At 72.8% G+C, this 111,196-nt stretch carries 104 protein-coding genes and 4 pseudogenes (2 of these 108 running past the window's edge); 49 read left to right on the top strand and 59 right to left on the bottom strand.

From position 1 onward, the window contains the following. From M2163_RS41105 to M2163_RS41080, 6 genes are all read right to left on the bottom strand, one after another. Positions 1-522, bottom strand: the 5' portion of a protein-coding gene (locus tag M2163_RS41105; RefSeq protein WP_280847776.1) for a CBS domain-containing protein. Its footprint begins 210 nt before the window's first position; only the first 522 of its 732 coding nucleotides appear in the window; the start codon lies at positions 520-522; its stop codon lies off the left edge, out of view. Between the two features lie 13 nt (positions 523-535). Further along, positions 536-3,229, bottom strand: a complete 2,694-nt coding sequence (locus M2163_RS41100; protein ID WP_280896571.1) for a GNAT family N-acetyltransferase — start codon at positions 3,227-3,229, stop codon at positions 536-538. 153 nt (positions 3,230-3,382) lie between these two features. Then, positions 3,383-4,288 carry a universal stress protein gene (locus M2163_RS41095; protein WP_280847777.1) on the bottom strand — a complete coding sequence of 302 codons (906 nt, stop codon included), beginning with the start codon at positions 4,286-4,288 and terminating at the stop codon, positions 3,383-3,385. A 147-nt stretch (positions 4,289-4,435) separates the two neighbouring features. Next, on the bottom strand, positions 4,436-5,047 hold the full coding sequence (locus M2163_RS41090) for a hypothetical protein (protein WP_280847778.1): 612 nt from the start codon (positions 5,045-5,047) through the stop codon (positions 4,436-4,438). Positions 5,048-5,365: 318 nt separating this feature from the next. After that, positions 5,366-8,044 carry a cation-transporting P-type ATPase gene (locus M2163_RS41085; RefSeq protein ID WP_280847779.1) on the bottom strand — a complete coding sequence of 893 codons (2,679 nt, stop codon included), beginning with the start codon at positions 8,042-8,044 and terminating at the stop codon, positions 5,366-5,368. Beyond that, entirely contained in the window at positions 8,041-8,772 is a 732-nt protein-coding gene (locus tag M2163_RS41080) for a universal stress protein (protein ID WP_280896570.1), read from the bottom strand. The genes M2163_RS41085 and M2163_RS41080 overlap by 4 nt, the downstream gene beginning before the upstream one ends. Positions 8,773-9,039: 267 nt before the next feature. Between M2163_RS41080 and M2163_RS41075 the strand changes: the two genes are divergently transcribed. Together M2163_RS41075 and M2163_RS41070 are read left to right on the top strand one after the other, a co-directional pair. Then, positions 9,040-9,897 carry a universal stress protein gene (locus M2163_RS41075; RefSeq protein ID WP_280847781.1) on the top strand — a complete coding sequence of 286 codons (858 nt, stop codon included), beginning with the start codon at positions 9,040-9,042 and terminating at the stop codon, positions 9,895-9,897. Between the two features lie 20 nt (positions 9,898-9,917). Then, complete coding sequence (locus M2163_RS41070; RefSeq protein ID WP_280896569.1) at positions 9,918-12,239, top strand: heavy metal translocating P-type ATPase; 2,322 nt, start codon at positions 9,918-9,920, stop codon at positions 12,237-12,239. 54 nt (positions 12,240-12,293) lie between these two features. Here M2163_RS41070 and M2163_RS41065 read toward each other — a convergent pair whose 3' ends face one another. The 7 genes and pseudogenes from M2163_RS41065 to M2163_RS41035 all read right to left on the bottom strand — a co-directional run bounded on the left by M2163_RS41065 (position 12,294) and on the right by M2163_RS41035 (position 21,386). Beyond that, positions 12,294-13,220, bottom strand: a complete 927-nt coding sequence (locus M2163_RS41065) for a carbamate kinase (protein ID WP_280847783.1) — start codon at positions 13,218-13,220, stop codon at positions 12,294-12,296. Between the two features lie 3 nt (positions 13,221-13,223). Then, on the bottom strand, positions 13,224-14,225 hold the full coding sequence (argF, locus tag M2163_RS41060) for an ornithine carbamoyltransferase (RefSeq protein ID WP_280896568.1): 1,002 nt from the start codon (positions 14,223-14,225) through the stop codon (positions 13,224-13,226). A 19-nt stretch (positions 14,226-14,244) separates the two neighbouring features. Continuing rightward, a pseudogene (locus M2163_RS41055) lies at positions 14,245-15,460 on the bottom strand (arginine deiminase). Positions 15,461-15,479: 19 nt separating this feature from the next. Further along, positions 15,480-16,943, bottom strand: coding sequence for an amino acid permease (locus M2163_RS41050; RefSeq protein ID WP_280896567.1), 1,464 nt, complete (start codon positions 16,941-16,943; stop codon positions 15,480-15,482). A 145-nt stretch (positions 16,944-17,088) separates the two neighbouring features. Then, positions 17,089-17,970, bottom strand: a complete 882-nt coding sequence (locus tag M2163_RS41045) for a universal stress protein (RefSeq protein ID WP_280896566.1) — start codon at positions 17,968-17,970, stop codon at positions 17,089-17,091. Between the two features lie 111 nt (positions 17,971-18,081). After that, positions 18,082-20,451, bottom strand: coding sequence for a glycosyl hydrolase family 65 protein (locus M2163_RS41040; RefSeq protein ID WP_280847788.1), 2,370 nt, complete (start codon positions 20,449-20,451; stop codon positions 18,082-18,084). A gap of 59 nt (positions 20,452-20,510) precedes the next feature. Continuing rightward, positions 20,511-21,386: a universal stress protein gene (locus M2163_RS41035; protein ID WP_280847789.1), complete on the bottom strand. Its 876-nt coding sequence runs from the start codon at positions 21,384-21,386 to the stop codon at positions 20,511-20,513. A gap of 232 nt (positions 21,387-21,618) precedes the next feature. Between M2163_RS41035 and M2163_RS41030 the strand changes: the two genes are divergently transcribed. The 3 genes from M2163_RS41030 (at position 21,619) to M2163_RS41020 (ending at position 23,216) form a co-directional block, all read left to right on the top strand. After that, the gene (locus M2163_RS41030) at positions 21,619-22,335 is read left to right on the top strand and encodes a CBS domain-containing protein (RefSeq protein ID WP_280847790.1); all 717 of its coding nucleotides are present in this window, start codon (positions 21,619-21,621) and stop codon (positions 22,333-22,335) included. 34 nt (positions 22,336-22,369) lie between these two features. Then, on the top strand, positions 22,370-22,591 hold the full coding sequence (locus tag M2163_RS41025) for a hypothetical protein (protein WP_280896565.1): 222 nt from the start codon (positions 22,370-22,372) through the stop codon (positions 22,589-22,591). A gap of 115 nt (positions 22,592-22,706) precedes the next feature. Beyond that, positions 22,707-23,216: a universal stress protein gene (locus M2163_RS41020; protein ID WP_280896564.1), complete on the top strand. Its 510-nt coding sequence runs from the start codon at positions 22,707-22,709 to the stop codon at positions 23,214-23,216. A 280-nt stretch (positions 23,217-23,496) separates the two neighbouring features. Here the strand turns inward: M2163_RS41020 and M2163_RS41015 are convergent, their stop codons facing one another. Both M2163_RS41015 and M2163_RS41010 read right to left on the bottom strand, forming a co-directional pair. Further along, positions 23,497-23,694, bottom strand: coding sequence for a hypothetical protein (locus M2163_RS41015; protein ID WP_280847793.1), 198 nt, complete (start codon positions 23,692-23,694; stop codon positions 23,497-23,499). A 152-nt stretch (positions 23,695-23,846) separates the two neighbouring features. After that, the gene (locus tag M2163_RS41010) at positions 23,847-25,283 is read right to left on the bottom strand and encodes an MBL fold metallo-hydrolase (protein ID WP_280847794.1); all 1,437 of its coding nucleotides are present in this window, start codon (positions 25,281-25,283) and stop codon (positions 23,847-23,849) included. A 236-nt stretch (positions 25,284-25,519) separates the two neighbouring features. On the opposite strand from M2163_RS41010, the gene M2163_RS41005 reads away from it, so the two are divergent. After that, complete coding sequence (locus tag M2163_RS41005; RefSeq protein ID WP_280847795.1) at positions 25,520-25,990, top strand: OsmC family protein; 471 nt, start codon at positions 25,520-25,522, stop codon at positions 25,988-25,990. 75 nt (positions 25,991-26,065) lie between these two features. Here M2163_RS41005 and M2163_RS41000 read toward each other — a convergent pair whose 3' ends face one another. The 3 genes from M2163_RS41000 to M2163_RS40990 form a co-directional block, all read right to left on the bottom strand. Further along, a complete protein-coding gene (locus tag M2163_RS41000; protein WP_280847796.1) occupies positions 26,066-26,488 on the bottom strand; it encodes an Hsp20/alpha crystallin family protein in 423 nt (140 codons plus the stop codon). A 171-nt stretch (positions 26,489-26,659) separates the two neighbouring features. Next, positions 26,660-27,247: a hypothetical protein gene (locus M2163_RS40995; RefSeq protein WP_280896563.1), complete on the bottom strand. Its 588-nt coding sequence runs from the start codon at positions 27,245-27,247 to the stop codon at positions 26,660-26,662. Positions 27,248-27,263: 16 nt separating this feature from the next. Next, positions 27,264-28,001 carry a CBS domain-containing protein gene (locus tag M2163_RS40990; protein ID WP_280896562.1) on the bottom strand — a complete coding sequence of 246 codons (738 nt, stop codon included), beginning with the start codon at positions 27,999-28,001 and terminating at the stop codon, positions 27,264-27,266. A 414-nt stretch (positions 28,002-28,415) separates the two neighbouring features. On the opposite strand from M2163_RS40990, the gene M2163_RS40985 reads away from it, so the two are divergent. The 6 genes from M2163_RS40985 (at position 28,416) to M2163_RS40960 (ending at position 34,564) form a co-directional block, all read left to right on the top strand. Next, positions 28,416-29,108 (top strand): DUF4389 domain-containing protein, encoded by a 693-nt coding sequence (locus M2163_RS40985; RefSeq protein WP_280847799.1) that lies wholly within the window; start codon positions 28,416-28,418, stop codon positions 29,106-29,108. A 27-nt stretch (positions 29,109-29,135) separates the two neighbouring features. Then, on the top strand, positions 29,136-30,023 hold the full coding sequence (locus M2163_RS40980) for a universal stress protein (protein WP_280847800.1): 888 nt from the start codon (positions 29,136-29,138) through the stop codon (positions 30,021-30,023). Positions 30,024-30,128: 105 nt separating this feature from the next. Further along, positions 30,129-30,710 (top strand): 2-oxoacid:acceptor oxidoreductase family protein, encoded by a 582-nt coding sequence (locus tag M2163_RS40975; RefSeq protein WP_280896561.1) that lies wholly within the window; start codon positions 30,129-30,131, stop codon positions 30,708-30,710. Next, the gene (gene porA, locus M2163_RS40970; RefSeq protein WP_280896560.1) at positions 30,694-31,935 is read left to right on the top strand and encodes a pyruvate ferredoxin oxidoreductase; all 1,242 of its coding nucleotides are present in this window, start codon (positions 30,694-30,696) and stop codon (positions 31,933-31,935) included. The genes M2163_RS40975 and porA overlap by 17 nt, the downstream gene beginning before the upstream one ends. Then, positions 31,932-32,942 carry a thiamine pyrophosphate-dependent enzyme gene (locus M2163_RS40965; protein ID WP_280847803.1) on the top strand — a complete coding sequence of 337 codons (1,011 nt, stop codon included), beginning with the start codon at positions 31,932-31,934 and terminating at the stop codon, positions 32,940-32,942. The genes porA and M2163_RS40965 overlap by 4 nt, the downstream gene beginning before the upstream one ends. Further along, complete coding sequence (locus M2163_RS40960; RefSeq protein WP_280896559.1) at positions 32,939-34,564, top strand: NAD(P)-binding protein; 1,626 nt, start codon at positions 32,939-32,941, stop codon at positions 34,562-34,564. The genes M2163_RS40965 and M2163_RS40960 overlap by 4 nt, the downstream gene beginning before the upstream one ends. A 7-nt stretch (positions 34,565-34,571) precedes the next feature. On the opposite strand, the gene M2163_RS40955 is transcribed toward M2163_RS40960, so the two are convergent. The 7 genes from M2163_RS40955 to gap all read right to left on the bottom strand — a co-directional run bounded on the left by M2163_RS40955 (position 34,572) and on the right by gap (position 42,145). Next, positions 34,572-35,975, bottom strand: a complete 1,404-nt coding sequence (locus M2163_RS40955) for an NAD(P)(+) transhydrogenase (Re/Si-specific) subunit beta (protein ID WP_280896558.1) — start codon at positions 35,973-35,975, stop codon at positions 34,572-34,574. After that, on the bottom strand, positions 35,972-36,286 hold the full coding sequence (locus M2163_RS40950) for an NAD(P) transhydrogenase subunit alpha (RefSeq protein ID WP_280896557.1): 315 nt from the start codon (positions 36,284-36,286) through the stop codon (positions 35,972-35,974). The genes M2163_RS40955 and M2163_RS40950 overlap by 4 nt, the downstream gene beginning before the upstream one ends. After that, positions 36,283-37,398 (bottom strand): NAD(P) transhydrogenase subunit alpha, encoded by a 1,116-nt coding sequence (locus tag M2163_RS40945; RefSeq protein ID WP_280896556.1) that lies wholly within the window; start codon positions 37,396-37,398, stop codon positions 36,283-36,285. Before M2163_RS40945 ends, M2163_RS40950 begins: the two co-directional genes overlap by 4 nt. 38 nt (positions 37,399-37,436) lie before the next feature. Further along, a complete protein-coding gene (locus M2163_RS40940; RefSeq protein ID WP_280847808.1) occupies positions 37,437-38,450 on the bottom strand; it encodes a zinc-dependent alcohol dehydrogenase in 1,014 nt (337 codons plus the stop codon). A gap of 10 nt (positions 38,451-38,460) precedes the next feature. Then, on the bottom strand, positions 38,461-38,829 hold the full coding sequence (locus tag M2163_RS40935; RefSeq protein ID WP_280847809.1) for a DUF779 domain-containing protein: 369 nt from the start codon (positions 38,827-38,829) through the stop codon (positions 38,461-38,463). Positions 38,830-39,272: 443 nt separating this feature from the next. Continuing rightward, entirely contained in the window at positions 39,273-40,997 is a 1,725-nt protein-coding gene (locus M2163_RS40930) for a GAF domain-containing protein (protein ID WP_280896555.1), read from the bottom strand. 119 nt (positions 40,998-41,116) lie between these two features. Beyond that, positions 41,117-42,145, bottom strand: coding sequence for a type I glyceraldehyde-3-phosphate dehydrogenase (gene gap / locus M2163_RS40925; protein WP_280896554.1), 1,029 nt, complete (start codon positions 42,143-42,145; stop codon positions 41,117-41,119). A gap of 558 nt (positions 42,146-42,703) precedes the next feature. On the opposite strand from gap, the gene M2163_RS40920 reads away from it, so the two are divergent. Continuing rightward, on the top strand, positions 42,704-43,156 hold the full coding sequence (locus M2163_RS40920) for a pyridoxamine 5'-phosphate oxidase family protein (RefSeq protein ID WP_280847812.1): 453 nt from the start codon (positions 42,704-42,706) through the stop codon (positions 43,154-43,156). Between the two features lie 37 nt (positions 43,157-43,193). Here M2163_RS40920 and M2163_RS40915 read toward each other — a convergent pair whose 3' ends face one another. Both M2163_RS40915 and M2163_RS40910 read right to left on the bottom strand, forming a co-directional pair. Continuing rightward, positions 43,194-44,075 (bottom strand): universal stress protein, encoded by an 882-nt coding sequence (locus M2163_RS40915; RefSeq protein ID WP_280896553.1) that lies wholly within the window; start codon positions 44,073-44,075, stop codon positions 43,194-43,196. Between the two features lie 31 nt (positions 44,076-44,106). Next, positions 44,107-45,105, bottom strand: coding sequence for a nitroreductase family protein (locus M2163_RS40910; RefSeq protein WP_280847814.1), 999 nt, complete (start codon positions 45,103-45,105; stop codon positions 44,107-44,109). A 300-nt stretch (positions 45,106-45,405) separates the two neighbouring features. Here M2163_RS40910 and M2163_RS40905 point away from each other — a divergent pair, with 300 nt between their 5' ends. Both M2163_RS40905 and M2163_RS40900 read left to right on the top strand, forming a co-directional pair. Continuing rightward, positions 45,406-45,969, top strand: a complete 564-nt coding sequence (locus M2163_RS40905; protein ID WP_280847815.1) for a hypothetical protein — start codon at positions 45,406-45,408, stop codon at positions 45,967-45,969. Positions 45,970-46,559: 590 nt separating this feature from the next. Continuing rightward, positions 46,560-47,261, top strand: a complete 702-nt coding sequence (locus M2163_RS40900) for a response regulator transcription factor (RefSeq protein ID WP_280847816.1) — start codon at positions 46,560-46,562, stop codon at positions 47,259-47,261. A 496-nt stretch (positions 47,262-47,757) separates the two neighbouring features. Here the strand turns inward: M2163_RS40900 and M2163_RS40895 are convergent, their stop codons facing one another. From M2163_RS40895 to M2163_RS40850, 10 genes are all read right to left on the bottom strand, one after another. Then, complete coding sequence (locus tag M2163_RS40895; protein WP_280896552.1) at positions 47,758-48,378, bottom strand: V-type ATP synthase subunit D; 621 nt, start codon at positions 48,376-48,378, stop codon at positions 47,758-47,760. Between the two features lie 4 nt (positions 48,379-48,382). Next, positions 48,383-49,762, bottom strand: a complete 1,380-nt coding sequence (locus M2163_RS40890) for a V-type ATP synthase subunit B (protein ID WP_280847818.1) — start codon at positions 49,760-49,762, stop codon at positions 48,383-48,385. Beyond that, the gene (locus M2163_RS40885) at positions 49,759-51,507 is read right to left on the bottom strand and encodes a V-type ATP synthase subunit A (RefSeq protein WP_280896551.1); all 1,749 of its coding nucleotides are present in this window, start codon (positions 51,505-51,507) and stop codon (positions 49,759-49,761) included. Before M2163_RS40885 ends, M2163_RS40890 begins: the two co-directional genes overlap by 4 nt. Further along, positions 51,495-52,022 carry a V-type ATP synthase subunit E family protein gene (locus M2163_RS40880; RefSeq protein ID WP_280896550.1) on the bottom strand — a complete coding sequence of 176 codons (528 nt, stop codon included), beginning with the start codon at positions 52,020-52,022 and terminating at the stop codon, positions 51,495-51,497. The genes M2163_RS40885 and M2163_RS40880 overlap by 13 nt, the downstream gene beginning before the upstream one ends. After that, the gene (locus tag M2163_RS40875) at positions 52,019-52,189 is read right to left on the bottom strand and encodes a hypothetical protein (protein ID WP_280896549.1); all 171 of its coding nucleotides are present in this window, start codon (positions 52,187-52,189) and stop codon (positions 52,019-52,021) included. The genes M2163_RS40880 and M2163_RS40875 overlap by 4 nt, the downstream gene beginning before the upstream one ends. A gap of 106 nt (positions 52,190-52,295) precedes the next feature. Beyond that, positions 52,296-52,517, bottom strand: coding sequence for a hypothetical protein (locus tag M2163_RS40870; protein ID WP_280896548.1), 222 nt, complete (start codon positions 52,515-52,517; stop codon positions 52,296-52,298). 2 nt (positions 52,518-52,519) lie between these two features. Further along, a complete protein-coding gene (locus M2163_RS40865) occupies positions 52,520-52,945 on the bottom strand; it encodes an ATP synthase subunit C (protein WP_280896547.1) in 426 nt (141 codons plus the stop codon). Beyond that, positions 52,942-54,375, bottom strand: a complete 1,434-nt coding sequence (locus tag M2163_RS40860) for a V-type ATPase 116kDa subunit family protein (protein ID WP_280896546.1) — start codon at positions 54,373-54,375, stop codon at positions 52,942-52,944. The genes M2163_RS40865 and M2163_RS40860 overlap by 4 nt, the downstream gene beginning before the upstream one ends. Next, positions 54,359-55,285, bottom strand: a complete 927-nt coding sequence (locus M2163_RS40855; RefSeq protein WP_280896545.1) for a V-type ATPase subunit — start codon at positions 55,283-55,285, stop codon at positions 54,359-54,361. The genes M2163_RS40860 and M2163_RS40855 overlap by 17 nt, the downstream gene beginning before the upstream one ends. Continuing rightward, positions 55,282-55,731, bottom strand: coding sequence for a hypothetical protein (locus M2163_RS40850; RefSeq protein ID WP_280847826.1), 450 nt, complete (start codon positions 55,729-55,731; stop codon positions 55,282-55,284). Before M2163_RS40850 ends, M2163_RS40855 begins: the two co-directional genes overlap by 4 nt. Positions 55,732-55,910: 179 nt before the next feature. On the opposite strand from M2163_RS40850, the gene M2163_RS40845 reads away from it, so the two are divergent. The 5 genes from M2163_RS40845 to M2163_RS40825 are packed head-to-tail and all read left to right on the top strand — an operon-like array spanning position 55,911 to position 61,159. Beyond that, positions 55,911-56,777 (top strand): CBS domain-containing protein, encoded by an 867-nt coding sequence (locus tag M2163_RS40845; RefSeq protein ID WP_280896544.1) that lies wholly within the window; start codon positions 55,911-55,913, stop codon positions 56,775-56,777. Between the two features lie 54 nt (positions 56,778-56,831). Then, positions 56,832-56,984 (top strand): hypothetical protein, encoded by a 153-nt coding sequence (locus M2163_RS40840; protein WP_280896543.1) that lies wholly within the window; start codon positions 56,832-56,834, stop codon positions 56,982-56,984. Positions 56,985-57,009: 25 nt separating this feature from the next. Next, entirely contained in the window at positions 57,010-59,850 is a 2,841-nt protein-coding gene (locus tag M2163_RS40835; RefSeq protein ID WP_280896542.1) for a cation-transporting P-type ATPase, read from the top strand. Continuing rightward, a complete protein-coding gene (locus M2163_RS40830) occupies positions 59,847-60,506 on the top strand; it encodes a TrkA family potassium uptake protein (protein ID WP_280847830.1) in 660 nt (219 codons plus the stop codon). The genes M2163_RS40835 and M2163_RS40830 overlap by 4 nt, the downstream gene beginning before the upstream one ends. After that, on the top strand, positions 60,503-61,159 hold the full coding sequence (locus M2163_RS40825; RefSeq protein WP_280896541.1) for a TrkA family potassium uptake protein: 657 nt from the start codon (positions 60,503-60,505) through the stop codon (positions 61,157-61,159). The genes M2163_RS40830 and M2163_RS40825 overlap by 4 nt, the downstream gene beginning before the upstream one ends. A gap of 214 nt (positions 61,160-61,373) precedes the next feature. Here the strand turns inward: M2163_RS40825 and M2163_RS40820 are convergent. Then, a pseudogene (locus M2163_RS40820) lies at positions 61,374-61,559 on the bottom strand (DUF1918 domain-containing protein); the annotation flags it as partial. Between the two features lie 223 nt (positions 61,560-61,782). Here M2163_RS40820 and M2163_RS40815 point away from each other — a divergent pair. Genes M2163_RS40815 through M2163_RS40800 form a run of 4 tightly spaced genes read left to right on the top strand, consistent with a single transcriptional unit; the run spans position 61,783 to position 65,350 of the window. Continuing rightward, positions 61,783-62,439, top strand: coding sequence for a CBS domain-containing protein (locus tag M2163_RS40815; protein WP_280896540.1), 657 nt, complete (start codon positions 61,783-61,785; stop codon positions 62,437-62,439). 40 nt (positions 62,440-62,479) lie between these two features. Then, on the top strand, positions 62,480-62,734 hold the full coding sequence (locus tag M2163_RS40810; RefSeq protein WP_280847833.1) for a hypothetical protein: 255 nt from the start codon (positions 62,480-62,482) through the stop codon (positions 62,732-62,734). Then, positions 62,731-63,783, top strand: coding sequence for a class I fructose-bisphosphate aldolase (locus M2163_RS40805; protein WP_280847834.1), 1,053 nt, complete (start codon positions 62,731-62,733; stop codon positions 63,781-63,783). Before M2163_RS40810 ends, M2163_RS40805 begins: the two co-directional genes overlap by 4 nt. Before the next feature lie 13 nt (positions 63,784-63,796). After that, positions 63,797-65,350: an MFS transporter gene (locus M2163_RS40800; protein ID WP_280896539.1), complete on the top strand. Its 1,554-nt coding sequence runs from the start codon at positions 63,797-63,799 to the stop codon at positions 65,348-65,350. A gap of 161 nt (positions 65,351-65,511) precedes the next feature. On the opposite strand, the gene M2163_RS40795 is transcribed toward M2163_RS40800, so the two are convergent. The 4 genes from M2163_RS40795 to M2163_RS40780 all read right to left on the bottom strand — a co-directional run bounded on the left by M2163_RS40795 (position 65,512) and on the right by M2163_RS40780 (position 68,062). Then, a complete protein-coding gene (locus M2163_RS40795; protein ID WP_280896538.1) occupies positions 65,512-65,802 on the bottom strand; it encodes a DUF1876 domain-containing protein in 291 nt (96 codons plus the stop codon). Between the two features lie 79 nt (positions 65,803-65,881). Then, positions 65,882-66,814, bottom strand: a complete 933-nt coding sequence (locus M2163_RS40790) for a universal stress protein (RefSeq protein ID WP_280896537.1) — start codon at positions 66,812-66,814, stop codon at positions 65,882-65,884. 62 nt (positions 66,815-66,876) lie between these two features. Next, a complete protein-coding gene (locus M2163_RS40785; protein ID WP_280847838.1) occupies positions 66,877-67,563 on the bottom strand; it encodes a hypothetical protein in 687 nt (228 codons plus the stop codon). A 211-nt stretch (positions 67,564-67,774) separates the two neighbouring features. After that, the gene (locus M2163_RS40780) at positions 67,775-68,062 is read right to left on the bottom strand and encodes a hypothetical protein (protein WP_280896536.1); all 288 of its coding nucleotides are present in this window, start codon (positions 68,060-68,062) and stop codon (positions 67,775-67,777) included. A 252-nt stretch (positions 68,063-68,314) separates the two neighbouring features. Between M2163_RS40780 and M2163_RS40775 the strand changes: the two genes are divergently transcribed. Continuing rightward, positions 68,315-69,001: a phosphoribosyltransferase gene (locus M2163_RS40775; RefSeq protein WP_348541370.1), complete on the top strand. Its 687-nt coding sequence runs from the start codon at positions 68,315-68,317 to the stop codon at positions 68,999-69,001. Positions 69,002-69,176: 175 nt separating this feature from the next. Next, entirely contained in the window at positions 69,177-69,662 is a 486-nt protein-coding gene (locus tag M2163_RS40770) for a hypothetical protein (protein WP_280847840.1), read from the top strand. A 369-nt stretch (positions 69,663-70,031) separates the two neighbouring features. Here the strand turns inward: M2163_RS40770 and M2163_RS40765 are convergent, their stop codons facing one another. The 3 genes and pseudogenes from M2163_RS40765 to M2163_RS40755 all read right to left on the bottom strand — a co-directional run. Further along, a complete protein-coding gene (locus M2163_RS40765) occupies positions 70,032-71,045 on the bottom strand; it encodes a Gmad2 immunoglobulin-like domain-containing protein (protein WP_280896535.1) in 1,014 nt (337 codons plus the stop codon). Positions 71,046-71,168: 123 nt separating this feature from the next. Continuing rightward, positions 71,169-72,224, bottom strand: a pseudogene (locus M2163_RS40760) (acyltransferase family protein); the annotation flags it as partial. Positions 72,225-72,359: 135 nt separating this feature from the next. Beyond that, a pseudogene (locus M2163_RS40755) lies at positions 72,360-74,507 on the bottom strand (bifunctional polysaccharide deacetylase/glycosyltransferase family 2 protein); the annotation flags it as partial. 6 nt (positions 74,508-74,513) lie between these two features. On the opposite strand from M2163_RS40755, the gene M2163_RS40750 reads away from it, so the two are divergent. The 4 genes from M2163_RS40750 (at position 74,514) to M2163_RS40735 (ending at position 78,796) form a co-directional block, all read left to right on the top strand. Beyond that, positions 74,514-74,969, top strand: a complete 456-nt coding sequence (locus M2163_RS40750) for a hypothetical protein (protein WP_280896534.1) — start codon at positions 74,514-74,516, stop codon at positions 74,967-74,969. A gap of 448 nt (positions 74,970-75,417) precedes the next feature. Continuing rightward, a complete protein-coding gene (gene ugpC, locus M2163_RS40745; protein WP_280847843.1) occupies positions 75,418-76,563 on the top strand; it encodes a sn-glycerol-3-phosphate ABC transporter ATP-binding protein UgpC in 1,146 nt (381 codons plus the stop codon). Positions 76,564-76,887: 324 nt separating this feature from the next. Continuing rightward, positions 76,888-77,781 (top strand): universal stress protein, encoded by an 894-nt coding sequence (locus M2163_RS40740; protein ID WP_280896533.1) that lies wholly within the window; start codon positions 76,888-76,890, stop codon positions 77,779-77,781. A gap of 619 nt (positions 77,782-78,400) precedes the next feature. Beyond that, positions 78,401-78,796: an STAS domain-containing protein gene (locus M2163_RS40735; RefSeq protein WP_280847845.1), complete on the top strand. Its 396-nt coding sequence runs from the start codon at positions 78,401-78,403 to the stop codon at positions 78,794-78,796. 107 nt (positions 78,797-78,903) lie between these two features. On the opposite strand, the gene M2163_RS40730 is transcribed toward M2163_RS40735, so the two are convergent. After that, entirely contained in the window at positions 78,904-79,092 is a 189-nt protein-coding gene (locus M2163_RS40730; protein WP_280847846.1) for a hypothetical protein, read from the bottom strand. Between the two features lie 195 nt (positions 79,093-79,287). Between M2163_RS40730 and M2163_RS40725 the strand changes: the two genes are divergently transcribed. The 4 genes from M2163_RS40725 (at position 79,288) to M2163_RS40710 (ending at position 82,054) form a co-directional block, all read left to right on the top strand. Beyond that, positions 79,288-79,752: a cyclic nucleotide-binding domain-containing protein gene (locus M2163_RS40725; RefSeq protein ID WP_280896532.1), complete on the top strand. Its 465-nt coding sequence runs from the start codon at positions 79,288-79,290 to the stop codon at positions 79,750-79,752. Between the two features lie 15 nt (positions 79,753-79,767). After that, complete coding sequence (locus tag M2163_RS40720) at positions 79,768-80,451, top strand: CBS domain-containing protein (RefSeq protein WP_280896531.1); 684 nt, start codon at positions 79,768-79,770, stop codon at positions 80,449-80,451. Between the two features lie 129 nt (positions 80,452-80,580). Continuing rightward, positions 80,581-81,012 carry an NfeD family protein gene (locus tag M2163_RS40715; protein ID WP_280847849.1) on the top strand — a complete coding sequence of 144 codons (432 nt, stop codon included), beginning with the start codon at positions 80,581-80,583 and terminating at the stop codon, positions 81,010-81,012. Between the two features lie 4 nt (positions 81,013-81,016). After that, the gene (locus M2163_RS40710) at positions 81,017-82,054 is read left to right on the top strand and encodes an SPFH domain-containing protein (protein WP_280847850.1); all 1,038 of its coding nucleotides are present in this window, start codon (positions 81,017-81,019) and stop codon (positions 82,052-82,054) included. A 62-nt stretch (positions 82,055-82,116) separates the two neighbouring features. Here M2163_RS40710 and M2163_RS40705 read toward each other — a convergent pair whose 3' ends face one another. Both M2163_RS40705 and M2163_RS40700 read right to left on the bottom strand, forming a co-directional pair. Beyond that, entirely contained in the window at positions 82,117-83,139 is a 1,023-nt protein-coding gene (locus tag M2163_RS40705) for an LLM class flavin-dependent oxidoreductase (protein WP_280896530.1), read from the bottom strand. 82 nt (positions 83,140-83,221) lie between these two features. Then, complete coding sequence (locus M2163_RS40700; protein WP_280896529.1) at positions 83,222-84,601, bottom strand: glycoside hydrolase family 43 protein; 1,380 nt, start codon at positions 84,599-84,601, stop codon at positions 83,222-83,224. Between the two features lie 288 nt (positions 84,602-84,889). Between M2163_RS40700 and M2163_RS40695 the strand changes: the two genes are divergently transcribed. From M2163_RS40695 to M2163_RS40685, 3 genes are all read left to right on the top strand, one after another. Beyond that, entirely contained in the window at positions 84,890-86,314 is a 1,425-nt protein-coding gene (locus tag M2163_RS40695; RefSeq protein WP_280896528.1) for an amidase, read from the top strand. Positions 86,315-86,339: 25 nt separating this feature from the next. Then, positions 86,340-86,558 (top strand): hypothetical protein, encoded by a 219-nt coding sequence (locus M2163_RS40690; RefSeq protein WP_030044637.1) that lies wholly within the window; start codon positions 86,340-86,342, stop codon positions 86,556-86,558. A gap of 133 nt (positions 86,559-86,691) precedes the next feature. Then, a complete protein-coding gene (locus tag M2163_RS40685) occupies positions 86,692-88,170 on the top strand; it encodes a flotillin family protein (RefSeq protein WP_280896527.1) in 1,479 nt (492 codons plus the stop codon). Between the two features lie 51 nt (positions 88,171-88,221). Here M2163_RS40685 and M2163_RS40680 read toward each other — a convergent pair whose 3' ends face one another. After that, positions 88,222-88,638 carry a hypothetical protein gene (locus M2163_RS40680; RefSeq protein WP_280896526.1) on the bottom strand — a complete coding sequence of 139 codons (417 nt, stop codon included), beginning with the start codon at positions 88,636-88,638 and terminating at the stop codon, positions 88,222-88,224. A gap of 51 nt (positions 88,639-88,689) precedes the next feature. On the opposite strand from M2163_RS40680, the gene M2163_RS40675 reads away from it, so the two are divergent. Then, positions 88,690-89,136 (top strand): type II toxin-antitoxin system PemK/MazF family toxin, encoded by a 447-nt coding sequence (locus M2163_RS40675; RefSeq protein ID WP_280896525.1) that lies wholly within the window; start codon positions 88,690-88,692, stop codon positions 89,134-89,136. Between the two features lie 110 nt (positions 89,137-89,246). Here the strand turns inward: M2163_RS40675 and M2163_RS40670 are convergent, their stop codons facing one another. Then, the gene (locus M2163_RS40670; protein ID WP_280896524.1) at positions 89,247-90,074 is read right to left on the bottom strand and encodes a TIGR02452 family protein; all 828 of its coding nucleotides are present in this window, start codon (positions 90,072-90,074) and stop codon (positions 89,247-89,249) included. A gap of 290 nt (positions 90,075-90,364) precedes the next feature. On the opposite strand from M2163_RS40670, the gene egtA reads away from it, so the two are divergent. From egtA to egtD, 4 genes are read left to right on the top strand one after another with little or no spacing between them, the layout of a single operon-like run. Continuing rightward, on the top strand, positions 90,365-91,654 hold the full coding sequence (gene egtA, locus M2163_RS40665) for an ergothioneine biosynthesis glutamate--cysteine ligase EgtA (protein ID WP_280896523.1): 1,290 nt from the start codon (positions 90,365-90,367) through the stop codon (positions 91,652-91,654). Beyond that, positions 91,651-92,982 (top strand): ergothioneine biosynthesis protein EgtB, encoded by a 1,332-nt coding sequence (gene egtB, locus M2163_RS40660; RefSeq protein WP_280896522.1) that lies wholly within the window; start codon positions 91,651-91,653, stop codon positions 92,980-92,982. The genes egtA and egtB overlap by 4 nt, the downstream gene beginning before the upstream one ends. After that, complete coding sequence (gene egtC / locus M2163_RS40655; protein ID WP_280896521.1) at positions 92,982-93,755, top strand: ergothioneine biosynthesis protein EgtC; 774 nt, start codon at positions 92,982-92,984, stop codon at positions 93,753-93,755. Before egtB ends, egtC begins: the two co-directional genes overlap by 1 nt. After that, positions 93,752-94,714 carry an L-histidine N(alpha)-methyltransferase gene (gene egtD, locus M2163_RS40650; RefSeq protein WP_280896520.1) on the top strand — a complete coding sequence of 321 codons (963 nt, stop codon included), beginning with the start codon at positions 93,752-93,754 and terminating at the stop codon, positions 94,712-94,714. The genes egtC and egtD overlap by 4 nt, the downstream gene beginning before the upstream one ends. A gap of 39 nt (positions 94,715-94,753) precedes the next feature. On the opposite strand, the gene M2163_RS40645 is transcribed toward egtD, so the two are convergent. Beyond that, positions 94,754-95,932, bottom strand: a complete 1,179-nt coding sequence (locus M2163_RS40645; RefSeq protein WP_280897394.1) for a MalY/PatB family protein — start codon at positions 95,930-95,932, stop codon at positions 94,754-94,756. A gap of 91 nt (positions 95,933-96,023) precedes the next feature. On the opposite strand from M2163_RS40645, the gene M2163_RS40640 reads away from it, so the two are divergent. Then, on the top strand, positions 96,024-96,239 hold the full coding sequence (locus tag M2163_RS40640) for a dodecin (protein WP_125192572.1): 216 nt from the start codon (positions 96,024-96,026) through the stop codon (positions 96,237-96,239). An 11-nt stretch (positions 96,240-96,250) separates the two neighbouring features. On the opposite strand, the gene M2163_RS40635 is transcribed toward M2163_RS40640, so the two are convergent. Next, the gene (locus tag M2163_RS40635) at positions 96,251-96,742 is read right to left on the bottom strand and encodes a hypothetical protein (protein WP_280896519.1); all 492 of its coding nucleotides are present in this window, start codon (positions 96,740-96,742) and stop codon (positions 96,251-96,253) included. 127 nt (positions 96,743-96,869) lie between these two features. Here M2163_RS40635 and M2163_RS40630 point away from each other — a divergent pair, with 127 nt between their 5' ends. The 3 genes from M2163_RS40630 to M2163_RS40620 all read left to right on the top strand — a co-directional run bounded on the left by M2163_RS40630 (position 96,870) and on the right by M2163_RS40620 (position 98,715). After that, positions 96,870-97,280: a (2Fe-2S) ferredoxin domain-containing protein gene (locus M2163_RS40630; protein ID WP_280847867.1), complete on the top strand. Its 411-nt coding sequence runs from the start codon at positions 96,870-96,872 to the stop codon at positions 97,278-97,280. Positions 97,281-97,352: 72 nt separating this feature from the next. After that, complete coding sequence (rpmF, locus tag M2163_RS40625; protein WP_280847868.1) at positions 97,353-97,523, top strand: 50S ribosomal protein L32; 171 nt, start codon at positions 97,353-97,355, stop codon at positions 97,521-97,523. Positions 97,524-97,530: 7 nt separating this feature from the next. Beyond that, positions 97,531-98,715 carry a GTP-binding protein gene (locus M2163_RS40620; protein WP_280896518.1) on the top strand — a complete coding sequence of 395 codons (1,185 nt, stop codon included), beginning with the start codon at positions 97,531-97,533 and terminating at the stop codon, positions 98,713-98,715. On the opposite strand, the gene M2163_RS40615 is transcribed toward M2163_RS40620, so the two are convergent. Further along, positions 98,697-99,368 (bottom strand): nucleotidyltransferase domain-containing protein, encoded by a 672-nt coding sequence (locus M2163_RS40615; protein WP_280896517.1) that lies wholly within the window; start codon positions 99,366-99,368, stop codon positions 98,697-98,699. The two genes, M2163_RS40620 and M2163_RS40615, sit on opposite strands and share 19 nt — an antisense overlap. Before the next feature lie 98 nt (positions 99,369-99,466). Between M2163_RS40615 and M2163_RS40610 the strand changes: the two genes are divergently transcribed. Continuing rightward, positions 99,467-100,465, top strand: coding sequence for an LLM class flavin-dependent oxidoreductase (locus M2163_RS40610; protein WP_280896516.1), 999 nt, complete (start codon positions 99,467-99,469; stop codon positions 100,463-100,465). Positions 100,466-100,475: 10 nt separating this feature from the next. After that, complete coding sequence (locus M2163_RS40605) at positions 100,476-102,824, top strand: excinuclease ABC subunit UvrA (protein WP_280896515.1); 2,349 nt, start codon at positions 100,476-100,478, stop codon at positions 102,822-102,824. Between the two features lie 67 nt (positions 102,825-102,891). Here the strand turns inward: M2163_RS40605 and M2163_RS40600 are convergent, their stop codons facing one another. The 5 genes from M2163_RS40600 to M2163_RS40580 form a co-directional block, all read right to left on the bottom strand. Then, complete coding sequence (locus tag M2163_RS40600; RefSeq protein WP_280896514.1) at positions 102,892-103,710, bottom strand: lysophospholipid acyltransferase family protein; 819 nt, start codon at positions 103,708-103,710, stop codon at positions 102,892-102,894. Then, positions 103,710-104,480: a GNAT family N-acyltransferase gene (locus M2163_RS40595; RefSeq protein ID WP_280896513.1), complete on the bottom strand. Its 771-nt coding sequence runs from the start codon at positions 104,478-104,480 to the stop codon at positions 103,710-103,712. The genes M2163_RS40600 and M2163_RS40595 overlap by 1 nt, the downstream gene beginning before the upstream one ends. 354 nt (positions 104,481-104,834) lie before the next feature. Beyond that, positions 104,835-105,584 carry a succinate dehydrogenase/fumarate reductase iron-sulfur subunit gene (locus M2163_RS40590; RefSeq protein WP_280847874.1) on the bottom strand — a complete coding sequence of 250 codons (750 nt, stop codon included), beginning with the start codon at positions 105,582-105,584 and terminating at the stop codon, positions 104,835-104,837. Next, complete coding sequence (locus tag M2163_RS40585; RefSeq protein WP_280896512.1) at positions 105,581-107,527, bottom strand: fumarate reductase/succinate dehydrogenase flavoprotein subunit; 1,947 nt, start codon at positions 107,525-107,527, stop codon at positions 105,581-105,583. The genes M2163_RS40590 and M2163_RS40585 overlap by 4 nt, the downstream gene beginning before the upstream one ends. Positions 107,528-107,529: 2 nt before the next feature. Beyond that, positions 107,530-108,201, bottom strand: coding sequence for a succinate dehydrogenase (locus M2163_RS40580; RefSeq protein ID WP_280896511.1), 672 nt, complete (start codon positions 108,199-108,201; stop codon positions 107,530-107,532). Between the two features lie 120 nt (positions 108,202-108,321). On the opposite strand from M2163_RS40580, the gene M2163_RS40575 reads away from it, so the two are divergent. Beyond that, positions 108,322-109,209 (top strand): LysR substrate-binding domain-containing protein, encoded by an 888-nt coding sequence (locus M2163_RS40575; protein WP_280847876.1) that lies wholly within the window; start codon positions 108,322-108,324, stop codon positions 109,207-109,209. Positions 109,210-109,274: 65 nt separating this feature from the next. Here M2163_RS40575 and M2163_RS40570 read toward each other — a convergent pair whose 3' ends face one another. Continuing rightward, positions 109,275-111,196: the 3' portion of an EAL domain-containing protein gene (locus M2163_RS40570; RefSeq protein WP_280847878.1), read on the bottom strand. The gene runs 223 nt beyond the window's last position; only the last 1,922 of its 2,145 coding nucleotides appear in the window; its start codon lies off the right edge, out of view — the gene reads right to left on this strand; its stop codon occupies positions 109,275-109,277.

Raw genomic sequence — 111,196 nt, 5'->3', positions numbered from 1 at the left:
ACTGCGCGGCGCCAGCCACAGCGCCCGCACCAGCACCTCCTCGACCACTTCCCTGCGGATCTCCGCGTCCGGCCGCAGGAACACCTTCAGCAGGTCGCGCCGGGTGACGATGCCGACCAGCCGGCCCTCCTCGTCCAGTACGGGCAGTCGCTCGACACGGTTCTTGGCCATCGTGCGGGCCGCCTCGACGATCGTGCTGTCGGCGTGGATCGTGACGGGCGGTTCGCTCATGAGCTGCCCGGCGGTGCGCGCGCGGGCCTTCGCCGCCTGCCTGCGCCCGGCGGCTGTCAGGCCGGTGAGCCGGAACCGCCTTGCCGGCGCGTACGGGTCGGGCAGCAGGGCCTGGTGGGTCATCAGGTCCGTCTCGGAGATGACCCCGATGACCTTGTCGTCCTCGTCGACCACCGGCAGTCCGCTGATGCGGTTCTCGCGGAGCAGACGTGCCACTTCCTTGAACGTGGTGCCGTAGGTGGCGCGGACGACCTCCATGGTCATCACGGAGCCCACCTTGCTGTGCTTCATGGCTGTCTCCTCCTCAACGGAGCCGGCGAAGGTAGGGGTCCTGCTGCCGGCGCGGCAGCAGGCGGAGGCGGGCGTCGAGGACGGTCACTCCGCCCGGCGCCGCGAGTACGGGGTTGAAGTCGGCCTCGGCCAGTTGCGCCAGGTCGCTCGCCATACGGGAGAGCCGGTGCAGCACCTGTTCGAGACCGGGCAGGTCCACGGGTCCGCCACCGCCGGCGCCGAAGAGCAGGGGGGCGCAGCGCGGGGACGTGATCAGGTCGTGCACGTCGTGGTCGGTGAGCGGCGCGAGCCGGGCGGCGTGGTCGGCGAGGACCTCCGTCGCGGTGCCGCCGAGACCGAACAGGACGAGCGGTCCGAAGACCTCGTCCTGGACGACCCCGGCGAACAGTTCGGTGCCGCGGGCCGCGAGCGGCTGGACGACCACACCGGTGAGCCGTCCCGCGAACCGCGTCCCCAGGTCCCGGAACGCGGCGCGGACCTGGCTGTCGCCGCGCAGGTCGAGGTGGACCGCATGCTGTGCGGTCTTGTGGAGCAGGCCGGGCCAGTGACCCTTCATGACCACGCGGCCGTCGGCGCCGCGCATCCGGTCGGCGGCCAGGACCGCCTCGTCCTCGGTCGTGGCCCAGGCCCACGGCAGCTGCGGGATGCCGTAGCAGTCCAGGAGTTCGGCGCAGGCGCGCGGGTCGAGCCAGCCCCCGTCGGGGTGGATCTTCAGGTAGGTCTCCACACAGGCGTGGGCGCGGGCCGTGTCGATGCCGTCGAGTTCGGGGATCGTGCCGGCGGGCCGGGCGAGCCAGGCGGCTCGGCGCGCCGCGTGCGCCAACGCCCGCGCCGCGGCCTGGGGTTCGGCGTACCCGGGTACGGTGCCCGCGCCGGTGCGGGGCAGCAGCTCGACGGGCAGGGCCTGTTCCAGCCGGACGACCACGACCGGCTTCGGCCGATGTCCCGGCCTGCCGGTGACGGCCTTGACGAGGTCGTCACCCGTGGCGACCGCGACCGCGGTGGGCACGAGGGCCACCAGGACGGCGTCGACGCCCGGATGCCGCATGATCCGGTCCACGCAGTCACCGAGTTGTTCCTCCGTGACAGCGGCTGTGGCGTCCACGGGGTTGCCGATGGCGGCCCCCTCGGGCAGCACCGCGAGCAGGTCGTCGACGAGTTCCGCGGTGGGCGCCGGCAGGGCGAGCCCGGCCTCCGCGCAGGCGTCGGCGCTGAGCACACCGGCGCCGCCCGCGTTGGTGACGATCGCCACCCGGGATCCCGCCGGAAGCGGCTGGGAGTGCAACAGGGCTGCCGTTTCGAGGAGTTCGCCGACCGAGTGGGCCGCGGTGATGCCGGCCTGAGTGAACAGGGCCTGGCGGGTCATGGTGCGGGTGGCGGCCGCCGCGGTGTGCGAGGCGGCGGCGCGGCGCCCCGCGTCGGTGCGACCGGCGTCGACGGTGAGCACCGGAATGCGCCGGGTCACCCGGCGGGCGGTACGGGAGAAGGCACGCGGGTTGCCGAAGGACTCCAGGTGCAGCAGGGCGAGGTCGGTGGAGCCGTCGGTCTCCCACCACTGGAGCATGTCGTTGCCGCTGACGTCGTACTTGTCACCGAGCGAGACGAACGAGGACACGCCGATGCCCAGCCGGGACAGGCCGTCGAGCAGGGCGATGCCGACCCCGCCGGACTGGACGGCCACTCCGGCGGTGCCGGGGCGCGGGGGGTGCGCGGCGAAGGTCGCGTTGAGGCGCAGCAGGGCGTCGGTGTCGGAGATGCCCAGGCAGTTGGGCCCGACCATGCGCATGCCGTGGGTGCGGCAGGCTGTCCGAAGGGCGTGCGCCTGCTCGGCGTCGAGCCCGGCGGTGACGACGAGCAGAGCCCGTACGCCCGCCTTTCCGCACTCCTGCGCGGTCGCCGGCACGGCCGCGGCGGGTACGGCGACCACCACGAGGTCGGGAGTCATGGGCAGCGCGCTGACGCTCGGGTAGGACGGCACGCCGAGGATCGAGGCGGCCGCCGGGTTCACCGCCCACAGCCGTCCGGTGTAGGCACCCGACTTCACCTGGTGCAGGATCGCGCGGCCCACCGACCCGGGCGTGCGTCCCGCGCCGACCACGGCGACCGCCGTCGGCCGCAGCAGGGGCCGCAGGCTCTCCACGTCGGCGGCGCGGCCGCGCTCCTCCACTGCCGTCAGGTAGTCGTCGTCCTCGTCGAGGGCGATCGTGCAGCGCACTTCGGGCCCTTCGAAGCGGCGGGCCGTGCGCAGACCGAGGTCGGCGAAGAGGCGCAGCACTTCATGGTTCTCGCTCAGGGCGTCGGCGGTGAAGGAGGTGACACCGTCCGCGCGGGCCGCGGACACCAGGTGCTCGAGCAGGAGGGTGCCCACGCCCCGGTGGTGCAGTCCGTCGGCGACGGCGACGGAGATCTCGGCCTCGGTGCCGCTGTCGCCGGTCTCGTACTCGGCGAGACCGATCACCTGGCCGTTCCGCTCGGCCAGCAGGGCACGGTAGCCGGGACGCGGTGGGGCACAGGCCCGGTCGGCCGCCATCTGTGCGGACCGCCGGCTCGCCGCGAAGAACCTCAGACGCAGGTTCTCCGGGGACATCTCCTCGTACAGGCCCTGCAGTTGCTCGTGGTCGCTCGCCAGGGCGGGGCGGATGCACACGGTGGTGCCGTCCGCGAGCAGGGCGTGGGTCCGGGGACCGCTGAGCGTGTCGTCCTTCATCGCGGTTCTCCTCAGGTCTCTGTGCACTTCGAGCGTCCAGCGGGACGGGACCGGGGCCCATGGGCTGACCGGGGGTGAGCTGAGGGCCGGTCGGCCCCCGGTGCCGCCCTGGGCGGCAGTGGCCCGCGCCTTCGGGGTCGCGTCCGACCGGGGTCAGCGGTGCGGAAGCACGGCGACCGGGACGGTGGAGTGGTGCAGGACGGCGTGGGTGACGGGCCCGATGTGGGCGCCGTACGGCCGGCGCCGGACCCGGCGGCCCACCACGAGCAGCGAGGCGTCGCGGGAGGCGTCGACCAGCTGGCGGCCGGGGCTGTCGGAGCGGGAGATCTCGGCGACCTCGACGGCCGGGTACTTCTGCCGCCAGGGACGCAGGATCTCGGTCAGCTCGGCGGCCTTGCGGCGGGTGAGCTCGTCATGCAGCAGCGGGTCGAGGGAGAGGCCGTAGACGTAGTAGGGCGGCAGGTTCCAGCCGGCCACGGCCCGCAGGGCGGTCTCGCGGCGGGCGGCTTCCTCGAAGGCGAACTCGATCAGCGAGTCGTCGGGCTCGCTCGGGTCGAGGCCCAGCACGACGGGGCGGAACGGGGTGCCCGCCGAGGGGGCGCCTGCCGGGTCCGTCCGGTGCTCGTCGGCAGCCTGTTCCCCGGCACGGACCAGGACGACCGGCCGTTCGGCGTGCGCCACGACCGCCAGGCCCACGGAACCGAGCAGGAATCCGCTGATCCCGCTCAGCCTGCCCGAGCCGAGGGCCACCAGTTCGGCGTCCTTGGCCGCCTCCGCCAGGATGTCGGCGGGCCGGCCGGGGGCGTGCTCCACCGCGACCTGGAGACCGGGGTGCCGCAGCCGGATTCCGTCCGCCGCGTCCCGCGGGATCTTCTCGCTCCAGTACTGCAGGGTTTCACCGCCGAGGAGCGGGGCCTGGGCCATCACGTCGGGCACGGGTTCGAAGACGTGGAGCAGTTTCAGGGGCAGGCCGCGCGAGGCGGCCTCGCGAGCCGCCCATTCGGCTGCCGCCCGGCTTTCGGCGGAGCCGTCGAGACCTGCGACAACGGTGCGGACCATGATGTCGCCTCCTGATCTGGATGTCTGTCTCCAGCCTGGTGCGGGCAGGCCCGGTGGTGCAGGGGCCGCTGGTCCCGGATCCCGGCCGACCGGCCCCCGGCGTGACACGGCGGGCCCCGTCGGGGGCCCGCCGTGCCGTTGCGGGGATCACTGGAGCCAGCGGTTGCGGCTGACGAAGGGCAGGCGTGCCCACGCCTTGCCGAGTCCCCAGACCGCGCCGGCGCCCACGGCCGCCAGGGCGATCAGGACCACGGCGTAGATGAGGTGGTAGTCGACGAACGGGTTCGTCGACATGCTCGGCGTGCCGTCCGAGAGGTGCTTGGCGGGCGGCCACTCCGCGATCCACATCAGCGCCATCATCGCGGTACCGGCGACGGCGGCGAGCCGAAGGCCGATTCCCGCCATCACGGCCAGACCGATGCCCAGCAGACCGAGCATGAACAGCCAGTCCGCCCAGGCGTCCCCGGCCCACGCGTGGAAGGTGGACTCCATCGGACCGGCGGCCACACCGCTCAGGAAACCCTTGGTCGGCGAACCGCCGTCGATCCAGCCCTTGCCGGACTGGGTCGCGTAGCCGAAACCGAACGTCTTGTCCAGGAACGCCCACAGGAAGACGAACCCGGTCAGCAGCCGCAGTCCGGCGAACACGTACGCGCTGGTCGCCGTCGCCGTCCCGGCGGCCGCGTCAGCCGTTCCCGCCCGCCGCAGCGACGGGAACCGGAAACCTGCGTGTCGGTGCGGGTGATCGTGGACAGCCATGATCGTGATCCTTTCGGGGGTCGGTGCCGTTGACTCGTTCCTTGCACCGCCCACTCTGCTCGCCCCGGGGCACCCGCGCCGCAGGCCGAAGGTCGGGACCCAGAGGGCTGAACGGCCCTTAACCGGGGACCTGTCGGGCCGGGACGTACCCGTCGCGTCCCCATGGCGAGCCACCGCCCGCCCGTCGTCCGCGTGGCCGGCGAGGCCGCCGGTACCGGGCACGTCCTCCTGCGCGCGCCCGCCGTAGGCGCGCACGTGGCCGTGCTCGTCGTACGCCTGTCCGGCCGCGCCCCGCGAAGCCGCGACGCACGGGAGCCGTCATCGGTGGACGAGCCGCTTCGCCCCCCGCACGAGGAGTTCGACCAGCAGCACCGTGGCCGCCGTGGCCAGGCACAGGGCCCACTGGGCCAGGTCGAGCGGTTGGGTGCCGAACACCGTGCGCGCCCACGGCACATGGACGGCGGCGATCTGTACGACGAGGACGCCCGCCAGGCACCACCACAGGGTGCGGTTGCGCAGTTGCCCGCGGCCGAGCAGCGCGCCGTGATCGGCGCGGGCGTTGAGCGAGTTGAAGAGCTGGAACAGGACGAAGGTGGTGAACGCCATCGTCAGTGCGGTGTCAGTACCGGCCCAGGGCCGGGCGAGGGCCAGCAGTCCGACGGTGCCCAGGGCCATGACCGCGCCCGCCCTGCTGATCGCGACGAGACGGCGGGCGTCCAGGATGCGCTCGCGCGCATCGCGCGGCGGGTGCCGCATCACGTCGTCGTCGGCCGGATCGACCGCCAGCGCCATCGCCGGCGGCCCGTCCATGATGATGTTGATCCACAGGAGTTGGGCCGCCGTCAGCGGCGCGGGCAGTCCGGCCGCCGAAGCGCCCAGCAGGGTCAGGATGGCGCCGATGTTGGTGGCCAGCTGGAAGCGGACGAACTTGACGATGTTCGCGTAGATGGCGCGCCCTTCGCGCACGGCGCGCACGATGGTGGAGAAGTCGTCGTCGGTGAGCACCATGTCGGCGGCTTCCTTGGCCACGTCGGTCCCGGTGACTCCCATCGCCACCCCGATGTGCGCGGCCCGCAGCGCGGCGGCGTCGTTGACGCCGTCACCGGTCATGGCGACGACATGGCCCCGCTCGGACAGCGCCCGCACGATGGCGACCTTGTGCTCCGGGACGACGCGGGCGAACACCCCGATGCCGTCGATGCGCCGGGAGAGCTCTTCCGGTTCCATCCGGTCGAGGTCCGCCCCGGTCACCACGTCTCCCTCGACGTCCAGTTCACGCGCGATGGCCGCGGCGGTGTCCGCGTGGTCCCCGGTGATCATCTTGACGGTCACACCCGCCGTGCGGCACAGGGCGATCGCGTCCCGTGCCTGCGGGCGCGGCGGATCGGCGATCCCGGCGACGGACACGAGGGTCAGGCCGGGCAACGACGCCGGATCCGGCGCCCGGTCCACGACGGCGGTGGCCGCGCCGAGGACGCGCAGTCCCGAGCCTCCCAGGTCCCGGGTCACGTCCAGGATCTCGCCGCGGCACCGGTCGTCGAGCTCGCTCACCCCTTCCTCCGTCACCGCCCGGGAGCACAGCCCCAGCAGCACATCCACGGCGCCCTTGACGTAGACACGGGTCCGACCGTCCGGCTCTCGGTGGAAGGTGGCCATGTACTTGGTGGCCGCGTCGAAGGGCAGCTCACCGGTGCGCGGCAGTTCGGCCCGCAGCCCGTCGGCGTCCAGGCCCGCCTTGGCGGCGAGGACGAGCAGAGCGGCCTCGGTGGGGTCGCCGACGAAGCCCTCGTCGGTCAGGTGCGCGTCGTTGCACAGGGCGAACGGCAGGATCGCGGACACCAGAGCCCCTTCGGACCCTCGTACGTCGCCCTTGGTGCCGTAGCCCTCGCCGGTGACCTCGTGGACCTGTCCACCGGCCCAAAGAGCCCGCACGGTCATCTCGTTGAGGGTCAGGGTGCCCGTCTTGTCGCTGCACACGACCGTGGCCGAGCCCAGTGACTCCACCGAGGCCAGCCGTTTCACGATGGCTCCGCGGTGGGCCATGCGGTACACACCGAGCGCCAGGGTCAGCGCCAGGACGGCCGGCAGCCCTTCGGGGATGGCGGCCACGGCCAGGGCCACCGCGCGCAGCGCGATGTCCGCGAGGTCCTCGCCACGGACGAGGGCGACCAGCGCGTAGGCGACGACCGCGACTCCGCTGAGCAGGGCGAGCCGCCTGCCGAGACTGTCCAGCTGGAGCTGGAGCGGACTGGGCGGTTCCGGGCCGGTGCGCAACGCCTCGGCTATCGACCCCAGTTCGGTGCGCATACCGGTGGCCGTGACGATCATCTCGGCGCGGCCGCGGGTCAGCGCCGTGTTCATGAACAGCATGCCGGTCCGCTCGGCCAGCGGCACCGGGCCGGTCGCCCCGGTGTCCTTGGCGACCGGCTGGGACTCGCCGGTCAGGGCCGCCTCGGCGACCTCCACCGTCTCCGCGACGACCAGGCGCCCGTCGGCGGGCACGCGGTCTCCCGCCTCCAGCAGGACCACGTCCCCGGGCACCAGGGTGTCCGCCTCCACCAGCTGCTCCATGCCGTCGCGGCGGACCCGCGCGGTCGGCACCAGCATCCGGCGCAGGGCCTCCAGGCTGCGCTCGGCACGCCGTTCCTGGAGGTAGCCGAGGACCGCGTTGATCTGGAGGACGACGGTGATCACCAGTGCGTCCCTGATGTCGCCGATCGCGCCGGCGACCAGGGCGGCACCGATCAGGATGCCGATGAGCCAGTTGCGGAACTGGTCCAGGAACTTCAGCCACTCCGGTCGCCGGGCGGGTTCCGCGAGCCGGTTCGGGCCGTGGGCGGCGCCCCGTTCGACGACCTGCCGTGCGCTCAGGCCGGCGTCCGGGTCCGCACCGAGGGCGGCCGCCACCTGTGCCGGGGTCAGCAGGTGCGGGTCCCGGATCTCCGCCCCCGCGGGGTTCCGCTCGGTCTCTGCGACGGCCGGGCCGTTCACGGTCACGCCTTCCTGGGCGGGACCACGACGACGGGGCGGTGCGCGTGGTCGACGAGCGTCCGGGCCGCGGAGAGGCGCAGGGTGTCGGTGATCCCGTGCCGTGCCCCGATCACCACGAGTCGGGCGGCGGCGCTCGCCTCGACGAGGGCGCGCCCCGTCCAGGAGCCCGTGCGTCGGCGGTGCACCAGGACGGCGGGGTGTTTCCTCCGCAGTACGGACAGGGGCCGCGCGGTGCGGGTACCGCGACGCAGGACGAGCAGGTCGGTGCCGCGTCGGGCGGCCGGCGCGAAGGCGGACTCGGCCGCCTCCCCTGACGTGTCGTCACCCAGCACCACAGGGCCGTACGGATCGCTTCTCCCCCCGACCACGAGCAGGGGGCAACGGCCGCGGGACGTCAGCTGGCCGGCGGCGGAGCCGGGCAGCCGGCCGCGGGCACCGGGCGCCTGGCGGCCGCCCACCACGGTGAGTGACGCCGTGTGCGACTGCGCTGCCGGCAGGGCCGCCGGCTCGCCGATCGGGACGGCTGGTGGGGCAGCACGCCGTTCTCCGAGGAGGGCTGGCGGCCTCGCGGGCGTCGCGGCCCCGTCCCGATCGCAGGGCGGCACTCCGGGCGCGAGGTGCGCTGGTACCCAGGTGCGGGCGTGGGTCGGCCTGAGCCCCTCCTTCGCCGCCGCTTCCACGGCGGCCGGGCTCGACGGCGAACCGCCGACTGCCACCAGGACCGGACCACTCATGTCAGCCCTCCCCTTCCGTTCTCCGGCCGTCTCCGCCCCAGGGGCGAGGGCAGCACCGAGCGGCCGGGGCCGGGGTACTTCCGTCGGCCGGGCCCCGTCCGACGTCCACGTCTCCACCCTCCGCTCGCCCGTGCGGCACCGCAGTGGGCCGGATGGACCCAAGGGCGCACCGTCCGGCCCTCCCCCGGCGGCCGGGCAGCGACGAACCTGGAGGTGGGAGACAGATGCGCGACAGCCTTGTGTCGCGCCGAGCTCCGGAGGTGTGCCATGACCGGACCCGTCGTCGTCGGACTCGACGGCTCCCCCGCGAGTGTCACCGCCACCTGGTGGGCTGCCCGGGCGGCCATGGAACGGCGGCTGCCCGTTCTGCTGGTGCACTCCTGGACCACTCAGCCGCTCAATGTGCCCATCCCTCAGGAGGCCCTCAGCAAACAGCGCTACGGCAGTCAGGTCCTGCACCGCATGGAGGCGGAACTGCTGCACCGTCACGCCGACCTGAAGCTGACCACCGAACTGGTGTCGGCCCCCGCCTCGAAGGCCCTCGTGGACCTCGGCGACAGCGCCGCCATGCTCGTGCTCGGTTCCCGCGGCCACGGCTCGGTGGCGAGCTTCCTGCTCGGCTCCGTCAGCCTGCACGTCCTGGGCCTCGCCCGGTGTCCCGCGGTGACGGTGCGTGCGAACGGCTCCGACGACCGGACCGACCGGTACGAGATCGTCGTAGGGGTGCAGGAGGCCGGAGCGGTCTCGGATCCGCTGCTGGAGTTCGCCTTCACCGCGGCCGAGGCGCGCGGGCAGCGGGTGCGCGCGGTGCGGGCACTGCCGCTGTCGTCCCTGGTGACCCACCCCCGTGGCACGCACCAGGACGAGGGTTACGAGGTGGACGAACAGGCCCGTCTGGCCGCCGCCGTGGCGCCGTGGCGGGAGAAGTTCCCCGCTGTCGCCGTCACCTACGAGGTGAGCAGGGGAACCGCGGCACAGGTTCTGCTGGCGGCCTCGGCGCACAGCGCGCTCACCGTGGTGGGCCGGCAGCGTCATCCGTCTCCCCTCTCGTGGAAGCTCGGCCCGGTCGCGCACGCGGCCCTGCACCACGTGTCGTGTCCCGTCGCCGTCGTCCCGCACGACTGAGCCCGTCCGAGGGGACCGTCATGGCCCGTGCCGTTGCGAGGAGTCCGCTGCGCCGGCTGTTCTCGTCACCGGGGCTCGAGCCGAGCCTGCTCGCCGTCACGGCGGTCGCGCTCGCCGCGGGTGGCGTCTTCCGGCTCGCCGGTGCCACCGGAGCGGCCGATCTGTGCTGGGGCCTCGGCACGGCCGTCGCCGTCGTCCCGGCCGTCGGCTGGGTGCTGGACGCACTGCGGCGCGGCCGCGCGGGCGTCGACCTGATCGCGGTGCTGGCGCTGGGCGGCACCCTCGCCGTGCGCGAGTACCTGGCCGGAGCGCTCATCGCGCTGATGCTCGCGACCGGCCGCAGCCTCGAGTCGGCGGCGCAGCGGCGCGCCTCGCGCGATCTGCGCGCGCTGCTGGAGCGCGCGCCGCGCACCGCCCGGCTGCTGACCGGCGACGGTGTGCGCACGGTGCCGTCCGCCGAGGTCGCCGTCGGTGATCTGCTGGTCGTCGGACCGGGAGAAGTGGTGCCCGTGGACGGCCGGGTGGCAGCAGAGGCGGCCGTCCTGGACGAGTCCGCGCTCACCGGTGAGTCCCTCGGTGTTCGGCGCGCCCAGGGCGAGCCGGTGAGCAGCGGGGTGGTCAACGCGGGCGGCGCCTTCGAGCTGCGCGCCACCGCGCGCGAGCAGGACAGCACCTACGCCGGGATCGTGCGGCTGGCCCGGGAGGCGGGCGCGGAGTCGGCGCCCGTGGTCCGGCTGGCCGACCGGTACGCGGCCTGGTTCCTGCCGCTGTCGGTCGCGGCCGCGGGCCTGGCCTGGTTGATCAGTGGTTCCGCCGTACGGGCGGTGGCGGTCCTGGTGGTCGCCACCCCCTGTCCGCTGCTCCTGGTGGCTCCGGTCGCCGTCGTCTCCGGTCTGTCACGGGCCTCCCGGCTCGGGGTGGTGGTACGTGACGGTGGGGCGCTGGAGAACCTCGGCCGCGCCCGGACCCTGATGCTCGACAAGACGGGCACCCTCACCGGCGGCCGTCCCCGCGTCCTCGACGTGGCGGCCGCGCCCGGCTGGCAGTCGGCCCAGGTACTGCGGCTGGCGGCCTCCCTCGACCAGTACTCCCCGCACGTCCTGGCCCGGGCCGTCGTGGAGGAGGCCCGTCGGCGCGGACTGCGGCTGTCCGCGCCGACGGACGTGTCCGAGGAACCGGGGCGCGGTGCCGTCGGGACCGTCGCCGGGCGCCGGATGGCCGTCGGCCGTCTTACCGAAGGCGCCGAACTGCCGGTCTGGGCCCGCTCGGTGGACAACCGGGCCCTGCTCGACGGGGCTTCCGTCGCGTGGCTGACGGTGGACGGCGTGCCCGTCGGTGCCGTCCTGCTGCGCGATCCGCTGCGCGCGGACGCGTCGCGTACACTGCGCCGGCTGCGTGCGGCGGGCATCGACCGGCTGGTGATGCTCACCGGGGACCGTCGTGAGCCCGCGCGTGAGGTCGGAGCCGTTCTCGGTCTGGACGGCGTGCGCGCCGGCCTCACTCCGGCCGGCAAGGTCGCCGCGGTACGCGCGGAACGCGAGCGCGCGGTCACCGTGATGATCGGCGACGGCGTCAACGACGCCCCCGCCCTCGCGGCCGCGGACATCGGCGTGGCGATGGGCGCGCGAGGTGCCACAGCCTCCTCCGAGGCCGCCGATGTCGTGCTGACCACCGACCGGGTGGACCGCCTGGCCGACGCCGTCGCCATCGCCGTACGGTCCCGGCGCATCGCGGTGCAGAGCGCGCTCGGCGGTATGGCGCTGTCGCTGGCCGCCATGGCTGCGGCCGCGTGCGGACTGCTGACGCCCGCCCTGGGTGCGCTGCTTCAGGAGGGCATCGACGTCGCGGTGATCCTGAACGCGTTGCGCGTGCTGCGCGACGACAGGGAGGGCCGGCCCCCGCTGGCGCCGGCCACGGAAGCGCTCATCCACCGTTTCGCGGCGGAGCACGACGACCTGCGGGACGTCCTCGACGCCGTACGGGACGCCGCCGACCGGCTTTCCGACGGCGCCGGACCGACGTCCCTCGCCGCGGTGGCCGAGGTGCACCGGCTGCTCACCGAACGACTGCTGCCGCACGAGTACGCCGAGGAGCACCAGCTGTATCCCGCGCTCGCCCCGGCCCTCGGCGGTCCCGAGGCGACCGCCACGATGAGCCGCGCCCACGCCGAGATCGACCGCCTGGCCCGCCGGGTCGCCACCCACCTCACGCTCTCCGGGCCGGACGGCACGCTCGCCCCGGAGCAGCTCGACGACCTGCGCGCCTGTCTGTACGGGCTGCACACCGTGCTGCGCCTGCACTTCACGCAGGAGGAGGAGAACTACTTCTCGCTCGCGCCATGAGGTGGTGCCGGCCACACCGGCCACCGGCACCCCGGGCGCATCCGACGGTTCCGCTCATCCGACGACCGGCAGATCCGGGCGGACCAGGGTGCCCGCCCGGCCGTGCAGCATTTCGTACGCGGCGTCCAGGGAGCCGATCGCGGCGAGGCCGCCGGTGCGTTCCACGAAGCGGGCGGCGGCCTCGGTCTTGGGGCCCATCGAGCCGGCGGCGAAGTGGCCGTGGCGCAGGGTGGTGGGGGTGGCGTCGTGCAGGGGGTGCTGGCGCGGGGTGCCGTAGTCGGCGTAGACGTGGGGGACGTCGGTGAGCACGAGGAGGAAGTCGGCCTTGAGGTCCTCTGCGAGGAGGGCGGCCGTGAGGTCCTTGTCGACGACGGCCTCCACGCCGGTGAGGGCACCGGTGTCGGGGTCGGCGACCACGGGTACGCCTCCGCCGCCGGCGCAGATGACGAGCGTGCCGCCGGAGAGCAGTTCGTGGATCGTGTCCGTCTCCACGACGCCGACCGGAGCCGGGGAGGCCACGACCCGGCGCCAGCCGGTGGTGTCCTCGGCGACCCGCCAGCCGTGCCTGCGGGCCAGCCGGCCGGCCGCCTCCCGTGAGTAGGTCTGTCCCACGAACTTCGTGGGCCGCAGGAAGGCGGGGTCGCCGGCCCGGACCAGGGTGTGGGTGACGAGCGCGGCGATCCGGTGCCCGGGCAGCGTGTCGTACAGGGCACGCAGCAGCAGCGAGCCGATCATGCCCTGGGTCTGCGCGCCCAGCAGGTCCAGCGGGTAGGGGGCGCTGAGGGCCGGGTCGGTGGCGCTCTCCACCGCGAGCAGTCCGATCTGGGGGCCGTTGCCGTGGGTGAGGACGACCTCGTGGTCGATGGCGAGGGCGGCGACCGCCGTGGCCACCCGGTCGATGTTGGCGGTCTGGACGTCCGCGTCGGGGCGTTCGCCGCGGCGGAGCAGGGCGTTGCCGCCGAGGGCGACGACGATGCGCATGGTTCAGTCCTCCAGGGTGGCGACGAGAACGGCCTTGATGGTGTGCAGTCGGTTCTCCGCCTGGTCGAAGACGAGGGAGGCGGGTGAGGAGAAGACGGCGTCGGTGACCTCGAGCGCGTCCAGGCCGTAGTTGTGCAGTACGTCCCGGCCGAGGCGGGTGCCGCAGTCGTGCAGGGCGGGCAGGCAGTGCATGAACCTGACGCCGGGGTTGCCGGTGAGCGCGAGCGTCTTGTCGTTGACCTGGTACGGCAGCAGCAGTTCTATGCGTTCGCCCCAGGCCTCGGCGGGTTCGCCCATCGACACCCAGACGTCGGTGTGCAGGAAGTCGGCGCCCCGGACGGCGGTCTCGACGTCCTCGGTGACGGTGATCCGGGCTCCGCTGTTCTCGGCGAGGGCACGGCAGTGGGCGAGCAGCGCGGCCTCGGGCCACAGCCGGGGCGGCGCGCCGATGCGCACGTCCATGCCGAGCAGGGCGCCCATCGCGAGGAGGGAGTTGCCCATGTTGTTGCGGGCGTCGCCGAGGTAGCAGTAGGCGATGTCCGACAGCGGCTTGGGGCTGTGCTCGCGCATGGTGAGCACGTCGCACAGGCTCTGGGTGGGGTGCGCGGCGTCGGTCAGGCCGTTGTAGACGGGCACCCCGGCGTGGGCGGCGAGTTCGGTGACGAGCGTGTGGGCGGAGCCGCGGTACTCGATCGCGTCGAACATCCGGCCGAGGACGCGGGCGGTGTCGGCGATGGACTCCTTGACCCCGATGTGGGTGTCGCCCGGGCCCAGGTAGGTGGTGGTGGCGCCCTGGTCGGCCGCGGCCCGCTCGAAGGCGCAGCGGGTACGCGTGGAGGTCTTCTCGAAGATCAGCGCGAGGTGCCGGCCGGTGAGGCGGGCCCGTTCGGTGCCGGCCCGCCGGTCGGCCTTGAGGCGGGCGGCGAGGTCGAGGAGATGGTGGATCTCGCGGGCGGTGAAGTCGAGTTCGCTCAGGTAGGAGCGGCCTCGCAGGTCGACGGTCATGGTGGTCCCCTCCGCTCGGTCAGGCGACCGCGTCGCGCTCGATCGGGCAGCTCATGCAGCGCGGTCCGCCACGGCCGCGGCCGAGTTCGGCGCCGGCGACGGTGACGATCTCGATGCCCTGCTTGCGCAGATGGGTGTTGGTGGTGACGTTGCGCTCGTAGCCGACGATCACTCCCGGGGCGACGGCCAGGAAGTTGCTGCCGTCGTCCCACTGTTCTCGCTCGGCGCCGCGGAGGTCCTGGGACGCCGAGAGCATGCGCACCTTGTCCAGGTCCAGGGCCTCGGCCAGTGCGGTGGCCAGGTCGAAGTCGGGTTGGACGTCGAAGCCGGTGGCGAGGGAGGTGCTGGGGGTGAGCGTCCAGGAGCGCAGGGTGTCGGCGAGGCCCGGGTAGATGGTGAACGCGTCCCGGTCGACCATGGTCACCACGGTGTCGAGGTGCATGTACGCGCGTGTCGACGGGAGTTGGACCGCGATCAGCCGGGATGCCGTGCCCGTGGCGAAGAGCCGGGACGCCAGGTTCTCCACGGCCTGGGCGGTGGTCCGTTCCCCCATGCCGACCATGACGGCGCCGTTGCCCAGGACATGGACGTCCCCGCCCTCCAGGGTGCCGACCGGGCCCTCCAGCAGCGGTGCCGGAGCGGTGGCCGCGAACATGGGGTGGAAGCGGTACACGGCCTGGGCGTGCAGGCTCTCGCGCCGCCGGGGCCGGCAGGGCCATCGGGTTGACCGACAGCCGGTCGTACACCCAGCAGGAGTTGTCTCGCGGGAAGAGATGGTTGGGCAGAGGGGTGAGCGCGAAGTCCTCGGTGTCGAGCGCGCTCCACACCAGGCTGTGGGGGCTGGTGATCCTCAGGTCGCTCTTGAGGATTCCGCCGATCAGATACTGCGCGAGGGTCTCTCCGTCCAGCTCCGCGCAGAGCTGCCGGACGGGATCGATCAGCGCCGGGCCGACGGTGGCCGGGGTGACGATCCGCTCCAGCAACCACTCCCGGGCGTGGGGGACGTCCAGGGTCTGCGCCAGCAGGTCGGCGAAGTAGTGCACCCGGACCCCGTGATCGCGCAGCACCTGTGCGAAGGCGTCGTGCTCCTCGCGGGCCCGCCTGGCCCACAGGATGTCGTCGAAGAGGAGCGCATCGACGTTGCGGGGGGTCAGCCGGGACAGTTCGAGTCCGGGTCGGTGCAGGATCACCTGGTGGAGCCGGCCGACTTCGGAGTCCACGTGGAAGCGGTTCATGACAATCCTTCCGGACGGCTCAGTCGTGGTGGCGGAGGAAGGACCCGCGGGGGCGGCGGGCCCGCGGGATCCGCGGGAGGGCCGACGGTGGTGTCTCGGGCGCCCGGGCCCGCGGGGCCCCCGGCGCGGCGGACGTCCCGGTGCCGTACTCGCCGCGGTCCCGCTTGAGCCAGACGTAGACCGGCAGGCCGAGCAGCAGCACGAACAGGCCGTAGTAGACGGTCTGGTAGCCGCTGCCCTGGATCGACCAGTAGGAGAAGGCCATGGCGAGTGCGGCGACGGTCCCGTCCCGGGCGAGGCGGCGCGGGCTCAGGTTGTCCCGGCCCCGGGCCAGCAGCCAGTACAGCTGGGCGGCGGCGGAGAACAGGTACGGGATCACGGCGGTGAGCACGCTCAGCAGCACGATGCGCGTGAAGACGTCCTCGAAGCGGGTGTAACTGAACACGGTGATCAGCGAGGCCAGTACGGTCGAGGCGACGATGCCGAAGGCCGGGACACCGCTCGTGCCGCGCAGCCGGGCGAAGGCCTCGGGGAAGAGCCCGTCGCGGGCGGCGGCGTACGGCATCTCCGCGCACAGCATGGTCCAGCCGTTCAGGGCGCCGATGCCGGAGACGACGGCGGCCGCGGCGACGGCGTCACCCGCCCAGGTGCCGCCGACGATGTTGTTGGCGGCGTCGGTGAACGGGGCGGTGGAGGCGCCGAGTTCGCCGTGCGAGACGGTGCCGAAGACCGCGAGGGTGCCGAGGAGGTAGATGACGGCACAGGCGAGGGTGCCGTAGACGGTGGCGCGCGGCACATTGCGCTCGGGATCGCGGACCCGGCCGGCGACCACGGAGGCGGCCTCCAGGCCGAGGTAGCTGAACAGGGCGATGGCCCCGGCGGCCGAGATCGCGCCGAGCGCCGACTGGTCACTGGCGTTGAAGGCGCCGAAGTTGTCCGGGTCGATGAACAGCAGACCGAGGGTGGCCATCAGGACCAGCGGGACGAACTTCAGCACCGTGGTGATCAGCTGGAAGGCGCCGGTGTTGCGCACTCCGCTGAGGTTGACCGCGGCCGGGATCCACAGCCCGACGAGCGCGATGAGGATCGAGAACCCGGTCCTGTGGCCGGTGTTGAGGAAGACCTCGACGTAGCCGACCCAGGCCACCGCGATCGCCGCGTTCCCGGCCCAGGCGGTGATCCAGTACGACCACGCGTTGAGGAACCCGGTGAACTCGCCGAAGGCCTCGCGGGCGTACACGTACGGGCCGCCGCTCGCCGGGACACGCCGGGACAGCGACCCGAACGTCACGGCCAGGGCGAGTGCGCCGAGGGTGACGGCGCCGAACGCCACGAGGGCGATGGGCCCGTAGGGTGCGAGCGCCGACGGCAGGGCGAAGACTCCGGTACCGATGATGCTGCCGATGACCAGCGCGGACGCGGCGGACAGGCCGAGTTGCGCTCCGGGAGCGGGCCTTGCCCCGCCCCTCGCCGACCTGGACATGGCTGTACTCCCTCTGCTCGAAGCCGCTGAGGTCTCCCTCCTGCTTCGATCCTTCTCCGCCACGTCCGGCCGGGTGAGCGGCCACAGGTCCCGCACCCGGGCCATTGGTCCCGGCGCGGGGTGCCCGCCCGGCCCGGATGTGTCCTCAGGAGTGCGGGACCACGGCCACCGGGCAGTCCACGTGGTGGACGACGGCGTGGGTGACGGGACCGGTACGGGGCCCCACGGGCCGCTCGGTGAGCCGGTGGCCCACGACGAGAAGGGAAGCACCGGAGGCGGCGCGCACCAGCACGGACTGAGCCCTTCCGGTGGCGACGGTCGTCAGGACCTCGACGTCGGGGTACTTCTCCTCCCACGCCCGCAGCCTGTCGTCGAGGAGTTCGCGCGACGGGTCCGCGGAGGCCTCGCGCGGTCCCGTGCCCAGCGGAGCACCGGCCTGCCGGGCATACACCGCCCGCAGCCGGGTGCCGCGCAGCCTGGCCTCCTCGAAGGCGAACCCGATCACCTCGTCGCACACGTCGGCGACATCGACGCCGAGCACCACGTCGCGACAACCGGTGCGCGTGGACGCGCTGCCGTCCGCCGCAGGCAGGTGTTCGTCAGCGGCCTCCTCCCCGGCCCGGACGAGCACCACGGGGCGTTCGGCCTTCGCGATCACGCCCAACGCCACGGATCCCACGAGGAATCCGGTGAAGCCGCTCAGCCCGCGCGAGCCCAGCACCAGCAGGTCCGCCTGCTCGGCGGCGCGCAGCAGCACCTCGGTGGCCGGGCCCTGTGCCGGCTCGTCGTCGAGGCGCGTGCCGGGGCTCGTCGCACGGACCCGGTCCTCCGCCTGCCGCAGGACCCGTCGCGCCAAGTGGCGCTGCACCGCGCCCGCCGACGCCTCCCGGCCGGCACCCGGGCCTCGTTGCCAGGCGTGCACCAGCCGCAGCTTCCGGCCCCGGCGCTGCGCCTCACGGGCGGCCCATTCGGCCGCGGCCAGGCTCTCGGCCGATCCGTCCACTCCTGCGATCACCGACGCGAGCATGACGTACACCTCACCCTCACTCCCACTGCTTCTCACGCCCAGCGTGGCGTCCCGCCGGGCGGCCGAGGAGGGGCCATCAGGGCTGTGCGCGGGGCCGTCCGGCCCCGGTGTTCAGTCGGTCAGCAGCAGGCGGACCGTCTCCCCCGGCCGCACGCAGACCGCGCGGTCCGGCAGTTGTACGTCGATGGGTGAGCGGTCGGACGACGGTACGGCGATCTCCAGCCGGCCGTGTTCCAGGCGCAGCCGTACGCCCCAGTGGCCCTGGTAGCGCAGGGCGAAGCCGTAGGACGACAGCTCGGGCAGCGGCACCGGGTCCAGCCACAGGGCGCCCTGGCGGGTCTCCAGCCCCGTCAGGCCACGCTGGACGAGGTCGAGGGTGCCGGCCATGGCGCCGAGGTGGATGCCCTCCCCGGTGGTGCCGCCCTGGACGTCGGCGATGTCGCCCTGGAGTGCCTCCTGGCAGAACTTCCACGCCTCGGCGCGCCGGGCCCGGGCCAGGATCCAGCCGTGGACCAGCCCGCTGAGCGTCGAGCCGTGGCTGGTGCGGTGCAGGTAGTGGTCGACGGTGCGGTGCCAGGTGTCGTCGTCCAGGCGGTATCCCAGGCGCTGGAACAGGCCCCGGAGTTCACCGGGTGAGAAGAGGTAGCCGAGCATCAGCACGTCGGCCTGCTTGGACGCCTGGTACCGGTTGACGGTGTCGCCCTCCGCCTCCAGGATCCGGTCCAGGCGCCGGATGTCGCCGTACTTCTCCCGGTAGCGCTCCCAGTCGAGTTCGACGAGGTCGCCGTAGCCGTCGAACTGGCTGATGACACCGCTGTGGAAGGGCACGTGCAGGGTGCGGGAGACGTCCTCCCACTGCTCCAGCTCGCCGCCGTCCAGTCCCGTGCGTTCGACGAGTTCCCGGCGGCGCGGCTCGGGCAGGTTCTCCATCAGCTCCAGCGTGCGGGCGAGCACCCAGGCGGCGGTGACGTTGGTGTACGTGTTGTCGTCGAGGCCGGGGCCAGGAGCTCCGGGGTAGGCCTCGTGGTACTCGTCGGGCCCCACCACGCCCCTGATCCGGTGGCGCCCGAGGCCCGCGTCCCAGACGGCGGAGTCGGCCCAGAAGCGCGCGATCTGCAGCAGCATCTCGGCGCCCTTGGTGTGCAGGAACTCCGTGTCACCGCTGGCCTGGCAGTACTGCCACACGTTGTACGCGATCGCCGAGCCGACATGGTGCTGGAGGTGCGAGTGGTCCGGCAGCCAGCGTCCGGAACGGGGGTTGAGGTGCAGCTGCTGGGTCTCCTCGCGTCCGTCGCTGCCGCTCTGCCACGGGTACATCGCCCCGCGGCGGCCCACCGCCCGGGCGGCGGTGCAGGCCCGTTCCAGGCGGCGGTGACGGTAACGCAGCAGGGCCCGGGAGACCTCGGGGAAGTGCAGGTTCAGATAGGGCAGGACGAACAGCTCGTCCCAGAAGACGTGCCCGCGATAGGCCTCGCCGTGCAGTCCACGCGCCGGCACCCCGACGTCGAGGTCCGCGGTGTGCGGGGACAGCGTCTGGAGCACGTGGAACAGGTGCAGGCGCAGGATGCGGCCCGACTCCCCGGGGACGTCGAGGTCGGCGCGGCGCCACAGCTGGTCCCACGCCGTCAGGTGCGATTCGAGGAGCTCCTCGAAGCCGGGTGCCCGTCCGACCCGCTCGACGGCGGCGTACAGCGGATCGCTGATGGCCGGGTCGCGCGAGGTGTGCAGGGCCACCGTCTTGTCGACGGTGACCGTACGGCCCGCCGACAGCTCCGGGCGCAGGCACTGGACGGCACGCAGCTCGTCGTGTCCGGGCGTCACCTCGGCCCCGGCGGTCAGCCGGGCCGCCATGCCGATCCGGATGTCCGAGGTGCGGGTGCGGCAGCGCAGCCACACCGTGTCCCCGGTGGCCGTACCGGCCTGCACATGGGTGAGATGACGGCCGTCGAGGTCGCGGTAGCGGGCCACACCGGAGTTCGTGACGCCGCCGTCGAGCGCCGCCTCGACCTCCAGCACGCCCGAGAATCCATGGGCCGTGAACTCGGTGCGCAGGGCGGCAAGATGAGGGTCCGCCATGTGCACCAGACGCTGCTGACGCACCTCCAGCTCCCGGCCCTCGCCGAGCCCGTACCGCGTGCGCCGCTCCAGCAGTCCGGAGTCCAGGTGCAGGTCCGTGCGGTGATCGAGGACGGTGGCGTTGTCGGGTGTCAGCCACTGCCCGCCGGGGAGGCGGAACCGCAGGGACAGCCAGTCGGGCACGTTGACCATGTCCTCGTTCTCGACCTGGCGGCCGGACACCTCGGAGGTGAGCCGGTTGTAACAGCCCGCGACGTACGTCCCCGGGTGGTGGACCTCGTCCGCGGCGCACTCGGGAAGCGCTCCCCGGGTGGCGAAGCGGCCGTTGCCCAAGGTGCACAGCGACTCCCGCAGCCGCTCGTCCGCGGGAACGTAACCCTCGTACTCCCAGGTCCAGCCCGTCACGTCGACCCTCCTCACACCAGCAGTTCCCCGGGAGCCTGCTCAACCGGGCCGACGCACGTTCACACCCGCTGGGGCACGATCGCCACCGGGCACTGCGCGTGGTGCAGCAACGTATGGGCCACCCGGCCCAGTTGCAGACCGAAGTGACCGGTCCGCCGACGCGCTCCGACGATCACCAGGTCCGCGGCGGCGGAGCGGTTCAGCAGCACCTTGCGCGCCGCACCCTCGACGGTGCTGCGGCGTACCCGGACCCCCGGGTGGTCGGCCACCGCGTCGTACAGCAGGGCGTCGAGCTGCGCGGACGCCCGCTCCTCGTGCAGGTGCGCCGGGTCCTCGGCCAGCCGGGGCTCGTCGGCGCCCTCGTGCGCGGGGCAGCGCCAGGAGCGTACGACGTCGAGAACGGCGCCGCGCGTCTCGGCCTCGCGGAAGGCGAAGCGCACGGCCTCACCGCCGGACGCGGGATCGCCCGCGCCGAGCACGATCCGTTCGTGCGTTCCCGCCACGCCGGCCTTGTCACCCCGGACCACGATCACCGGGCAGTGCGCCCGGGCCGCCACGGCCAGACCGACCGAACCGAGCAGCAGGCCCTTCAGCTCGCCGCGTCCCCGCGAACCCGTCACCAGCGCGGAAGCGTTGTGACCTTCGCGAAGAAGCGCGTCCACCGCCTCCTCGGGAACCACTTCCGCGGACACCTTCACGTCGGGGTTGCGCCGCTGGGCGCGCTCCGCCGCGGTCCCCACGATGTTCTCCGCCATCACCTGTTCGGTCGGACGGTCGAGGCCCGCGGAGGGTGCGACATCCTCGTAGCGCTCCCACAGCGATGCGTACACCAGCCTCAGCGGCAGGCCCTGGCGGGCCGCCTCGTCCACCGCCCAGTCGAGCGCGACCAGGCTCGAGTCCGATCCGTCGACTCCCACGATCAGGGGCAGCTCCACCGTCCCCACCACCTTTCGTCGGACCGCACGGGGCGTGCGGCACGGGGCTCCACCTTCACGGTCGCTCCGATGGCCGGTCTTCGCCAGGGGCCGTTCGGCCCCCGCGCGGGACAGCGGGGAACGACCCGTGCCGGCGAGGGCCACTCGGCCCGGTGACCGGCCCGCTCAGCCCCTGGGCAGGTACGGGGTCCGGCTCGACGCTGAAAGCGAAGGCAGTGAAGGAGGACCAGCCATGAAAGCCACGAAGATCGGCTCCGTGATGGTCGGGGACGTCGTCGCCGTCACCTGCGACACCCCGTTCAAGCAAGTCGCCCGGGTGCTGGGCGACCACCGCATCAGTGGGGTGCCGGTCGTCGACGAGGACGACAAGGTCCTCGGGGTGATCTCGGAGACGGACCTGATGCTCCGGCAGGCCATGGGCACCCGCACCCGTCCGTGGCGGGGGCGTCTGCGCCGTGGCAGCCGCAGAACCGCGGCGAAGAGCCGGGCCCGGACCGCCGGCGGACTCATGTCGGCACCGGCCGTCACCGTGCGGGCCGACGACACGATTCCCGAGGCCGCCCGGCTCATGGCCCACCGCCGCGTCGAACGGCTGCCCGTGGTGGACGAGGAGGACCGGCTCGTCGGCATCGTCACCCGCCGCGATCTCCTGGAGGTCTTCCTGCGCAGCGACGAGGAGATCCGCCGCGCGGTGCAGCAGGAGGTGCTCCTCAACACCCTGTGGCTGGCTCCGCAGAACGTCACTGTCTCCGTTCGCAATGGTGTGGTGACCCTCGCGGGGGAGCTGGAACGCCGCAGCGAGAAGTCCATCGCCCTGCGCACCACCGGGCGGGTGGACGGGGTCGTGGGCGTGGTCGACCGCCTCACGTACCGGCTCGACGACGCGCGGCTCCAGCCGGCCGAACAGGCCCTGCACGGCGTGGCCGACAACTGGCTGCGCAAGTTGTGACCCTTGCCGGTCACACGGACGATCGGAGACAGTCATGGTTCCTCTCCTGCTGATGGGCGCGGCCGTGGTGGGCGCCGGCCTGGTGTTCGGGTACAGCTCGTTCATCGTCGGCTTCGTCCTGATGGCGGTCGGCGTCCTGGGTCTGATCGCGTTCATGTCGACGCCGGGCGTGGTCCGGCGGCCCGGTGAGCACGAGGTCGTCATCGAGAAGCACTTCATCGGAGACGGCGAGGATCACCGTCACTACCGGACATGACCGGGTGACGGCACGCACCAGGGGCCGACCGGCACGAACACCGTGCCGGTCGGCCCGGGTCGCTGACGGCCGCCCCGCAGCACCGTGGAAGCAGAAACGGATCCGGGAGGCGGCCATGACCGAACACGCCGACGGCGGCGACCGCATCGTGGTGGGTGTCGACGGTTCCGAGGCGTCCCGGGCGGCGCTGCGCTGGGCGACCGAGGCGGCGCGCCGACTCGGAGCGGAGGTCGTGGCCGTGCACGCCTGGGACCCGGCGCCGGCCCTCGCCCCCTACGCCCGCGTGCGTGACCGCGCCCAGCAGGCGGCTCAGCGGGAGCGTGCGGCCGAAGTCCTCGCCGCCGCCGTCCGGGAGACCGTCGGCCCCCGGGTCGATCCCGCGGTGCGTGCCGTCCTGGTCGAGGGCCCGGCTGCGCGTGTCCTGCTCCAGCAGTCGCGCGGTGCCCTTCTGCTGGCCCTGGGCCTCAGCCGTCCCGTCCAGGACGGGCCGCGGCCGGCGGTCAGCTCCGTGGGCCGTGAGTGCCTTCGGGGTTCCCCGGTCCCCGTGGTGGCGGTGCCGGTGCCGGTCTCCGAGCGGCCCGTGCCGGCTCTGCGGGCCGTCGGACCGTATGAGGTCGTCGTGTAGCCGACCGGCGGATCAGGCGACCGCCGAAGGGCCGGGCCCGTCGGCGGTGGCCTTTCGCGGGCCGGCGGCCGACGGGTTGCTCAATGGCTCACGCGCGCACGCCGATCCGCTTCCACGGGCCGAGGCGGCGCCGGTGCGGGGGCGGTGCCGGGCGGCGTCTGCTCTGCGGGCCGTCGGACCGTATGAGGTCGTCGTGTAGCCGACCGGCGGATCAGGCCACCGCCGAAGGGCCGGGCCCGTCGGTCGTCGCCCTTTCGCGGGCCGGCGGCCGACGGGTTGCTCAATGGCTCACGCGCGCACGCCGGTCCGCTTCCACGGGCCGAGGCGGCGCCGGAGCGGGGGGCGTCTGCGCCCGGCGACGTGCGACGCGCAGCGCGAGTGCGTCGAAGAGTGCGGTGAGGACGACGGTCACACCCATCGACGCGAACAGCAGGAGCACGAACCTCTCCCAGAACTCCGGCGTGAGACTGGTACCCACGGTCCTCTCCCCCTCTCGGAATCGGCGTCGTTCCCCTCGTGCCTCCAGTCCACTCCGCCGCCGCCGTCGGCGCATGAGGCGACCGGCCCGCATCCGGGGCCACAGCGGCCCTTGTACCGGGCCGGCGGTGGGAGGCGGAGCCGTGGGACGGGTCACCGCACCAGGACCCGCTCCCCCGAGCGCGGCACCGCCGCGGTCCAGCCCAGCGTCCGGTCGATACGGTCGCGCAGTGCGGCGGCCGCCTCCGGCTCGCCGTGCACCAGGTAGGTGGCGTGCGGGGCGGGGGCGCCCCGGAGCCAGTCGATGATCTGCGCGGCGTCGGCGTGTGCGGAGAAGTGCGGCACGTCGGCGACGAGAGCGCGGACCGGGACGTACTCGCCGAACATCTTGATCACCTTGGCGCCGTCGACGAGATCCCGTGCCCGGGTGCCCTGGGCGGCGAAGCCCACCACGACGACGGCGTTGCGCGGATCGGGCAGCAGGCGCCGCAGATGGTGCAGCACCCGCCCGCCGGTGGCCATGCCGGACGCCGACACGATGACGGCCGGTCCGCCCGAGCGGCTGAGTTCGACGGACTCGTCGATCGAGCGTACGGCGCGGAACGGCTCGGGACTCAGAGCGGCGGTACCCGCGACCGCGACCTCGGGGCGCAGTTCGGGGGCCCGGGCGGCAATCGCGTCACGGTAGACGTCGAGGGCGGCCAGGGCCATCGGGCTGTCGACGTAGACCGGCACCGCCGCCGGGAGCCTGCCCTCGCGGCGCAGTCCGGCGAGTTCGTGCAGGAGGATCTCGGTGCGGTCGAGTGCGAACGCCGGGATGACGACGGTGCCGCCCCGGGCGAGAGTCCGGGTCAGCACGTCGGCGAAGTGGGTCCGGCCGGCCTGCTCCTCGTGGCGCCGGTTGCCGTAGGTCGACTCCATGAGCAGGACGTCGGCTCCGGAGAACGGCTCGGGCGGGAGCAGCAGCGGGTGGCCCGGGCGGCCGAGGTCGCCACTGACGGCCAGGGTGCGGCCGTCCTCCAGGGTGAGCCGGGCCCAGGACGATCCGAGGATGTGCCCGGCGGGGTGCAGGCTGAGGCTGGTCCCGGTGGCGATGCCGGCGGTCGTACGGGGCGGCACGGCGTCGACGAGCTTCAGGGTGCGGTCGACGTCCGAGTCGTCGTACAGCGGTTGCGCGGGGCGGTGTTTGGACCAGCCGTGCTCGTTGGCGTGCCGGGCCGTCTCCGTCTGCAGTCTGGCGCTGTCGCGCAGCACGATCTCCATGAGCCGCGCGGTGTACTCCGTCGTCACGATCCGGCCCCGGAAACCGTGCCGCACCAGCCGGGGCAGGTAGCCGCAGTGGTCCAGGTGGGCGTGGGTGACCACGACCGTCTCGATGTCCGCGGCGTCACAGGGCAGTCCGCGCCAGTTGCGCCTGCGCAGCTCCGCGATGCCCTGGAAGAGACCGCAGTCGACCAGGACACGGGCGTGGTCGCTCTCGACCAGGAACTTGCTGCCCGTCACGGTGCCCACGCCGCCGAGGAACGTCAGCAGGGCGGGCCGGGACGAGGTTGTTGCCGGACCGGCCGGTCCCGATACCACAGTGGTCATGACACACGGCTCCTTCGGTGCGCGCCCTCGTTCGCCTCTCCCCCGCTGCCTGCGTCTCCAGCGTGCGGCCTCGCACAGGCCCTGAGGATGGGCCGACCGGGCCCGAGCACGGTCGGCTGTGGACACGGATGAGGGACCGAACGGCCATCCGGCGTGCTCTGTCCGGCCCATGACCCCGCGGACCCACGCGCGCTCCACTGGAAGCACAGGCAGCCGAGGCCGAGGGAGGCCCCGCCATGACGCACACCGCAGCAGAGACCGTCTCCACGAGGGAGCCGTACGCACCGGACGTGCACCTGATCGAGGTCGCGCACGCCAACGGGGACGCGTACGACGTCGACATCCGCGGACACCGGCTGCTCGTCGACCAGCCCGTGGAGGCAGGCGGCACGGATGTCGCGCCCACCCCGGTCGAGATGTTCGCCGCGTCCCTGGCCACCTGCGTCGCCTTCTACGCGGGCCGCTACCTCGACCGGCACCACCTGTCCCGCCGCGGGCTGCGGGTGCGCGCGGAGTTCACCATGGCCACCGACTCGCCGGCCCGCGTCGGCGCGCTCCGCATCACGCTGACTCCTCCGCCCGCGTTGTCCGCACAGCGTCACGCGGCCCTGCTGGCCGTCGCCTCGCACTGCACCGTGCACAACACGCTGCGGCAGCCGCCGGCGGTCGTCCTCGACCTGGATCCCGCGACGGGTGACGCCATGTGAACGGCGTGAGCGGGTGTGCGGCCGGACAGCTGTCCGGCCGCACACCCGCTCACGCCGTTCACCGCGTCGGGGCGCTCAGCCCTGCCGCACGGGAATGGTTTTGGTCCCCGCCTTCGTCTCCGGGACCGGAACCGTGACGGTCAGCACGCCGTCCTTGTAGTCCGCCGTGGCGTCGTCACCCTTGGCACCGGCCGGCAGCCGGACGGATCGGGTGAAGGTGCCGTAGCGGAACTCGGTGTGGTGCTTGTCCTCGACCTCCTCGGTCCGCTCCGCCCGCAGGATGAGAACCCCTTCCGTGACAGTGATCTCGACGTCCTTGGCAGGGTCGACGCCCGGCAGCTCCGCCCGCAGGACGTACGTGCCGTCCGTCAACCGCTCCTCGATCCGGATACCGTGCGTCCCCGGCGCCGTGTGCGCCACGGGAAGGCCGGTCTCGACCCAGCCGAACAGGTCGGGCAGGGCCGGCCAGCCGGTGAGCCGCTCGATCATGCCGCTCATGTCACCCTCCTCTTCGCTCGTGACGGTTCAAGCGTCACGCGCGAGGACGGGTACGCGCGTGAGCCGACCGGCCCCGCGAGGGACCCGGTCGGCCCTTTCGGACGGTCCTGTTCTTCCGCATGACAGGTCATGGCCTTCCGCCTCACCGGTCAGGTCCTTCCACCGCACCGGTCAGGTCCTTCCACCGCTCGGCGCGACGCGCGCCCACTCCGACTCCCAGTCGCGCATCCGCCGCCGGTCCAGCCGCAGCCGGGCCAGCCATCCGCATCCGAAGGCCACGGCACCGGTGCCTGCCGCGACCAGCACACCCGTCAGCGCCGACTGGAGCCGCGCCTCGGCCGGGGTGAGCGGGGTCCGCGCCAGGTCGCCCCGGCGATCGATCCACACGGTGACCGCCGAACCCGTCGTGCCGCCCAGTCCGACCCGGGCCACTCCCGTGCGGGTGGAACCGTCCGGAGCCGTCCAGCGCACCTTCGCCCGCACCGTGTCGCCGGCGCCGTCCCCCGTCAGCGCGGGGGTTCCGTCCGCGTTCTCGATGAGTGTCGCCGATACGGCGTGCAGTGCGGCTCGCCGGGCGGCGAGCCCGTCCTCCATGGCCACGCCCGCCGCTTGCCCCGCGAGCCAGCCGCCCGCCAGCGCCACGATCCAGGTGGCCAGGACGATCCAGGTCTCCACCCTGTCACTGCGCCGCCGGAGCGGATTGCGCCGCCACCGCCACAGCAGCTTCCTCCTCATGCGCCCCCGCGTCGTCCTCGCCATGAGTCGGCACCTCCTCTCACCGGTGGCTGTCCGACGGGGCCGGAAGGTCCCGGTCCGCGCCGCCTGCCGGGGTGGCGCCGGGAAGGTCCGGGTCGAGGTCCGGCCTGCGGGGCGGGCCCAGCAGGGCGCAGTCCACGTCCACCACTCCCTCCACGGCCCGCACCAGACGGGCCGCGACCGGCACGATCGAGGTGTCCCGCACCCGGCCGGTCAAGGCCACGACGCCGTCGCGCACCGTCACCCGGATCGGCTCCACGGGATCGGGGAAGAGAAACGCGACGACCTGGTCCCGTACCTCCCCGGCGATGTCCTCGTCGTCCCGCAGGAACACCTTCAGCAGGTCCGAGCGGCTCACGATGCCCTCCAGGACGCCGTCGGCGTCCACCACCGGCAGCCGTTTGACCTTGCCCCGCGCCATGGCCCGCGCCGCCTGGGCGAGTGTCGCGTCGGCCCTGACGGTGACGGCGGGGGCCGTCATCAGGTCCTCGGCGGTCCGCGCCCCGGCCTTGGACAGGTCGGAGAGCCGGCGCAACCGGGCGTACCGGTCCGGGTCTCCCTCGCGGAACTCCTCCTTGGGCAGCAGGTCCGCCTCGGACACCACGCCCAGGACCCGGTGGTCGCCGTCGACGACGGGCAGGGCGCTCACGTGCCACCGGCCCATGGCCTTGACGATGTCCTTGAAGACCGTGTCGCGCACCAGGGCGACGACGGTGTGGGTCATCACGTCTGCGACGGTGTGCGGGGTGCCGTGCATGGTGGCCTCCGGTGCTGCCGGGACACGGACGGCCACGCCCTCGGGCAGGGCGCAGGACGTCCTGACTCCAGACTGGGCCGCCGGCCCGGGAAGCGCATGGGCCGACCGGTCCCCGTCAAGGTCCCCACCCGGCCTTCGAGGCCCGCCGGGACTTTCCGCCGGCTCGCTCCACGGCCCGGGATCTCGCGCCCCTGCGGCGCCCGCGAGAAAGGGAGCCGGTGCCCCATGCCCTGCTCCACCACGCGCACTGCCCGGTGGTCCTGGTGCCGGTCGCCGCACAGGCCGGTACGGCAAGGGCCCGTCGGACCCCCCGGCCTGCCCGCACGGCCCTCGCGGCCGGGTGCGTGCGGCGGCGACGCTGGTCGTAGGACTGATGCAGCGTGTCCCGTCCCGGGGCGAAGGAGCTGATCGACCATGACGACCCTTGCCGGAGTACCGGACCGACCGGTCCGGGTCGAAGCGGTGCTCGACGCACCGTTGTCGCGCTGGCTGTGGCTGGTGAAGTGGATCCTGGTCATTCCCCACTACGTGGTGCTGTTCTTCCTCTGGATCGGCTTCACCTTCGTGAGCGTGGCCGCGTTCTTCGCCATCCTGTTCACGGGCCGCTACCCGCGCCCGCTGTTCGACTTCAACCTCGGCGTGCTGCGCTGGAGCTGGCGGGTCGCGTACTACTCGTACGGGGCCCTCGGCACGGACCGCTATCCGCCGTTCAGCCTCAAGGAGGAACCGGACTACCCGACCCGGCTGGACGTGGCCTACCCCGAGCACCTCTCCCGTGGTCTGGTGCTGGTGAAGTGGTGGTTGCTGGCCATTCCGCACTACATCGTCATCGGGTTCTTCCTGGGCGGCCTGCGCATGGGCTGGTGGGACGGCGGCCTGATCGCCGTGCTGACGCTCGTCGCGGCGGTGATCCTGGCCTTCACCGAGAAGTACCCGAAGCAGATCTTCGACCTGGTGCTCGGCCTCAACCGCTGGGTGCTGCGGGTCGCCGCCTACGTCGCCCTGATGACGGACGAGTACCCGCCGTTCCGCCTGGACATGGGAGGCACGGAACCGGCCGGACCTGAGCCGCCGGACAGCCGCAGGCAGTCACAGGACAGTCCGTGAAGGACACCCACCAGGGAGGTGTTGGCCGTGCTTCGCCCCATCGTCGTTGGTCTGGATGGTTCACGTGAGAGTCTCGCGGCCGCCGACTGGGCGGCGCGGGAGGCCCTGCTGCGCGGACTTCCGCTGCGCCTGATCCATGCCTGGGAGGGGCTGCCGTCCGACGCGGCCGACCTTCCCGAACTGGAGGCACCCCGCTACTGGGCGCGGCGGATCCTGCGCGGCGCCATGGACCGTCTCGACGAGCGGTACCCGCAGCTGGCTCTGAGCGGCGACCAGATCGCCCGGCCCGCGGCCGACGCACTCGTCGACGCGGGCGCGGAGTCGGAACTGCTGGTCCTCGGCAGCCGCGCGTTCAGCGGCTTCGGCGGCTTCATGGCCGGTTCGGTGGCGTCGGCGACCGTGGCCCACGTGGTACGGCCCGTGGTCCTCGTACGAGCCGATCAGCCTCCTGAGGACGAGCACCTGCCGGATCCGGCCGGCCTGTCCCCGGCCCGCACCCCCGAGCGTGCCGTCGTGGTCGGCGTCGATCCGGCGCGCTGCGAGGAACTGCTCGCGTTCGCCTTCGACAGCGCCGCCCTGTACGCGGCGCCGTTGCGGGTGGTGTACGCGTGGCAGCTCCCGTACATGCCGGGTGCGGCCGAGGCGAAGGCCCGCGAGGCGGTACGGAAGATCGCCGAACGGAGACTGGCCTCCGTGCTCGCTCCGTGGCGGGAGAAGTACCCCACCGTCGCGCTCCAGCCGCTGGCCGAGGAGGGGCGCCCCGCCCAGCGGGTGCTGGACGCCACGAGCGACGCCTGTCTGCTGGTCGTCGGACGCCGGATCCGTCCGGGCAGGCTCGGCGCCCACACGGGGCCGATCACCCACGCGGTCCTGCACCACGCCCGCTGCCCGGTCGCCGTCGTGCCGCACGAGTGACGGCGAAACGCACCCCGTCCGGCCCCTCACTGAGGCCGTCCGGCCCCTGAGGAGCCGGGCGGTTCGGCGGTACGACGGAAAGAGGCCGTCCGGAAGGAGAGTGCCGTGTTCCAGGTACGCATCCATGGCCGCGGCGGACAGGGTGCCGTCACGGCCGCGGAGTTGCTGTCGGTGGCAGCGTTCGTGGAGGGCCGGTACGCCCAGGCCTTCCCCAGCTTCGGCTCGGAGCGCACGGGCGCGCCGGTGATGGCGTTCTGCCGCATCGACGACCGGCCGATCCGGGTACGGGAGCCGGTGATGTGCCCGGACGCGCTGGTGGTCCAGGACCCGACGCTGCTGCACCAGGTGAACGTCTTCGACGGACTGCACCCCAGAGGTGCCGTACTCGTCAACTCACCGCTTTCCGCTGAGGAATTGGGGCTGGCGGAGTTCGTGGTGGCCGGCCGTGTGCTGACCGTGCCCGCGACCGCGCTGGCCCTGCGTCACTTCGGGCGCCCGGTGCCGAACGCCGTCCTGCTGGGCGGCCTCGCCGCGCTGACCGGCTGTGTGGCGATCGACTCGCTCGTGGCAGCCGTCGGGGAACGCTTCCCGGGCAGGCTCGGCACCGCCAATGCGGACGCCGCCCGGGAGGCGTACGAGCACGTGAGGCACGCGCGGGAGGAGCACGTCCATGCTGAAGCAGACTGAGGGATCCCGTGCGGTCGCCGAGACCGTCGCGTACTGCCGGCCGGAAGTGATCGCCGCCTATCCGATCTCTCCGCAGACCCACATCGTGGAGGAGCTCAGCCGCCTGGTGAAGTCCGGCGTGCTCGGCCCTTGCGAGTACGTCAACGTCGAGTCCGAGTTCGCCGCGATGTCGATGTGCATCGGAGCCTCGGCGGCAGGCGCCCGTACCTACACGGCGACCGCGAGCCAGGGCCTGCTGTACATGGTGGAGGCGCTCTACAACGCCTCCGGCCTGGGCCTGCCGATCGTGATGACGGTGGCCAACCGGGCCATCGGCGCCCCCATCAACATCTGGAACGACCACAGCGACACCATGTCCCAGCGCGACTCCGGCTGGATCCAGCTGTACGCGCGCGACAACCAGGAGGCGGCCGACCTGCACCCGCAGGCCTTCCGGCTCGCCGAGGAACTGTCCCTGCCGGTGATGGTGTGCATGGACGGCTTCGTGCTCACGCACGCCTGGGAGCGGATCGAGGTCCCGGAGCAGGCACAGGTGGACGCCTTCCTGCCGCCGTACGAACCCCGCCAGGTCCTCGACCCCGACGAGCCGGTCTCGATCGGCGCGATGGTCGGCCCGGAGGCGTTCACGGAGGTGCGCTACCTCGCCCATGCCAAGCAGATGCGGGCGCTGGAGGCGATCCCGGACATCGCGCGCGAGTTCCGGCAGGCGTTCGGGCGGGACTCCGGCGGGCTGATCCACCCCTACCGTTGCGAGTTCGCCGACACGATCGTCGTCGCCCTCGGCTCGGTGCTCGGCACGGTCTGCGACGTCGTCGACGAGATGCGTGAGGCCGGGGTGCGGATCGGGGCGCTGGGGATCACCTCCTTCCGGCCGTTCCCCCTGGAGGCCGTACGGACCGTGCTCGGCAACGCCCAGCGGGTCGTCGTCCTCGAGCGCGCCCTCGCGGTCGGCATCGGAGGGATCGTCTCGGCGAACGTGCGCACCGCGCTGTCGGGAATCCGGCTCGACGGGCACACGGTCGTCGCCGGACTCGGCGGGCGGCCGATCACCAAGGACTCGCTGCACCGGCTGTTCACCGACGCGATCGCCGGACGTCTCGGGCAGCTGGAGTTCCTGGACCTCGACACGGAGCTGGTGGAGCGGGAGCTGGCGCGGATGGCTCGCACCAGGAGGTCCGGCCCGTCCGCGGAGAACATCCTGCGCGACCTGGGGAGCAACCGATGAGTGCCGTACAGCAGGTGAAGTTCTACCAGGTCGGCAGCCACGCGGCCGGAAACCGGCTGCTGGCACCGGAGCTGCGCTCCGACCAGGCCGACCCGGGCCGTTGCAACGCGCTCACCTCGGGCCACCGTGCCTGTCAGGGCTGCGGCGAGGCACTCGGCGCCCGGTACGTGCTGGACGCGGCCCAGCGGGCGTCCGGCGGCAAGGTGATCGCGGTCAACGCCACCGGCTGCCTGGAGGTGTTCTCCACCCCGTATCCCGAGACCTCCTGGCAACTGCCGTGGCTGCACTCGCTGTTCGGCAACGCGCCGGCCGTGGCCGCGGGCGTCGCCGCGGCCCTGCGCGCCAAGGGCCGTACCGACATCCGAGTGGTCGGGCAGGGCGGCGACGGGGGCACCGTGGACATCGGGCTGGGCTGTCTGTCCGGCATGTTCGAGCGGGGCGACGACGTCTTCTACGTCTGTTACGACAACGAGGCGTACATGAACACCGGCGTACAGCGTTCCGGTGCCACTCCGCCGACCGCGCGCACGGCGACCACCCAGGCGGTGGGCGAGGACCCGGGCGCCCCGTTCGGGCAGGGCAAGAGCCTGCCGCTGATCGCGATGGCGCACGAGATCCCGTACGTGGCCACGGCCACGGTCGCGGGACTGCGTGACCTGGAGGCCAAGGTGCACCGGGCGATGGGCCTGCGCGGCGCCCGGTACCTCCATGTGCTGGTGCCCTGTCCCCTGGGCTGGGGCACGGCGTCCTGTGACACGGTCCGCATCGCCCGGCTGGCCGAACAGAGCGGCCTGTTCCCGGTGTTCGAGGCGCGCGACGGTGAGGTCACCGACGTGACGCCCCTCCGCAGGCGGGTCCCGGTGGAGGACTACCTGCGGCCGCAGAAGCGGTACGCGCACCTGTTCGAGCCCGAGGTCCGCACCGATGTCATCGCCCGCCTCCAGCGGGCCGCCGACCGCAACATCGCCCGCTTCGGGCTGCTGGCGCACAAGGAGGCGTCGTCATGAAGGAGAAGCCGTTCGCCATCACCCTGGACGTGGGCTCCAGCCTGGCCAACCGCACCGGGGCCTGGCGGACCGAGCGTCCTGCCTACGTCGACCGGCTGCCGCCGTGCAACCAGGCGTGCCCGGCCGGGGAGAACGTCCAGCAGTGGCTGTTCCACGCGGAGAGCGGCGACTACGAGTCCGCGTGGCGGCAGCTGATGCGCGACAACCCGCTGCCCGCCGTGATGGGCCGGGTCTGCTACCACCCCTGCGAGACGGCCTGCAACCGGGTCCAGGTGGACGACGCCGTCGGCATCAACGCGGTCGAGCGTTTCCTCGGTGACGAGGCGATCCGGCGCGGCTGGACGGTCGAGGCGCCACGGGAGACCTCCGGCAAACGGGTCCTGGTCGTCGGCTCCGGTCCGGCCGGCCTGTCCGCGGCCTACCATCTGCGGCTGCTCGGGCACGAGGTGACCGTCCGTGAGGCGCAGGACAAGCCCGGCGGCATGATGCGCTACGGCATCCCGCGCTACCGTCTGCCGCGCGAGGTGCTGGACGCCGAGACCGACCGCATCCTGGCCCTCGGGATCACGCTGGAACTCGGCCGACGGGTCGACGACGTGCTGGCCGCGCAACGCGAGGGCGGTTTCGACGCGGTGTTCCTGGCGGTGGGCGCGGGTATCGGCCGCCGCGCCTACATCCCCGCGGGCGACAGCGCGAGGATCCTCGACGCGGTGGCGCTGCTGGCCGGCGTCGAGGGCACGGAGGGCCCCCTGCTGGGCCGGCGGGTGGCCGTCTACGGCGGCGGCAACACGGCCATGGACGCGGCCCGCACCGCCCGCAGGCTCGGCGCCACCGACGCCGTCGTGGTCTACCGGCGCACCCGGGACCGGATGCCGGCGCACGACATGGAGGTGGAGGAGGCCTTGGAGGAGGGCGTGCGGATGAAGTGGCTGTCGACCATCAAGCACGCCGACGGCGGGCGGATCACCATCGAGCGCATGGAGCTGGACGAGTCCGGATTCCCGCAGCCCACGGGGGAGTTCGAGGAGCTGGCCGCCGACACGGTGGTCCTCGCGCTCGGCCAGGACTGCGACCTGTCCCTCCTGAAGGACGTACCGGACCTCTCCGTCGACCACGGGACGGTACGGGTGGCCGAGGGGCTGATGACGGGCCACGACGGTGTCTTCGCCGGCGGCGACATGGTGCCCGCCGAGCGCACGGTCACGGTGGCCGTGGGACACGGCAAGAAGGCGGCACGGCACATCGACGCGTACCTGCGGGGCACGCCCTACGAGCCCGCGCCCAGGCACGCTCCGGCCGACTTCGACCGGTTGAACACCTGGTACTACTCCGACGCCCCGGCGACGGTGCGGCCCACGCTCTCGCTGGCCCGCCGGGTCTCGACGTTCGACGAGGTGGTCCAGGGGCTCGACCAGTCCACCGCCCTCTTCGAGGCCCGGCGCTGCATGTCGTGCGGGAACTGCTTCGAGTGCGACAACTGCTACGGCGTGTGCCCCGACAACGCCATCACCAAGCTGGGGCCCGGCAAGGGCTTCGCCATCGATCTCGACTACTGCAAGGGCTGCGGTCTGTGCGCGGCGGAGTGCCCGAGCGGGGCGATCGAGATGGTGCCGGAGGAGTGACTGCGGGTCAGCCGACGAACTCCGAGACGGCCGCCTTCAGTTCGCTCAGCCCCTTCTTCGCGTCGGTGAAGAACATGCCGGTCTTCGGATCGGTGTAGAGCTCGTTGTCGACGCCCGCGTAGCCGTGGCCCATCGACCGCTTGATGACCACCACGCTCCTGGCCTTGTCGACGTCCAGGATCGGCATACCGGAGATGGCGTTGCCGGGGCGGCGGGCGATCGGGTTGGTCACGTCGTTGGCACCGATCACCAGGGCGACGTCGGCCTGCGGGAACTCCGGGTTGATCTCGTCCATCTCCTTCAGCTGCGTGTACGGCACGTTCGCCTCGGCGAGCAGCACGTTCATGTGCCCGGGCATCCGGCCGGCGACGGGGTGGACGGCGTAGCTGACGTCGATGCCGTGGTCGGTCAGCAGCTTGGCCAGGTCGCCCAGTTCGTGCTGGGCCTGGGCGGCGGCGAGGCCGTAGCCGGGGACGAAGACGACCTTGCTCGCGTAGGCCAGCTGGACGGCCACGTCGTCCGCGGAGACGGGCCGCACCCGCGCCGGAGCACCGGAGCCGGCCGCCGCCGGGGCGCTGTCGCCGGTACCGAAGCCGCCGACCATGATCCCCGCGATCGAGCGGTTCATGGCGTCGGCCATCAGCTTGGTCAGGATGCCGCCCGAGGAGCTGACGAGCATGCCCGCGACGATCAGCGCGGTCTCGTTCAGGACGAAGCCCGCCATCGCGACCGCCGAGCCGGTGAAGGCGTTCAGCAGGGCTATGACGACCGGCATGTCGGCGCCGCCGATGGGCAGCACCAGCGTCACGCCGAACAGGAGGGCCACGGCCACCAGCCCGTACAGCGCCGTACGGGAGTCCGGGGCAAGGACCAGCCAGACGGAACCGGCGACGAAGGAGACGGGCAGCAGCACGTTCAGCGAGCGTGCTCCCGGGAAGACGACCGGCGCCCCCGACACCAGCCCCTGGAGCTTCCCGGCGGCGACCAGCGACCCGGAGAAGGTCACCGCGCCGATGACGATGTCCAGGGCGCCCGGCAGCGAGACCCGTGCGCCCGCGTTCTCGATCCGGAGCAGGTCGTTCACAGCGATCAGCGCGGCCGCCCCGCCGCCGACGGCGTTGAAGAGGCTGACCAGTTGGGGCATGGCGGTCATCCTGACCTCGCGGGCGGCGTAGAGCCCGAGGGCCGCGCCGACGAGTCCGCCCGAGGCGAGCACGAACCAGCCGGCCCGGCTGATCGTGCCTTCGTCGGCCACCAGCCACACCGTGGCGGCGATCGCGACGGTCATCGCCCCGGCCGAGAGCGTGTTGCCCCGGCGGGCCGTGCGCGGGTGGTTCATCAGGTGCAGGCCGATCACGAAGCAGGCCGCCGCGGCGAGAAAGACGTAGTGGACGGTGTCGGAGACGTTCATGACGGTCGCACCTCCTTTCCGGTGGGCGGCTTGGCCTTGAACATCTCCAGCATCCGGTCCGTGACGACGTAGCCTCCGACGACGTTCGTCGCGCCGAACACCATGGCCACGAAGGCCAGGCCGTAGCCGAGCCAGGTGTCCGACTCGGCCGCGATCAGCATCGCGCCGATGACGACGATGCCGTGCACCGAGTTGGAACCGGACATCAGCGGGGTGTGCAGCGTCGCGGGCACCTTGCTGATGACCTCGATGCCGACGAGGACGCTCAGCACGAACACGGTGATCGCGGTGAGGAGATCCAGGTCGTTCATGATGACGTTCCTCCCATCAGGGCCCCGGTGATCTCGTCGGCCGGGTCGAGGACGAGTTCGCCGTCGCGCACCAGATGGCGCAGCAGGGCGACGAGGTTGCGGGCGTACGCGGTGGAGGCGGCGGTGGCCATCGCGGACGGCAGGTGTCCGGCGCCGATGACGGTGACTCCGCCTGCCAGCACGTCCGTCTTGTCGGGCTCGGAGCCCTCGACGTTCCCGCCGAGTTCGCTCGCGGCGAGGTCGACGACGACCGCGCCGGACCGCATCCGCGCCAGGACGGCGCCGCTGACCAGGAGCGGCGGCCGGCGTCCCGGCACCTGGGCGGTGGTGACGACGATGTCGGACCGGGCGATGTGCTCCTCCAGCGCCGCCCGTTGGACCTTCTGCTCCGCCACGGTCAACTCCTGCGCATAGCCACCGCGTTCGGTGCCCGGATCCTCTTCTTGAGGGCTCTGGACGTCGAGGAACCGGGCACCCAGTGACTCCACCTCCCCTCGCGATTCGGGGCGTAGGTCGTACGCCGTGACGACGGCGCCGAGGCGGCGGGCCGTGGCGATGGCCTGCAGCCCCGCCACTCCGGCGCCGAGGACGAGGACCTGCGCCGGGCGCATGGTGCCCGCCGCGGTGGTCAGCATCGGGAAGAAGCGGTCGTAGGAGTCGGCCGCGAGCAGGGCCGCCTTGTAGCCGGCGATGTTCGCCTGGGAGGTCAGCGCGTCCATGGACTGGGCGCGGCTGAGGGTGCGGGGCAGCAGATCGAGGCTGACCGTGCGCACCCCGCGCCGGTGTAGGTCCTGCACCAGGGCGGGCTGCCGCAGCGGTCCGAGCAGTCCGATCAGGGTCTGTCCGGCGCGCAGCGCCCGGGCGGTCTCCGCATCGGGCGGTCCCACGCACAGCACGGCGTCCGCCCGTGCGTACAACTCGTCCGGTGCCACCACGCTCGCTCCTACGGAGGTGTAGTCGGCGTCCGTGAACCAGGCGCCGGAGCCGGCCCCGGTCTCGACGAGCACGTCGATCCCGGCGCGGCGCAGGAGGGTGACTGCCTCGGGGACCAGGGCGACCCGGCGTTCGCCGGGTGCCCTTTCCCGTACGGCGGCTACGGTGACGTCTGCCATGATCTGCTGCCTCTCTCGGCAGGACCCGGGTGCGGGTCTCAGAACTCGAAGACGAGCCGTGCCTCGGCCCGTCCGCCGAGGACCTCGTCGAAGGATTCGTTCACCTGGTCCAGGCGCCGGGGTTCGGCGATGACCTGGGTGCGTCCGGCGGCGTGCAGGGCGAACACCTCGGTCAGGTCCTGGCGGGTGCCGACGATGGAGCCGATGACGGAGATGCCGCCGAGGACGGTCTCGAAGATCGGCACCTTGATCGCCGCGTCGTCCGCGGGCAGCGCGACCATGACCAGGCGTCCGCCGCGGTTGAGGGACCTGTAGGCCTGCTCGAACGCCTTGGGCGCCGCGGCCAGCACCACGGCCACGTCCGCGCCGCCGGCGTTCCTGATCTCCTCGACCGGGTCGTGGGTGCGTGCGTTGACGATCTGGTCGGCTCCCAGTCGGTGGGCCAGGCCCAGCTTGTCCGGCTCCAGGTCGACGGCAGTGACGAAGGCCCCGACCAGACGCGCGTACTGCAGGGCCAGGTGGCCGAGACCACCGACACCGAAGACGGCGACGCGTTCGGCCGGGGTCACCCGCGCGACCTTGATGGCCTTGTAGGTGGTGACGCCCGCGCAGGTCAGCGGTGCCGCGTCGAAGGAGGGGACACCTTCGGGCACCCTGACCACGGCGCCCGCGTTCGCGACGGCGTACTCCGCGTGACAACCGTCCACCGAGTAGCCGGAGTTGACCTGCGACTCGCACAGGGTCTCCCAGCCGGAGACGCAGAAGCGGCAGGTGCCGCAGGAGGAGCCGAGCCACGGGATCGCGACCCGCTCGCCGACGAGGTCCCGGGAGACCCCGGGTCCGACGTCCTGGACGGCGCCCACGCCCTCGTGACCGGGGACGAACGGCGGCCGCGGCTTGACCGGCCAGTCGCCGTGGGCGGCGTGGATGTCGGTGTGGCAGAGCCCGGAGGCCGCCATCTTGACGAGCACCTGGCCGGGGCCGGGCTCCGGGACCGGCAGGTCCTGGATCTCCAGGGGCTTGCCGAAGTCGGTGACGACTGCTGCCTTCATGGTCCGCTCCTCAACTGTTGCCGTTCCGGGGTGTTTTGATCCGGGTCACGAAACGCCGCCCGTCTCCGGCCGCCAGGGAGCAGCCGCCCGGCGTGCCCGTTTCGACGTCGAGGACGAAGACGGGGCGGCCGAGGGCCTCGTACTGGTCGGCGTTCATGTGGAAGGTGCAGTTGTCCACCACGCCGACGAGCATGTCGCCGTCGCCCAGGGCGAACTCGCCGGCCGGGAAGCACCTCGGCTCGCTTCCGTCGCAGCAGCCGGCGGACTGGACGAACATCACCGGCCCGCCGTGGGCGGTGTGCAGGGCCGCGATCGCCCTGCGCGCCGCCCGGGTGGCGGTGACGCGCCCGACGGTGCCGTTGTGCAGCTTCGCGGGCATGTCGGTGCACTCCTTCGAAGGGGCGGGACCAGAACGGTCCCAGCGGCTTGGGTACTGATCGGCGGCCACCGGGCCGAGATCGGCGGGGAGTTCCCGTCCTCGCGAGTTCGGCGCCCTCCTTGACGCCGAACTCGACGTACGAGGTCCAGGAAGTCGTCGTCGCCGACGACCACGGGCGGGGCCGCGCGCCGCTCGTGTGCGGTGCGCGGGTCCGCGTCCGAGGCAGGGGGGAAAGCATCCATGGCACCTCCCGTGCACCTTCCGCCGACCGCTCACCCACGCACCGGCGTGGTCCGCAGAGGCCTGGACGGCCCCGCGCCAGGGCCTCCTGGACCCGGCAGGCTGCGGGGGGCTCACCTTCCAGGGTCGTCGGGCGCACGAAGGAGCGCGATGGGCCACCCGGCCGTAAGACGCGGCCACAGGACCCCTGTTGGGCGACGGGGTCAGTCGGTTACCGGGACCCGCCACACCAGCGTCGTGCCGCCCGTCGCGGGACAGTCGATGGTCAGGTCACCGCCGTACCCCTCGGCGCGGTCGGCGAGGTTGCGCAGCCCGCTGCGGCGGCCCTCGGCCGGGATGCCCACTCCGTCGTCGGACACGGTCAGCCGAACCTCACGCCCGTCGGTCTCCAGGACGACGTCCGCGCGGCCGGCGCGCGCGTGGCGGGCCACGTTGGTCAGCGCCTCGGAGAGCACGGCGATCACGTCGTCGGCGATCTCCCGGGGCACGTCCGTGTCGACCAGGCCCTCCATCCGGATGCTGGGAGCGAAGCCCAGCACCGTAGCCGCCTCGCCGACCACCCGGACCGCCCGGGCCCGCAGTCCCGACCCGGCCCCGCCCTCGCGCGAGCGCAGCCCGAAGATCGTGGACCTGATGATCTTGATGGTCTCGTCCAGGTCGTCCACCGCGCGCACGACCCGCTCCGAGGCCTCGGCGTGCTCGATCAGACGGCCGGCGCTCTGCAACGTCATCCCGGTGGCGAAGAGCCGCTGGATGGCCAGGTCGTGCAGATCACGGGCGATCCGGTCGCGGTCCTTGAGCACCGCGATCTCCTCGGCGTCCTGGCGGCGCTCCGCCAGCTCCATCGCGACCGCGGCCTGCGCGGCGAAGCCCCGCAAGGGCTCGATCTCCTTGTCGGTGAACGGCGTCCGGCCGGTCTCCCGCACCAGCAGAACGACCCCGCGCACCCCTTCCGTGCCCGAACCGATCGGCACCGCGACCGCCGGACCCAGCCCGCCGAAACGCTCCGCGGCACCCGCGACCCGCTCGTCGGTGGAGGCATCGGCGCTGGTGACCGGAGACGCGGAGGCGAAAGCGTGGCCGATGAGACTGCTCGTCACGGGAAGCACGAGCCCGCGGTGCGCGTCGGCCCCCTGTCCCACGGCCAGTTCCACGGTGAGCGAGTCGGTGTCGCCCATGGGTGCCGCGACCAGCGCGAGGGCGGCACCGGTGTTCTCCCGGGCCCGGTCCGCGATCAGCCGCAGCACCTCCGTGTGAGCGGCGCCGGACATCAGACGGTGGGTGATCTCCGCGTTGGCCCGCAGCCAGCGCTCACGCAGCCGGGAGTCCTCGTACAGGCGCGCGTTGTCGATGGCCACACCGGCGGCCACCGCCAACGTGGACAGCACAGCCTCGTCCTCCTCGTCGAACTGCGCGCCGCCCCGCTTCTCCGTCAGGTACAGGTTGCCGAAGACCTGCTCACGCACCCGGATCGGGACGCCGAGGAAGGTGTTCATCGGCGGGTGGTGGGGCGGGAAGCCATAGGAAGCGGAGTGGTCGGAGAGCTTGCTCAGCCGCAGGGGCTCGGGGTGGCGGATGAGCTCCCCGAGGATGCCGTGCCCCTCCGGATACGGTCCGATCTCCGCGATCTGCTCCTCGGTGACCCCGACGGTGTGGAAGGCGGAGAGCCGTTTCCCGTCGGGGCCGATCACGCCGAGGGCCGCGTATTGCGCGTCCACCAGCGCGGCGGCCGCCTCGACGATGCTGTGCAGCGCCTGCTCCAGATCCAGTTCGCGGCCGACCGAGAGCACCGCCTCCAGAAGGCTGTGCACCCGGTCACGAGTGCCGCGGGCCGCGTCCAGACGGGCCTGCAGCTCCTCCAACAGCTCGTCCAGCCTCAGCTGCGGCAGCCCGACACGGGCCTCCCCGGTTCCCTCCGAGCCACCCACCTGCGAACCTCCAGATCCCCTGCGCCGGCCCCCCGTGCCGTCAAATGCCAAGGTAATGGTCCCGGGCACCGGGCGATACAGGGGCAGGTGGCCGGGTGTCGCCCGGGTGGCCCCGTCGGTCAGCCGCGCGGCAGCCGCGCGGCGACGAACTGCGTCAGATCGAGGAGCCGGTTGGTGTAGCCCCACTCATTGTCGTACCAGCCGAAGACCTTGACGAGTTCTCCGTGCGCCTGGGTCAGAGGGGCGTCGAAGACGCACGAGGCCGGGTCGCCCACGACGTCCCGCGAGACGATGGGGGCGTCGGAGACCCGCAGCACGCCCTTCAGCGGACCGTCGGCGGCCTCCCGGAAGGCGGCGTTGACCTCGTCCACGGTCACCGGGCGTTCCAGCACCACGCTCAGGTCGGTCAGCGACCCGTCCTCGACGGGGACCCGCACGGCGATCCCGTCCAGAGTGCCCGCGAGCTCCGGCAGCACCAGGCCGACCGCCCGGGCGGCCCCGGTGGACGTGGGGATGATGTTGACGGCGGCACTGCGGCCGCGCCGCAGGTCCTTGTGCGGGCCGTCCAGGACGACCTGGTCGTTGGTGTAGCCGTGGATGGTCGTCATCAGCCCCTTGACCAGGCCGAAGTGCTCGTCGAGCACCTTGACCATGGGGGCCACGCAGTTGGTGGTGCAGGAGGCGTTGGAGACCACGTGGTCGCGCTCGGGGTCGTACGTTCCCTCGTTGACGCCCATCACCAGCGTGGCGTCGACGCCCTTGCCCGGCACGGACAGCAGCACCTTGCGCGCTCCGCCCTTCAGATGCGCTCCGGCCTGCTCACGGGTCCGGAAGCGGCCCGTGGACTCGATCACTATGTCGACACCGAGGTCGCCCCAGGCCAGCGCGGCCGGATCGCGCTCGGCCGTGACCGCGATGCGGTGTCCGTCGACGGTGATGGAGTCGTCGTCGTGCTCGACGGGGCGGCCGAGGCGGCCGTACGTCGAGTCGTAGGCCAGCAGATGGGCCAGTGCGGCCGGCGAGGTGATGTCGTTGACCGCCACGACCTCGACCGGTGTGCCGGTTTCCTTCTCCGCGCGCTCCAGCACCAGACGCAGGTAGTTGCGTCCGATACGGCCGAAGCCGTTGATTCCCACGCGCACGCTCATGTTCGTCGTCCTCCCCGGTCGGTGTCCGTTTCCCCGCCAGTCTCCTGCGGCCGATCGCGGCAGGGCTTGGGCCGTACGGGGTGCACCGGGGGACGTCCGGCCCCACGGGGTCCGCCGGACCTCAAGATCCTGACCGGAGAGCCTCCAAGGGCACCGGGGCCGTCGGCCCCGTCGCGGAGCCTGTCGGGGTGCGGGCCGAGGGCGACGTGGACGAGCAGGAGATCACCTGACGCGCTGTCGAGCTCACCGACCGGCTGCGCGGCCGACTGGGGAGTGCATGACGCACCGCCAGGACGCCTCCCGCGGGAGCGCCGACCCGCCTCCGTGGCGGGGCGGCCCGGCGGACGAACAGCAGGGCTGACGGGGCGAGGGGCTTCTCGGGTGGCACCCGGCGTCATGACCGGCCGGTCGGCGTACGCGCTCGGCCGGCCCGGAACGGAGGGCCGGGCGGGCACCGGATCAGGGCCGACCGGCCCTGTCGCCGTCGGCCTCGACCGGCTCCAATGTTCTGACCATGGAACAGACGCACGCTCCCCGTACACCACCACGGAATCCTTCATGAGTTCCGGCAACGCCCAGCCCGGCCAGGCCGAACCCCGCCGAACCATCGGGCTCGGCAGCGTCGAGGCACTGCGGCTCCTGGGCGGCGTCTCCTTCGGGCGGATCGGTTTCACCCAGCACGCGCTGCCGGCGATCCGCCCCGTCAACCACGTCCTGGTCGACGGGGACATCGTGATCCGGACCCAGGCCGGCGCGGCCCTGACGTCACACGCCCGGCGGGCGGAGGACCCCGGGGTCGTCGTGGTGTACGAGGCCGACGCCATCGACCCGGACACGCACCTCGGCTGGAGCGTGGTGGTCACGGGCTACGCCCACCTGGTCACCGACCCGGACGAGCTGGACCGGTTCCGGGCGCTGCTTCGGCCCTGGGTGGAGCAGACCATGGACTACGCGGTGCGTATCCGGCCGGATCTGGTCACGGGCATCCGCCTGACCCCGGTCGACAGCTGATCCGTCGCCGGCTGCGGTCATGTGCTCGGTGTGCGGGTCAGTCGTGGGTCACGACAGCCACCGGTGAGAGCGCCGCACGGAGCACCTGGTGGGTCACCGGGCCGATGTGCGGGCCGAGCAGCGCGGGCCGGCGCCTGCGGCCGACAACGACGAGCACCGCCTCCCGGGAGGCGTCCACCAGGTGGGACCCGGCGGTGCCGACCACGGTCTCCACGGCCACCTCGACCCGGGGGAACTTCTCCCGCCAGGGCCACAGCGCGTCGGCGAGCGCCTCGCCCGCTCCGGTCTGCGGCATCTGACGGCCCCCGTCGTCCGGCGCGCCGGACGAGCTCCAGCCGTGGAGCACTCTCAGGCCGGTCCGACGGCGAGCGGCCATGTCGAAGGCGAACTCCAGAACCGTTTCGGCGGGGCGGTCGCGCAGGTCGAGGCCGAGGACCACGTCTCGGCGCGGGCCGGGCGGGGCCGCGGTCCCCCCAGGGTGCGGCCGTTGTCCCGCAGTGGCCCGGACGAGGACGACCGGCCGCTCGGCACGCGCCAGCACGGCCGACGCCACGGAGCCGAGCAGGTACCCGGCGGCCCGGCCGAGGCCCCGCGACCCGAGGACCAGCAGCTCCGCCCCGCGGGCGGCCTCGGTCAGCGCAGCCGCGGGCCGGCCGGAGAGCCGGGCCGTCGTGAGGTGCAGGCCGGGCCGGCGGTACGCGAGGACTGCCGCGATCTCGCGCAGCATGTGGGCGGCGCGGTCCGCGTCGGGCGGCGCGACGGCTTCACCCGCGAACGGCACGTAGTCGTAAGGCGGTTGGTCCCCGGCGTGCACGAGACACAGCGGGGCCGCACGGGAGAGGGCGTCGTCGGCCGCCCACTGCGCGGCGGCGACGCTCTCGGGTGAACCGTCCAGGCCGACCATGACGATGCCGGGCATGAAGCTTCCTCCCAAGTCGTCGTCGGCATCATCACGGTGTCGTCCACGGTTCCGACACCAGGTGCGGTGCCCGCCGTGGAGTGGCGGGGCCCTGGGGGCCGTAGCCGAGGCGGATCAGCATCTGGGCATGGCCGGTGTGGTCGGGCGCGGGGTTGAGATCCAGGCGCAGGTCGGGCCATTCCATGGGCTGGTGCAGCAGGGACGCGCACAGGCCGTTCGCCGTGGCCACCAGCAGCACGTGTTCGAGCGACTCTCCGGCACGCAGCCAGTCGGTGCGCCGGTCGTGTTCGGTCGTGAGCAGAGCGATGACCGGGGTGGTCTCGAAGGCCTGGGCGGGCAGCCGTTCGGGATGCCGCTGCGCGGTGAAGTCCCGCATCGGGATCTGCTCGCGCGCGTCCTGCGGTCCGAGTGCCGCCGCCGGCAGACCTATGTCGGCGGCCGCGTCCTCGTCCGGGTGCAGCCAGCGGCGGCTCTCCATGCCGCGCTCCGTGTCGGTACGGCTGCGGTGCTCGGCCTCGGCGGCCACCCGCAGAAGACGGACCGTCTCGGTGTGCTCGGGGAAGGTGAGCAGGGCACCCTCCGTGTGCGCGGCCTCGGCGAGCTCGGCGCGGACCGCCGAGGGGACCGGACGGTCGGAGAAGGGCATACGGCTGCTGTGCCTGCGCCAGACGGCCGGATAGAGGTCGGCGCGGAACTTCCCGGCGTTGCGGTGGACGGGGGCCGTCATGCGGACCATCGCGAGCAGACCGGGGTCCTCGGGCCTGGGCAGCAGGCGTACCACGGGTGACCAGCCGAAGTGGAGTGCGGCGACCCGGAGGTTGAAGACGGACGCGCCCACCGACAGGTGCAGGGCTCGGCCGACGGGGTCGGCGTGGCGCAGGCTCCGTTCCGGGGCGGCGCGCACCTCCAGGGTGACCGTGTCCGGGTCCAGCCGATAGCGCCAGGGCTGGCTGTTGAAGAACGAAGGCGCCGCCACGGCGGCCGACAGACAGGCCTCCAGGGTCGTGGCGTCGAGAGATGCGATGCGCATGATGCCCTCCTCCCGCACGAGCGTCGGACGAGTCCTGTGCTTCGAGGGTGGGGCAGCAGGCGGGGCGCGGTGAGGGGGTCGATGGTCCCTCGCCCGAGGCCGACCGGGGTACCGCATAAGCGCCCGGCAGGCCGGGACGGCCGGCCCGCCGACCTGGACCGGGCCGAACGGCCCTGCCGGACGCGCGACGTGACCCCGACGGCCCCTGTGACGACCCCTGACCGGCCCCTGCCGGACACGGTCACCGGCTGTCACCTTCCTGAAGGACGACAGTGACGATGGGGAAAGAGGTGCGGACCCATGGCCGGGCGTACGAGCAAGTGGCTGTGGCGGTGGCGCGGCAACCCGCTGCGGCGGCACGACGACGTGCTGGAGGCGTGGCTCGTGCTGGCCGTCTGGGTACTCGTCGCCGTGGGCGGCACGGTCGCCGGTGTCCTGACGGCTCAGGCGGCGGACGAGGTCTTCGCGCGGCAGCGCGCCGAACGGACTGCGGTCAGGGCCGTGCTCCTGTCCGACACCCCGCGGGCCACCGCCCACAGCTACCGCGTCCTGGCCGCGGTCCGCTGGACGGCACCGGACGGGTCCGTGCACAAGGACAAGGCCCTCGTGGAATCGGGTCTGCGGGCCGGAGCCGAGGTCGGGGTGTGGACCGGCCCCCAGGGCGGCCTGGCCACCGCACCGCCGAGCCGGACCGAGGCGTCCGTGGAGTCCGCGCTGCTGGGGGCGGCGTCCGCCTTCGCGCTCTCGGGCGTCGTGTGGGGAGCGGGGAGCGTCGTGCGCCGGGGACTGGACCGTCGCCGCCTGGACCGGTGGGGCGAGGAGTGGGACCTGATCGGCCCCCGCTGGGGACATCGGACCGGTTGAGCACTGCTCACGGGCGAGTGCGCTCTTCGCGGCGAAGTCGAGAGCCTCCCGGCCCGGCGGTGGGCCCGGTCGGCCTCTGCCCAAGGCCCGGCAGGTCTTGGAGGCTGACGGTGAGCGCGCCGTGGCGTGCGGCGCCGCATCCCGTAGGGCGGTTGCCATGGTCGTCCTGGCCGCATTCCTGCACCTGTTGATCCTCGCGGGCGCGTTGTACGACACCGCCCGCTTGTGCGCGTCCCGCCACGGGACCTCACGGCTGCGACGTGGACGCGGGCCGGGGGCGACGGAGAAGCGGCTGGTGGCACAGCGGCTGCACGGCCGGATCGACGCCGCCGCCTACCGGGCGCGGATGTGCGAACTCGCGGAGGGCCGCCGCCCGGTCCGCCGACGGCGTCCGGGGCAGGCCCTTAGCGCAGAGCGTCCGAGGCCGGCACCCCGCCCCTTCGTGGTGCGCCTCGCGCGTGCTGCACGCTCTCTGACGGGCACACTGGACGTGCGTACGAAACCGGGTGGTCCCTTCGGACCGGGTCCGGCGCGATGACGGCGGGGGCAGGCGGCCCACCGCTGCGGCTCACGGGAGCGAGGGAGTCCAGATGACAGACGTACGTACCTTCAGCGCTCAGGATCCGATCCGGGTCTTCCTGCTGGACGACCACGAGGTCGTACGCCGTGGTGTGGCCGATCTGCTGGACGCCGAGGACGACATCAGCGTGGTCGGCGACGCCGCCGACACCCGACACGCCCTCCTGCGCGCGCCCGCCGTACGCCCGCACGTGGCCGTGCTCGACGTCCGCCTGCCCGACGGCGACGGCATCACCGTCTGCCGCGAACTGCGCAGCCAGATGCCGGAGCTGGCCTGTCTGATGCTGACCTCGTTCGACGACGAGGACGCCCTCCTCGACGCCATCATGGCCGGGGCCTCGGGCTATGTCCTCAAGCAGATCCGGGGCTCCGACCTGGTCTCGGCGGTCCGCACGGTCGCCTCCGGCCAGTCCCTGCTGGACCCCGCGACCACCGCACGCCTGATGCGCTCCCTGCGCACCGAACCCGCTCAGGCACCGCAGACCGCCCCCGAGATCGCGGCCCTGTCACCTCGCGAACGCGAGATCCTCGGCCTGATCGGCGACGGTCTCACCAACCGAGAGATCGGCAAGCGCCTCTACCTCTCCGAGAAGACCGTCAAGAACCACATCTCCCGCCTCCTGGCCAAACTCGGTGTCCAGCGCCGCGTCCAGGCCGCCGTCCTCGCCTCCCACCTGGACCAGCCGGAGAGGGACGACCGGCCCGCGCACTGACAGGGCGCACCTGCGAACGCGGGCAGGAGAGGGCCGGTCGGCCCGCACGGCAGGGCCGCCCGACCCGTGATCCGGGGTCTTCGGCCTCATGCGGGGGAAGCGGGCGCGGAGAAGACTTCTTGGCGCACGCTGCTCCGGATTCGAGCGGAGCACCGCGCACCGAGTCCGAGGAGGCGGCGATCATGAGGCGGATACAGCAGACCAGGCTTCCCCGCACTCCGCGCCGACCGGAGCCCCAGGACCTGCGCACGCCCTCGGGGCGTCCCCTCCCCTACTGACGCCCAGGTGGCCCCGCGGCCCCACGAAATGGGGACCGGTCGGCCCTGGTGGACGAGCGGCCGAAGTGGTGTGCTGGACGTGGCGGGAAGGGCTCGCCGGGAGACGCGGGGAAGCGCCTTCGGGGTGCGCACCGCGCAATCAGGATCCGCGAGAAGCGGATGAGCCCTTCCCGCCCTGTGCTGCTCCGGCCGAGGACAGCGACCACCCCGCAGTGGCGTCAGCTGTCCCGCGCCGAGAAGTCCGCCACCCACTTCCTGCGGACCGCGTCCTCGTGCTCGTTCTGTTCCAGGCCCGCCTCGACACGGGCGAGCGCCGTCTCCAGCCGCGGAATCCAGTGCCGCCGCAGCGCCCGCACCCGCCGCCGGGTGCTGAGCAGTTCGTCGCCCACGGCACGGGCCGCGGCACCGGCGGCCGCGTACTCGGCGGCCGCGCGCACCGCGCTCGCGTAGGCGCCCTCCGCGTGGAACAGCGCGGTGTTCGCGGGCGCCGGTTCGTCCGGGTCGGGCTCCGGCACGGCGCACGAGGCGGTACGGGGATGGCGTACCCCCATGGTCGACGTCCAGGTGACCTCGAGTTCCGCGGGAGACCTCGGCGCCGTCGTGCCGAGAGACTCCTCGCCCGTGAGGAGCAGGCCGCGCCGCTGCCAGGACTCCGCCTCCGCGAGTCGCGTGTGCCACGTGTTACGCGCGACGTGCTCGGCGCGCAGCAACTCCTCGTGGCGGGTGTGCAGCACGCGCAGTTTCCGGTCGAGCAGGTCGGCCCCGCGGCGCGCCACCTCCAGGCCGCGGCGCAGCTTGAGCCGACCGGCCCTGCCGGGGGGTACGCGCAGTTCGGCCATGCGATCACCCGCTCTCCGGCACCTGGCGGGCGTCGAGCAACTCGGCTGGGAGCATGGTCAGTTGACCGCGGGGCAGCGTCAGCAGCACCTGCCACGCGCGCTCCAGCGTCTGGTCCAGGGTGCGCAGTTCGTCCCGCCCCTGGTCGACGAGCCCCCGCGCGAAGGCGTCCTCGAAGTCCAGGGAGCACCGGTCGGCCGGGCTGAGCGCCGCCTGTCCGACGAGGTCGGCGAGTTCCCTGACCTGGCGTGCCCGGGCGAGTGCGGACAGCAGCTGTGCCGCCACGTCGAGATGGTCGGGGCGCGTGCGGCCGGACCCCGCTCCCTTGCGCATCAGACGGGACAGCGAGGACAGCGCGTCCACCGGCGGATAGACGCCTCGCGCGTGCATCTGACGGGACAGCACGATCTGGCCCTCGGTGATGTATCCGGTCAGGTCCGGCACGGGGTGGGTGATGTCGCCGGCGGGCATGGTGAGCACCGGCAGCACCGTGACGGAGCCCGGCAGGCCGCGCAGCCGCCCGCAGCGCTCGTACAGCGAAGCCAGATCGCTGTACAGGTAGCCGGGGTAGGCCCGGCGGGCGGGAATCTCGCCGCGGGCCGCGGACACCTCGCGCAGCGCCTCGGCGTAGCTCGTCATGTCCGTCATCACGACCAGGACGTGGCGGCCCTCCGCGAAGGCGAGGTGCTCGGCGACGGTGAGGGCGATACGAGGGGTGAGGATGCGTTCGATGACGGGGTCGTCGGCGGTGTTGAGCAGGAGCACCAGCTCGCCCGCCGCGGACCGCTCCTCCAGCGCGTTCCGTACGAATCCGGCGTCCGCGTGGGTCACCCCCATGGCGGCGAAGACGACGCAGAACGGCTCCCCGCCGACCGTCGCCTGGGCCGCGATCTGGGCGGCCAGCTCCAGGTGCGGAAGACCCGCCGCCGAGAACACCGGAAGCTTCTGGCCGCGGACGAGCGTGGTCAGGGCGTCGACCGCGCTGATCCCGGTGAGCACCGGTTCGGCGGGCGGATCGCGGCGCACCGGGTTGACGGGACGGCCGCCGACCGCGGAGGCGGCGGAGCCGAAGACGGGCGGTCCCCCGTCGAGCGGCTCGCCGCGGCCGTTGCAGACCCGGCCCAGCCAGCCGGGGCCGACGGGGACGCGCAACGGCGATCCCGTGAAGGCGGCGCTCAGCCGCTCCGGGTCCAGGCCGGCGGTGCCCTCCAGGACCTGGACGACGGCGGTACCGCGGTCGACCTCCAGGACGAGTCCGTGCCGCTGTGCACCGGAGTCGGGGGTGAGCAGCACGAACTCGTCCCAGCCGACGCCTTCGACCTTGTCGACGACCGCGAGCGGACCGCTCAGTTCCCGCACCGAGGTGTACTCCACGTGGGTGCTCATGTCAGCTCCCCCAGCCGGGCCACCATGGTCTCGCACAGGCTCCGTACGGTCGCGGCGTCCTCCGGGCCCGCTTCCTCACGGGCGCGGAGCACGGGCGCGAAGTCGACCTGCTCGATCCGCGCCGCCGGCACGCCCCGGCCGACGAGTTCGCGGCAGCGGTCGACGACGGCGAGGACCGCTTCGGCCAGCGCCGCGCTCTTCTCCGCGCCGCTGTAGGCGTCCCGTGCGGACAGCGCGCTCTGCTGGAGCACCCCCTCGCGCACCAGGCGGCCGCCCAGAACGCTGACGCGTTCCTGTGCGGGCAGCGCTCCGATACCGAGCAGGTCGACCAGGTCGGCGAGCCGGTCGGCCTCGGCGAGCAGACCGGCCACCCGGTCCCGGCGGGCCGGCCAATCCGGGTCGTCGGTGGCGGCGTGGTGGGTGCCCAGCGTGTCGGCGTCCCGGGAGAAGGACTCGGCCCAGGACACGGCCGGGTAGTGGCGGGCGTAGGCGAGGTCGCGGTCGAGAGTCCACAGGCAGCGGACGAAGCGCTGGGTGTGGGCGGTGACCGGTTCGGCCATGTCGCCGCCGGGCGGGGACACCGCACCGACGACGGTGACGGAACCGGTGCCGCCGCCGAGCGTGGTCACCGCTCCCGCCCGCTCGTAGAACGCGGCGATCGCCGAGGCCAGGCCCGCGGGGTAGCCCTCCTCGGCGGGCAGCGCGCCGGTCCGGGAGGCGAACTCGCGCAGTGCCTCGGCCCAGCGCGAGGTGGAGTCGGCGATGACGACGACGTCCAGGCCCATGTCGCGGAAGTACTCGGCGACGGTGACACCGGAGTGGACGCTCGCCTCCCTGGCCATCAGCGGCATGTTGGAGGTGTTGGCGACGATCACGGTCCGGTCGGCGAGGCGCCCGCCGGTGCGCGGGTCGGTGAGGGCGGTGAACTCGTCGATGACGTCGGCCATCTCGTTGCCCCGCTCCCCGCAGCCGACGTAGACGATGACGTCGGCGTCGCACCACTTGGCGATCTGCTGGAGCAGGACGGTCTTGCCGGTGCCGAAGCCGCCGGGGACGGCGACGGTGCTGCCCAGCGCCACGGGGAAGAGCAGGTCGATGACGCGCTGGCCGGTGCGCAGCGGCAGGCCGGTGTCCCGGCGCTCACGCACCGGGCGTGGGACACGGACGGGCCAGCGGCTCGTCATGCCGATCGGTGTGCCCGCCACGGTCGCGACGACGGTGTCCTCGGAGTGCCGGCCCGGTCCGACGATGTTCTCCACCCGTCCCGCGCAGCCGGGAGGCACCAGGACCCGAAGGCGCACCGGCCCCGCGTCCTCGATCTCGCCGAGGCTCTCCCCCGGGGCGACCTCGTCGCCTTCCGCGACCCGGGGCGTGAACGTCCACATCGGCGGCTCCGTCCCCGACCCCCGGTCGATGGCGCCCGGCTCCAGCCACGCCCCGGCGGCGGGCAGCGGACGCAGCAGTCCGTCGAAGATCCCGCCCAGCAGTCCGGGGCCGAGGGTCGCGGACAGGGGGTGGCCGAGCGCCCGCACCGGCATGCCGGGCGCGAGGCCGCCGGTGTACTCGTACGCCTGCACGGTGACGACGGCGTCCCGGATGGCGACGATCTCGCCGGGCAGCCCGGACTCGCCGAGCGCGACCAGGTCGTACATGGCGCTGCCGCTCACGCCTTCGGCCTCGACGAGCGGCCCGGTGACCCGCAGGATGCGGCCGGTGCCGTACGAGACGTGCGTCAGGGTGTCCACAGTTCCTCCAGTTCCGCGCCGTGCCGGTCGAGGGCCTGCCGGGCGAGGGCGGCGAGGCTGAGGTCGACCCGGCGGCCCCGGGCCGCGCCGACGACTCCTCCGCCGGGTGCCTCGCGGATCCGGGCGTCCGGGCCGAGCAGTTGCCGGGCCCGGAGGGCCAGTCGTCGGCGCAGGTCCGGGTAAGCGTGGCTGTTGCGCAGTTCCTCGACGCCTCGCACGACCTGTCGGCTCAGTTCCTCCCAGCACTCGCGACGGGCCGCGAGTTCCCGGGCGCGGGCGGTCCTGCGCGCTCGGGCGCGGATCGCGCGGCGGGCGGCCTCGGCGTCGGCGGCGCCCTGTGCACGGGCCTCGGCGAGGATCTCCGCGGCCTGTGCCTCGGCGTCCCCGGACAGGGCCTCGGCGTCCCCGGCGGCAGCGACCAGCAGGGCCTCCGCGTCAGCCCTGGCGTCCCGGAGGAGCCGCGCTCGCACCGGTGCGAGCGCCGCGATGGCCCCGGCGGGTGGGGAGGTTCTCATGACCGCACCACCTTCGAAGACTCACCGGTCGCGGCGGTCACCGGACCGAGGCCGTCCCCGGCGGCAGCAACCAGCAGGGCCCCCGCGTCAGCCCTGGCGTCCCGGAGGAGCCGGGCTCGCACCGGTGCGAGCGCCGCGGTGGCCCCGGCGGGTGGGGAGGTTCTCATGACAGCACCACCTTCGGAGAATCACCGGGTGCGGCGGTCACCGGGCCGGGGTCCTCCCCGGCGGACACGGCGAGGGGCGCCGTGGACCCGGCGGGCGGCCGGGCCCTCATGACGGCATCACCGCGATCAGCCGATCGTCCCCCGGGGCGGTCTGCGGGCCGAGCGCGTCGGCCGCCGTGGGTGTGAGGATCACCAGGCCGACGCCCGCCGGGAGGGCGTGCCAGGCGGCGCGCACCGCTGCCGGGTCCGGGGCGGGAAAGACCGCGACACCGACGGCCGCCAGCCCGATGACCCGCTGCCGTTCCCCGATCGCTGCGATGTGCGCCATGGCTAGGTCTTCCCGATCAGGATGATGGCGACGACCAGTCCGTAGATGGCGATGCCTTCCGCGAGGCCGACGATGACCATGGCCCGGCCGAACAGCTCGGGCCGCTCGCTCAGCGCGGCGAGGGCCGCGGCGCCCGTGTAGGCGACGGCGATCGCCGCGCCGATGGAAGCGCCGGCGACCGCTATGGCGGCGCCGATCAGGGCCGCGGACCCTGAGCCGGAACTCTCCGCGGCCGCCGTGGTGGCGGTGTCCGCGGAGGCCGGGCCGCCGCTCAGGGCGACCAGCAGGAGCACGAGGGCTCCGGTGAACAGTGCCGCGTCCGCCGCCAGGACCGACCGCAGCACGGCCGGACCGTGGTGACGCAGCAGCCGACGGGTCCCGGCGAACGCCGCGACCAGCACCGGTAGTGCGAGCAACCAGACGATCATGATGTCACCTCCGTGCCGTGGGCTGCGGATACCTTTCCGTCGCAGGTCAGGGTGGGTATGTGCCAGGGGCGGAAGGGGCGCCCCTGCGCGTCGAAGACGCGGGAGAACAGTTCGTAGAACTCAAGCCTCAGCGCCTGCACGCTGGCCACCAGTGCCTCGAGGGCGAAGGCCAGCGCGTTGCCGGCGAGGAAGAGCAGGAGCCCGGCGAGCAGGGGCACGGCCCCGGCGCCGGTCAGGGCGGTGGTGCCCTGCCAGACGATGCCGCCCAGGGCGGCGTGAGTGAGCCCGAACGCGGCCAGCCGGGCGAAGGAGACCGTGTTGGAGCCGATGCGGATCACCACGTCGAAGAGCTGGACGCCGGTCTGCAGGGCGCCCGCGGCGCCTCCTCCGGTCGTCGCGAGCAGTCCGGTGGCGACGAGGCCCAGGCCGGCGAGAGCGAGGACCGAGCCGCTCACCACGACCGGCGGCAGGTGCAGGGCCACTCCGGCCGCGAGCCCGGCGAAGCCGAGGAAGACGGTGGCTCCCGCGACTCCGGACGCCGCGTACAGGGCTTTCCCCGGGCCGCCCTCCCGCCATCGGTTGACGATGCCGGTTCCGTAGGCCAGGACCAGCAGGACCGCGCCGAGGCCTATCGCCCACGCCAGCAGCCGCATGGGCGCCTCCAGCGGGTCCAGCCACAGCACCGGCAGCACGCCGGTGGGGCCGAAGAACTCCCCGTAGGCGATTCCGGCGAGGACGCTCGCCGCGCCCGCCCCGGCCAGGAAGGGCCACAGGGGGCGCAGGAACGCGAGGCGCCTCGGCCGGCCCGAGCGCAGCAGCAGCGCAGCGAGCAGGAGCAGGAGGCCGTGGCCCGCGTCGCCGAACATCATCCCGAACATGACGACGTAGGCGACACCGGCGGGCACGGTGGGATCGACGTCGGCGTACGGCACGGTGCCGTAGGTGCGTACCAGGGGGACCAGAGAGCGACGCACGGTGCCGGTGTCGGACAACCGGGTCGGAGGGTCGACGCCCCCGGGCGCGCGCAGCGGGACCACGGCGCCACCGGCGTCCGCCAGCCGCGCGGCGAGCCGGGGCAGTTCCGCCGCAGGACACCATCCGGCGAGTGCGGCGGCGCTCCCTCGGCGGACCGCCGCCTCGCGGCACCTCTCCAGCTCTGCCTCGCCCGCCAGAAGGCCGGTGCGTCCCTCGCGACGCAGGGTGTCCAGATCGGGTTCCGCCGGGGACAGCACGGCGGGCTCGCGGGTGGTGCCCAGCGACTGAAGGTGCCGGGCCGCGGGGCCGGAGGCGGCGGGGCCCTCGGGCAGGTCGAGTTCGACGCAGCCCGCGTCGGCGACCTGTACGAGGGTGTCGCGCAGGGCGTCGGCAGGCGCGACCACGGCCACCCGCCGCATACGGTCCGGGGTCAGGGAGTCAGCCCATGAGTTCATCGAAGTCCTCCAGGGCACGGCCGCCCTGCGCGGCACACTCCAGTGCGGCGCGCACGCGCCAGGCGTCGGCGCCCAGGGCGGCGGCCGCGCCGACGACGGGCGACAGGTCGAACCGCGCTCCTGCCAGCATCGACGCCGCGTCCCGCTCCACCGACGGCCACCAGCGGGCCTCGGCACGCCACAGGTCCTTCGGCTCCTCGACGCCCTCCAGCGCCCAGCGGGCGGACGCCGGCAGCCTGGCCCGGAACTCCTTGAAGGCGGACGCCCCGACGGCGGCCGTGCCGAGCAGGCGTACGGCGTCCTGCCGGGCCGTCCCGGTCAGCCGGTGCCCGGTCAGATGGACCTCGCGGGCCGTCACCAGCGCGGCCTCACCGGCGGCCCAGTGGGCGGCCACGGGTACGTGTGCCGCGGTGCGGGCGGCCGCCGACAGCCTCATCCCGGTGAGCAGGGCCCCGGGGGTGCCGGATCCCGGGTCGCCCCACGCGGAGGCGGCCAGGACGGCCCGCACCTGGGCCGGGGAAGCGGCTCGGGACAGCCGTGGCCAGGCGGTCGCCAGCGCTCCGAGCCGGTAGGGAGGGGGCTGCGGGGCGCCGGCCAGGGAGCGCAGCCGGTCCCGGGTGTTGGCGATCTCGAACCCGGAGGCCAGCAGGCGTACGGCAGCGGCACCGGGACCCGGCTGCCATCCGGCGAGTACCCGCAGTTGCCACAGCAGGGCGTCCGAGACGGCCCGTTGGGCCTGGCCGGGGCCTGCCGTGACGTCGAGCCCGCGACGATAGACGGTGTTCGCCAGGTGGCGCAGGGCTTCGGACAGGCTCGGTGCCGTCGCCAGTTCCCGTGCCGCCCGGGGTCCGGCGCGCGCGGCTGCCATCGCCCTGGCCCGGGTGGCCCCGGCGACCCAGCCGGCGCTCATGGCGCCTCCCGCCCCGGCTCGGCCCCGAGGTCCCTCGCCACCCGGGCCACCATGCGTGCCGTCAGCTCCGGGGTGCGCGCGCGTGCCCTTTCTCTCAGGTCCCGAACGGCGCGCCGCGCCGCCGCGTCCTCGCGTCGGGCGTCGGTGACCGCCTGCGCGCGGAGCCGGGCCGCGGTCTCGCTCCTGACCCGCAGGGCGCGTGCCCGGGCTGTGCGCACGGTCCGGGCGGCCTCGTCGGCCGCGACGCGGCGGCGCTCGTCGGCCCTGCGGCCGGCGTCCTCGCGGATGGCCGCGGCTTCGACGGCGGTGCCGTCCAGCAGGGCGAGGGTGGGCTCGAGTTCGGCGGTGAGTTCGGCGGTCCGGTCCGCGGGCACGGCTCCGCCGGCCGCCCGGCCGGGTGGGGCTGACGGTCGCCAGCGTGCGAGGAACTCGCGCAGCGCGGGCATGGGCACCTCCGTGTCGCCACAGTGCCTTCACGTCTCCTGTCTTCACGTTAGGGACGGGGCCTGACCGGCCACAGAGGCCGTTCGACCTGCGAAAGGGGGCCGGACGGCCCTGTGCCCCCGGCCGTGGTGGCGGGAGAGTGGGCTCAGGGGTCATGTTCCGCGCACCGCGGGAGGTAGCCATGAATGACCGAGACGCGCGGGAAGGCGCGGCCGCGTCCGCCGAGGCACGTCACGCGGTACCCCTGTACGCGCCGAAACCGGCCGAGGAGTTCCGTCAGACCATGATGGTGCGCTACCTCCAGGCCGTCGCCTCACACGCGGCACAGGCGGCCGCGGAGCCGGCCACCGCCGCGTCCGGCCGGGACACGGCGGTGTCGCCACCCGCCTCCCGGGCGGCCACGATCGCCGACCTGCAGGTGCGGCACGTCATGAAGCGCTCCGTCACCGGCGTCCCGGCCGACACTCCGTTCCTGGACGTCGCCCGGATGCTGGCCCGCCAGCAGATCGGTGCCGTCCCCGTGGTGGACGGCACCCAGCACGTCCTGGGCGTGATCGCGGAGTCCGATCTGCTCGCCCGGGCCAGTGACCTGGCGGCCCCCGGCGGACACTCCCGCGCGCTGTCCAGGCTGCTCGGGCGCCACCGGAACGACGGTGAGACGGGCGACACGGCGGACGCCCTGATGTCGGCTCCGGCCCTCACCGTCCGCCCCTGGACGCCCGTGGCGGAGGCGGCCCGCACGGCCGCCCGCTCCCGGATCCGCCAGATCTTCGTGACCGATCACCGCAACCGGCTCGTGGGAGTCGTCAGCCGTGCCGAGCTGCTGCACGCCCTGATCCGGGACGACCAGGCGATCCGTGAGGAGATCGTCTCCCACGTCATACCGAACCGGCTGGGCATCGACCCGGGCGACGTGGAGGTGCACGTCCGCAACGGCACCGTCACGCTCACCGGCAGCCTCGACCGGAAGCTGATACCGCGGCTGACCTCGGAAGTGGCGGCGATCCCCGACGTGTACGAGGTGGACGACCACCTTGTCGCCCGCTGAGGCCCGCCGATGAGACGCACCGCAGCGGCCGGCGCTGACGAGGAGGAGCGCAGCATGCCCGTGCCGACGGAGCTGCCCGGCCCCACGCCGTGGCCTGCCGGGGCGCGGGCGCACCGGCTCGTCGTGTTCCCTCGTCGCTTCGGCCGCAGCATCCCGCCCAATCCGCCCGCGTCGGGCGTCCGGCCGGGGCCGGGCGTGTCCGTCTGACCGACTTGTCGCCCCTGGGGGTCCGGTGCCACGTCACCTCGTCGCCGGTGCTCCGGCCGACAGCGCCCCGCCGCGAGCGGCCACGCCGCCCGGCGGACCCGGCCCGCCGGTGCAGCGGCTGGCTCCGGACGAGGTCTTCGAGGCGTTCGGCGTCTCCGCGCGCGGGCTCTCCTCCCAGGAGGCGGGCGTACGGTTGCGGACGTACGGCCCCAACGAGCTGGCACGACCGCGCCCCAGGGGACTGTGGCGCCGGTTCGCGGCGCAGTTCACCGACCTGTTCGCGGTGGTCCTGCTCGTCTCGTCCGCCCTGACGTTCCTCGCGTACGCGCTCCAGGACCCGCGTGACGCCGGCAACCTCCAGCTCGCCTTCGCGATCCTGGGCGTCGTCGTCCTGAACGCCGTGATCGGCTTCGTCCAGGAGTACTCCGCCGAGCGCACCGCCCAGACGCTCCAGGCCATGGTGCCCCACACCTCCCGCGTCCTGCGGGACGGCCGGCGGCGGGAGCTGCCGTCCGCGGCGCTGGTGCCCGGCGACCTCGTGTCGCTGGAGGCGGGGGACGCGGTGTCCGCGGACTGCCGGGTCGTGGAGGCACATGGTCTGTCGGTGAACAACGCGCCTCTGACCGGGGAGAGTTCGGCCGTCGGCCGGACACCCGAGCCGAGCTCCGCGGCCAGCGCCCTGGACTCCCGCAACTGTGTCTTCATGGGCACCACGGTGGTCTCCGGATCCGGCAAGGCCGTCGTCCACGCGACCGGGGCGGCCACGGAGTTCGGCCGGATCTTCCGGCTCACTCAGGAGGCACCGCAGCAGAAGACGCCGTTGCAGCGCGAGGTGGCGCTGATGGCCCGGCGCGTCGCGGCACTCGCGATCGCGATCGGGGCCGCCGTGTTCGCGCTGCGCCTGCAGACGGGCCAGCCACTGGTGTCGGCCTTCGTGTTCGCGCTGGGAGTGATGGTCGCTCTCGTACCCGAGGGGCTGCCCGCGACGCTGTCGGTGTCGCTGGCCATCGGGGTACGCCGGATGGCCCGCCGCCAGGCTCTGGTGAAGCGCCTGCTCGCGGTGGAGGCACTGGGGTCCACCACGGTGATCTGCACGGACAAGACCGGCACCCTCACCCAGGCCGAGATGACCGTCACCCGGATCTGGGGCGAGGGAGCCTGGCATCCGGTCTCCGGCGTGGGATACGCGCCGGTCGGCGAGGTGGCCGACGCCGGTCCCGTGCGTGAGCTGCTGCGCAGCGCCGTTCTGTGCACGGACGCCCGGCTGGTGCCGCCCACCGGGCACGAGGGGTGGCGGATCCTCGGGGACACCACGGAGGGCGCGATCATCGTCGCGGCGGCCAAGGCGGGGCTGGACGCCGACGCGGAGAAGGAGGCGGCCCCACGGATCGGGGAGTTCCCCTTCGATCCCGTCCGCAAGCTGATGAGCACCCGGAACCGCCGGGCCGACGGGGACACGCTGTGCGTCAAGGGCGCACCGCAGGAACTCCTCGCCCGCTGCACCCGCATACGGCTCCACGACACGGCGCTGCCGCTCACCGAGGAACTGCGCAAGGGCGTGGTCGACGCGAACGACTCGATGGCCGGCCAGGGACTACGGGTCCTGGGCGTCGCCGTACGCCGGATGGACGAGGCCACCGACGACGTGGCGGCGGCGGAGTCCGGCCTGACCTTCCTCGGGCTGCTCGGCATGCTCGATCCGCCCAGGTCCGAGGTGTCCGAGGCGGTGCGGGCGTGCCGCAGGGCCGGCATCCGGATCGTGATGCTGACCGGTGACCACCCGCTGACCGCCGAGGCGATCGCCCGCCGGGTCGGCATCGTCACCGACCCCTCCCCCACCGTGGTGACCGGCTCCCGGCTCGACACCCTGGACGCGGCCGCGCTCGACGCCCTGGTGGCGGCCCCGGGGCAGTTGCTGCTGTGCCGGGTCAGTCCCGAGCACAAGATGCGGGTCGTCGCGGCGCTTCAGGCCCGCGGCGAGGTCGTCGCCGTCACCGGCGACGGGGCGAACGACGCGCCCGCGCTCAAACACGCCGACATCGGCGTCGCCATGGGAGCCGGTGGCACGGACGTCGCCCGCGAGGCGTCCGAGATGGTGCTTCTCGACGACTCGTTCGCGTCCATCACCGCCGCGGTGGAGCTGGGCCGGTCCGTCTACCGCAACATCCGCAAGTTCCTCGCCTATCTGTTCAGCCACAACATCGCCGAACTGGTGCCGATCCTGGCCGCCGCCTTCGCGGGCTTCCCGCTGGTGCCCCTGACCGCCATGCAGATCCTCGCCATCGACCTGGGATCGGACGTTCTTCCGGCCCTGGCGCTGGGAGCGGAGCCGCCCGAGCGCGACACCATGGATCGTCCTCCCCGCGACCGCCACGAGCGGCTGTTCTCCGGCGGACTCGTGCGCCGGTTCCTCTTCCTCGGCACCCTGATGTCCCTCGGGGTGTGCACCGTGTTCTTCTGGCAGATACACGCCTCGGGGATCGCCTACGCCGACTTCACCGCCGACGACCCCGCCTACCGCAAGGCGATCACCCTCACGCAGGCCGCCATCGTGGTGGGCCAGTTCTTCAACGCCCTGGCCGTGCGCACCGACCGGCTCAGCGTGTTCGGCACCGGACTGTTCTCCAACCCGCGCCTGATCGCGGCCGGTTGCTTCGGCGTCGCACTGATGGCCGCCATCAGTTACGCGCCTCCGTTGCAGAGGGTGTTCCACACGGCACCTCTCGCCGTGACGGACTGGGCGGTCCTGACCGGCTTCGGCATGCTGCTGCTGGCCGCCGAGGAGGCCCGCAAGTGGTGGGTGCGCCGCACCCCGGTCACCATCGAGAAGGCCGCCGTCGACAACGACAAGGAGGCGACGTCATGAGAGTCGTCGTGGTGGGTTGCGGCCGCGTCGGTTCCGCGCTGGCCGCCCAACTGGTCAACGAGGGCCATGACGTCCGCGTCATCGACCGCGATCCCAGGACCGAGCGGTTGCTGCCCCCCGGGTTCTCCGGTCAGGTCCTGCACGGCAACGGGTTCAGCCGCACGCTGCTGGAGAGCGCGGGCATCGAGCTCGCCGACGCGTTCGTGGCCGTCACCTCGGGCGACAACACCAACATCGTCAGCGCCCGCACGGCAAAGGAGACGTACCGCGTGCCGATCGTGCTGGCCCGCATCTACGACCCCCGGCGTGCCGACATCTACCGCGAACTGGGCATCCCGACGATCGCCAGCGTGCGCTGGACGGTCCATCAGCTGCACCAGATGCTGCTGCACCGCCATCTCACACCGGAACTCGACTTCGGCAACGGCGAGACCCTGCTGCTGCGTTCCCTGCTGCCGGGCTATCTCACCGGCCGGCCGCTCGGTGACCTGGAGGTCGAGGGCGAGATCCGGGTCGTCGAGGTCACCCGCGGGGGCCGGTCGTTCCTGCCCACGCACCACACGCCGGCCGAGACGGACGATCTCGTCACGTTCGCGGTCGCCGCCGACGCGCTGGGCCGGCTGCGCGGCTTCCTGGACAAGGAGCTCGGGACATGAAGGTCGTCGTCGCCGGGGCCGGGCGCCTCGGCACCCAGGTCGCCCAGGTGCTGGGCGCCGCCCGCAACCAGGTCACGCTCGTCGACCAGGACGACACCCGGGCCGCCGAACTCCAGGGACACGTGCCCGCGGACGTGCGGGTGGGGGACGCCTGCGAACCGTCCGTCCTGGAGGCCGCGGGCGCCCACGGAGCCGACCTCGTCGTCGCCACCACCGGGGAGGACGAGGACAACCTGGTCATCAGCCTCCTCGCCAAGCGCCAGTTCGCAGTCGCCCGGGTCATCGCCCGCGTCAACGACGACGACAACGCCTGGCTCTTCACCCCGCACTGGGGTGTCGACACCGCCGTACCGGCCGCAGCGCCGCTCATCTCCCTGATCGAGGAGGCGACCAGCGCCACCGACACGGTCGCGCTGCTGCGGCTGAGCAAGGCGGGTGTGAACGTGATCGAGACCGTCATCACCGGACAGTCCCGCGCGGTGGGTCACACCCTCGCGGATCTGGCCGTGCCGTCCGGCATCGTCGTCGCCACCGTCGTGCGCGACGGCGACCCGATGGCTCCCGCCCCCGACTTCTCACTCAGGGAGGGCGACGTGGTGCTCGTCGTCTCCCACGCCGCGACGGAGAGCGAGGTGCATGCGGCGTTCCAGTGACACCTCGGACACCTCGGACACGGCGGAGACGGCGGAGACGGCGGCGGGCACGCGAACGTGTGCGTGACCGCCGGTGAACGGTCACGCACACGGGGTGCGGCTCGGCGCGCGACGGCGCTCGGACATGCCGCACAGGACGGTCCGGTGCCCGTCTGCCCCTCCGGCACCGGAACGACGTACGAGGGAAGGGCGCGTCCGATCAGCCGGCCGCGTCCTGGACGTGCCGGACGTGGGCATCCGGGCCGGGGAACACGAGCGTCACCTGGTCCGTGTCCGACCACCGCACCTCGTAGGGTGGCGTTCCGTCGTCGTGGTGCAGTCCGACGATCCGGCCGTCCCGCTTGGTGACGCCGGTCGTCGGGCTCTCCACCACGAGTACGTCGCCGAGTTGAGCTCGCATGTTCTCCACCCGCTTCCTCGGACTGCTCCTGTATCCACCCTGGCACCGGCGACGGGCCGCCGCTTGGGCTCTGGAACCTCCTCCGGGTGGGCCGAACGGCCCCTGATTCCGGGCCGTCCGGCCCTCAAGGGAACCTGGGCGGCACTCCATCGCGACGCGGAGCGCTGACACCCTGGAAGGGTGACGGCCGCCGTCCGTCACCCGGAAAGCAGGGAGGCGCGCCATGCGTCACCGTACGGTTGCCGATCTGATGACCCATGAAGTCGTGCGGGCCCGGCGTGACACCGCGTTCAAGGAGATCGTCCGGATGCTGGCCGACAACGACGTCACCGCCGTCCCCGTGGTGGACGAGCTGGACCGGCCCGTGGGCGTGGTGTCCGAGGCCGATCTGCTGCGCAGGTGCGCCACTCGGACGGACCCGGCCACGCCTGTGCCACTGCCGGTTCCGCAGGAGTGGGAGCGGGCCAGGGCCGAGGGCGTCACCGCCGAGGAGGTGATGTCGGCCCCTGCCGTGTGCGCGCAGCCGGAGTGGAGCGTGGTCGAGGCGGCCCGCCTCATGGCCTTCCGCAGCGTCAAGCGGCTGCCCGTGGTCGACGAGGCAGGCCGTCTCAAGGGCATCGTCAGCCGCGCCGACCTGCTGCGGGTGTTCCTGCGCAGGGACGAGGCCATCCGCGAGGAGATCATGCGGTCCGTGCTGCACGAGACGCTGGGCCTCGCGCCCTTCGACGTGACAGCCGAGGTGCGGGAGGGGCGGGTGACCCTGCGGGGTTCCGTCGACGCGCCCAGCCTGGTCCCCGTCATCGAGCGACTGTGTGCCGGCGTCGACGGCGTGGTCTCGGTGGACGCACGCATCGGGCACCGGGTGGGCGCCGCTTCCTGACGTCACCTCGACCGGACCCACTCGGGGGAGGGAGGAAAACGTGGCCGCCGCTGCTGTGACCGGCGGCGACGGCTCAGGCCGCGACACCGGGATCCGCGGGGACGTCCAAGAGCACGGCTTCGAGGCCGTCGGCCCGCGGGAGGACCGGCCCGATCCGCCGCGGTACGGGATCTCGCGGCGCACCGGCACCGTGGCCCGCGCGGCGGACGTCGGCCGTGTCCCGTGCGGGGTGTCGGCCGGCCCGCCTTCCCCACGGCGCATCACAACCGGACAGCAAGGAGAGGTGGAACGATGACCGACATCCCAGGACTGCTGGGCGACGAGGGCAAGGACCTGCTGACCCACACCGCCCAGGGCATCCCCAAGGAAGACCTGGAGCTCCCGGGACCCGACTTCGTCGACCGGGTCATGGCCGCGACGGACCGCTCGCCGCGGGTGCTGCGCAACCTCCAGTCCCTCTTCGACCACGGCCGCCTGGCCGGCACCGGATACGTGTCGATCCTGCCCGTCGACCAGGGCATCGAGCACTCCGCGGCCTCCGCGTTCGCCCCCAACCCCCGCTACCTCGACCCGAAGAACATCGTCGAGCTCGCCGTCGAGGGCGGCTGCAACGCGGTCGCGAGCACCCTGGGCGTGCTCGGGGCCGTGTCACGGCGGTACGCGCACAAGATCCCCTTCGTCGTGAAGCTCAACCACAACGAACTGCTGACCTACCCCAACCACTACGACCAGATCATGTTCGGCAGCGTCCAGCAGTGCTTCGACCTGGGCGCGGCCGGGGTGGGCGCCACGGTGTACTTCGGCTCGGAGCAGTCCGACCGCCAGCTGCGGGAGGTCAGCGAACTCTTCGCCCGCGCCCACCAGCTGGGCATGTTCACCGTGCTGTGGTGCTATCTGCGCAATCCGGCGTTCAAGAAGGACGGCGTGGACTACGCGACGTCGGCGGACCTCACCGGCCAGGCCAACCACCTCGGCGTCACGATCGAGGCCGACATCGTCAAGCAGAAGCAGGCGGAGAACAACGGCGGCTATCGCGCGCTGGGCTTCGGAAAGACCCACGAGCTGGTGTACGGCGGGCTCACCACCGACCATCCGATCGACCTCACCCGCTGGCAGGTCGCCAACTGCTACATGGGCCGGGTGGGACTCATCAACAGCGGCGGCGCCTCCGCCGGTCACGGCGACCTGGCCCAGGCCGTGCGGACCGCGGTCATCAACAAGCGGGCCGGCGGCACCGGACTCATCACCGGCCGCAAAGCCTTCCAACGCCCCACCCGCGAGGGCATCGACCTCCTCCACGCCGTGCAGGACGTCTACCTCGACGACGACGTCACCATCGCCTGACGAAGGAGCGGCCATGGCGAACGTACGGGACATGCCCCCGGCCTCCGAGGCGCCGGAAGACCACGGGACGGGCAACCGCTGGAGCACGCTCGTGGTGCTCTGTGTGTCCCTGCTGATCGTGTCGCTGGACAACACGATCCTGAACGTGGCCCTGCCCGCCCTGGTGCGGGAACTCGACGCGACGACGACCGAACTGCAGTGGGTGGTGGATGCCTACGCGCTGGTCTTCGCGGGGCTGATGCTGGTCTCCGGCAGCAGCGCGGACCGGTTCGGGCGCCGACGGGTCTTCGCCGCCGGCCTCGTGGTGTTCGGCGGCGCGTCGGCGTGGGCCGCCTACTCCGGCTCCGTCGACATGCTCATCGCCTCACGGGCGGCCATGGGCATCGGAGCGGCCATGATGATGCCGGCCACCCTGTCGATCATCACCGACGTGTTCCGCGACCCCGTGGAGCGGCGGCGGGCGATCGGCGTCTGGGCCGGCACCAGCGGGCTGGGCATCGCCATCGGCCCGGTGGCCGGCGGCCTGCTGCTGGAGCACTTCTGGTGGGGCTCGGTCTTCTGGGTCAACATCCCCGTCGCCCTCGTCGGCCTGGTGTGTGTGCTGCTGCTGGTGCCCGAGTCCCGCAACCCGGCCGCACTGCGCCCCGATCCGGTCGGTGCGGTGCTGTCGATCGCCGCACTCGGCCTGCTGCTGTGGGCGATCATCGAGGCGCCGGTGCGCGGCTGGACGTCAGGCGTGGTGCTCGGGGCGGGCGGCGCCGGGCTTGCGGTACTGGTGTGCTTCGTGTTCTGGGAGCGGGCGAGCACGCACCCCATGCTCGACCTGGGCTTCTTCCGCAGGCGCCGGTTCTCGATCGCGACCGCCTCGGTGTCCCTGGCGATGTTCGGGCTGTTCGGGGCGTTGTTCGTCCTGACCCAGTACCTCCAGTTCGGTCTCGGCTACACCGCTCTGGAGACGGGCGTCCGCATCCTGCCGGTGGCCGGTCTGCTGGCGGTGGTCGCGCCGCTGTCCCCCGTCCTGGTGCGATGGGCGGGCACCAAGGCGGTGGTGGGGGCGGGACTGCTCGTCGTGTCCGGCGGCCTGTGGCAGTTGTCCACCGCGCAGTCCTCCTCGACGTACGGCGACGTGCTCGGCGGCATGATGCTGCTGGGCCTGGGCGCCGGTCTCGTCGTCCCGGCCGCCCTGGACTCCCTCATGGGCACCCTGCCGCCCGGTGACACAGGGGTCGGGTCGGCGACCAACGGGGTCTCCGTCCAACTCGGCGGGGCGCTGGGCGTGGCCGTCGTCGGCAGTCTGCTGACGACCCGCTACCAGGACCGCATGGGGCCGCGGCTGGCCCCGTACCGGTTGCCCGCGGAGGTGTCGGACAGCGTCCTCGGCTCGCTCGGCGGGGCGCTCTCGCTGGCCGACCGGGTCGGCGGCACGGCGGGTCGGATGCTCGCGGAAGTGGCCCGTTCGGCGTTCGTCAGCGGTATGGGCCTCGGCCTCACGGTCGGCTCCGCCGTCGCCGCGGCCGGAGCCCTGCTGGCCTTCTCGGCATTGCCGTCCCGTCCGCCCTCGGACTGACGGCGCCCGGTGCGGTTCCGGCGGACGGATGTGACACCCGGCAAGCGGGGAGTCGCAGCGGAGCGTGCCGGTCATCGTCGCCCCGGTGACCGGCACGCTCGCCGAGGGCCGCCGCGCGTCGGCTCCCGCCCGCAGCAACGGCACAGGCTGTCGTCCGAAGGTCACATGGACCAGCCGACCGCCGAAGGCGTCTCCCGCTTCGTCGCCGACGTGCCCAGGCCCTCGATGTCGCCCTCGGCGGTGTTCACGAGCTGCCGGGCGAGGTCGTGCAGAGCCCTGCCCGCGGCCAGCTCGTCACCGATCTCCGGCACGTCGGTGTCCGCGGGACTGCAGTGCGCGGCTCCATGACCGGTCAGCGAGGTGGTTCCGGTGTCCAGCACCACCCGCGCCTTCGTCGCGCCCTCGTCCTCGAAGAGGAAGAGGCGGACCGTCCATTCCAGCGTGTGCGACATGGCTGCCTCCTGGTCTGCGTCATGACTGTCGACCGATGCGGATCCGGTGCGCGGATCCCATCGCTCCCTTCGGTCGTCCTCAGCCGACGGGCACGAGGGCGACCGGGCAGTGTGCGTGGTGGAGCAGGGCGTGGGTGAACGAACCGGTATGGGGGCCGAGTCCCCGCCCGTGCCGGTGACGTGCCGTGATCACCACCAGGTCGGCCACGCGCGTGGCCTCCACCAGGGCCCCGGCGGCACCCCGGACCGTGTCGATCCGGACGCCCACCTCCGGAAACTTCTCTCGCAGCGCGGCCACCGTCGTCCGGGGCACCGCGGCCTCGCTCTCGAGCAGAGTCCTCAGGTCTGTCCCCGGCCGCTCGGCGGGAGGCGCCCGCAGGCCGCCCGACAGCTCCGGCACGGCCGACACGTGCAGAGCCCACACCTGCGCCCCGTACCGGTGTGCCTCCTCGAAGGCGAACCGCGCGGCACCGGCATCGACGTCGTCGGCCACCCCCACCAGCACCGTGCCGTGCTCCGGTTCGACGGGCGCCCAGGCGCCGCGCACCACCAGCAGCGGGCTGCCGCAGCGGGCCGCGGCCCGCAGGGTCACCGACCGTGCCAGCACCTCGGCGACCCGGCCCGAGCCACGGCTGCCCAGCACGGTCAGCGCGGCCCGGTCACCGCGCCGCACCAGCTCCGTCGCCGCCGGTTCCGGGCTCAGCGTCTGGATCACCTCCAGTTCGGGGGCGTGCTCGCGCACACGGGCGGCGGCGTCCTCCAGGACGTCCCGCGCCCGGTCGACGCGGGAGCGCGGGTCGTCCGCGCCGGGCCCGGCCGCGTGCCCGGCCCACGGCCAGGCGTGCAGGATCTCCAGCGGCGCGAGGCGGGTCCGTGCCTCCGCCGCCGCCCGGTCGAGCGCACGCCCGGCCTCCTGCGATCCGTCCACGCCGACCAGGACGTGCCCGCTCAGGGGCGGCCCGGGTGAGTGGACTGCGTAGTCCCAGAGGCTCTTGCGGTCTCTCGCGCTCATCACTCCACCTCATCTCGCCCCGGAGGCCCTCCGAGGCCCCGGGGCCGGTGACCCGGCACGTTTCAGCGGCGTGCGTCGAGCCGGGTGCGCAGGTTGTGGAACTGGCGGGTCTGCATCACGAAGTGCGCAGGTTCCCCGAACAGCAGGTCGAGCGGGGCGGCCAGCCAACGGGGGCGTCCCTGGCCGCGGGTGCGGACCACCAGTCGGCTCTCCCCGAAGGGCGCGGGCTTCAGATGGAAGCTCCAGATTCCGTCCAGACGGGCTGCCGGCAGGGGGCGCGAGCGCGGATCGAAGGAGCGCCCGGAGGCCAGGTTCAGGTCGGAGCGCAGGACCAGGGTGCGGTTCGGCTCCAGTCGGGACACGGTGAACCAGGACCTGCCGTCAGGTGTTGCGGGCAGGCGCTGTCCTTCCTCCAGCCGCTGCCACTCGGGGACGATGCGGTCGGCGCTGGGTTCTCCGAAGTGGTCCAGGAAGTCCCAGCTGTACCAGCCCGCGCGGTCACCGCCCATCTGCACGAGCCAGGGCCAGATCTCCTCGGGCGGCGCGGGCAGCGTGGTGGCCATCGTCGAGGTGCCGTCGGCGTCCGGCACCAGTTCGTCGCCGGGGTAGACGCTCTCGGTCTCCTCCTGGGTCGCGCCCCAGGTCAGCAGCCTGGGACGGAACCGCAGCGCGTAGAGCGCCAAGGCACCCCCGGTCAGCAGGGGGAGCAGCAGGGCTCCCGTTCGTCGGCATGGTCGCAGCGCGGACATCGGGTCCTCCTTTTCGCCCGAGGGCTGTGGTGAGAGGCCGGCGCGCGGGGTGGAACGGGACCGCGCACCGGCGGTCGTACGGGAAAGGGTGTGGTGGCCGGCACGGCGGACCCCGAGCAGGGCGACCGGGGGGTCCGCGCCGCGGTGACCGGCACGGTGAGGACTGCGCGGGCGGGCGAGGTAGACCCCACCGCGCGGCGTCAGCCGGCGCTCAACTGTCCGTGCCGGCCGGACCATGGTGGTACGACCTCCCGGCTCGCGGCGAGGTGCGGTCCCGGGACCGCAGGATGTCGTGGGCGAGATCCGCCCCCTTGGCGGCACGGCCGCCCCCGCCCGGGAGGCCCGGCGCGCGCTCCAGTCCCTCGACGAGCGCGCGCACGGCCAGCGTCAGGATGTCGATCTGTTCCTCCAGGGCCCGCATCCGTCGCTCCAGCGTCTTCGGGGGCTGCCCGTCCGGGGCGGAACCGGTGTCCACGACGGGTTCGTCGATGTGCCGCATGGTCGCCTCCCGGTGGCGCGACGGCGCGGGCGGAGCGGCGCTTGCGGGCGCTCGGAGTCCGCCCCTGCGCTTCCAGTCTCCCCGGTGTCCGGCCGCGAGCGGCAGGGCCGAAGGGCCCCGGGAGGGGGGCCGTCGGCCCTGCCCCCGCCCGCTGTCCGGCGGTGCAATGAAGGGAGAGGAGAAGGACCCCCCGGTACCGCGCGTCCCGGGGGCGAGTGACGACGGGCGCGTATGCGGGCAGGGAGGCGACCGATGCGATTCGACGACCGCCGGGCGGCCGGGCGGCAGTTGGCCCGGCGTCTGGATTTCCTGCGCGGCCGGGACGTGCTGGTGCTCGGACTGCCGCGCGGCGGAGTGCCGGTGGCCTACGAGGTGGCCGACGCGCTGAGCGCTCCTCTGGACGTGCTCGTGGTGCGCAAGCTCGGCGTGCCCCGGCAGCCGGAGCTCGGCTTCGGCGCACTCGGGGAGAACGGCGTGCGCGTCCTCAACGACGACGTCGTCGCAGCGTGCGGACTCGGCCCTGCCGAGCAGGCGGCCGTGGAGGACGCCGAGCGGACCGAACTGGAGCGGCGGGTCAGCCGCTACCGTCAAGGGCGCGCCCCCGTTCCGCCGGCGGGGCGGACGGTGCTGATCGTCGACGACGGACTCGCCACCGGCGCCAGCGCCGATGCGGCCTGCGAGGTGGTACGAGGCCGAGGAGCGGCACGGATCGTACTCGCCGTGCCCGTGGGCGCGGCCTCCGCGGTCGCGCGACTGCGAAGGACCGCCGACGAGGTGGTGTGCCTGCACAGCCCGCGCTTCCTCGGTGCGGTGGGCGCCTGGTACCACGACTTCACCCAGACCTCCGACACGGAGGTGGCCTCGCTGCTCGCGCGGGCCGCCCGGTCCGCGTCGGCCCCGCGTTCCCACGTCACCTCACACGTCCCGCCCGACCCGTAGGCGGGGAGACCACCTGTCGACGCGGGCGGCGGTGGCCTCCGCGGCACCGGTCGGTGCGAACCCGTGCCGAACGGCCCGCGGAACAGGCCGGGTTGGCCCACCCGACTCCCCCTCGCGCGCGATGTACTGGTGGTGAGGGCAGCTCCGCACTCCTCCTGGAAGGAGGAAGAACGTCATGTCCACGTTGCGCGCGTTCCACCACCTAGGCACGGGGTCCGTCGTACTGGCCCTCGGGCTGCTCGCGACGGCAACCGTCACCGGTGACACGGCGGACGCCACGTCCACCGCCGTCGCACCGGGCCGCGGCGGCAGCCCGACGTCCGCCGTCGACCGGGTCGCCGACTTCTACGGCGCCTACGTCGACGTCCTGTACGACTCCGGCCACGGACAGCTCTCCGGCGCCCTGCGCGCCCACTACCTCACGACCGGTCTGCAACGCGCCCTGGCCCGGTGGGAGGCCGTCCACCACATGGACGGCGTGCTCCGCGCCAAGGGCGTCCCCGCTCAGTGGTCCGTCGTCCACAACGACAGCGGCATGGGGCACTGCTGGAGCCGGGTCACCCTGACCTGGCAGGACGGCCACCGCACGCACCGTACCCATCTGATGATCCAGTCCGATCTGGCGACCGGACTCATCTCGGGCATCAAGACCGTCAAGTGACCTGTGCCGCACGGGGGTTACGTCCGCGGCGAGTTCGTGTGCGCTTTGGCGCAGGCAGGCGCACCGGGCCCACGACCAGGTCGGCGGGCGTGGGCCCGGTGCGAGGACGAACGGCCAGCCCCGTCCCCGCCTTTCCTTTCCGAGGAGTCGCCGCGGCGGCGGACGCCGGTCCCCACACCGGCACCCCCGTAGGGGGGCTCCGCCGTTCTCACGGGCTCGCCCTCACCCTCGCACCGCGGCCGACGTCCGCGGCAGGGGCCGACCGATTCATACCGTGGTCCGACCGGCCCCTTGTCCACCGGCGACACCGCCGGACCGACTGCGAGGACCGCCGCGGGATCAGGCACCGTCACCGACTCCTGGTGTGTCTCACCGCGTGAGCGTCAGGGGCACGGTGTCCTCGATCACCGCGTGACCGTCCTCCATGGAGTTCCAGTACGCGGTGAGCAGACCGGCGCCCGAGCGGGTCGTCCGGTACGGGATGGTCACGTCGAAGGTGCCCCGGGTTCCGGTGCCGGAGGTCGCCGTGGCGTAGACGTCGGCCGCGCGGTGTCCGGCGGCGTCGGTGATCTTCAGCCGGAAGGTGGCCTCGAAGGTGTTGGCGCTCCCCCAGACCCGTACCGGCGTGCGGATCGTGTCACCGATCAGGGGGGACTCGACGAGCACCAGCGGCGCCAGCTCCTCGAAGTCGGCGCGGCCCACCGGTCCGTTGAGGACGATGCCCTCGCCCCCGAAGGACGTCACCGGTTTGCCGTCCACTTCGAAGCGCACCTTCTCGATGGCCGGGAAGCGGGTGGCGGTAAACACGACCTGGGCGAGTCGGGCCCGCATGGACAGGCTGCCGCCGCCGTCGTCGTAACGGCCGGACAGGTCCACCGTGGCGACGTGGCGCTGCACCACGACCGAGCGGAGTGCCGTGCCCGACGGAATGGCCGTGGTGCGCCGGTGGGCGCGTTCGAAGCGGTTCGGCCCGGCCAGCAGGGCACGCAGCGCCCCTGCCGCCGTGGCGGGCGGGGTCACGGTGCGCGGAGCGGGCGAGATCTTCTCGCCGTGCAGGAAGTAGACGGACGCCCGAACCTGGCGCTGTGTGCCGCCCGGCCGGGAGGGTGTCGCCGGCGCCGTGGACGTTCCGGGTCGGCCGGAGCCGCTGGGGGCGGGCGGGGGCGCGGTGCCGCCCGTGCCGCCCGTGCCGCCGGCGTCCGGTGAGCTCGGGGTGCCCGGAGCGGTCGGGGTGCTCGGCTGTCCGGTGCCGGGCGAGGTGCCCGCGGCACCGGTGTCGCTGCCGCACGCGCTCGCCACGGATGACACGAGCAGGGCTGCCACGGCGACGGACACGGGGCGCAGCCAGGGGGACGTTCGCGGGGTGGACGTGGTCGTACGCATGGCATTCTCCTCCGACGATCCCAGCCAACTCCTTCGGCGCGAGTGCTCCAAGTGCCGTACGGACCAGGGCGTATGGGCCGTACGGCACTCATCGTGCGCGCGGATGCGCCGGCTGACGCGGGATCAGGCGCGCGGTGCCGGCCGCGGCCAGGGCCGGGGCCGTCGGCGTGCCGCCACGTCCTCGACCCATCCCGTCAGCAGGACGGCCCCGCCGATGAGCGGCCAGGCGAGCAGGAACAGGAACCAGTCGGCTGCCAGCGGCAGGGTCGTCTCCAGGGCGTGCACCCGCCACATCCGGTCGATGAGGAGCACGCCGAGGACGAGGGCCACCTCGTGCCACAGATAGACCGTGACCGCCCGGGCGTTGAGCAGCACCACCGCCGCGTGCACCGCACGGTACCGGCGTACCCATGTGTCGCCTCGCGGCCGGAAGCGCATCAGCACCAGGACGAAGCCGAACGACCACAGGGCCTGCGCCAACGGGATCTCGCCGAGGTCGTAGCCCTCGTCGGTGGGACGGGTGAACGCGAACCAGCCGCCGATCGCCGTCGTCAGCACGGCCAGGGCCCCCACGCGGGCCGCCGGGAGCCGGTGGATCAGGCCGTCGCGGTGGGCGAAGCCCAGCAGCCAGCAGGCCCCGAAGACGACCAGGTCGGTGACCGGCCCCCGCAGCGCGCCGGGCATCGGGACGAGACCGGTCTGAGCGATCTCGGCGAGCACGAGGAAGCCCGCCACGCACGTCCAGGGCCCCTTGCGGAACACCCGCAGCAGGAGGGGACTGAGCAGGACGAACAGGAGGTAGGCGCGGATGTACCAGAGAGGGGCGGCGACCTGGAGCGCCCACGCGCTGCCGTCGGTGGGCGGATCGTGCAACGGCACGATCCACCACAGGAGTTCGGCCCAACCCCGGAGGCCGCGGCCGTCCTCCCCCGGGTTCCAGCCCCGCCCCAGCATGACGCCCACCACACAGGCGGCGAAGGCCCACAGCGGTGGCAGCAGACGGCGCATACGGGCTCGTACCACCGCCGCGGAGGTGCGGTCGTGCCGGTCCAGGGAACGGGCCATCAGGGATCCGGCCAGGGCGAACATCACTCCCATGGCGGGGAAGACCAGGGTGAGCCAGGCCCAGTTGAAGGTGTGGTAGGCCACCACGCGGACGAGGGCGAGGGCCCGCAGCAGGTCCAGGTAGAGGTCCCGGCCGCCCTTCTTCGGCTGTTCCGGTTCCGCCGGGGCCCGCGGGCGCCGGGGCACGGACGGTGGGCCGGCGGGCGGTGGGAGGGCGGGTGGTGGTGCGGGCAGGGGACGCGGAGCCGCGGGGGCGGTCACCCGGCCGGTGCGCCGCAGTTTGTGCCAGCGCAGTCCGGCCCCCGTCACCGCTGTGACGCAGGACTGGAGCAGCACGAGGTACAGCAGCTGCCGGTAGACGAGCTGTTGCAGCGGCAGCGCCCACAGCACGCGCAGCCTCTCACCGTCCAGCCGCAGTGCGTAGGCGGCGCACAGCAGCTGCACGGCGAGCAGCCCGCCCCAGGCCAGCAGCGTGCGCCGCGGGTCCTGGAACAGCAGTCCGTACAGCAGGAACAGGTCGATCAAGGGAGAGAGCAGGGGTGTGAGGACCGTGAACAGGGCGACGAGGGCGAGGCCGTAGCGCCCGAAGTGGCCTGCGTGTCCGCGTTCGACGACCGCGTGGCGGTGCTTCCACATCGCCTGGAGCGTGCCGTAGCTCCACCGGTAGCGCTGCCGCCACAGCTGCCCGAGCGTGGCGGGGGCCTCGGTCCAGCCGCGGGCCCGCTCCTCGTAGACCACGTCCCAGCCGCCCCGGTGCAGTGCCATGGTGAGGTCGGTGTCCTCGGCGAGGGTGTCGGCGCTCACCCCGCCGGTGTGCCGCAGTGCGGTGCGGCGGAAGGCCCCGACGGCGCCGGGCACCGTGGGGATGCAGTGCAGCAGGTCGTACATACGGCGGTCGAGGTTGAGGCCCATCACGTATTCGAGGTGCTGCCAGGTGCCCAGCAGCCGGCCGCGGTTGGCGACCTTGGTGTTGCCCGCGACCGCGCCGACGACCGGGCGGCTGAACGGCTGCACGAGCCGGTGCACCGTGTCGGGCTCGAAGACGGTGTCGCCGTCCATCATCACGATCAGTTCGTGGGAGGCCCGCGCCACGCCGGTGTTGAGGGCCGCGGCCTTGCCCGCGTTGGGCTGTCGTACGACGGTGACGGCGGGCAGTGCGAGCGAGCGCACGATGTCGGCGGTGCCGTCGGTCGAGCCGTCGTCGACCACGACGACCTCGACGGGGTGCGTGCTGCGGACCACGGACAGCACGGTCTGGGTGATGCACTCGCGCTCGTTGTAGGCGGGGATCACGACGCTGACCGGTTCGGTGACCTCGGGTCCCCAGCGAAAGCGCGGGCCGGCGCGCACGCCCGCGTGCCGGCGGGCGAGGAAGGGCATCACGACGAGTCGGGCGAGGACCAGTCCGCCGACCGCGGCCAGCAGCAGGGCGAGCGGGGGAACAAGCCGCTCGCCGGTCACCACTGCCACCACGAAGATCCGCCCGCTCCACAACTGGGTTCCGTGCACCCGGTGTTGCGCACTGTCCGCGCCCAGTGCCCCGGTGATGGTGGTGAAACGGTAGCCACGGTCGGTGAGGGCGGGGATGATCCGCTCCAGTGCGCGCACCGTCTGCGACCGGTCGCCGCCGGAGTCGTGCAGCAGCACCACCGCGCCTCGGCCGGTCAGCGGTCGGGTGACACGGTCGGCGATGGCGTGGGCGCCGGGACGTCGCCAGTCCTCGCCGTCCACGTCGACGAAGGCGGTGACGTACCCCTTCGCGCCGAGCCTGCGCACCACGGGCCAGGACCGGTTGTCCAGATCGGCCGCCTCGGACGAGTACGGGGGCCGCACGAGGGTGCTGTGGACACCCGCCGCGCCCGCCAACGCCAGTTGCGTCTGGGCGAGTTCGCGGTCCAGCCGGGCCTGCGACTGGTATCCGAGGTCCGGGTGGGTGAAGGTGTGGACGCCGATCTCATGACCGGAGGCGACCAGTTGCCGGACCAGACCGGGGTGCCGGGCGGCCGACGATCCGGTGACGAAGAAGGTGCCCTTGGCCCCGTACCGGTCGAGCACGTCCAGGATCCGGGGGGTCCAGGTGGGGTCGGGGCCGTCGTCGAAGGTCAGGGCGACGGTGCCGGCCGGCATCCGATGGCTGCGCACCGGGGAGCCGCGCGCGTCCACCACGGGTCCGCCGCTCAGCACCTCGTCCGGAACCCGGTCGGCCGAGACCGGGGGATGCACACGGTGGTCGGCGGCGAAGTCGCCGTGGACGTAGCCGTGCAGGAGCAGGACGCCGACGAGGGCGGTCAGCAGGAGCAGCGGGAGGAAGACCCGCGGACGCGACGCGGCGCCACCGCGGCGCCCCGCGGGGACGACTTGCGGGCCGCGGGGAGAGTTCCTGGCCGGCGCGGACATCAGACGGTGTCCGTGGAGACGGGCGACGCGACGTCGTACGACGCGCCTGGGACCGTGGACGGGGAGGTGGCCGTCGGTTCACCCGGGCCGGTGGCCGGTGCGGTGGCCGACCCACCCGTGGTCGGGCTCGGAGTCCCGGGCGTGCTCGGCGTGCTCGGCGTGCTCGGCGGTGCCGTCGGTGTACCGCCGTCCGTCGCGGTCGCTGTCGGCGTCGGCGTCGGCTTCGGGGTGACCGGGGCGGTTTCGCCCGGTGGCGGCACAGTCACCGAACCCGAAGGTGACGGCATGTCCGTCGGTGAGGCGGACGGGGCGGACGGTGGGACCGACGTGACGGGGAGATCCTGTCCCGGCGGTTCCCGTACGGTGCCGGGTTCCTCGGACGGCACCCCCGGTACCGGAAGCACGGAACCGGGCGCGAAGGGCGTCGCGCCCATGAAACTGAGAGCCAGGACCGTGGTGTAGCCGGTCAGCAACACCCCCACGATCCAGGCGAGTCGGCGAAGAACGCGGGCGCGGCGCCCGGTCCGGTCGGTGAAGACGGGTTGCGCCTCGTCCGGCGCCGCGGCGGCCCGGGTGACCGCGGGCCGGGTCAGCGGCAGGGTCCCGGTGCCCGCCGCGCTGCGCACGCGGTGCGGCAGGTGCCACCGTGGCCCGCCGTTCCTGCCCGGGATCATGGTCTTCCCCCTTCCGGCGAAAAGCCGGACGCGGCTCTCCCTCCGTACTCAGACTCGCGCCCCCGCACGCGCTCGCCCATGGGTCGACCGGACCGACAGACAGGACGTCCGGCTCCTGCCCGGACCGGGCCGTCCAGCGGACTCTTGAGCCGTGCCACACGACCGGGTCCCGGCGCGCCCCTCGCCGAGCGTTCCGGGTACGCCGTAGTCCGGGGGCTTTCGGGGAGGGAATGATCATGGCATCGGTCACCTTCGACAGGGCAACCCGCTGTTTCCCCGGGATGGACCGCCCCGCCGTCCGCGCACTCGAACTGGACATCTCCGACGGCGAGTTCATGGTCCTGGTCGGCCCGTCCGGCTGCGGGAAGTCCACCAGCCTGCGGATGCTCGCCGGCCTCGAGGAGGTCGACTCGGGCACCATCCGCATCGGCGACCGGGACGTGACCCGTCTGCCGCCCAAGGACCGTGACATCGCGATGGTGTTCCAGAACTACGCGCTCTATCCGCACATGACGGCCGCGGACAACATGGGCTTCGCCCTGAAGATCGCCAAGATGCGCAAGAGCGACATCCGCGGCCGGGTGGCCGAGGCGGCCGGCATCCTCGACCTGGGCGACTACCTGGACCGCAAACCCAAGTCCCTGTCCGGCGGCCAGCGTCAGCGGGTCGCGATGGGGCGGGCCATCGTCCGTGAACCCCGGGTGTTCCTGATGGACGAGCCGCTGTCGAACCTGGACGCCAAGCTGCGGGTGCAGACCCGCACCCAGATCGCCTCGCTCCAGCGCCGGCTCGGCACCACCACCGTGTACGTCACCCACGACCAGGTCGAGGCCCTGACGATGGGCGACCGGGTGGCGGTCCTCAAGGACGGCGTGCTCCAGCAGGTGGGCAGCCCGAGGGAAGTGTTCCGGCAGCCGGCCAACGCCTTCGTCGCCGGCTTCATCGGCTCGCCCGCGATGAACCTCTTCCGGCTCGCGCTCACCGCGGACGGCACCGCCCTCGGTGACCTCCCCCTGGCCCTGCCCCGGTCCGTCCTCGCCGCGGTCCACGAGGAGGGGGCACCGGAGATCGTCCTGGGGGTGCGCCCCGAGCAGTTCACGCTCCTGTCCACGGAGGACCTGGAGACGCCGGCCCTGGAGGTCGTGATCGACGCCGTCGAGGACACCGGCGCGGTCACCTATCTGCACACCACCGCCAAGGTGGGCCAGGAGCTCGCGCAGGTCGTCGTCCGGGCCCCGGGGCGAGGACGCTGGGAGAAGGGCTCGCCTCTGCGGATCGTCCCGCACGGGGACGACGTACACCTGTTCTCTGCACAGACCGGTCTGCGGCTGCCGGACGACGGAGCCCTGCCCGCGGGAACGGACGACCGCACACCGGGCTGACCATCCCTGGTTGTCGGCGTCGGCAGGGACCCCGGCCCCCGGTGCACGACCGTGCACACGCACGCACCTGCCTGTCGCGGACGCGGTCGCGTTCCGGCCCTCCTGCTGTGGGGGACCGCCGTCGCACCGGCAGCGGCCGGCCCGGCGGGCTCGCGGCAGCGGAGTCCGGGGCAGTCCCCGACGCAACATCCGGAGGCGGAGGGGCCGTTCGGCCTCACGCTCTGGACGTACCGGCCCCTCACGGTGGCGCTTCCGCGCGGCGATGCTGAAATCGCGGAGGTCCGCACATCGACGTGCGGGCACCGGCCAGAGGAGGTGTTGACCGTGTTGCGCCCTGTTGTCGTGGGGTTGGACGGTTCGACCAGAAGCCTCGCCGCCGCCGGCTGGGCGGCCCGGGAGGCCCTCAGGCGCGGCCTGCCTCTTCAGGTCGTGCAGGCGTGGGAGGGCGTGACGGCGCCCTGTGACACGGAACAGCCGGAACTCAACGGGCCGCGCTGTCTGGCACGGAGCATGCTCGGCGATGCCGCGGACCGGCTGCGCGAGACCTACCCGCAGCTCTCCCTGAGCACCCGGCACATCACGGGTGCCGCCACCGACGTCCTGGTCGCGGTGGGCGCCGAGGCGGAACTGCTGGTGCTGGGCAGTCGGGCGGTCAGTGGAGTCGGCGGGTTCCTCGCGGGTTCGGTGACCCAGGTGGTCGTGGGCCACGTGGCCAGGCCCGTCGTGCTCGTGCGGGCCCTTGAGACGTTGGCGGACGAGCATCTGGCGGACGCCGAGGGGCTGCCCTCGACGCACACCCCGTACCGCGACGTCGTGGTCGGCGTCGATCCGGGACACCCGTGCGAGGAGGTGCTCTCGTTCGCCTTCGAGAGCGCGGCCCTGCGTGCCGCTCCGCTGAGCGTCGTGCACGCATGGCGGCTGCCGTATGTGCAGGCCGCGGCGGTCGCGAGGGCGCACCGGGCGGTGGCCGCGTCGTCCGCGCGTGCACTGTCCGCGGCCGTGGCCCCGTGGCGGGAGAAGTTCCCCGCCGTGGAGGTCCGCGAACTGGTGGTGGAGGCCCGCCCCTCGCGGGCTCTGCAGGTCGCCGCGCAGGACGCCGGACTGCTGGTCGTCGGGCGCCGGATCCGTACCGGCCGCCTCGGCACGCGCACCGGGTCCGTCGCGCACTCTGCGATGCATCACGCCGGCTGCCCGGTTGCCGTGGTGGCGCACGAGTGAGCGGGGCGCGTCGACCGGCCGGGCACGACATCGCCGGTGTCCGGGGACACGTCCGGCTCCCTGTTCTCGCCAGGCACGGCACCCCGGGTACGCCGTCGTCGGCGAAGCGGGCGGCGTACGACTGCCGCGCCGAGGCCCTTCGGGGCACGCCGCCCGGTGAACCGTCCGGTGTCCGGCAGTGGCAGAGCCGAGGGCCGGCAGTGGCAGAGCCGAGGGCCGGCAGTGGCAGAGCCGAGGGCCGGCAGTGGCGGAGGCGAGGGCCGACACCGGCCGAGACGAGCGGGGCGTCTTCGCCCGCACCGGCCGGACCGGCTCCGACCGGCGTTCACCGACGCGGCAGACCCGGGCGCTGCCGTCGTCGGCGCAGCGGGCGGCCTGCGCCTGCCACGCCGAGGCCCTTCGGGGCACACCGCCCGATGAGCCGGTCGATGTCCGGCACTGGCAGAAGCGAGCAGGACCTTCCCGGCCGACCCGCACCGGCCGGACCGGCTCCGACCGGCGTTCACCGACGCGGCAGACCCGGGGGCCCCGACCGCAGTGGTCCGCAGGCCTTCCGGTCGGCCCGGCAGGGGCCGTTCGGCCCTACCCGGCAGAACGTCGATGCGGCTTATATCTGGTCATGTCCGCCTACCACACGAGGTCCGCTCTGTCCCGCACGGTACGCACCGTCGACGGGACCACGACCGTCACGCTCGAAGGCGAGCTGGACCTCGTGACCGCGATGCCGTTGACGGCACATCTCGACACCCTGACCTCGGGACCGCATCCCGACCTGGTGCTGGATCTGCGTCCCGTGTCCTTCATCGACTGCGCCGGACTGGCCGTGCTGTGCCGGGCACGGAAACGCGCACGGGCACTCCACGGACGGCTCCGGCTGGTCACCTCCGACGCCCGCTTCCTGCGGATCCTGCGTGCGACCGGTCTGGGCGGCGTGTTCGAGATCCACCCTGACCTGCCCGCCACGGAAGCCGCCACGCCGGCCGGCGGTGCCTCCCCCTCCGCCGCCATGGGCTGACCGGTCCGACGGACGAACCGGCCGCGGGCTGCACGAGCGGGGCGAGGGAGGCGACGGTGGACGGGGCGGGGTGCCGATGTCTCTCGCTCCGCACCTCTGGGCCCGCCTCAGAGGTGCGCCAGGGGCCGCTCGGGCCGATCAGCGGTCCTGCTCGGGCGGTGGACGGGCCGCCGGCGCCCCAGCAGCCGTACGACCAGTGCGTCGACTCCGGCACTCACCACGACGGTGACCACGGTGAAGATCACCAGAAGCACGGCGAACAGCGTCCAGAAATCGGGAGTCAGTGAGGTACCCACAGAACTCACCCCCCTCCGTCGGGCGGGTTGTCTCACGCCTTCATGCAACAGCCGTGGCGGCGGCGGTGCAGGGTGCCGAAGGTCGTCGCGGCGAAGCCGAGTGGTCCAACCGTTGGTCCGACCGGCCCAAGCGCGGGCGGCGACGGCGGGCACACGCTGGCAGTGGGAGTTCCCACACCCGTCGGGAGGCACGCCATGATCACTGATTACACGCCCAGCACACTGCGCGCCCTGCCCGCCGAGCACCGGGAACGGCTGATGCGCGTCGCCCGTGAGGTGTCCTTCCCGCAAGGGACGCGACTGTTCGAGGAGGGGTCCCTGGCCGACCGGTTCTGGATCATCCGGACGGGCACCGTCGAGCTCGACATGCACGTGCCCGGCCGTCGAGCGGCCGTCATCGAGACCCTGCGGCACAACGAACTCGTCGGCTGGTCCTGGCTGTTCACCCCGCACACCTATCACCTGGGCGCCGAGGCCACGACCCCGGTACGGGCCTACGAGTTCGACGCCACGGCCGTGCGCCGGATGTGCCAGGAGGACCCGGCCATGGGCAACACGGTGGCCCTGTGGGTGGGAGACGTGCTCGCCCACCGCCTCCGCTCCGCCCGGACCCGGCTCCTGGACCTGTACGCCCCGCACGGTTCCGGCAGCACCTTCTGAACGCGAGGAGTCACCATGCACGGCACTCCGCACCTCGTCAGCGATGTCATGACCCGCACCGTCGCCGCCGTCGGCCGCGAGTCCCGCTTCAAGGAGATCGTGCAGCTGATGCAGGACCGGAAGATCAGCGCCCTGCCCGTCCTCGAAGGCGGGGGCCGGGTCGTCGGCGTCGTCTCCGAGGCCGATCTGCTGCCCAAGGAGGAGTTCCGCGACAGCGACCCCGACCGCCGCACCCAGCTGCGCCGCCTGACCGACCTGGCGAAGGCCGGCGCAGTCACCGCAGCCGAGCTGATGACCTCTCCGGCACTCACCGTTCGCCCGGACACGACACTCGCCCAGGCCGCCCGCACCATGGCGCACGCCAGGGTCAAGCGGCTGCCGGTGGTGGACGAACAGGGTCTGCTGGAGGGCATCGTCAGCAGGTCCGACCTGCTCAAGGTGTTCCTGCGCGATGACGAGGAGATCGCCGAGGAGGTGCGGCGCGAAGTGGTGCCGTACCTGTTCCCCACCCCCTCGTCGGCCATCCGTGTCGAGGTGCACGACGGAGCTGTCAGGCTGGTCGGCCGCGTCAGCGACCCGTACCTGATCCCCGTTGCCGCCAGGCTGGTACGCGGCGTCGAGGGCGTCGTGGACGTGGACTTCGTACCGGAGGAGCGAGGCGACTCGATCGGCTCGGACGCGAAGGCCGCACAGTCCTGAGATGCGGGGCTCAGACGCCCTGAGCGCTTCGAAAAGGTGCTCGGGGGGTATCACGGTTGTCCCGTGTCGGGGTCCAATGGGGTGAGGCAAGCCCTTCCGCACCCCGCTCCCGGCGAGAAGAGGCACGCAATGGATCCGTGGGTGATCTGGCTGATCGTCGCAGCCGTGCTGGCCGTGGCGGAGATCTTCACCCTGACGACCGCGCTCGGAATGCTGAGCGCGGCCGCGGGGGTCACGGCCGTCTCCGCCGCACTCGGGCTGCCGGTGCCCTTCCAGTTCCTGGTGTTCGCCGCCGTCGCCACCGTCACCGTGCTGTTCGTGCGCCCCGTCGCGGTGCGGCACCTGGTCCAGCCCCAGGCGGCACGATTCGGCGTGGACGCACTCGTCGGCAAGGCCGCCTATGTCGTCACGGAGGTGACGGACCTGGGCGGCAGGGTCCGTATCGACGGCGAGGAATGGACGGCCCGCCCCTACGACGAGACGCTGGTGATCCCCGCCGGAAAGACCGTCGACGTCATCGAGATCAGTGGTGCCACCGCGCTCGTCTACCCCCGGGAGTGAACCCATGGAAACCTCGGCGTTCCTGATTGCCGGTGTGATCCTCGCGTTGTTCGTCGTCTTCACCGTGGTGCGAGCGGTGCGCATCGTGCCGCAGGCGCGCGCTCGCAACGTCGAGCGGCTCGGCCGCTACCACCGCACCCTGACTCCCGGCCTGAGCCTGGTCATCCCCTACATCGACCGCGTTCACCCGCTGATCGACCTGCGCGAACAGGTCGTCTCCTTCAAACCGCAGCCGGTCATCACCGAGGACAATCTCGTCGTCGAGATCGACACGGTCCTGTACTTCCAGGTCACCGACCCGCGAGCGGCTTTCTACGAGATCGCCAACTTCCTCCAGGCGGTCGAGCAGCTCACCGTCACCACCTTGCGCAATGTCGTGGGATCCATGGACCTGGAGAAGACCCTCACCTCTCGGGACACCATCAACAGCCAGCTGCGTGGCGTGCTGGACGAGGCCACCGGCAAGTGGGGCCTGCGGGTCAACCGGGTGGAGATCAAGGCCATCGACCCGCCGCAGTCCATCAAGGACGCGATGCAGAAGCAGATGCGGGCCGAACGGGACAAGCGGGCCGCGATCCTCACCGCCGAGGGACAGCGCCAGTCGCAGATCCTCACCGCGGAGGGCGACAAGCAGTCGGCCGTGCTGCGCGCGGAGGGCAATCGCACCGCCGCGATCCTCCAGGCCGAGGGCCAGTCCCGGGCCATCGACGAGGTCTTCCAGGCCGTCCACCGCAACGACCCCGACCCCAAGCTGCTCGCCTGGCAGTACCTCCAGACCCTCCCCCAGCTCGCGCAGGGTGCGGGCAGTACCTTCTGGGTGATACCCAGCGAGGTCACCTCGGCACTCCAGGGCGTGTCCCGCGCCTTCACCGAGGCGCTTCCGCAGTCACCGGCCACCCGCGAGAAGCCCGCGGACGACAGGCCGGCCGATGCGGCGAGCGACACCGCCCAGGCCGCGCAGGCCGCGGCCGCCGCCCTCGCCGACGCGGCCCGGGCCGACCGCGCCACCCCCAGCTCCCTCCCGTCCACGTCTGCCGGCTGAGCACACACCTCTTGCCGTGCACGGCCCTCCCGCCTCCTGCCGTGCACGGCCTCCGACCGTGCTCAGCGCCAGCCCAGGGCCGGAGCGACGTGGGTCAGGATGCTCTCGATCACGTGGGCGTTGTAGGCGACCCCGAGCTGATTCGGCACGGTGAGCAGGAGGGTGTCGGCGGCGGCGACCGCTTCGTCGTCGGCGAGCTGCTTGACCAGCACGTCGGGTTCGGCGGCGTAGGAACGGCCGAAGATCGCGCGGGTGTCGGCGTCGATGTAGCCGATCTGGTCCTTGGAGTTGGCCTCACGGCCGAAGTAGGCGCGGTCACGGTCGTCGACCAGCGCGAAGATGCTGCGGCTGACCGACACCCGTGGCTCGCGGGTGTGCCCCGCCTCGCGCCAGGCTTCCCGGTAGACCTCGATCTGCTTGCGCTGCTGGACGTGCAGCGGTTCGCCGCTCTCGTCGTCCTTGAGGGTCGAGCTCTGCAGGTTCATCCCCAGCTTCGCCGCCCACGCCGCGGTGGCGTTCGAGCTGGATCCCCACCAGATACGGTCCCTGAGGCCTTCCGAGTGCGGCTCGATGCGCAGCAGCCCCGGCGGGTTGGAGAACATGGGACGGGGGTTGGGCTGCGCGAATCCCTCGCCCGTCAGCACGTCGAGGAGCCGTTCGGTGTGGGCGCGTGCCATGTCGGCGTCGGTGGCCCCCTCGGCGGGCAGATGCCCGAAGTGGCGCCAGCCGTCGATGACCTGCTCCGGGGATCCCCGGCTGATGCCGAGCTGGAGTCGGCCGCCGGAGATCAGGTCGGCGGCTCCGGCGTCCTCGGCCATGTACAGCGGGTTCTCGTAGCGCATGTCGATCACGCCGGTGCCGATCTCGATCGTGCTGGTACGCGCGCCGATCGCGGCGAGCAGCGGGAACGGTGAGGCGTGCTGCCGCGCGAAGTGATGGACTCGGAAGTACGCGCCGTCGGCGCCCAGCTCCTCCGCGGCGACCGCGAGGTCGATCGCCTGGAGAAGGGAGTCCGCTGCGGAGCGCGTCTGCGAGTGCGGCGACGGCGTCCAGTGCCCGAACGACAGGAACCCGATCTTTTTCATACCGCTTTCAACAATCAAGGTCGGCGTTCATTCCCGGGAGCCTCCTGCACCGAACGCCAGGGCCGCACCCCCTCACAAGGGCTCAGCCCCAGGCAGCCACCGGCACGAAGGAACTGTCCTGCCGGAACAGATCCGTCCCCGCGGTCCGTTCCACCCGGAGCTGGTAGTTGTAGTGGCGCAGGTAGTACCCGGGATAGTTGTACGACTCCCAGCGGATCGCCCCCGAGGACGAACCCGTGCGGGCGATGAACGTCGCGTCCTTGGCGAAGGTCGACGTGCCGTCGTTGGGGTCGAAGCGGCCGCGGAAGTCCCAGTGGCGCAGGTAGTTGCCCGAGGAGTCGCGGAAGGAGCAGCCGCCCGCGTCGGCGAGGCCCGCGACGACCGTGAAGGTGGACGCCGACTTCTCGGCGGCCGTGCTGGAGGCGGTCACCACCGGGAGGTTGAGCAGGGCGGACTGGTTCTGCCAGTACCGGGTCGGGTAGTTGGCCGACTGGAAGGAACGCGTGACGTTCTTCGCGAGCGAAGGTCCGCCGGACACCGTCTCCTTGATGACCGTGAAGTGGCGGGCGGTGCCGGAGACCACCGGCAGCGCGGTCGGGGCCGACCAGGTGGCGAAGGTGTCGTAGCTGTCGCTGTAGTAGTAGTTCCCGTCGCCGTAGCCGTCGAAGAAGATCCGCCAGGCGCCGTTGTCGAGCTGGATCACGGACGGGCCCTCGCGATAGCTGCCCCAGCCGGCCCAGTCGCCCGTCCGGGAGATCGTGTAGGGCCCGGTCAGGGAGGATGCCGTCGCGTACTCGATGTACTTCGTCGTCTCGTTCTTCGTGAAGGCGTGGTAGGTCGAGCCGGCCTTCACGATGTACGTGTCGATGTGGTTCGCGCCGATGCCGGACAGAGCCACCGGTGAACTCCAGGCCGTCAGCGCGGAGTTGGTGGCCTTCAGCCGGTACGGAGTGAAGATCCACTCGTCGCTGGTGACCGAGCAGGACACGATGACGTTGACGCTGCCGTCGCTGTCGACGAACCACTCCGGCGCCCACGCGCGGGACAGGTTGGCGATCGGGACCGTGTAGTCGTACAGGAAGGTCCAGTTGGCCCGGTCGGAGCTGCGTGCGAAGCCGATCGTGGTGCTGACGTCCTGCCAGGTGTGGGTCGTGTACGTGAGGTAGTAGTAGCCGTCGGTGTGCCTGAAGACGCTCGCGTCGCGGATCCTGTTGCTGGGCGGCGTGTAGGCGGAGGACTTGAGCAGCCGGAAGTCCGTGGCGTCGTCGGACTGGTAGACGTTGACGGTGCCGTCGTTGCTGTTGAGGAACGGCACGATCGTGTAGCGGGTGGCCGAGCCGCTGGGCGGGGCGGCGGCGAAGGCCGCGCCGGGCAGTCCGCCCAGCAGGACGGCGGAGGCGGGCAGGGCCGTCATCGCGCGCAGCAGGGTGCGACGGGACGGCGTGGGGGGTCGTGTGGTCACGGCGGCTCTCCCTGGGGCAAGGACACGGACAGCGCGGCTCTGCATGTCCGACATATCGAACACGGTTCGGGAAGTCGATCAGAAGGTAAGGCTGTGACTTGCACGCGTCAATGCTTTGCGCAGGACCTGCCGAGCCACGTGAGGCAGCTGTGGCGCCCGCCCGAACCGCCGCTCCCACGAGGGCCGTTCCGGCGAAGCGCTTTCCGACGTTACCGTTCAGTAGACAACGTCGGCCCGGAGCCCGGAGTCCCGAAGTCCCGGAGTTCCGGCGTCCCGGAGGTGGACCGTATGGCGTACGACCGTTCCGCAGGCCTGGTGGAGACCGCCCGTGCGCTGGCCGACGGCACGGTCACCTCCCGGGCACTCGTCGAGCAGACCCTGGCACGGATCGACGGCAGCCAGGAGACGCTCAACGCCTTCCGGATCGTACGGACCGAAACCGCCCTCGCCGAGGCCGAGGCCGCGGACGCCCGACTGGCCGCAGGCGTACGCAAACCCCTGCTCGGCGTGCCCGTCGCCGTCAAGGACGACATGGACGTGGCCGGTGAACCCACCGCGTTCGGCTGCCGGGGCGAGTTCCCGGCCGTCGCCAGGGACGGTGAGGCGGTACGGCGGCTGCGCGCGGCCGGGGCCGTGGTGGTCGGCAAGACCAACACCTGCGAGTTCGGGCAGTGGCCGTTCACCGAGGGACCGGCCTTCGGCGCCACCCGCAACCCGTGGAGCCCGGAACACACGCCGGGCGGCTCCTCCGGCGGGTCCGCCGCGGCCGTCGCCGCCGGTCTCGTGCCCGCCGCGCTCGGCTCGGACGGAGCCGGGTCGGTCCGCATCCCCGCTTCCTGGACCCATCTCATCGGCATCAAGCCGCAGCGCGGCCGCATCTCCACCTGGCCCCGCGGCGAGTCCTTCCAGGGCATCACCGTCAACGGCACACTCGCCCGCACGGTCGCCGACGCGGCCCTGCTGCTCGACGCGGCGAGCGGCAACCACGTCCTGGACCCGCACCGTCCGCCCGCCGTCGACGCCTCCGCGGCGGTCGGCCGCGATCCCGGCCGGCTGCGCATCGCGCTCGCGCTGAAGCCGCCGTTCACCGCGCTGCCCGCCAGACTCCAGCCGGACGTGCGGGCGCGGGTCGTCGAACTCGCCGAGAAACTGGGGGCCTTGGGGCACACCGTCGAGGAGGCCGATCCGCCGTACGGCCAGATCGGGCTCACCTTCGTCCCCCGCGCCACCGTCGGTCTCGCCGAACGGGTGCGGGAGGCTCCCTTCCCGGCGCTCCTGGACCGCCGCACCCGGGACGCGGCCCGGCTCGGCGGACTGCTCGGCGGGGTCCCGCTCAGGGCGGCGCGGCGCGCGGAGGCGCTCCTGCACCGCCGTATCGGCGGGTTCTTCACGTCGTACGACGTCGTCCTCGCCCCGACGACGGCCGCTCCCCCGCCGCGCATCGGGGCGATGCTCCGGCTGGGCGGGCTGGCCACGGACCGCGCGATGATCGCGGCCTGCCCCTACGCCTGGCCCTGGAACGTGCTGGGGTGGCCCGGGGTCAACGTCCCCGCCGGGTTCGTCGACGGCGGACTGCCCGTCGGCGCCCAGCTGCTCGGCCCCGCGAACAGCGAGCCGCTCCTGCTCTCCCTCGCCTCGCAACTGGAGGTCGAACTGCGCTGGCACGAGCGGTGGCCGCGGCCCGGCGTCACCGCGGATTCACCGGCCGCGTGAGCACCCCGGCCCGTACCCTGTGACCATGGACGATGCGTCGATGGTCGGGCTCATGGGGCGGGTCACGGGGACGATCGGGCCGGGGCTCGTCGGCGAGGTGATCGTCCGGGTGCGGGGCGGCGCCGAGCACTTCCTCGCCTACCCCGCCTCCGGCACCGACCGGATCGAGCGGGGCACGGTCGTCATGGTGGTGGAGTACCTGCCGCCGAGGACGGTCTACGTACAGGCGGCATACGACAGTTGAGCCTGCTCACGCGCACGTGAGAGGCGCGTGCATCAAGGTTTCGACAAGGATGCGCCGACGTCTTCTCCCGGGCCTCGAACAGGCGCACACTCCCTTCGTTCGGTGCCGAAAGGGCACCATGCAAAGGGGGCGTATGCCGATGGTTGTCGGCGTCGTGGCGGGGGTGGCCGTAGCTGCCGTCGCCGTTCTGATCGGTCTGTTCAAGATGATGTGGCGTGTCGCGGAACCCAACGAGGCACTGATCATCTCTGGTTCCAAGCACAGGACCGAGGGCCTCGAGGAGGGCATGGGATTCCGCATCGTCACCGGGCGCGGCACTTTGGTGCTGCCCGGTGTGCAGGCGGTGCGCAAGCTCTCGCTCGACCTGAACGAGACCGAACTGCACGTGGACTGCGTGACCCACCAGGGCATTCCGCTCAAGGTACGGGGCGTGGTCATCTTCAAGGTGGGCGACGACTTCGTGTCGATCGCCAACGCCGGTCGCCGGTTCCTCGACCAGCAGAAACTGATGTCCGAGCGGGTGCACAACGTGTTCGCCGGTCATCTGCGGTCCATCGTCGGCGGGTTGACCGTCGAGGACATGATCCGGGACCGGGAGAAGCTCACCGGGCAGACCCGGGCCGCCTGCGGCACCGAGATGGAGAAGCTGGGGCTCATCGTGGACTCCCTCCAGATCCACGAGATCGAGGACCCGACCGGGTACATCCAGAACCTGGCGATGCCGCACGCGGCGGCCGTCCAGCGGGACGCGCGCATCGCGCAGGCCGAGGCGAACCGGCTGGCCACCGAGGCCGAACAGCAGTCGTTCGCGCGGATGGCGCAGGCCACCCGGGACAGCGAGATCCTGCAGGCCGGCTACCAGGCCGAGCGCGACAAGGCGGGCGCCAAGGCGCGCCAGGCAGGGCCGCTCGCCGACGCCGCCGCCCGGCAGGAGGTCGTCGTCCAGGAGACCAGGGTCGCCGAACTCGAGGCGCACCGGCGCGAACAGCAGCTCCAGGCCGACGTCCGCAAGCCGGCGGACGCCAAGGCCTACGAGAAGCGCACGCTCGCCGAGGCGGAGCGCGACGCGCGGATCTCCGCGGCCGAGGCCAAGGCGAAGGAGACCGAGCTCGCGGCGGCCGCCGAGGCCACCCGGGTCAAGACGGCCGCGGGTGCCGAGGCCGAGGCGACCAAGGCGCGGGGCACGGCCATGGCCGCGTCCACCCGGGCCACCGGTGAGGCCGAGGCCGCCGCGGCCCAGGCCAGGGGCCTGGCCGAGGCGGAGGCCGCGAAGGCGAAGGGTCTCGCGGAGGCGGAGGCCATCAAGGCCCGCGCCGCCGCGCTCGCCGAGAACCAGGAGGCGGTGGTCGCCCAGCAACTGGCCGAGAACTGGCCGGAGATCGTCAAGGCGGGCGCGTCCGCGTTCGGCAACGTCGACAACATGGTGGTGCTCAACGGCGCCGACGGCATGGCGGACATGTTCGCCAAGGCGCTCACCATGGGCGGCACCGGACTGGGCCTGGCCCGTCAGCTGCTGGCGTCGATGAACCAGAACGGGCAGACGCCCACCGGCACTTCGCTCAACGGGGTGGCCGCGCCGCCGCCCGCCCAGAAGGTGCCGGTCCAGGAGTAGGGGACGGGCGGTCCGGGGCCCTTTACGGCAAGGGCCCCGGACCGCCCGCGTTCACCGCGCGAGCAGGGTGGCACCCAGGCCGGTCAGGGCGAGGACCTTCGCGATCTCGAAGGCGATGTAGACGAGGTGTCCGCGCGAGCGGGGCAGGTCCTCGCCGGCCAGGACACGGTCGGAGCGGCGGTTCAACCGGGGCCGGACCACGGCGAGTTGACCGACGAGCAGCACCAGCACCGCCACGGTCCACGCGATGACCGGGGCCGGTGCGTCGCCGACGGCGACCAGTACGGCCACCGCGGCGGCCAGGACGCTCTCCACCAGGTTCAGGGCCCGGAAGACCAGGCGGCCGATGCCCAGACCGACCTGGATCGTCACTCCCGGGGCACGGAACTTCAGCGGCGCCTCCAGGAAGGAGATCGCCAGCACCATCCCGAGCCACACGAAGGTGACCGCGCCCGCCGCTTCGTTCATCCGACCGACCGTACTACTCCCCCGGTTCGGCGGACGCCATAAGGTGCCCCCGTGACTGCGTTTACCGATGAGAACGTCCCCGGCCGCTTCGGCGCCACCGCCACCACCGAGGCCGACCCCCGCGAGGTGGGCCGGGTGCGCACCGAGTACTCCCCCGCGCACGACGGCGACCCCGACCCCGGCGAGATCGTGTGGACCTGGGTGCCCTTCGAGGAGAACGACGGCCGCGGCAAGGACCGTCCCGTGCTCGTGGTGGCCCGGGAGGCGGCCGGCACCGTCCTCGCCGTCCAGCTGTCGAGCAAGCGGCACGACGGGGACCGGGAGTGGGTGCCGATCGGCGGCGGCCCCTGGGACCGGACCGGCCGGGACTCCTGGGTGGACGTCGACCGCATCCTGCGCCTCCACGAGGCCGGCATGCGCCGGGAGGCGTGCGCGCTGGACCGGGGCCGGTTCAACCTGGTCAGGCAGCGGCTGCACGAGCGGTACGGCTGGACCTGACCGCCGGCCCGGCCGTGGTACGGGGCCCGCGAAGGCCCGTACGAAGACCTCCTGACCGCCGGCCCCGCCGCGGCACGGGCCCGCGAACGCGTACGAACGCCTCCTGACCGTTAGCCCCGCTGCGGCACGGGCTCCGCGAACGCCCGTGCGAACGCTTCCCGCACCACCGCTCCCCGCGTCCGGTCCAGCACCCCGAACACCACGTGCTCGAAGGCACCGCCGAACCGTCCGCCGGGGGCGAGCAGTGTCCGGAACGCCCCCGCCACCTGTGCGGGGTCGTTCTGGAAGACCCCGCAGCCCCAGGCACCGAGGACCAGCCGCCGGTACCCCTGCGCCACGGCCACCGAGAGCACCCGCTCGGCCCGTGCCGCGAGCGCTGCCGGCAGCTCGGCGACACGCTCGGGTGCCGTCCGCCGGACCACTCCCGCGTTCGGGGCGGCCGCGGTCAGGAAGCCCACGAGGTACGCCGGGTCCAGCAGGTCGCCGCGGTCGTCCCGGAAGACGGGCACGCCCGGTGAGTGGATGACCCGGTCGGTGTAGAACGGGTCGCGGTGGGCCCGGTGGTGGTCGTAGAACTCGCGGGCCCGGAGCTGGCAGGTGTACAGGGCGGAGGCACGGCACAGGGCCTCTTCCTGGGCCTGGGCGCCGTTCAGGTACCCGCCGCCCGGATTGCGGGCCGAGGCGAAGTTCAGCACGGCCGTCCGGCCGCCGAGCCGGCGGGCCGCTTCCAGGCTGCTCTCCGCCGTGACCTCGAAGCGCGTGTGCACGGCGGTGAAGTCCGGCACCGGCACGGGCTCCGGGCCGTACATCCGCGTCCCCGCCCGCGCCGCCTCGATCGCGGCGGCCACGGAGACCTCGCGCCCGTCCGGCGCGCGGTAGTGCCCCGCCGCGACGATCCGTTCCGTCTCCTGCGCGATCGCGCGCAGACGCGCGCTCATGGCGCCACCCCCGTGAGCGCCATGACCGCACGTCGCGCGGTCTCCCCCGTTGTGCCCATGCAGGAATCGTGGGTGATGCCGGTGGTGCGGTGCAACAGAGTTTCCGGCACCCGCCAGAACCGGAAAACACCTCGAAAACCCCGGGAGAACGGAGATCCACAGCCCCTAATGCAAGGATGTGCCCCCTTGTGCGGAACGAGATGAGGGTCTTGGGTGGGACGAGCGTTGCCGGTCCGACCCACCATGATCCCCGGACCGGTGGCATGGTGGAATCTCAGGAGGATCCCGACATGTCCGACTCACTGGGCGACTGTACGAAGCCTCGTACGTCGCTCCCCGAAGCAGAGCTCGAGGCTCTGGTCCGGGGCATCTGCTTCAAGACCGGCCCACCCCGCCGCATCGGGGTGGAAGTGGAATGGCTCGTCCACGAGCTGCGCGACCCGCGGCTCCCCGTGACACCCGAACGACTCGCGGCGGCGTACGCCGCACTGCGGACCGTGCCCCTGAAGGCGGCGCTCACCGTCGAACCCGGCGGCCAGCTGGAGCTGAGCTCGCAGCCCGCCGACTCCCTGATGGAGTGCATCGGTACCGTCTCCGCCGACCTGGCCGCCGTACGGGCGGCCCTCGCCGAGCACGGTCTCGGCCTCGTCGGTCTCGGCCACGACCCCTGGCATCCGCCCCGCAGATACCTGCGGGAACCTCGTTACGACGCCATGGAGACCTGCCTGGACCGCACAGGACCGGCAGGCCGCGCCATGATGTGCACCTCGGCCTCCGTGCAGGTGTGCGTGGACGCGGGGTACGAGGAGCCCGGCCCCCTGGGCCTGGGACGCCGCTGGTGGCTGGCGCACCAGCTGGGCCCGGTCCTGGTGGCCGCCTTCGCCAACTCCCCGCTCGCCCGTTCCGAGCCCACCGGCTGGCTCTCGACCCGCCAGCTGCGCTGGACGCAGATCGGCAAGGGCCGGGCCGGCGGTCCGTCCCTGGACACCGACCCCCGTACCGCCTGGGCCCGGCACGTCCTGGACGCGCCGGTGATGTGCCTGAGGCGGGACAGCGGCCCCTGGGACGTCCCCGAAGGGCTCACCTTCCGGGAGTGGGCCAGGTCGGGGACGCCGCGCCAGCCGACCCGGGAGGATCTCGACTACCACGTCTCGACCCTGTTCCCGCCGGTCAGACCGCGCGGCCATCTGGAACTGCGCATGATCGACGCCCAGCCCGGCGAGGACGGCTGGATCGTCCCGCTCGCCCTGACGGCGGCGCTGTTCGACGACCCGGAGGCCGCCGAGACCGCCTACCGGGTGGTCAAACCGCTGGCCGAACGCACCCTGTCGCTGCCCGCCCCGCACAACCCGCTGTGGAACGACGCGGCCCGCCACGGCCTCGCCGACCCGGAACTGCACGGGGCGGCGATCGCGTGCTTCGCGGCGGCCCTGGAGGCCCTGCCCCGGCTGGGCGCCACCACCGGGGTCACCGACGCCGTGGGCGCGTATCTGCACCGCTATGTGATCCGGGGCCGCTGCCCCGCCGACGATCTGCTGGACCGGACGCACGGTTCGCTCGGGAAGGAAGTCCGCACATGACCGACCCCTCTGTCGACCTGTCCGCCGATCCCGAGACGTTCCGTGCGCGGGCGGTGTCCACGCTCGTGACCGCCCGGGCGCGCACGACCCTCCTCACCAGCTGCGTGGAGGACCCGGACCTGACCGCACAGCACTCGCCGCTCATGTCGCCGCTCGTGTGGGACCTCGCCCACATCGGCAACCAGGAGGAGCAGTGGCTGCTGCGGACGGTCGCCGGGCAGGAGGCGATACGGCCGGAGATCGACGGCATCTACGACGCCTTCGAGCACCCGCGCTCCGAGCGCCCCACCCTGCCCCTGCTGTCGCCCGCCGAGTCCCGGCGCTACGCGGCGGAGGTGCGCGGCCGGGTCCTGGACGTCCTGGAGAGCAGCGCGCTGCACGGGACCCGGCTCACCGAGGCGGGATTCGCCTTCGGGATGATCGCCCAGCACGAACAGCAGCACGACGAGACGATGCTGATCACCCATCAGCTCCGCAAGGGGCCCCAGGCCCTGACCGCCCCGGACCCGGAGCCGGCCCCGCTGTTCACCGGGCCGGCCGAAGTCCTCGTCCCCGGCGGCCCGTTCACCATGGGCACCTCCGACGAGCCCTGGGCCCTGGACAACGAACGCCCCGCGCACCGGCGGGAGGTGGAGGCCTTCTACATCGACACCACTCCGGTGACGAACGCCGAGTACCAGGCCTTCATCGAGGACGGCGGCTACGGGAACGAGCGCTGGTGGGCCCCGGCCGGCTGGGCGCACATCCGCGCCCACTCCCTCCACGCGCCGCTGTTCTGGAGCCGGGACGGCAGGCAGTGGCTGCGCAGGCGCTTCGGTGTCACCGAGGTCGTGCCGCCCGACGAGCCGGTGGTCCACGTGTCCTGGTACGAGGCCGACGCCTACGCCCGCTGGGCCGGACGGCGGCTGCCGACCGAGGCGGAGTGGGAGAAGGCGGCCCGCCACGACCCGGCCGGTGACCGCTCGATGCGCTACCCGTGGGGCGACGCCGACCCGGCGCCCGAGCACGCCAACCTGGGCCAGCGCCATCTGCGGCCCGCCCCCGCCGGCAGCTACCCGGAGGGCGAGTCACCGCTCGGGGTACGGCAGTTGATCGGTGACGTGTGGGAGTGGACGGCGAGCGATTTCGAGCCCTATCCCGGGTTCCAGGCGTTCCCCTACAAGGAGTACTCGGAGGTCTTCTTCGGCCCCGACCACAAGGTGCTGCGGGGCGGTTCGTTCGCCGTGGACCCGGTGGCCTGCCGTGGCACGTTCCGCAACTGGGACTACCCGATCCGTCGGCAGATCTTCTCCGGCTTCCGCACAGCGCGTTCCACGGGGGCCGTCTGATGTGCCGTCACCTGGCGTACGTGGGACCCGGCGAGCCGCTCGGCCGGCTCCTCGTGGAGCCCTCGCACGGCCTGTACCACCAGTCGTGGGCACCGCGCCGGCAGCGGTACGGCACCGTCAACGCCGACGGTTTCGGGGTCGGTTGGTACGCCGAAGGCGACCCCGTCCCGGCCCGGTACCGGCGGGCCGGGCCCATCTGGGCCGACCTGTCCTTCGCGGATCTCGCCCGGGTCGTGCGCAGCACCGCGGTCCTGGCCGCCGTGCGGGACGCGACCCTGGCCGGAGCCGACGCCGAGGCCGCCGCGGCCCCGTACTCCGCCGGATCCTGGCTGTTCAGCCACAACGGCGCGATCAAGGGCTGGCCGGGCTCACTGGCGCCCCTGACCGCCACGCTCCCCCCGGCGGAACTGCTGTCCATGGAGGCCCGCAACGACTCGGCGTTCGTGTGGGCCCTGGTCCTGAACCGGCTGCGCGGCGGCGACGAGGAGGGCCAGGCACTGGCCGACACGGTCCTGGAGGTCGCCGAGGCGGCACCCGGCTCCCGGCTCAACCTCCTGCTCACCAACGGGGAGGCCATCGCGGCGACCGCCTGGGGCGACACCCTCTGGTACCTCCAGCGGCCGGGCGCCGGCACGGTCGTGGCCTCCGAGCCGTACGACGACGATCCGCACTGGCGGGAGGTGCCCGACCGCACGCTGCTCGCGGCGAGCCGCACCGATGTCCTGCTGACGCCCCTGAAGTCCCTGGAACCACTCGAGGAGCCCCGCACGTGAGTCCGTTCCTGCTGACCCGCACCCTGCCCGAGGACGCCACCGAGGCCGCCCTGCGCGCCGACGTCCTCAAGGGCCTGACGCACACGCCCAAGACGCTGCCGCCGAAGTGGTTCTACGACGCCCACGGCAGCGAACTCTTCGAGCGGATCACCGAGTTGCCCGAGTACTACCCGACCCGTGCCGAACGGGAGATCCTCGTCGCGCGCTCCGGCGAGATCGCCGCGGCGACCGGCGCCCGCACCCTGGTCGAGCTGGGCTCGGGCTCGTCGGAGAAGACCCGGTACCTGCTCGACGCCCTGACCGGGCTGCACACGTACGTGCCGGTCGACGTCAGCGAGAGCGCGCTGACCCAGGCCGGGCACGCGCTCATCGCCCAGCGGCCGGAGCTGAGCGTGCACGCGCTCATCGCCGACTTCACGGGCGGTCTGACCCTGCCGGGGACGCCGGGTCCGCGCCTGGTGGCCTTCCTCGGCGGCACGATCGGCAACCTGCTGCCGGTCGAGCGCGCCGCGTTCCTGTCCTCCGTGCGCGCCCTGCTCTCCCCCGGTGACGCGCTGCTGCTCGGCACGGACCTCGTCAAGGACGAGAACGTGCTGGTCAGGGCGTACGACGACGCGGCCGGGGTGACGGCCGCGTTCAACAAGAACGTGCTGACGGTCGTGAACCGTGAGCTGGGCGCGGACTTCGATCCGGGCGCCTTCGACCACGTGGCCCTGTGGGACGCCGAGAACGAGTGGATCGAGATGCGCCTGCGCTCCCGCACGGAGCAGACCGTGAAGGTCCCGGCGCTCGACCTGGCCGTGGACTTCGCGGCGGACGAGGAGCTGTACACCGAGATCTCGGCGAAGTTCCGCAAGGAGGGCGTCAGCAGTGAACTGTCGTCCGCCGGGCTGGAGTTGGCGCACTGGTGGACGGACGAACAGGGGCGTTTCGCGCTCTCGCTGAGCGTGGTCCGGTAACAGACCGAGGGTGGGGGCCGGTTCGCCCGGCCACCACCCTCAGTCCAGGGCGGCGGCCATCCGCCGTACCGCCTCGGTGATCAGCTCGGGCGAGGTCGCGAGGTTCAGCCGCACGAAGCCGGCGCCCCCGGTGCCGAACGGCACACCGGAGTTGAGGGCTACCCGGCCGCGCTCCAGGAAGACGGCCGCCGGATCGTCGCCCAGACCCAGCGCACGGCAGTCCAGCCAGGCCAGGAACGTGGACTCGGCCGGTGCGTAGCGCACGGCGGGCAGCGACTCGGCGAGAAGCTCCGCCAGCAGCCGGCGGTTGTCGTCGAGGCCGGCGAGCAGGGCGTCGAGCCAGGCGCCGCCGTCCCGCAGCGCGGCGGTGTGGGCGAGGACACCGACGTGGCTGGCCCCGTGACCGACCTCCTCGGGAAGGCGTGCGAGGTCCCCGGCCGCGTCGGGTCCGGCGACGGCCACGGCGGCCTTGATCCCGGCCAGGTTCCACGCCTTGGACGCCGACATCAGGGACAGGCCGTTCCCCGCGCCGGGCACGCTCAGGTAGGGGACGAACCTGGCACCCGCCGCGATGAGCGGGGCATGGATCTCGTCGGCCACGACCCGCACCCCGTACGCCCGCGCCAGCACGGCCACCTGGGCCAGCTCCTCGGCCGAGTGCACGGTGCCGGTCGGGTTGTGCGGGCTGCACAGCAGATACGCGGGCCGGGCAGCGCCCTTCCGGACCCGCCGGAAGACGTCCTCCAGGACCTCGAAGCCGATCCGGCCGTCCTCGCCGAGCGGTGCCTCGACGACCTGGCGGTCCATGTGGCCGACGAACTGGTAGAAGGGCGGGTACACGGGCGAGTTGACGACGACCGTGTCACCCGGCCCGGAGACCAGCTTGAGCATCTCGACGATGCCCAGCATCACGTCCGGGACGATCGCCGTGCGCTCCACCGCGAGCCCGTCCCAGCCCCACCGCTTGCCCGCGAAGTCGGCCAGCGCCCCGGCGTAGGCGGTTCCGGCCGGGTACCCGGTGTCCCCCAGGGCCACCGCGTCCCGCACGGCCCGCGCGACCGGTTCGGCGAGGGGGACGTCCATCTCGGCCACCCACAGCGGCAGCACGTCCTGCGGGTACGTCCGCCATTTCATGCTCGTGCGGCGTCGCAGCTGCTCCAGGGTGAGCCGGCGCAGCGGATTGTCGGTGGCGGCGGGGGCTGGGATGTCTCGCGGCATACCGTCCATGGGCCCAAGATAGGCCGCGGCGGTCCCTAGACGAACCGGCGGACGGCTCGCGCCCGGCAGCCGCCTGGGGCACGGTGGAACCATGACGAACCACACCTACCGCGTGACCGAGATCGTCGGCACCTCGCCGGACGGCGTCGACCAGGCCGTGCGCAACGGCATCGCCCGTGCCTCGCAGACCCTTCGCAACCTCGACTGGTTCGAGGTGACCCAGGTGCGGGGCCAGATCGAGGACGGACAGATCCAGCACTGGCAGGTGGGGCTGAAGGTCGGCTTCCGCCTCGACGAGTCCGACTGACCTTACGGCCGTCAGGTCCGCCCCTCCCGCTCCTGCGCCGTCTCCAGTGTCGCGGAAGGGGCGGTCCAGCGTGCCAGTACGACGGTGAAGCCGGCCCGCCTGGCATCCTCGCAGACCAACTCGTCGTCGTCCACCAGGACCCGGACCTCCCGGGTCCTGGCGAGCCGCTTGAGGATCTCCAGTTTGGTGCGCCGGGCGGGCCGCCGGTCGTCGTTGCGGCGCATGTGCACGGTGCCCTCCGGGAGACCCTGCGCGGTGAGCCACGCGAGGGTGTCCCGCCGGCAGCGCTCGGGCCGCCCGGTGAGGTAGACGATCTCGCACTCCTCGGCGTTCTCCAGCACCAGCGCGATGCCCTCCGGGAGCGGCGGGTCCTCGGGCGCGGCCGCGAAGAACCCGTCCCAGTCGCGCGGCCTGCGCTCCAGGAACCGCTGGCGGTGGGCCGTGTCGGCCAGGGTGTTGTCCAGGTCGAACACGGCGAGCGGGCGCTTGTCGCTGTCGGTCACACCACCCACCCTAGCCCCGGCGATCTTCTCGTCCCCGTACGGCAACTCCTTCAGCCGGGCGGCACGCCGCCGGCCCGGGAGACCCCCGCCCGGACCACCCGATCAGTGCAGGCCGCATGCTTCTCCCATGTCTCCGACGCCCCGCACCTTCCTGACCGGCTCCGGCTCCTGCACTCTCGTCGTCTGCCGGGGCTGCTGCTGCGGCGACGCCCGCAAACACCCCGGCACCGACCACACCTGGCAGTTGGAGCTGCTGCGGGCGGGAGCCGCCGAGCACGGCTTCCAGGTCCGCACGACCGACTGCCTGGGCCCCTGCGACCAGGCCAACGTGATCGTCGTGCGCCCCTCGGCGGCCGGGCGGCGGGCCGGGGGCAAGGCCGCGTGGATCGGGTTCGTCATGGACGACGAGAGCACCGAGGAGGTCGTGCGGTGGGCGGCGGCGGGCGGCCCCGGTGTCGCCGAGCCGCCGCTGACACTGGAGCTGCAGTTCATCGAGCCACCGCGGGAGGCCCGGGTGCGGTCCCGGCGCCGACGTTGATTGTTAATGGGATCCATTTTCATGTAGCGTCCTCGGTGCCCACCCACCGAGGCCCGTGAAGAGGTTCCCGCCATGGCTGTCCCCAAGCGGAAGATGTCCCGCAGCAACACCCGCCACCGCCGCTCGCAGTGGAAGGCCGGCACCACCCAGCTGGTGCCGGTCACGATCGACGGCGTCGCACATCTCGTCCCGCAGAACCTGGTCAAGGCGTACGAGCGCGGCCTGCTGCGCCCCGAGGGCTGAGGACCGCATGTCCTACGACCGTCTGCTGCCCGTCACCGTCCTGTCCGGCTTCCTCGGGGCGGGCAAGACGACGCTCCTCAACCATGTCCTCGCCAACCGGGCGGGCCTCAGGGTCGCCGTCGTCGTCAACGACATGAGCGAGGTCAACATCGACGCGGCGCTGGTGCGCGGCGGCGAGGCGGCGCTGTCGCGGACCGAGGAGCGCCTGGTCGAGATGACCAACGGCTGCATCTGCTGCACCCTGCGCGACGACCTGCTGGAGGAGGTGGACCGGCTGGCCCGGGAGGGCCGCTTCGACCATCTGCTCATCGAGTCCTCCGGTGTCTCCGAGCCCATGCCGGTCGCGGCCACCTTCGCCTTCGCCCGCGACGACGGCGCCACCCTCGGCGACGTCGCCCGTCTCGACACCATGGTCACCGTGGTGGACGCGGCCAACTTCCTGCCGGAGCTGGAGAGGGGCGACGAACTGGCCGAGCGCGGCCTCGCGCCCTTCGAGGACGACGAACGCACGGTCAGCGATCTGCTCGTCGACCAGATCGAGTTCGCGGACGTCCTCGTCCTCAACAAGCTCGACCTGGTCGACGCGGAGGCGGCGGCCCGGCTGCGGGCGGCCCTGGTACGGCTGAACCCGGTCGCCCGGATCGTCGAGGCCGAGCACGCGCGCGTGGACCTGCGCCAGGTCCTCGGCACGGGTCTGTTCGACCTGGAGCGCGCCCAGCAGGCACCGGGCTGGGTCCAGGAGCTCAACGGCGAGCACGTGCCCGAGACCGAGGAGTACGGCGTCTCCTCCACCGTCTTCCGCTCCCGGCTCCCCTTCCACCCCGGCCGGTTGTGGGACTTCGTCACCGAGCAGCTGGACAGCGGGGCGTACGGGCGGGTCCTGCGCTCGAAGGGCTTCTTCACGCTGGCCAGCCGCCCGCAGGTGACCGGGCTGTGGTCGCAGGCCGGTGCGGTGGCCCGCTTCGAGCCGTCCGCCGCACGGGACGCCGAGGCGCCGTACGCCCAGGAACTCGTCTTCATCGGCACGCAGTTGGCGCCACAGGCACTGCACCGGGCCCTTGCCGCCTGTCTCATGTTCCCGGACGAGCAGTGCCCGCCGCTGGACCCCTTCCCGGCCTGGGAGACCTACGGCGTCGACGACACCTGCGACCACGAGCCCGTCGGCACCGACGCTCACGCCGCCGTGTCGTAGAACGCCGCGCGGACGCGGCGCAGCCACGCCTCGGCCGGCGCCTCGTCGGGCCGGTCCGGCAGCGCGCTGCGGGTCTTCGCGAACGCGGTCTCGTAGTGGGCGAGCAGCGACCGCGCCGAGGCGGGGTCGGCGGCGACGGCGTCCCCGAAGCGGTGGTACTCCTCGGGATCCTCGACCCGCACCGTGAGCCGCCCGGAGGTGTACAGCTCCAGGCCCTGGTGGCACAGCCGCTTCAGGTGCCGGGCGTGTTTGGCAGTGCGGTGGTCGCCGCCGCGGCTCTCCAGTTTCCTGAACTGCTGCGTGGCGTAGCCGAGATAGGCGTCCCGGACCCGCCGCGCGCTCAGGAACGACCCGCGGATGCCGATGAGTTCGTCGCCCAGCGGGGTGCGCACCTCGTACAGCTCGTCCGGCAGCCACACCAGCTCCATGACGGTCGGGTTGCCGCCGAGGGCGAGCCGGCACCACTTCGCCGCCTCGTGCAGGGTGCGGTCCGGGGCGGTGGTGACGTGCGACTCCCTCGGCGTGTGCAGGCCGAGCAGGGTCTCGGTGGGCGCGGCGAACATGCCGAGCCGGTCCACGTCGGAGCCCTCGCGGGCGAGTCCGTACGCGGTCGAGCCGACGACGCCGGAGAGCAGGATGTTCTGGACGGTCACCCGGCCCATTGTGCTGACCTGCGGCGATCGCGGTCATCCGGTTTTCCTGGCGGTCGGGGTGGCGGGAATACCGCCTCCGGCCGGGCGTTGAACCCGGTGTGAGCTCCCTGACCGCCGCCACCCGCTTCTCCGTCCTCGACCGCTCCCGCACCCGCGAGGGCGGCACGAACGCGCAGGCGCTCCGGGACACCGTCGGCCTGGCGCGGGAGCTGGAGGGGCTCGGCTACCACCGCTTCTGGGTCTCGGAGCATCACGGAGTGCCGGGAGTCGCGGGCTCCGCGCCGACCGTGCTGGCGGCGGCCGTGGCCTCGGCCACGCACACCATCCGGGTCGGCACCGGTGGTGTGATGCTGCCGAACCACCAGCCCCTGGTCGTCGCCGAGCAGTTCGGGGTGCTGGAGTCCCTCTTCCCCGGCCGGATCGACATGGGCCTGGGGCGCTCGGTCGGTTTCACCGACGGCGTGCGCAGGGCGCTGGGCCGCGGCAAGGACGACGCCGACGACTTCGCCGGGCAGCTGGAGGAGCTGCTGGGCTGGTTCCGCGGCACCTCCCCGACGGGGGTGCACGCCCGCCCGGCCGAAGGCCTGACCGTGCCGCCCTTTGTGCTGGCCATGGGCGAGGGTGCCGGTATCGCGGCCCGCGCAGGCCTGCCGATGGTCATCGGCGACCTCAGGAACCGCGAGAAGATGCAGCGGGGCATCGACCACTACCGCGCGAGGTTCCGCCCCTCCCCCTGGGCGTCCGAGCCGTACGTCGTCGTCTCGGGCACGATCGCGGTGGCCGCCACTCCCGAGGAGGCGCGGCGCCTGCTGATCCCGGAGGCCTGGTCGATGGCGTACTCCCGGACCCACGGCACCTTCCCCCCGCTGCCGCCCGCCGAGCGCGTCGAGACGCTCCCGATGACGGCCAGGGAGCGCGGCTTCTACGCATCCGGACTCGCCGGCCACATCACGGGCACCGAGGAGCAGGTCGCCCACGAGCTGGAGACGGTCCTGAAGGAGACCGGGGCGCAGGAGGTACTGGTCACGACCAGCACGTACGACCGCGCGGCCCTGCTGGAGTCCTATCGGCGGCTGGCTGCGATCACCTCCGGTTAGAGTCGTTCCCATGCACGGCCCCCACACCTCCCACGACCCCTACGTCCGCGTGCGCGGCGCCCGTGAGCACAATCTTCAGGGGGTGGACGTCGACGTGCCACGGGACGTGCTGGCCGTGTTCACGGGGGTGTCCGGGTCCGGGAAGTCGTCGCTGGCGTTCGGGACGATCTACGCGGAGGCCCAGCGGCGGTACTTCGAGTCGGTGGCGCCGTACGCGCGCCGGCTGATCCACCAGGTCGGCGCGCCGAAGGTCGGGGAGATCACCGGGCTGCCGCCCGCGGTCTCGCTCGAACAGCGGCGTGCGGCTCCGACGTCGCGCTCGTCCGTGGGGACGGTCACCAACCTCTCGAACTCGCTGCGCATGCTGTTCTCCCGGGCGGGCGACTACCCGCCGGGTGCCGAACGGCTCGACTCGGACTCCTTCTCCCCCAACACGGCCGTCGGCGCCTGCTCGGAGTGCCACGGCCTGGGCCGCGTCCACCGTACGACCGAGCAGTCGCTGGTGCCCGACCCGTCGCTGTCGATCCGGGAGGGCGCCGTCGCCGCGTGGCCCGGCGCCTGGCAGGGCAAGAACCTGCGGGACATCCTCGACGCGCTCGGGTACGACGTGGACCGGCCGTGGCGCGAGCTGCCCGCCGGACAGCGCGAGTGGATCCTGTTCACCGACGAGCAGCCGGTGGTCACCGTGCACCCGGTGCGGGACGCGGACCGTATCCAACGCCCCTACCAGGGCACGTACATGAGCGCCCGCCGCTATGTGCTGAAGACTTTCGCGGACTCCAGAAGCCAGACGCTCAGGGCCAAGGCGGAACGGTTCCTGGAATCCGCCCCGTGCCCGGTCTGCGGGGGCAGCAGGCTGCGTCCGGAGGCGATGGCGGTCACCTTCGCGGGGCGCACGATCGCCGACCTCGCGGCGCTGCCGCTGACCGAGCTGGCCGCCGCACTGGCCGGGCGCGGCGAGACCGCGCGGGTCCTCACCGAGGACCTCAAGTCCCGGATCGCTCCCGTGGTGGAGCTCGGCCTCGGCTATCTGAGCCTGGACCGCGCGACCCCCACCCTGTCCGCGGGCGAACTCCAACGACTGCGTCTCGCCACCCAGTTGCGGTCCGGGCTGTTCGGGGTGGTGTACGTCCTCGACGAGCCCTCCGCCGGACTGCACCCCGCGGACACCGAGGCTCTGCTCACGGTGCTGGCCCGGTTGAAGGCGGCCGGCAACTCGGTGTTCGTCGTGGAGCACCACCTGGACGTCATGCGGGGCGCGGACTGGCTGGTGGACGTCGGCCCGGCGGCCGGTGAGCACGGCGGCCGGGTGCTGCACAGCGGGCCGGTCGCGGAGCTGGCGAAGGTCGAGGAGTCCGCCACCGCCCGGTTCCTGTTCGACGGCGCCCCCGCCGTGCGGCGTGAAGTGCGGTCGCCCCGGGGCCGGTTGGAGGTCGGTCCGGTCCACCGGCACAACCTGCGCGGGGTGACGGCCGAGTTCCCGCTCGGTGTGTTCACCGCCGTGACCGGGGTGTCGGGCTCGGGAAAGTCCACGCTGGTCGGCGCGATCACGCAGGAGTCCGCGGGGGTGGGGCGCCTGGTCTCGGTCGACCAGAAGCCGATCGGCCGGACCCCGCGCTCCAACCTGGCCACCTACACGGGCCTCTTCGACGTCGTGCGCAAGGTCTTCGCCGCCACGGACGCGGCGCGTGAACGGGGCTACGGGGCGGGCCGGTTCTCCTTCAACGTGGCCGGAGGACGCTGCGAGACCTGCCAGGGCGAGGGGTTCGTGAGCGTGGAGCTGCTCTTCCTGCCGAGCACCTACGCGCCCTGCCCGGACTGCGGCGGGGCCCGCTACAACCCCGCGACGCTCGAAGTGACGTACCGGGGACGGAACATCGCGCAGGTGCTCGACCTCACGGTGGAGTCGGCGGCGGACTTCTTCGCGGACACCTCGCAGGTGGCCCGCAGTCTCACCACCCTGCTCGACGTCGGCCTCGGTTACCTCCGCCTCGGCCAGCCCGCCACCGAACTCTCCGGCGGCGAGGCCCAGCGCATCAAGCTCGCCAGCGAACTCCAGCGCGCCGGGCGCGCCCACACCCTGTACCTCCTCGACGAACCCACCACCGGACTGCACCCGGCCGACGTCGAGGTCCTCATGCGCCAGCTGCACGGTCTCGTCGACGCCGGCCACACGGTGATCGTCGTCGAGCACGACATGTCCGTGGTGGCGGGCGCCGACTGGGTGATCGACCTCGGCCCGGGCGGCGGCGACGCGGGCGGCCGCGTCGTGGCGGCGGGAGTGCCATGCGACGTGGCCGGGGTGGCGGACAGCTCGACGGCTCCCTATCTGGCACGGGCGCTGGGCTCGAGCGCGTGACTGCGTCGGCGCGACGGTCCGCCCGGCGACGGGGCCGCCGGGAGACGCGGGCGTCCCGAGCCGTGGCTCAGGCGATCGGAGACGATCGGTCCGTGTGCTCGCCCGTCCGGCCCTGGCACGCGCTCGACTGTGCCGTGCGGGCCAGGGAGCGGCGGTCGGGGTGGGTGTGCGGAGGGATCGGGGACGGGACCTCCACCTCGGCCGTCAGTCCCCGTGCCGACACCACCCGCCACACCGAGGCCGGCAGCGAGTCGTCGCCGACGAAGGCGGGGGCCGTGCTGGATCCGCCGTCGGTGAGCCGGTAGCGCAGGCTCACCGGCTGGACGGGCACCCCGGCGTCCAGGGCCGCCTGGAACACCGCGCGGCGGAACCGGCCCTGGGCGCGGCCGCACCAGGTGCTTCCCTCGGGGAAGACGGCGACCGCGCCGCCCCCGCGCAGCGCGTCGGCGATGCGGGTGACCGTCTCCGGGAGGGCACGCAGCCGGTCCCGTTCGATGAACAGGGCGCCGCTGCGGGCCGTCAGCCGTCCCGCCACCGGCCACTGCCGGATCTCGGACTTGGCCAGCATGCTGGCCGGGCGCACGGCGGCCATCAGCGGGATGTCGAGCCAGGAGATGTGGTTGGCGACCAGGAGCACCCCGCCCGTGGGCGCGGCGGCGCCGGACAGCCGGACCCGGACCCCCGAGGCCCGCACCACCGCCCGGCACCACCACCTCACCGCGCCGGCCGGCACCCGGTGGCCGACCGGGAGCAGCGCGATCCCGGCGAGCAGCACGGCGGTGAGCGCGAGGAGCCGCAGCACGGCCCGGGGTACGGCCGCGGCCGGGCCCGTCCGCTCCAGGCACGCCCCCGGGGTGCAGGGCGCGCTGGGCAGCCAGACGCTCATCAGGCCGGGACCAGCGAGAGGAAGTGCCGCAGATAGCGGGCGTTGACCCGGCGCATCGACAGCAGCACGTACATGTCGGCGACCCCGAAGTCCGGGTCGTGGGCGGGCTGTCCGCAGACCCAGGCGCCGAGGCGGAGGTAACCGCGCAGCAGCGGGGGCAGTTCGGTGCGGGCGGCGGGTGTGCCCTCCGCGGGCTCCCAGGGCAGCAGCGGTCGTACCCGGAACTCCTCGGGAGCCAGGTACTTGGCGCGCACCCGGTCCCAGGTTCCGGCCGCGAGCGCCCCGCCGTCGGCGAGCGGGATCGAGCAGCAGCCGGCCAGCCACTCGTGGCCGCGGTCCACCATGTAGCGGGCGATCCCGGCCCAGATCAGGCCGATCACGGCTCCGTCGCGGTGGTCGGGGTGCACACAGGAGCGGCCGACCTCGACGAGCCCGGGGCGGATCGCGTCGAGCGGCGCCAGGTCGAACTCGCTCTCCGAGTACAGGCGTCCGGCGACCGCGGCGCGCTCCGGGGGCAGCAGCCGGTAGGTACCGACGACCTGGCCGGTCGTGGTGTCGCGGACGAGCAGGTGGTCGCAGTAGGCGTCGAAGCCGTCGACGTCGAGGCCCGGTTCCGGGGTGGTCAGGAGGGCGCCCATCTCCCCGGCGAACACGTCGTGCCGCAGCCGCTGCGCGGCCCGTACGTCGTTCTCGTCGCGGGCCAGGGTGACGGTGTAGCGGGTGGGGGCGACGCTCTGCGACGGTCGGTCGAGGGTGGAAACGCCGGTCATGGCACTCTCCAGGTCACGGGCGGGGGCGGCGAGCGGTGCCGCTGCCCCTGTTCTTCCGACGCCGGTTGGCGTGTACGTGACCGGTTCGGAGAGCCCGGGTGTGCGGAGGCTGAACGCCTCGCACAAGGTGTCCGGGACCTGCGCCTCCACCGACCGGGCGGTGTCCCACCGGTGACGGAGAGCGGTCAGGCGTGGTGGGGCCGGGCATGAGCACCACGTCCGGCCCCACCCGTCCGCGCTGATCGGCGAACGTCTGGCGGTGCGCCCTGAAGGGGCGCGGGGCTGTATCGATATGCGGCTCCGCCGCGTGGGCGCGACCAGCCACGACGGCGGCGCGCACGCCCGGTGATCCGGCTACCGCTTCCCCACCTTCCGTGTGGCCCGCAGCCACTCCTTGTTCATGCTCGTGATGGAGACCAGGGGGATGCCCTTGGGGCAGGCCGTGGCGCACTCACCGGCCAGCGTGCAGCCGCCGAAGCCCTCCTCGTCCATCTGCTCCACCATGTCCAGCACCCGGGTCTCCCGCTCGGGGGCACCCTGCGGCAGCACGTTCAGATGGTTCACCTTCGCCGAGGTGAACAGCATCGCCGCGCCGTTGGGACAGGCGGCCACGCACGCCCCGCATCCGATGCACTCGGCGTGCTCGAAGGCGAAGTCGGCGTCGGGCTTGGGCACCGGCGTGGCGTGCGCCTCCGGGGCCGATCCGGTGGGCGCGGTGATGTATCCCCCGGCCTGGATGATCCGGTCGAAGGCCGAGCGGTCCACGACCAGGTCCTTGATCACCGGGAACGCGGCCGCCCGCCACGGCTCGATGTCGATCGTGTCGCCGTCGGAGAAGGACCGCATGTGCAGCTGGCAGGTGGTGGTCCGCTCGGGCCCGTGGGCGTCGCCGTTGATGACGAGCGAGCAGGCGCCGCAGATGCCCTCGCGGCAGTCGTGGTCGAAGGCGACGGGGTCCTCACCGCGCAGGATGAGCTCCTCGTTGAGGGTGTCCAGCATCTCCAGGAAGGACATGTCGGACGAGATGCCGTCCACCTCGTACGTGGACATCGCTCCGTCGGCGTCGGCGTTCTTCTGGCGCCAGACGCGCAGGGTGAGCTTCATGCGTAGCTCCGCTGGGTGGGGTGGACGTACTCGAAGACCAGGTCTTCCTTGTGCAGGACGGGCGCCTCGCCGGTGCCGGTGAACTCCCAGGCGGCCGCGTAGGCGAACTCGTCGTCCCTGCGGGCGGCTTCGCCGTCGGGCGTCTGGGACTCCTCGCGGAAGTGACCGCCGCAGGACTCGGCGCGGTGCAGTGCGTCCAGGCACATCAGCTCGGCGAGCTCCAGGTAGTCGACGATCCGGTTGGCCTTCTCCAGGGACTGGTTGAACTCCTCGCCGGTGCCCGGGACCTTGATGCGCCGCCAGAACTCCTCGCGGATCTGCGGGATGCGCTCCAGCGCCTTGCGCAGTCCCGTGTCGGAGCGGGCCATCCCGCAGAACTCCCACATGAGTTCGCCGACCTCGCGGTGGAAGGAGTCCGGCGTACGGTCGCCGTCGACGGCGAGGAGCAGGTTGATCCGGTCCTCGGTCTCCGCCAGCACCTCCTGCACGGCGGGGTGCTCGTCGGTCACCGGGTCCTGGTGCGGGTTGCGGGCGAGGTAGTCGTTGATGGTCGCCGGAAGGACGAAGTAGCCGTCGGCCAGGCCCTGCATCAGCGCCGAGGCGCCCAGGCGGTTCGCCCCGTGGTCCGAGAAGTTCGCCTCGCCGATCGCGAACAGGCCGGGCACGGTGGTCTGGAGGTCGTAGTCGACCCACAGCCCGCCCATCGTGTAGTGCACGGCCGGGTAGATCCGCATCGGCACCTCGTACGGATCCTCGTCGGTGATCCGCTGGTACATGTCGAAGAGGTTGCCGTACTTGGCCTCGACGGCCCCCCGCCCCATCCGCTCGATCGCGTCGGCGAAGTCCAGGTAGACGCCCTGACCGCCGGGGCCGACTCCGCGCCCCTCGTCGCAGACGTTCTTCGCGGCGCGGGAGGCGATGTCCCGCGGGACCAGGTTGCCGAAGGAGGGGTAGATGCGCTCCAGGTAGTAGTCGCGCTCGTCCTCGGGGATCTCGTTCGGCGGACGGGTGTCACCCTTGGCCTTCGGCACCCAGATCCGGCCGTCGTTGCGCAGCGACTCGCTCATCAGCGTGAGCTTGGACTGGTGGTCGCCGGTGCGCGGGATGCAGGTCGGATGGATCTGTGTGAAGCAGGGGTTGGCGAAGTGGGCGCCGCGGCGATGGGCCCGCCAGATCGCGGTCGCGTTGGAGTTCATGGCGTTCGTCGACAGGTAGAAGACGTTGCCGTAGCCGCCGGAGGCCAGCACCACCGCGTCCGCGAAGTAGGTGCTGATCCGGCCGGTGATGAGATCGCGGGCCACGATCCCCCGCGCCCGTCCGTCGACGACGATCAGGTCGAGCATCTCGGTGCGCGGGTGCATCTCGATGTTCCCGGCGGCGATCTGCCTGCTGAGGGCCTGGTAGGCGCCGAGCAGCAGCTGCTGTCCCGTCTGGCCGCGGGCGTAGAAGGTCCGGGAGACCTGGACCCCGCCGAAGGAGCGGGTGTCGAGCAGACCGCCGTACTCCCGCGCGAAGGGCACGCCCTGCGCCACGCACTGGTCGATGATCTCGACCGAGATCTGCGCCAGGCGGTGCACGTTGGACTCGCGCGCCCTGAAGTCGCCGCCCTTGACGGTGTCGTAGAACAGCCGGTGGATCGAGTCGCCGTCGTTGCGGTAGTTCTTGGCCGCGTTGATGCCGCCCTGCGCGGCGATGGAGTGGGCGCGGCGCGGGGAGTCCTGGTAGCAGAACTGCACGACGTGGTAGCCCTGTTCGGCGAGGGTCGCGCCCGCGGAGCCGCCCGCGAGGCCGGTGCCCACCACGATCACCGTGTGCTTGCGCCGGTTGGCGGGGTTGACGAGCTTGGCCTCGAACCGGCGCTTGTCCCACCGCTCGTTGACGGGCCCGGAGGGCGCCTTGCCGTCGGTCAGCGGCGCGCCGGTCGTGTAGTCGACGTAGGTCATGTTCAGCTCACCACTCCGGTCATGACACCCACGGGGACGGCGATGAAGCCGGCCGTGAGCAGCAGTGCGAGGACATTGGCGACGGCCTTGAGGGCCCGGTCGCGGGTGCGGCTGCCGACGCCGAGGGTCTGCGCGGCACTCCAGAAGCCGTGGCGGACGTGCAGGCCGAGGGCGAGCATCGCGACGATGTAGACGACGTTGCCGTACCAGGTGGAGAAGGTGTCCACGACGTTCTGGTAGGGCCGGCCCTCCTGGAAGCCGCCGGAGTGCACGGTGCCCGTCGTCAGGTCGAGGATGTGCCAGACGACGAACAGGCCGAGGATGATCCCGCCCCAGCGCATGGTGCGCGTCGCGTAGCTCGCCCGGGGCTTCCTGTGGACGTACTTGCCGGGCCGGGCCCGGATGTCCCGGCGGCTGAGCTGGTAGGCGGAGACGGCGTGCGCGACCACGGCGACGACCAGCACGATCCGGATCAGCCAGAGCGTCCACTCGTAGTGCATGAACGGTTCGCCGACCGTGCGCAGCCAGTGCGCGTAGTGGTTGAACTCACCCGCCCCGAAGAAGATCTTCAGATTGCCGATCATGTGGACGACCAGGTACAGCAGCATGATCAGTCCGCTGACCGCCATCACGGTCTTCTTGCCGACGGAGCTGTCCCACACGGTGCGTGCCATGGACGGCCGTCGGTCCGTCCGCGTTGCCAGAGCCATGGGTCATCACGCTAGGGCCGAAGGTCCCGATCGGTCCAAGACATGGTCCGGCTTGATTCCATAGCCAACGGCTATCGTACGAGGATGCAGTTCCAGCAGCTCCAGTACTTCGTGGCGGTCGCCGAGACCCGGCACTTCACCCGTGCCGCCGAGGCGGTCCATGTCGCCCAGCCCTCGCTGTCGCAGCAGATCCGGGCCCTGGAACGGGAGCTCGGGGCGGACCTGTTCACGCGGGCACGCGGCAACATCACCCTCACCGACGCGGGCGAGGCCCTGCTGCCGCTGGCCCGCCGCATCCTGGCCGACGCGGACACGGCCCGGCACGAGGTGCAGGAACTGGTGCAGCTGCGCAGCGGCCGGGTCCGGCTCGGCGCCACCCCGAGCCTGTGCACCGGTCTGCTGCCGGACGTGCTGCGCGCCTTCCACGACCGCTATCCCGGCATCCGCCTGCTGATCGAGGAGGGCGGCTCCCACGATCTCGTACGGCTGCTCGCGCGCGGCGCCCTCGACCTGGCCCTGGTGGTCCTCCCGCTGCCCACGCCGTCCCCGGCGCTGACGACGGTGGAACTGCTGCGGGAGGACCTGGTCGTCGTCTCCTCGCCGGAGGCCCCGGCACCGGGCGGTCCGGGCCGGCGCACCGTGCGCGTCGCCGACCTGGAGAGCGAACCGCTGGTGATGTTCCGGCACGGATACGACCTGCGCGAGCTGACCGTGGCAGCGTGCCGCGCGGAGGGTTTCGAACCGGACTTCGCCGTGGAGGGCGGGGAGATGGACGCCGTCCTCGGCTTCGTACGGGCCGGGCTCGGCGTGGCCGTCGTGCCGCGCATGGTGGCCACGCGCTCCGGACGGGGGCTGCGGGTCACCCCGCTCGCCCGGCCCGGACTGCACCGGACCATCGCCCTGGCCCACCGCAGCGACGTGGCTCCACCTCGCGCGGCACGGGAGTTGCAGCGCATGCTGCTGGAACGCTGAGCGGCGGTGGCGGGGCACGCCGTCGTCGTGGCCCGCACCCGGTTCCGGCGCCCTGCGTCGCGCGTTCAGCCCGTCGCGTCCACCAGGGCCAGCTCGTGCAGTCGCTCCGGCGGGCCCGGGCGGGCGTAGTACCAGCCCTGGGCCGTGTCGCAGCCCAGTATCCGCAACTGCTCGGCCTGCGCGCCGGTTTCGACGCCCTCGACCGTCACCGCGAGGTCCAGGCCGTGGGCGAGCGAAACGATCCCCTCCACGATCTTGAGGTCGACCGGGTCGGCGGGGAACTGCTGCATGCTCTGGGTGAAGGAGCGGTCCAGCTTGAGGACGCTGACCGGCAGGCGGCGGAGGTTCGCCAGGTTCGAGTAACCGGTGCCGAAGTCGTCCAGGGCGATGTCGACGCCCATCTCGGCGAGTCGGCGCAGCGGTTTGAGCAGGTCGTCGTCGGCGCCGATGAGGGCCGACTCGGTGACTTCGAGGCAGAGGGCGTCGGGGGACACCCCGGCGCGCTCCAGGATGTCCACCGTGTCCTGCACCAGGCCGGGGTGACTGAGCTGGCAGGGCGAGAGGTTGACGTTGATGCGGAGCGGTCCGCCCGCGGTGTTCTCGCCGTACCGTTCTCGCCATGCGCGGGCCTGCCGCACCGACTGCTCCAGGACCCAGCGGCCGAGCGGCACGATCAGCCCGGTGTGCTCGGCGAGCGGGATGAACCGGTCGGGCCCGAGGACGCCGTGCTGCGGGTGCAGCCAGCGCACCAGCGCCTCGGCACCCCGCACACTGCCGTCACCGAGGTGCACCAGCGGCTGGTACTCGATGAAGAACTCGCCACGGTCAAGGGCCGCGGGCAGCTGTGTGGTCAGCCCGTGCCGGGTGATGGCGCGGGCGTCGGCCTCCGGGTCGGCCAGCTCGAAGCGGTTGCCGCCCGCCGACTTGGCCCGGTACATCGTGATGTCGGCGCTGCGCAGCACCTCCGCGGGGCCCCGCTCCCCCGCCGGGCCCTCGACGATGCCGATGCTGCCGCGCACGGTCAGCTCCCGGCCGTCGATGCGAACCGGGGCGAGCAGCACGTTCATGATGCGCGCCGCGAGGTCGTCCACCTCGCTCTCGGTGTCGGGACCGGTGGTCAGCGCCACGAACTCGTCACCGCCGAGGCGGGCCACCATCTCGCCCGGCGCGGTCGCACAGGACTGGAGCCGGTCGGCGACCTCGACGAGCAGCCGGTCGCCGGCCGCGTGGCCGAGGCTGTCGTTGATGGTCTTGAAGCCGTCGAGGTCGAGGTAGCACAGGCCGAACCGCTGGCCCTCGCCCGCGCTGAGGGCCTTCTCCAGGCGTTCGAAGAACAGGGTGCGGTTGGGCAGCCCGGTGAGGGCGTCGTGCGTGGCCTCGTAGCGCAGCCGGAGGTTGAGCAGCCGGCGCTCGGTGGTGTCCTCCATGAGGGCCAGCTGGTACTGCGGGACGCCGTCGGCGTCCCGCAGCAGGGAGACCGTCAGGTTGGTCCACAGGACCGTGCCGTCCGGGCGGTAGAAGGCCTTTTCGAGGTGGTAGTGCTCGCGCTCGCCGCGGACGAGTTCGTCGTAGAGCGTCCAGGTCTGGGGTGCGTCGTCGGGGTGGGTCCACTCCCGCACGTTCCGGCCGCGCATCGTCTGGTCGGTGATGCCGAACATGCGCAGCAGGGCCCCGTTGACCTGGAGGACGTTGCCGTCGAGGTCGGCGATGCCGATTCCTATGGCCGCGCCCTCGAACACCGCCCGGAAGCGGGCCTCGGTCGCGTGCAGCGCCTGCGCCACCACGCCCTGCGCCTCCAGCGCGGCCTGCGCGATGGCCTCCTGCTCGGCCAGCGTCCGCTCGCGCAGCGCCTGCGCGAACCCGGCGGCCATGGCGTGCTGGAGGCGTGCGGACCGGGACCGCAGGTCCTCGCGGTCGCCGTCACCGCCGCAGTAGAGCACCAGATAGGCGTCGACGCAGTCCAGGGAGCGGGTCAGCGCCTCCGGGT

It is taken from the genome of Streptomyces sp. SAI-135 (genome assembly GCF_029893805.1).
In the GTDB taxonomy this organism is placed as follows: Bacteria; Actinomycetota; Actinomycetes; order Streptomycetales; family Streptomycetaceae; genus Streptomyces.
The sequence above is the reverse complement of the archived record's forward strand: the minus strand, read 5'-3'. Positions and strand labels throughout refer to the sequence as shown.

Excerpts from the sequence above, each read along its gene's own strand:
- M2163_RS41100 (WP_280896571.1), bottom strand. The coding sequence starts at position 3,229 with ATGAAGGACGACACGCTCAGCGGTCCCCGGACCCACGCCCTGCTCGCG.
- M2163_RS41095 (WP_280847777.1), bottom strand. The coding sequence starts at position 4,288 with ATGGTCCGCACCGTTGTCGCAGGTCTCGACGGCTCCGCCGAAAGCCGG.
- M2163_RS41090 (WP_280847778.1), bottom strand. The coding sequence starts at position 5,047 with ATGGCTGTCCACGATCACCCGCACCGACACGCAGGTTTCCGGTTCCCG.
- M2163_RS41080 (WP_280896570.1), bottom strand. The coding sequence starts at position 8,772 with ATGAGTGGTCCGGTCCTGGTGGCAGTCGGCGGTTCGCCGTCGAGCCCG.
- M2163_RS41075 (WP_280847781.1), top strand. The coding sequence starts at position 9,040 with ATGACCGGACCCGTCGTCGTCGGACTCGACGGCTCCCCCGCGAGTGTC.
- M2163_RS41070 (WP_280896569.1), top strand. The coding sequence starts at position 9,918 with ATGGCCCGTGCCGTTGCGAGGAGTCCGCTGCGCCGGCTGTTCTCGTCA.
- M2163_RS41065 (WP_280847783.1), bottom strand. The coding sequence starts at position 13,220 with ATGCGCATCGTCGTCGCCCTCGGCGGCAACGCCCTGCTCCGCCGCGGC.
- argF (WP_280896568.1), bottom strand. The coding sequence starts at position 14,225 with ATGACCGTCGACCTGCGAGGCCGCTCCTACCTGAGCGAACTCGACTTC.
- M2163_RS41050 (WP_280896567.1), bottom strand. The coding sequence starts at position 16,943 with ATGTCCAGGTCGGCGAGGGGCGGGGCAAGGCCCGCTCCCGGAGCGCAA.
- M2163_RS41045 (WP_280896566.1), bottom strand. The coding sequence starts at position 17,970 with ATGCTCGCGTCGGTGATCGCAGGAGTGGACGGATCGGCCGAGAGCCTG.
- M2163_RS41030 (WP_280847790.1), top strand. The coding sequence starts at position 21,619 with ATGAAAGCCACGAAGATCGGCTCCGTGATGGTCGGGGACGTCGTCGCC.
- M2163_RS41025 (WP_280896565.1), top strand. The coding sequence starts at position 22,370 with ATGGTTCCTCTCCTGCTGATGGGCGCGGCCGTGGTGGGCGCCGGCCTG.
- M2163_RS41020 (WP_280896564.1), top strand. The coding sequence starts at position 22,707 with ATGACCGAACACGCCGACGGCGGCGACCGCATCGTGGTGGGTGTCGAC.
- M2163_RS41010 (WP_280847794.1), bottom strand. The coding sequence starts at position 25,283 with ATGACCACTGTGGTATCGGGACCGGCCGGTCCGGCAACAACCTCGTCC.
- M2163_RS41005 (WP_280847795.1), top strand. The coding sequence starts at position 25,520 with ATGACGCACACCGCAGCAGAGACCGTCTCCACGAGGGAGCCGTACGCA.
- M2163_RS41000 (WP_280847796.1), bottom strand. The coding sequence starts at position 26,488 with ATGAGCGGCATGATCGAGCGGCTCACCGGCTGGCCGGCCCTGCCCGAC.
- M2163_RS40995 (WP_280896563.1), bottom strand. The coding sequence starts at position 27,247 with ATGGCGAGGACGACGCGGGGGCGCATGAGGAGGAAGCTGCTGTGGCGG.
- M2163_RS40990 (WP_280896562.1), bottom strand. The coding sequence starts at position 28,001 with ATGCACGGCACCCCGCACACCGTCGCAGACGTGATGACCCACACCGTC.
- M2163_RS40985 (WP_280847799.1), top strand. The coding sequence starts at position 28,416 with ATGACGACCCTTGCCGGAGTACCGGACCGACCGGTCCGGGTCGAAGCG.
- porA (WP_280896560.1), top strand. The coding sequence starts at position 30,694 with ATGCTGAAGCAGACTGAGGGATCCCGTGCGGTCGCCGAGACCGTCGCG.
- M2163_RS40965 (WP_280847803.1), top strand. The coding sequence starts at position 31,932 with ATGAGTGCCGTACAGCAGGTGAAGTTCTACCAGGTCGGCAGCCACGCG.
- M2163_RS40960 (WP_280896559.1), top strand. The coding sequence starts at position 32,939 with ATGAAGGAGAAGCCGTTCGCCATCACCCTGGACGTGGGCTCCAGCCTG.
- M2163_RS40955 (WP_280896558.1), bottom strand. The coding sequence starts at position 35,975 with ATGAACGTCTCCGACACCGTCCACTACGTCTTTCTCGCCGCGGCGGCC.
- M2163_RS40950 (WP_280896557.1), bottom strand. The coding sequence starts at position 36,286 with ATGAACGACCTGGATCTCCTCACCGCGATCACCGTGTTCGTGCTGAGC.
- M2163_RS40945 (WP_280896556.1), bottom strand. The coding sequence starts at position 37,398 with ATGGCAGACGTCACCGTAGCCGCCGTACGGGAAAGGGCACCCGGCGAA.
- M2163_RS40940 (WP_280847808.1), bottom strand. The coding sequence starts at position 38,450 with ATGAAGGCAGCAGTCGTCACCGACTTCGGCAAGCCCCTGGAGATCCAG.
- M2163_RS40935 (WP_280847809.1), bottom strand. The coding sequence starts at position 38,829 with ATGCCCGCGAAGCTGCACAACGGCACCGTCGGGCGCGTCACCGCCACC.
- gap (WP_280896554.1), bottom strand. The coding sequence starts at position 42,145 with ATGAGCGTGCGCGTGGGAATCAACGGCTTCGGCCGTATCGGACGCAAC.
- M2163_RS40920 (WP_280847812.1), top strand. The coding sequence starts at position 42,704 with ATGAGTTCCGGCAACGCCCAGCCCGGCCAGGCCGAACCCCGCCGAACC.
- M2163_RS40915 (WP_280896553.1), bottom strand. The coding sequence starts at position 44,075 with ATGCCCGGCATCGTCATGGTCGGCCTGGACGGTTCACCCGAGAGCGTC.
- M2163_RS40910 (WP_280847814.1), bottom strand. The coding sequence starts at position 45,105 with ATGCGCATCGCATCTCTCGACGCCACGACCCTGGAGGCCTGTCTGTCG.
- M2163_RS40905 (WP_280847815.1), top strand. The coding sequence starts at position 45,406 with ATGGCCGGGCGTACGAGCAAGTGGCTGTGGCGGTGGCGCGGCAACCCG.
- M2163_RS40900 (WP_280847816.1), top strand. The coding sequence starts at position 46,560 with ATGACAGACGTACGTACCTTCAGCGCTCAGGATCCGATCCGGGTCTTC.
- M2163_RS40895 (WP_280896552.1), bottom strand. The coding sequence starts at position 48,378 with ATGGCCGAACTGCGCGTACCCCCCGGCAGGGCCGGTCGGCTCAAGCTG.
- M2163_RS40890 (WP_280847818.1), bottom strand. The coding sequence starts at position 49,762 with ATGAGCACCCACGTGGAGTACACCTCGGTGCGGGAACTGAGCGGTCCG.
- M2163_RS40880 (WP_280896550.1), bottom strand. The coding sequence starts at position 52,022 with ATGAGAACCTCCCCACCCGCCGGGGCCATCGCGGCGCTCGCACCGGTG.
- M2163_RS40875 (WP_280896549.1), bottom strand. The coding sequence starts at position 52,189 with ATGAGAACCTCCCCACCCGCCGGGGCCACCGCGGCGCTCGCACCGGTG.
- M2163_RS40870 (WP_280896548.1), bottom strand. The coding sequence starts at position 52,517 with ATGGCGCACATCGCAGCGATCGGGGAACGGCAGCGGGTCATCGGGCTG.
- M2163_RS40865 (WP_280896547.1), bottom strand. The coding sequence starts at position 52,945 with ATGATCGTCTGGTTGCTCGCACTACCGGTGCTGGTCGCGGCGTTCGCC.
- M2163_RS40860 (WP_280896546.1), bottom strand. The coding sequence starts at position 54,375 with ATGAACTCATGGGCTGACTCCCTGACCCCGGACCGTATGCGGCGGGTG.
- M2163_RS40855 (WP_280896545.1), bottom strand. The coding sequence starts at position 55,285 with ATGAGCGCCGGCTGGGTCGCCGGGGCCACCCGGGCCAGGGCGATGGCA.
- M2163_RS40850 (WP_280847826.1), bottom strand. The coding sequence starts at position 55,731 with ATGCCCGCGCTGCGCGAGTTCCTCGCACGCTGGCGACCGTCAGCCCCA.
- M2163_RS40845 (WP_280896544.1), top strand. The coding sequence starts at position 55,911 with ATGAATGACCGAGACGCGCGGGAAGGCGCGGCCGCGTCCGCCGAGGCA.
- M2163_RS40840 (WP_280896543.1), top strand. The coding sequence starts at position 56,832 with ATGCCCGTGCCGACGGAGCTGCCCGGCCCCACGCCGTGGCCTGCCGGG.
- M2163_RS40830 (WP_280847830.1), top strand. The coding sequence starts at position 59,847 with ATGAGAGTCGTCGTGGTGGGTTGCGGCCGCGTCGGTTCCGCGCTGGCC.
- M2163_RS40825 (WP_280896541.1), top strand. The coding sequence starts at position 60,503 with ATGAAGGTCGTCGTCGCCGGGGCCGGGCGCCTCGGCACCCAGGTCGCC.
- M2163_RS40815 (WP_280896540.1), top strand. The coding sequence starts at position 61,783 with ATGCGTCACCGTACGGTTGCCGATCTGATGACCCATGAAGTCGTGCGG.
- M2163_RS40805 (WP_280847834.1), top strand. The coding sequence starts at position 62,731 with ATGACCGACATCCCAGGACTGCTGGGCGACGAGGGCAAGGACCTGCTG.
- M2163_RS40800 (WP_280896539.1), top strand. The coding sequence starts at position 63,797 with ATGGCGAACGTACGGGACATGCCCCCGGCCTCCGAGGCGCCGGAAGAC.
- M2163_RS40795 (WP_280896538.1), bottom strand. The coding sequence starts at position 65,802 with ATGTCGCACACGCTGGAATGGACGGTCCGCCTCTTCCTCTTCGAGGAC.
- M2163_RS40790 (WP_280896537.1), bottom strand. The coding sequence starts at position 66,814 with ATGAGCGCGAGAGACCGCAAGAGCCTCTGGGACTACGCAGTCCACTCA.
- M2163_RS40785 (WP_280847838.1), bottom strand. The coding sequence starts at position 67,563 with ATGTCCGCGCTGCGACCATGCCGACGAACGGGAGCCCTGCTGCTCCCC.
- M2163_RS40780 (WP_280896536.1), bottom strand. The coding sequence starts at position 68,062 with ATGCGGCACATCGACGAACCCGTCGTGGACACCGGTTCCGCCCCGGAC.
- M2163_RS40775 (WP_348541370.1), top strand. The coding sequence starts at position 68,315 with ATGCGATTCGACGACCGCCGGGCGGCCGGGCGGCAGTTGGCCCGGCGT.
- M2163_RS40770 (WP_280847840.1), top strand. The coding sequence starts at position 69,177 with ATGTCCACGTTGCGCGCGTTCCACCACCTAGGCACGGGGTCCGTCGTA.
- M2163_RS40765 (WP_280896535.1), bottom strand. The coding sequence starts at position 71,045 with ATGCGTACGACCACGTCCACCCCGCGAACGTCCCCCTGGCTGCGCCCC.
- ugpC (WP_280847843.1), top strand. The coding sequence starts at position 75,418 with ATGGCATCGGTCACCTTCGACAGGGCAACCCGCTGTTTCCCCGGGATG.
- M2163_RS40735 (WP_280847845.1), top strand. The coding sequence starts at position 78,401 with ATGTCCGCCTACCACACGAGGTCCGCTCTGTCCCGCACGGTACGCACC.
- M2163_RS40725 (WP_280896532.1), top strand. The coding sequence starts at position 79,288 with ATGATCACTGATTACACGCCCAGCACACTGCGCGCCCTGCCCGCCGAG.
- M2163_RS40720 (WP_280896531.1), top strand. The coding sequence starts at position 79,768 with ATGCACGGCACTCCGCACCTCGTCAGCGATGTCATGACCCGCACCGTC.
- M2163_RS40715 (WP_280847849.1), top strand. The coding sequence starts at position 80,581 with ATGGATCCGTGGGTGATCTGGCTGATCGTCGCAGCCGTGCTGGCCGTG.
- M2163_RS40710 (WP_280847850.1), top strand. The coding sequence starts at position 81,017 with ATGGAAACCTCGGCGTTCCTGATTGCCGGTGTGATCCTCGCGTTGTTC.
- M2163_RS40705 (WP_280896530.1), bottom strand. The coding sequence starts at position 83,139 with ATGAAAAAGATCGGGTTCCTGTCGTTCGGGCACTGGACGCCGTCGCCG.
- M2163_RS40695 (WP_280896528.1), top strand. The coding sequence starts at position 84,890 with ATGGCGTACGACCGTTCCGCAGGCCTGGTGGAGACCGCCCGTGCGCTG.
- M2163_RS40690 (WP_030044637.1), top strand. The coding sequence starts at position 86,340 with ATGGACGATGCGTCGATGGTCGGGCTCATGGGGCGGGTCACGGGGACG.
- M2163_RS40685 (WP_280896527.1), top strand. The coding sequence starts at position 86,692 with ATGCCGATGGTTGTCGGCGTCGTGGCGGGGGTGGCCGTAGCTGCCGTC.
- M2163_RS40680 (WP_280896526.1), bottom strand. The coding sequence starts at position 88,638 with ATGAACGAAGCGGCGGGCGCGGTCACCTTCGTGTGGCTCGGGATGGTG.
- M2163_RS40670 (WP_280896524.1), bottom strand. The coding sequence starts at position 90,074 with ATGAGCGCGCGTCTGCGCGCGATCGCGCAGGAGACGGAACGGATCGTC.
- egtA (WP_280896523.1), top strand. The coding sequence starts at position 90,365 with ATGTCCGACTCACTGGGCGACTGTACGAAGCCTCGTACGTCGCTCCCC.
- egtB (WP_280896522.1), top strand. The coding sequence starts at position 91,651 with ATGACCGACCCCTCTGTCGACCTGTCCGCCGATCCCGAGACGTTCCGT.
- egtC (WP_280896521.1), top strand. The coding sequence starts at position 92,982 with ATGTGCCGTCACCTGGCGTACGTGGGACCCGGCGAGCCGCTCGGCCGG.
- M2163_RS40645 (WP_280897394.1), bottom strand. The coding sequence starts at position 95,932 with ATGCCGCGAGACATCCCAGCCCCCGCCGCCACCGACAATCCGCTGCGC.
- M2163_RS40640 (WP_125192572.1), top strand. The coding sequence starts at position 96,024 with ATGACGAACCACACCTACCGCGTGACCGAGATCGTCGGCACCTCGCCG.
- M2163_RS40630 (WP_280847867.1), top strand. The coding sequence starts at position 96,870 with ATGTCTCCGACGCCCCGCACCTTCCTGACCGGCTCCGGCTCCTGCACT.
- rpmF (WP_280847868.1), top strand. The coding sequence starts at position 97,353 with ATGGCTGTCCCCAAGCGGAAGATGTCCCGCAGCAACACCCGCCACCGC.
- M2163_RS40620 (WP_280896518.1), top strand. The coding sequence starts at position 97,531 with ATGTCCTACGACCGTCTGCTGCCCGTCACCGTCCTGTCCGGCTTCCTC.
- M2163_RS40605 (WP_280896515.1), top strand. The coding sequence starts at position 100,476 with ATGCACGGCCCCCACACCTCCCACGACCCCTACGTCCGCGTGCGCGGC.
- M2163_RS40600 (WP_280896514.1), bottom strand. The coding sequence starts at position 103,710 with ATGAGCGTCTGGCTGCCCAGCGCGCCCTGCACCCCGGGGGCGTGCCTG.
- M2163_RS40595 (WP_280896513.1), bottom strand. The coding sequence starts at position 104,480 with ATGACCGGCGTTTCCACCCTCGACCGACCGTCGCAGAGCGTCGCCCCC.
- M2163_RS40590 (WP_280847874.1), bottom strand. The coding sequence starts at position 105,584 with ATGAAGCTCACCCTGCGCGTCTGGCGCCAGAAGAACGCCGACGCCGAC.
- M2163_RS40585 (WP_280896512.1), bottom strand. The coding sequence starts at position 107,527 with ATGACCTACGTCGACTACACGACCGGCGCGCCGCTGACCGACGGCAAG.
- M2163_RS40580 (WP_280896511.1), bottom strand. The coding sequence starts at position 108,201 with ATGGCACGCACCGTGTGGGACAGCTCCGTCGGCAAGAAGACCGTGATG.
- M2163_RS40575 (WP_280847876.1), top strand. The coding sequence starts at position 108,322 with ATGCAGTTCCAGCAGCTCCAGTACTTCGTGGCGGTCGCCGAGACCCGG.